The 105,390-nt window shown below is 40.5% G+C and carries 89 protein-coding genes, 5 tRNA genes and 1 pseudogene; 53 read left to right on the top strand and 42 right to left on the bottom strand.

Annotation, left to right across the window (positions count from 1 at the left end; translation table 11 throughout):
* The 18 genes from BM192_RS18775 to BM192_RS18690 all read left to right on the top strand — a co-directional run.
* On the top strand, window positions 1–269 hold a 269-nt coding region (locus tag BM192_RS18775; RefSeq protein WP_074964046.1), incomplete at its 5' end, for an integrase core domain-containing protein.
* A gap of 633 nt (window positions 270–902) precedes the next feature.
* The gene (locus tag BM192_RS18770) at window positions 903–1,787 is read left to right on the top strand and encodes a tyrosine-type recombinase/integrase (protein WP_037443971.1); all 885 of its coding nucleotides are present in this window, start codon (window positions 903–905) and stop codon (window positions 1,785–1,787) included.
* Window positions 1,788–1,801: 14 nt separating this feature from the next.
* The gene (hpf, locus tag BM192_RS18765) at window positions 1,802–2,149 is read left to right on the top strand and encodes a ribosome hibernation-promoting factor, HPF/YfiA family (RefSeq protein ID WP_037443974.1); all 348 of its coding nucleotides are present in this window, start codon (window positions 1,802–1,804) and stop codon (window positions 2,147–2,149) included.
* Between the two features lie 175 nt (window positions 2,150–2,324).
* A tRNA-Thr gene (locus BM192_RS18760) sits at window positions 2,325–2,397 on the top strand.
* A 38-nt stretch (window positions 2,398–2,435) separates the two neighbouring features.
* Window positions 2,436–2,518, top strand: a tRNA-Tyr gene (locus BM192_RS18755).
* Between the two features lie 11 nt (window positions 2,519–2,529).
* Window positions 2,530–2,602, top strand: a tRNA-Gly gene (locus BM192_RS18750).
* 71 nt (window positions 2,603–2,673) lie between these two features.
* Window positions 2,674–2,745: transfer RNA gene (locus BM192_RS18745), tRNA-Thr, on the top strand.
* Between the two features lie 134 nt (window positions 2,746–2,879).
* A complete protein-coding gene (gene tuf / locus BM192_RS18740) occupies window positions 2,880–4,067 on the top strand; it encodes an elongation factor Tu (protein WP_037443975.1) in 1,188 nt (395 codons plus the stop codon).
* Between the two features lie 77 nt (window positions 4,068–4,144).
* Window positions 4,145–4,215: transfer RNA gene (locus BM192_RS18735), tRNA-Trp, on the top strand.
* A 13-nt stretch (window positions 4,216–4,228) separates the two neighbouring features.
* Window positions 4,229–4,426 (top strand): preprotein translocase subunit SecE, encoded by a 198-nt coding sequence (gene secE, locus BM192_RS18730; RefSeq protein ID WP_037443976.1) that lies wholly within the window; start codon window positions 4,229–4,231, stop codon window positions 4,424–4,426.
* Between the two features lie 8 nt (window positions 4,427–4,434).
* Window positions 4,435–4,977: a transcription termination/antitermination protein NusG gene (nusG, locus tag BM192_RS18725; protein ID WP_037443977.1), complete on the top strand. Its 543-nt coding sequence runs from the start codon at window positions 4,435–4,437 to the stop codon at window positions 4,975–4,977.
* Window positions 4,978–5,054: 77 nt separating this feature from the next.
* Window positions 5,055–5,498 carry a 50S ribosomal protein L11 gene (gene rplK, locus BM192_RS18720; RefSeq protein ID WP_037443979.1) on the top strand — a complete coding sequence of 148 codons (444 nt, stop codon included), beginning with the start codon at window positions 5,055–5,057 and terminating at the stop codon, window positions 5,496–5,498.
* A gap of 23 nt (window positions 5,499–5,521) precedes the next feature.
* Window positions 5,522–6,220, top strand: coding sequence for a 50S ribosomal protein L1 (gene rplA / locus BM192_RS18715; protein WP_037443981.1), 699 nt, complete (start codon window positions 5,522–5,524; stop codon window positions 6,218–6,220).
* Window positions 6,221–6,222: 2 nt separating this feature from the next.
* Complete coding sequence (gene rplJ, locus BM192_RS18710) at window positions 6,223–6,744, top strand: 50S ribosomal protein L10 (protein ID WP_037443983.1); 522 nt, start codon at window positions 6,223–6,225, stop codon at window positions 6,742–6,744.
* A gap of 63 nt (window positions 6,745–6,807) precedes the next feature.
* Window positions 6,808–7,182, top strand: coding sequence for a 50S ribosomal protein L7/L12 (gene rplL / locus BM192_RS18705; protein WP_037443985.1), 375 nt, complete (start codon window positions 6,808–6,810; stop codon window positions 7,180–7,182).
* 153 nt (window positions 7,183–7,335) lie between these two features.
* On the top strand, window positions 7,336–11,139 hold the full coding sequence (gene rpoB, locus BM192_RS18700) for a DNA-directed RNA polymerase subunit beta (RefSeq protein ID WP_037443988.1): 3,804 nt from the start codon (window positions 7,336–7,338) through the stop codon (window positions 11,137–11,139).
* 84 nt (window positions 11,140–11,223) lie between these two features.
* Window positions 11,224–15,516: a DNA-directed RNA polymerase subunit beta' gene (rpoC, locus tag BM192_RS18695; RefSeq protein ID WP_037444012.1), complete on the top strand. Its 4,293-nt coding sequence runs from the start codon at window positions 11,224–11,226 to the stop codon at window positions 15,514–15,516.
* Between the two features lie 121 nt (window positions 15,517–15,637).
* Complete coding sequence (locus BM192_RS18690) at window positions 15,638–15,952, top strand: DUF3467 domain-containing protein (protein ID WP_037443991.1); 315 nt, start codon at window positions 15,638–15,640, stop codon at window positions 15,950–15,952.
* Here the strand turns inward: BM192_RS18690 and miaA are convergent.
* From miaA to BM192_RS18665, 5 genes are all read right to left on the bottom strand, one after another.
* Entirely contained in the window at window positions 15,936–16,856 is a 921-nt protein-coding gene (miaA, locus tag BM192_RS18685) for a tRNA (adenosine(37)-N6)-dimethylallyltransferase MiaA (protein WP_037443994.1), read from the bottom strand. The genes BM192_RS18690 and miaA overlap by 17 nt on opposite strands.
* 8 nt (window positions 16,857–16,864) lie before the next feature.
* Window positions 16,865–17,509, bottom strand: a complete 645-nt coding sequence (locus BM192_RS18680; protein WP_037443997.1) for an IS1096 element passenger TnpR family protein — start codon at window positions 17,507–17,509, stop codon at window positions 16,865–16,867.
* 45 nt (window positions 17,510–17,554) lie between these two features.
* Entirely contained in the window at window positions 17,555–18,976 is a 1,422-nt protein-coding gene (locus tag BM192_RS18675; protein ID WP_037444000.1) for a CCA tRNA nucleotidyltransferase, read from the bottom strand.
* A gap of 66 nt (window positions 18,977–19,042) precedes the next feature.
* A complete protein-coding gene (locus tag BM192_RS18670; protein ID WP_037444003.1) occupies window positions 19,043–19,609 on the bottom strand; it encodes an L-threonylcarbamoyladenylate synthase in 567 nt (188 codons plus the stop codon).
* 32 nt (window positions 19,610–19,641) lie between these two features.
* A complete protein-coding gene (locus tag BM192_RS18665; protein WP_037444006.1) occupies window positions 19,642–20,787 on the bottom strand; it encodes a glycosyltransferase family 4 protein in 1,146 nt (381 codons plus the stop codon).
* Window positions 20,788–20,821: 34 nt separating this feature from the next.
* Between BM192_RS18665 and BM192_RS21225 the strand changes: the two genes are divergently transcribed.
* On the top strand, window positions 20,822–20,944 hold the full coding sequence (locus BM192_RS21225) for a hypothetical protein (RefSeq protein WP_262497184.1): 123 nt from the start codon (window positions 20,822–20,824) through the stop codon (window positions 20,942–20,944).
* Window positions 20,945–20,999: 55 nt separating this feature from the next.
* Here the strand turns inward: BM192_RS21225 and BM192_RS18660 are convergent, their stop codons facing one another.
* Window positions 21,000–21,818 (bottom strand): 2,3,4,5-tetrahydropyridine-2,6-dicarboxylate N-succinyltransferase, encoded by an 819-nt coding sequence (locus BM192_RS18660; RefSeq protein ID WP_074589187.1) that lies wholly within the window; start codon window positions 21,816–21,818, stop codon window positions 21,000–21,002.
* 77 nt (window positions 21,819–21,895) lie between these two features.
* Here BM192_RS18660 and BM192_RS18655 point away from each other — a divergent pair, with 77 nt between their 5' ends.
* Window positions 21,896–22,297, top strand: coding sequence for an RNA-binding S4 domain-containing protein (locus BM192_RS18655; RefSeq protein ID WP_037444008.1), 402 nt, complete (start codon window positions 21,896–21,898; stop codon window positions 22,295–22,297).
* A 97-nt stretch (window positions 22,298–22,394) separates the two neighbouring features.
* Here BM192_RS18655 and BM192_RS18650 read toward each other — a convergent pair whose 3' ends face one another.
* Window positions 22,395–23,000 (bottom strand): OmpH/Skp family outer membrane protein, encoded by a 606-nt coding sequence (locus BM192_RS18650; RefSeq protein WP_037439857.1) that lies wholly within the window; start codon window positions 22,998–23,000, stop codon window positions 22,395–22,397.
* 183 nt (window positions 23,001–23,183) lie between these two features.
* On the opposite strand from BM192_RS18650, the gene gyrB reads away from it, so the two are divergent.
* Window positions 23,184–25,142, top strand: a complete 1,959-nt coding sequence (gyrB, locus tag BM192_RS18645; RefSeq protein WP_037439870.1) for a DNA topoisomerase (ATP-hydrolyzing) subunit B — start codon at window positions 23,184–23,186, stop codon at window positions 25,140–25,142.
* A gap of 69 nt (window positions 25,143–25,211) precedes the next feature.
* Here the strand turns inward: gyrB and BM192_RS18640 are convergent, their stop codons facing one another.
* Window positions 25,212–25,667, bottom strand: coding sequence for an aspartyl protease family protein (locus tag BM192_RS18640; RefSeq protein ID WP_051759783.1), 456 nt, complete (start codon window positions 25,665–25,667; stop codon window positions 25,212–25,214).
* Window positions 25,668–26,606: a malate dehydrogenase gene (locus tag BM192_RS18635; protein ID WP_037439855.1), complete on the bottom strand. Its 939-nt coding sequence runs from the start codon at window positions 26,604–26,606 to the stop codon at window positions 25,668–25,670.
* Window positions 26,607–26,804: 198 nt separating this feature from the next.
* Here BM192_RS18635 and BM192_RS18630 point away from each other — a divergent pair, with 198 nt between their 5' ends.
* From BM192_RS18630 to trxA, 3 genes are all read left to right on the top strand, one after another.
* A complete protein-coding gene (locus tag BM192_RS18630; protein ID WP_051759785.1) occupies window positions 26,805–27,308 on the top strand; it encodes a lipocalin family protein in 504 nt (167 codons plus the stop codon).
* 151 nt (window positions 27,309–27,459) lie between these two features.
* The gene (gene dnaE / locus BM192_RS18625; protein ID WP_037439853.1) at window positions 27,460–31,893 is read left to right on the top strand and encodes a DNA polymerase III subunit alpha; all 4,434 of its coding nucleotides are present in this window, start codon (window positions 27,460–27,462) and stop codon (window positions 31,891–31,893) included.
* A gap of 71 nt (window positions 31,894–31,964) precedes the next feature.
* Window positions 31,965–32,282 carry a thioredoxin gene (gene trxA, locus BM192_RS18620; protein ID WP_037439851.1) on the top strand — a complete coding sequence of 106 codons (318 nt, stop codon included), beginning with the start codon at window positions 31,965–31,967 and terminating at the stop codon, window positions 32,280–32,282.
* Between the two features lie 63 nt (window positions 32,283–32,345).
* Here the strand turns inward: trxA and BM192_RS18615 are convergent, their stop codons facing one another.
* The 11 genes from BM192_RS18615 to BM192_RS18565 all read right to left on the bottom strand — a co-directional run bounded on the left by BM192_RS18615 (window position 32,346) and on the right by BM192_RS18565 (window position 42,612).
* Window positions 32,346–34,691: a glycoside hydrolase family 127 protein gene (locus BM192_RS18615; RefSeq protein ID WP_037439849.1), complete on the bottom strand. Its 2,346-nt coding sequence runs from the start codon at window positions 34,689–34,691 to the stop codon at window positions 32,346–32,348.
* A 192-nt stretch (window positions 34,692–34,883) separates the two neighbouring features.
* A complete protein-coding gene (locus BM192_RS18610; RefSeq protein ID WP_037439847.1) occupies window positions 34,884–35,366 on the bottom strand; it encodes a hypothetical protein in 483 nt (160 codons plus the stop codon).
* Window positions 35,350–35,796: a hypothetical protein gene (locus BM192_RS18605; RefSeq protein ID WP_037439845.1), complete on the bottom strand. Its 447-nt coding sequence runs from the start codon at window positions 35,794–35,796 to the stop codon at window positions 35,350–35,352. The genes BM192_RS18610 and BM192_RS18605 overlap by 17 nt, the downstream gene beginning before the upstream one ends.
* A 52-nt stretch (window positions 35,797–35,848) precedes the next feature.
* Window positions 35,849–36,547, bottom strand: a complete 699-nt coding sequence (locus BM192_RS18600) for a hypothetical protein (protein ID WP_037439843.1) — start codon at window positions 36,545–36,547, stop codon at window positions 35,849–35,851.
* Window positions 36,548–36,658: 111 nt separating this feature from the next.
* On the bottom strand, window positions 36,659–37,219 hold the full coding sequence (locus BM192_RS18595; RefSeq protein ID WP_037439842.1) for an RNA polymerase sigma factor: 561 nt from the start codon (window positions 37,217–37,219) through the stop codon (window positions 36,659–36,661).
* Window positions 37,220–37,222: 3 nt separating this feature from the next.
* Window positions 37,223–38,179: a transketolase family protein gene (locus tag BM192_RS18590; RefSeq protein ID WP_037439863.1), complete on the bottom strand. Its 957-nt coding sequence runs from the start codon at window positions 38,177–38,179 to the stop codon at window positions 37,223–37,225.
* A gap of 103 nt (window positions 38,180–38,282) precedes the next feature.
* The gene (locus tag BM192_RS18585) at window positions 38,283–39,128 is read right to left on the bottom strand and encodes a transketolase (RefSeq protein ID WP_037439840.1); all 846 of its coding nucleotides are present in this window, start codon (window positions 39,126–39,128) and stop codon (window positions 38,283–38,285) included.
* A gap of 28 nt (window positions 39,129–39,156) precedes the next feature.
* The gene (gene bcp, locus BM192_RS18580; protein ID WP_037439838.1) at window positions 39,157–39,633 is read right to left on the bottom strand and encodes a thioredoxin-dependent thiol peroxidase; all 477 of its coding nucleotides are present in this window, start codon (window positions 39,631–39,633) and stop codon (window positions 39,157–39,159) included.
* An 86-nt stretch (window positions 39,634–39,719) separates the two neighbouring features.
* Window positions 39,720–41,441, bottom strand: coding sequence for a M23 family metallopeptidase (locus BM192_RS18575; RefSeq protein WP_037439836.1), 1,722 nt, complete (start codon window positions 41,439–41,441; stop codon window positions 39,720–39,722).
* A gap of 6 nt (window positions 41,442–41,447) precedes the next feature.
* Window positions 41,448–42,059, bottom strand: a complete 612-nt coding sequence (locus tag BM192_RS18570; RefSeq protein WP_037439833.1) for a fumarylacetoacetate hydrolase family protein — start codon at window positions 42,057–42,059, stop codon at window positions 41,448–41,450.
* 91 nt (window positions 42,060–42,150) lie between these two features.
* On the bottom strand, window positions 42,151–42,612 hold the full coding sequence (locus BM192_RS18565) for a T9SS type A sorting domain-containing protein (RefSeq protein ID WP_037439831.1): 462 nt from the start codon (window positions 42,610–42,612) through the stop codon (window positions 42,151–42,153).
* Between the two features lie 284 nt (window positions 42,613–42,896).
* On the opposite strand from BM192_RS18565, the gene BM192_RS18560 reads away from it, so the two are divergent.
* Window positions 42,897–44,849 (top strand): KUP/HAK/KT family potassium transporter, encoded by a 1,953-nt coding sequence (locus BM192_RS18560; RefSeq protein WP_037439829.1) that lies wholly within the window; start codon window positions 42,897–42,899, stop codon window positions 44,847–44,849.
* A 7-nt stretch (window positions 44,850–44,856) separates the two neighbouring features.
* Here the strand turns inward: BM192_RS18560 and BM192_RS18555 are convergent, their stop codons facing one another.
* From BM192_RS18555 to yihA, 6 genes are all read right to left on the bottom strand, one after another.
* Window positions 44,857–45,732: a hypothetical protein gene (locus tag BM192_RS18555; RefSeq protein ID WP_037439827.1), complete on the bottom strand. Its 876-nt coding sequence runs from the start codon at window positions 45,730–45,732 to the stop codon at window positions 44,857–44,859.
* Between the two features lie 134 nt (window positions 45,733–45,866).
* A complete protein-coding gene (locus BM192_RS18550; RefSeq protein WP_051759780.1) occupies window positions 45,867–47,030 on the bottom strand; it encodes an ATP-binding protein in 1,164 nt (387 codons plus the stop codon).
* A gap of 444 nt (window positions 47,031–47,474) precedes the next feature.
* A complete protein-coding gene (locus BM192_RS18545) occupies window positions 47,475–49,436 on the bottom strand; it encodes an amino acid permease (protein ID WP_037439825.1) in 1,962 nt (653 codons plus the stop codon).
* A 55-nt stretch (window positions 49,437–49,491) separates the two neighbouring features.
* Window positions 49,492–51,207 (bottom strand): M3 family oligoendopeptidase, encoded by a 1,716-nt coding sequence (locus BM192_RS18540; RefSeq protein WP_074964070.1) that lies wholly within the window; start codon window positions 51,205–51,207, stop codon window positions 49,492–49,494.
* A gap of 3 nt (window positions 51,208–51,210) precedes the next feature.
* Window positions 51,211–52,077: a UbiA-like polyprenyltransferase gene (locus BM192_RS18535; protein WP_037439821.1), complete on the bottom strand. Its 867-nt coding sequence runs from the start codon at window positions 52,075–52,077 to the stop codon at window positions 51,211–51,213.
* A gap of 7 nt (window positions 52,078–52,084) precedes the next feature.
* Window positions 52,085–52,714, bottom strand: coding sequence for a ribosome biogenesis GTP-binding protein YihA/YsxC (gene yihA, locus BM192_RS18530; protein WP_037439819.1), 630 nt, complete (start codon window positions 52,712–52,714; stop codon window positions 52,085–52,087).
* 52 nt (window positions 52,715–52,766) lie between these two features.
* Between yihA and ubiE the strand changes: the two genes are divergently transcribed.
* The 12 genes from ubiE to BM192_RS18470 all read left to right on the top strand — a co-directional run bounded on the left by ubiE (window position 52,767) and on the right by BM192_RS18470 (window position 65,241).
* Window positions 52,767–53,501, top strand: a complete 735-nt coding sequence (ubiE, locus tag BM192_RS18525; protein WP_037439817.1) for a bifunctional demethylmenaquinone methyltransferase/2-methoxy-6-polyprenyl-1,4-benzoquinol methylase UbiE — start codon at window positions 52,767–52,769, stop codon at window positions 53,499–53,501.
* A gap of 121 nt (window positions 53,502–53,622) precedes the next feature.
* The gene (locus BM192_RS18520; RefSeq protein WP_074964069.1) at window positions 53,623–54,378 is read left to right on the top strand and encodes an SDR family NAD(P)-dependent oxidoreductase; all 756 of its coding nucleotides are present in this window, start codon (window positions 53,623–53,625) and stop codon (window positions 54,376–54,378) included.
* Window positions 54,379–54,386: 8 nt separating this feature from the next.
* Window positions 54,387–54,833, top strand: coding sequence for a GatB/YqeY domain-containing protein (locus tag BM192_RS18515; RefSeq protein ID WP_037439815.1), 447 nt, complete (start codon window positions 54,387–54,389; stop codon window positions 54,831–54,833).
* A 180-nt stretch (window positions 54,834–55,013) separates the two neighbouring features.
* Window positions 55,014–55,778 (top strand): alpha/beta fold hydrolase, encoded by a 765-nt coding sequence (locus BM192_RS18510; protein ID WP_037439814.1) that lies wholly within the window; start codon window positions 55,014–55,016, stop codon window positions 55,776–55,778.
* A complete protein-coding gene (locus BM192_RS18505) occupies window positions 55,778–56,434 on the top strand; it encodes a CBS domain-containing protein (protein ID WP_037439812.1) in 657 nt (218 codons plus the stop codon). Before BM192_RS18510 ends, BM192_RS18505 begins: the two co-directional genes overlap by 1 nt.
* Before the next feature lie 65 nt (window positions 56,435–56,499).
* Entirely contained in the window at window positions 56,500–57,381 is an 882-nt protein-coding gene (locus BM192_RS18500) for an NAD kinase (RefSeq protein WP_037439810.1), read from the top strand.
* A gap of 315 nt (window positions 57,382–57,696) precedes the next feature.
* Window positions 57,697–58,437: an isoprenyl transferase gene (locus tag BM192_RS18495; RefSeq protein WP_037439808.1), complete on the top strand. Its 741-nt coding sequence runs from the start codon at window positions 57,697–57,699 to the stop codon at window positions 58,435–58,437.
* A 63-nt stretch (window positions 58,438–58,500) separates the two neighbouring features.
* A complete protein-coding gene (bamA, locus tag BM192_RS18490; protein WP_037439806.1) occupies window positions 58,501–61,053 on the top strand; it encodes an outer membrane protein assembly factor BamA in 2,553 nt (850 codons plus the stop codon).
* A gap of 164 nt (window positions 61,054–61,217) precedes the next feature.
* Window positions 61,218–61,748 (top strand): OmpH/Skp family outer membrane protein, encoded by a 531-nt coding sequence (locus tag BM192_RS18485; protein ID WP_037439804.1) that lies wholly within the window; start codon window positions 61,218–61,220, stop codon window positions 61,746–61,748.
* Window positions 61,749–61,792: 44 nt separating this feature from the next.
* Entirely contained in the window at window positions 61,793–62,362 is a 570-nt protein-coding gene (locus tag BM192_RS18480) for an OmpH/Skp family outer membrane protein (RefSeq protein WP_037439803.1), read from the top strand.
* Between the two features lie 83 nt (window positions 62,363–62,445).
* Complete coding sequence (gene murI / locus BM192_RS18475; protein ID WP_037439800.1) at window positions 62,446–63,276, top strand: glutamate racemase; 831 nt, start codon at window positions 62,446–62,448, stop codon at window positions 63,274–63,276.
* Between the two features lie 63 nt (window positions 63,277–63,339).
* Window positions 63,340–65,241: an amidophosphoribosyltransferase gene (locus tag BM192_RS18470; protein ID WP_037439798.1), complete on the top strand. Its 1,902-nt coding sequence runs from the start codon at window positions 63,340–63,342 to the stop codon at window positions 65,239–65,241.
* Between the two features lie 103 nt (window positions 65,242–65,344).
* Here the strand turns inward: BM192_RS18470 and BM192_RS18465 are convergent, their stop codons facing one another.
* Window positions 65,345–65,971, bottom strand: a complete 627-nt coding sequence (locus BM192_RS18465) for a LysE family translocator (RefSeq protein WP_037437918.1) — start codon at window positions 65,969–65,971, stop codon at window positions 65,345–65,347.
* A gap of 250 nt (window positions 65,972–66,221) precedes the next feature.
* Between BM192_RS18465 and BM192_RS18460 the strand changes: the two genes are divergently transcribed.
* The 4 genes from BM192_RS18460 to BM192_RS18445 are packed head-to-tail and all read left to right on the top strand — an operon-like array spanning window position 66,222 to window position 70,525.
* Window positions 66,222–66,641, top strand: coding sequence for a deoxycytidylate deaminase (locus BM192_RS18460; protein ID WP_037437950.1), 420 nt, complete (start codon window positions 66,222–66,224; stop codon window positions 66,639–66,641).
* 8 nt (window positions 66,642–66,649) lie between these two features.
* Complete coding sequence (guaA, locus tag BM192_RS18455) at window positions 66,650–68,179, top strand: glutamine-hydrolyzing GMP synthase (protein WP_037437919.1); 1,530 nt, start codon at window positions 66,650–66,652, stop codon at window positions 68,177–68,179.
* On the top strand, window positions 68,136–69,365 hold the full coding sequence (locus BM192_RS18450; protein ID WP_051759493.1) for a type 1 periplasmic-binding domain-containing protein: 1,230 nt from the start codon (window positions 68,136–68,138) through the stop codon (window positions 69,363–69,365). The genes guaA and BM192_RS18450 overlap by 44 nt, the downstream gene beginning before the upstream one ends.
* Window positions 69,362–70,525: an RsmB/NOP family class I SAM-dependent RNA methyltransferase gene (locus tag BM192_RS18445; protein ID WP_037437921.1), complete on the top strand. Its 1,164-nt coding sequence runs from the start codon at window positions 69,362–69,364 to the stop codon at window positions 70,523–70,525. The genes BM192_RS18450 and BM192_RS18445 overlap by 4 nt, the downstream gene beginning before the upstream one ends.
* A 23-nt stretch (window positions 70,526–70,548) precedes the next feature.
* Here the strand turns inward: BM192_RS18445 and BM192_RS18440 are convergent, their stop codons facing one another.
* The 3 genes from BM192_RS18440 to BM192_RS18430 form a co-directional block, all read right to left on the bottom strand.
* Window positions 70,549–71,115, bottom strand: a complete 567-nt coding sequence (locus tag BM192_RS18440) for a MarC family protein (RefSeq protein ID WP_037437922.1) — start codon at window positions 71,113–71,115, stop codon at window positions 70,549–70,551.
* Between the two features lie 89 nt (window positions 71,116–71,204).
* Window positions 71,205–72,689, bottom strand: a complete 1,485-nt coding sequence (locus BM192_RS18435; RefSeq protein ID WP_037437924.1) for an amino acid permease — start codon at window positions 72,687–72,689, stop codon at window positions 71,205–71,207.
* A gap of 133 nt (window positions 72,690–72,822) precedes the next feature.
* Window positions 72,823–75,075 carry a sodium-translocating pyrophosphatase gene (locus BM192_RS18430; protein WP_037437926.1) on the bottom strand — a complete coding sequence of 751 codons (2,253 nt, stop codon included), beginning with the start codon at window positions 75,073–75,075 and terminating at the stop codon, window positions 72,823–72,825.
* 153 nt (window positions 75,076–75,228) lie between these two features.
* Between BM192_RS18430 and BM192_RS18425 the strand changes: the two genes are divergently transcribed.
* On the top strand, window positions 75,229–76,647 hold the full coding sequence (locus BM192_RS18425) for an APC family permease (protein WP_037437927.1): 1,419 nt from the start codon (window positions 75,229–75,231) through the stop codon (window positions 76,645–76,647).
* 116 nt (window positions 76,648–76,763) lie between these two features.
* Window positions 76,764–77,729, top strand: coding sequence for a tRNA modification radical SAM protein MnmL/YtqA (locus BM192_RS18420; protein WP_037437928.1), 966 nt, complete (start codon window positions 76,764–76,766; stop codon window positions 77,727–77,729).
* A gap of 4 nt (window positions 77,730–77,733) precedes the next feature.
* On the opposite strand, the gene BM192_RS18415 is transcribed toward BM192_RS18420, so the two are convergent.
* On the bottom strand, window positions 77,734–78,210 hold the full coding sequence (locus tag BM192_RS18415) for an SRPBCC family protein (protein WP_037437930.1): 477 nt from the start codon (window positions 78,208–78,210) through the stop codon (window positions 77,734–77,736).
* A gap of 322 nt (window positions 78,211–78,532) precedes the next feature.
* On the opposite strand from BM192_RS18415, the gene BM192_RS18410 reads away from it, so the two are divergent.
* Both BM192_RS18410 and BM192_RS18405 read left to right on the top strand, forming a co-directional pair.
* Entirely contained in the window at window positions 78,533–79,912 is a 1,380-nt protein-coding gene (locus BM192_RS18410) for an ammonium transporter (RefSeq protein ID WP_037437932.1), read from the top strand.
* A gap of 54 nt (window positions 79,913–79,966) precedes the next feature.
* Window positions 79,967–81,010 carry a porin gene (locus BM192_RS18405; protein ID WP_037437933.1) on the top strand — a complete coding sequence of 348 codons (1,044 nt, stop codon included), beginning with the start codon at window positions 79,967–79,969 and terminating at the stop codon, window positions 81,008–81,010.
* Between the two features lie 47 nt (window positions 81,011–81,057).
* On the opposite strand, the gene BM192_RS18400 is transcribed toward BM192_RS18405, so the two are convergent.
* Complete coding sequence (locus BM192_RS18400) at window positions 81,058–81,531, bottom strand: ribonuclease H-like YkuK family protein (protein ID WP_037437934.1); 474 nt, start codon at window positions 81,529–81,531, stop codon at window positions 81,058–81,060.
* 213 nt (window positions 81,532–81,744) lie between these two features.
* Between BM192_RS18400 and BM192_RS18395 the strand changes: the two genes are divergently transcribed.
* On the top strand, window positions 81,745–83,934 hold the full coding sequence (locus BM192_RS18395; RefSeq protein ID WP_037437935.1) for a bifunctional alpha,alpha-trehalose-phosphate synthase (UDP-forming)/trehalose-phosphatase: 2,190 nt from the start codon (window positions 81,745–81,747) through the stop codon (window positions 83,932–83,934).
* Window positions 83,935–84,018: 84 nt separating this feature from the next.
* On the opposite strand, the gene BM192_RS18390 is transcribed toward BM192_RS18395, so the two are convergent.
* Window positions 84,019–85,800: a glycoside hydrolase family 15 protein gene (locus BM192_RS18390; protein WP_037437951.1), complete on the bottom strand. Its 1,782-nt coding sequence runs from the start codon at window positions 85,798–85,800 to the stop codon at window positions 84,019–84,021.
* Window positions 85,801–85,949: 149 nt separating this feature from the next.
* Here BM192_RS18390 and BM192_RS18385 point away from each other — a divergent pair, with 149 nt between their 5' ends.
* From BM192_RS18385 to BM192_RS18370, 4 genes are all read left to right on the top strand, one after another.
* Window positions 85,950–86,168 carry a hypothetical protein gene (locus BM192_RS18385; RefSeq protein ID WP_037437936.1) on the top strand — a complete coding sequence of 73 codons (219 nt, stop codon included), beginning with the start codon at window positions 85,950–85,952 and terminating at the stop codon, window positions 86,166–86,168.
* Window positions 86,169–86,242: 74 nt separating this feature from the next.
* Window positions 86,243–87,550 (top strand): DEAD/DEAH box helicase, encoded by a 1,308-nt coding sequence (locus tag BM192_RS18380; protein ID WP_074589230.1) that lies wholly within the window; start codon window positions 86,243–86,245, stop codon window positions 87,548–87,550.
* Window position 87,551: 1 nt separating this feature from the next.
* On the top strand, window positions 87,552–87,800 hold the full coding sequence (locus BM192_RS18375; protein ID WP_037437937.1) for a DUF1456 family protein: 249 nt from the start codon (window positions 87,552–87,554) through the stop codon (window positions 87,798–87,800).
* A gap of 53 nt (window positions 87,801–87,853) precedes the next feature.
* On the top strand, window positions 87,854–90,511 hold the full coding sequence (locus BM192_RS18370; protein WP_139218462.1) for an outer membrane beta-barrel protein: 2,658 nt from the start codon (window positions 87,854–87,856) through the stop codon (window positions 90,509–90,511).
* A 5-nt stretch (window positions 90,512–90,516) separates the two neighbouring features.
* On the opposite strand, the gene ettA is transcribed toward BM192_RS18370, so the two are convergent.
* Complete coding sequence (gene ettA, locus BM192_RS18365; RefSeq protein ID WP_037437939.1) at window positions 90,517–92,196, bottom strand: energy-dependent translational throttle protein EttA; 1,680 nt, start codon at window positions 92,194–92,196, stop codon at window positions 90,517–90,519.
* Window positions 92,197–92,669: 473 nt separating this feature from the next.
* Between ettA and BM192_RS18360 the strand changes: the two genes are divergently transcribed.
* On the top strand, window positions 92,670–95,192 hold the full coding sequence (locus tag BM192_RS18360; protein ID WP_037437940.1) for an ATP-dependent Clp protease ATP-binding subunit: 2,523 nt from the start codon (window positions 92,670–92,672) through the stop codon (window positions 95,190–95,192).
* Between the two features lie 107 nt (window positions 95,193–95,299).
* On the opposite strand, the gene BM192_RS18355 is transcribed toward BM192_RS18360, so the two are convergent.
* The 8 genes from BM192_RS18355 to BM192_RS18320 all read right to left on the bottom strand — a co-directional run bounded on the left by BM192_RS18355 (window position 95,300) and on the right by BM192_RS18320 (window position 104,280).
* Entirely contained in the window at window positions 95,300–96,403 is a 1,104-nt protein-coding gene (locus BM192_RS18355; protein ID WP_051759494.1) for a PA0069 family radical SAM protein, read from the bottom strand.
* 60 nt (window positions 96,404–96,463) lie between these two features.
* On the bottom strand, window positions 96,464–97,687 hold the full coding sequence (locus BM192_RS18350; RefSeq protein ID WP_037437941.1) for a carboxypeptidase-like regulatory domain-containing protein: 1,224 nt from the start codon (window positions 97,685–97,687) through the stop codon (window positions 96,464–96,466).
* 35 nt (window positions 97,688–97,722) lie between these two features.
* Complete coding sequence (gene recN, locus BM192_RS18345) at window positions 97,723–99,390, bottom strand: DNA repair protein RecN (RefSeq protein WP_037437943.1); 1,668 nt, start codon at window positions 99,388–99,390, stop codon at window positions 97,723–97,725.
* Between the two features lie 122 nt (window positions 99,391–99,512).
* Window positions 99,513–101,207 (bottom strand): M56 family metallopeptidase, encoded by a 1,695-nt coding sequence (locus BM192_RS18340; protein WP_074964068.1) that lies wholly within the window; start codon window positions 101,205–101,207, stop codon window positions 99,513–99,515.
* 11 nt (window positions 101,208–101,218) lie between these two features.
* Window positions 101,219–101,605 carry a BlaI/MecI/CopY family transcriptional regulator gene (locus tag BM192_RS18335; RefSeq protein ID WP_037437946.1) on the bottom strand — a complete coding sequence of 129 codons (387 nt, stop codon included), beginning with the start codon at window positions 101,603–101,605 and terminating at the stop codon, window positions 101,219–101,221.
* A gap of 165 nt (window positions 101,606–101,770) precedes the next feature.
* Complete coding sequence (gene coaBC, locus BM192_RS18330; RefSeq protein ID WP_037437947.1) at window positions 101,771–102,973, bottom strand: bifunctional phosphopantothenoylcysteine decarboxylase/phosphopantothenate--cysteine ligase CoaBC; 1,203 nt, start codon at window positions 102,971–102,973, stop codon at window positions 101,771–101,773.
* A 48-nt stretch (window positions 102,974–103,021) separates the two neighbouring features.
* Window positions 103,022–103,348, bottom strand: a complete 327-nt coding sequence (locus BM192_RS18325; protein WP_037437949.1) for a DNA-directed RNA polymerase subunit omega — start codon at window positions 103,346–103,348, stop codon at window positions 103,022–103,024.
* Window positions 103,348–104,280, bottom strand: coding sequence for an outer membrane protein assembly factor BamD (locus tag BM192_RS18320; RefSeq protein WP_051759497.1), 933 nt, complete (start codon window positions 104,278–104,280; stop codon window positions 103,348–103,350). The genes BM192_RS18325 and BM192_RS18320 overlap by 1 nt, the downstream gene beginning before the upstream one ends.
* A 252-nt stretch (window positions 104,281–104,532) precedes the next feature.
* On the opposite strand from BM192_RS18320, the gene BM192_RS18315 reads away from it, so the two are divergent.
* Window positions 104,533–104,937, top strand: a complete 405-nt coding sequence (locus BM192_RS18315; protein ID WP_037441788.1) for a hypothetical protein — start codon at window positions 104,533–104,535, stop codon at window positions 104,935–104,937.
* Window positions 104,934–105,390, top strand: a pseudogene (locus BM192_RS18310) (hypothetical protein); the annotation flags it as partial. The gene BM192_RS18315 and the pseudogene BM192_RS18310, both read left to right, overlap by 4 nt.

Below are 105,390 nucleotides of genomic sequence, written 5' to 3'. Positions count from 1 at the left end.
GTATGACCGAGAATGGAAGTCCTTATGAAAATGCCATTGCAGAAAGGGTAAACGGGATACTAAAATCAGAATTTGATTTGCATAGCTCAAAAGTTGGTTTTAGGGAAACTACCCAAAAGATAAGAGAAAATATCCAAACCTATAATCAATTAAGGCCCCATGCTAGTTGTGATTATCTAACTCCAGAGCAGGCACACCTGAAACACGGGCCATTGAAAAAAAGATGGAAACCTAAATGGTGCAAACCAAATGAAAAGCAACTTGTATAATTGATACAGGAATAACAAATTTGCGTGTATAGTCTATCTAAAATTAATTCAGTAAACTGTATAGCCATTTCAGGATAAGACAACAGCCTGGTGAATAAACTTCTGGTCATGTCTTGTTCGGGTCTCGTTTGATTGTTCTCTTAATCTTGTTCGACTGAACTCCACACCATACCCACAAGAAACCCACACTTATCCATAGCGACCCCACAAGGTGGAGAATTATAGTCGGTTAGTTACGAGCTTTTGACTAAAACCACCAAGTAGCACTGCTTCAGAACCTGAATAACCCACCCAACTCAACTTAAGCATCTGTTTGTATCTCGTTAGAGTTTTGTTAGAGCCATGCTCTTAGTTAGCCCATTTTTTACCGGGGGTTGGCTTAACGTTTACCCATTTAGACCTCATTTAATTTAAGTCAACCTGGTAGATTTCAGAAAACAGGTGTGCATTGGCGACAAACAATACCAGATGATCCGATTAGAAGTGTAGGGTAGGCTTTAATAAAGTCAGAATGAAACTTACCGTTTCTTTATATCAATTTTATTTCTGAATTAAGAATTAATATTAACGGAGATAAATTCGTTTTTATGGACATAATTTGTACATTGATCTACGGGATAAAAAAAAGATGATATGCCAGCGGAATCCTATTTAAACTATATTGAACATGAAAAGCGGTACTCTCCGCACACATTGCTGGCTTACCGGACAGATCTGCTTCAATATATAACTTATCTCTCAGAGACACTGGAGATATTACCTGTTGATGCGAAGGCCGTACATATCAGGGACTATCTTGTTAGCCTGGTAGAAAAACAGGCGAGTCCTGGCTCGGTAGGGCGAAAATTATCTGTAATTAAAAGTTATTACAAGTTTTTGCTGCGTCGTGGGGAAGTGGTTATGAATCCGGCAAATTTGCTTCGTGCCCCTAGGATACCATCCAGATTACCTGTGTTTATTCCTGACGCGCAGATGAACAGCCTTCTTGATAGCGAAGATATTTTTTCGTCTGGTTTTGGAGGCGTCAGAGATAAGACTATTATTGAATTGCTGTTTGGTACTGGAATCAGATTATCTGAACTACTTGGTTTGCAAGATGATGATATGGACTTCTACACGGAAACAATCCGGGTTACCGGTAAGCGCAGTAAAGTAAGAATTGTACCTATGACCAGGTCGCTGATTTTGCAGGTGAAATTATATCTCACTGAAAAATCTTTGCAGAAATTTAATAACAAATGCACGACCTTATTCGTTACTGATAAAGGAAAGCCGGCGTATCCGATGTTTGTATACTTGCTGGTGAAACGTTATTTGACATATATATCCACACAGGATAAGAAAAGTCCCCATGTATTGCGTCATTCGTATGCGACCAGTCTGTTGAATGGCGGGGCAGATTTAAATGCTATAAAAGAGCTATTGGGGCATGCCAGTCTGGCTGCCACTCAGGTTTATACCCATAATTCTATTGCGAGACTAAAATCAATATATAAACAAGCCCATCCAAAGGCATAAAAAAGGAGGAAAAAATGAAAATTACAGTTCAATCAATCCATTTCAATGCAGATCACAAATTACTAGACTTCATTCAGAAAAAAGTTGACAAGCTGGATCAGTTCCATGACCAGATTATCAGTGGTGAAGTTTACCTTAAATTAGAAAATGTAGAAGATGAAGCCAATAAAATTAGTGAAATCAAACTGATAGTACCGGGCGGAATACTGTTTGCAAAAGAGCAATGCAAAAGCTTCGAAGAAGCGACAGATTTGTCAATTGAATCCTTAAGAAAACAAATAACTAAACATAAAGATAAAACTCGTGCAAAACTTTCTGAGCATAAGGTTTTAATAAATGCGAATGAAGTATCTGATTATTAGGAGTATATTTTAACAGCCTTTATCAAGAACGCCGGCAGCATTAAAACTGCCGGTTTTTTTTTGAAAATAGTTTTGCATTTATAAAATATGCTTGTATATTTGCATTCCAATTCAGAACAGGTGTTAAGCTTTGAAGAGTTGGTTTGTTCTGTGAATGTTTAACAAATAATTAAAAGCCTCCTTAGCTCAGCTGGTAGAGCAACTGACTTGTAATCAGTAGGTCATTGGTTCGATCCCGATAGGAGGCTCTCTTAGATCCGCACGAAGGTGTGGCGATTTAGAGAATGGGGGGATACCAGAGTGGCCAAATGGGACAGACTGTAACTCTGTTGTCGCAAGACTTCGAAGGTTCGAATCCTTCTCCCCCCACTTTTAAATAAGCGAAAGTAGCTCAGTTGGTAGAGCGATAGCCTTCCAAGCTATAGGTCGCGAGTTCGAACCTCGTCTTTCGCTCTGATTCAAAGAGTAGTCGGTAAGATGGTCACGAGTAATACCATACCGGTATGTCGTGAAGGATTAAATAAGCCGACGTAGCTCAGCGGTAGAGCACTTCCTTGGTAAGGAAGAGGTCATGGGTTCAAGTCCCATCGTTGGCTCAGGAATGAAAAAAAATGAAAAAGCTTTGTTAAATCTGTTAGTAAATGTGCAGAATCAACAAGGTTTTTTGTATTGAAATTGTATCAAAACAATAATTAAAAATAAAAGTTAACCTACTAATAAGTATAAAAACATGGCAAAAGAAAAGTTTGACCGCAGTAAGCCGCACTTAAACATCGGCACAATCGGTCACGTTGACCACGGTAAAACAACCTTAACAGCAGCTATCACTAAAGTGTTATCTGATGCTGGTTTATCTGAGGCGCGTTCATTTGATTCGATTGACTCTGCTCCAGAGGAAAAAGAAAGAGGTATCACTATTAACACATCACACGTTGAGTATTCAACAGCTAGCCGTCACTACGCACACGTTGACTGTCCAGGTCACGCGGATTACGTAAAGAACATGGTTACTGGTGCTGCGCAAATGGATGGTGCTATTATCGTTGTAGCTGCTACAGATGGTCCGATGCCACAAACTCGCGAGCACATTTTGTTAGCTCGTCAGGTAGGTGTTCCTTCATTAGTAGTATTCATGAACAAAGTGGATATGGTTGACGATCCTGAATTACTTGAATTAGTAGAGATGGAAGTTCGTGAATTATTATCTTTCTATGACTTCCCTGGTGATGAAATCCCTGTTATTCAAGGATCTGCATTAGGTGGTTTGAATGGTGATGCTAAATGGGTTGGTAAAATCATGGAATTAATGGATGCTGTAGATAGCTACATTCCAATTCCTCCACGTTTAACTGAGCTTCCATTCTTGATGCCTGTTGAGGACGTATTCTCGATCACTGGTCGTGGTACTGTTGCAACTGGTCGTATTGAGCGTGGTGTAATCAACTCTGGTGATCCAGTTGAGATCTTGGGTATGGGTGCAGAAAATCTTAAATCAACTGTTACAGGTGTTGAGATGTTCCGTAAGATCCTTGATTATGGTGAAGCAGGTGATAACGTAGGATTATTATTACGTGGTATTGAGAAAACTGATATCCGTCGTGGTATGGTTATCTGTAAACCAGGTTCTGTAACTCCTCACACAGATTTCGTTGCTGAGATCTATGTATTATCAAAAGCTGAAGGTGGACGTCACACTCCATTCTTTAACAAATACCGTCCACAATTCTACTTCCGTACCACAGACGTTACTGGTGAGATCTCTCTTGCTGAAGGAACTGAAATGGTTATGCCAGGTGATAACGTTACTATCAATGTTAAATTGATCAACGCAATCGCAATGGAAAAAGGTTTACGTTTCGCTATCCGTGAGGGTGGTAGAACAGTAGGTGCTGGTCAGGTTACTGAAATCGTAAAATAATTAAGCAGGCCAAAAGGCAAGCTAATTAAAATACTACAAAGTACTCAGGTGCTGAGCCTGAGTACTTTGTTTTAAACACGGGAATAGTTCAATGGTAGAATAGAGGTCTCCAAAACCTTTGATCAGGGTTCGAATCCTTGTTCCCGTGCAAAAACTTAAATATGGCTGGTGTAGTTCAATTTATTAAAGAATCGTATGAAGAAATGACCCAGAAGGTTACCTGGCCTACATGGGGAGAATTGCAAAATTCTGCAGTGCTGGTTCTGGTAGCGTCGTTTATCATTGCAATTGTTATCTTTGCGATGGATAAAGGGTCTACATTTGTGTTGGATACTTTTTATAAATCACTTTCTAATTAAATAGGTAAATGAGCGATCAGTTAAAATGGTATGTAGTTAGGGCGGTTAGCGGAAAAGAGAAGAAGGTTAAACAATACATCGATTCTGAAATTAGTCGTTTAGGGTTCTCCCACCTTGTTCCTCAGGTTTTAATACCTATGGAGAAATACTACCAGATGAAAGAAGGAAAGAAAATTGCAAAAGAGCGCAACTTCTATCCTGGTTATGTGCTTATCGAAGCTACTCTGGACGGAGAGTTAGAACACATTATCAAAAATGTAAACAGCGTTATCGGTTTTCTAGGAGATAAAGGCGGGAATCCAGTTCCAATGCGTCAAGCTGAAGTTAATCGTATTTTAGGTAAAGTTGATGAAATGAGTCAACAGGGTGAGACCATGAATGTGGCTTATTATGTTGGTGAAAATGTCAAAGTTATGGACGGTCCATTCAACGGATTTACCGGAGTAATCGAAGAGGTTAACGAAGAGAAAAAGAAATTAAAAGTTATGGTTAAGATTTTCGGTAGAAAAACCCCGCTTGAACTTAACTACATGCAGGTTGAAAAAGAATAGTTCAACCTTTATAAAATCTTAAATGTTACTTGCTTCCAACATTATAACATTGAGTATTACAATTAACAAATCAGAAAATGGCAAAAGAAGTCAGTGCGCTTGTTAAATTACAAATCAAAGGAGGAGCTGCAAATCCATCACCACCAGTAGGACCTGCATTAGGTGCTAAAGGTGTTAATATCATGGAATTTTGCAAGCAATTTAATGCTCGTACCCAAGATAAGCCTGGTAAAGTATTACCTGTTGTAATTACTGTTTATGCTGACAAGTCTTTCGAATTTATCATCAAAACCCCTCCTGTTGCTATCCAGTTAAAAGATGCAACTAAATTAGCGAGTGGTTCTGCTGAGCCCAACCGTAAGAAAGTTGGTTCGGTGACTTGGGATCAGGTTAAGTCAATTGCTGAAGATAAAATGACTGATTTAAATGCATTCACTATCGAATCGGCAATGAGTATGGTTGCCGGTACAGCACGCAGTATGGGAATCACCGTTAGCGGCGATGCACCCTGGACAAATTAATTAACAAAAAACAGTTTACAACAGTGGCTAAATTAACAAAAAATCAAAAAAAGGCACATGCTAAACTAGAATCTGGTAAAACGTATTCTTTAAAGGATGCGGCTGCTTTGGTAAAAGAAATCACTACCACCAAATTTGATGCTTCGGTTGATATCGACATCTCTTTAGGTGTTGATCCGCGTAAAGCGAATCAAATGGTACGTGGTATCGCTACTTTACCTCATGGTACAGGTAAAACTGTACGTGTTTTAGTACTTTGTAATCCTGATAAGGAAGAAGAAGCTAAAGCAGCAGGTGCAGATTTCGTAGGTTTAGACGAATATGTAGCCAAGATTGAAGGTGGATGGACTGATGTTGACATTATTATCACTACTCCTGCTTGTATGGCAAAAGTAGGTAAACTGGGCCGCGTTTTAGGTCCACGTAACCTTATGCCAAACCCTAAATCAGGAACTGTAACCAACGAAGTTGGAAAAGCAGTTACTGATGTAAAAGGCGGTAAAATTGATTTTAAAGTTGACAAAAGTGGTATTATACACGCTTCAGTAGGAAAAGTATCATTCCCAGCAGAAAAAATATATGAAAATGCATTAGAAGTACTTCAGGTAATTTCTAAGCTAAAACCATCTGCTGCTAAAGGAACTTATTTTAAGAGCATTCATGTTTCTTCTACAATGAGTCCTGGGATTGCAATCGAAACTAAATCAGTAGCAGGGATCTAATTATGAACAGAGAAGAAAAACACGAAGTAGTTTCGGCTCTTCAAGAGAAGATGCAGGAATTTGGTAATTTTTATATTGCCGATACATCAAGCTTGTCTGTTGAGAAAGTTAACAACATCCGTCGCAAATGTTTCGAAAGCGGTATTGAAATGCAGGTTGCTAAAAATACTTTAATCAGAAAAGCGATTGAAGGATTAGAAGGCGATAACTCAGATATCTTTGCAGCTTTAAAAGGTCAGTCGGCTTTATTATTCTCAAAAACTGGTAATGGTCCGGCTAAGCTGATCAAAGCCTTGAGAAAAGGTTCTGACAAACCATTATTGAAAGCAGCTTATATTGACACTGCTATCTTTGTTGGAGATGATCATTTAGATGCCCTGGTTAGCTTGAAATCAAGAGAAGAGTTAATCGGAGATATCATTGGCTTGTTACAATCACCAGCTAAAAATGTTATTTCAGCATTGAAATCTAGTGGCGGTAAAATCGCAGGAATTGTTAAAACTCTTCAGGAAAGAGAAGGTTAAGGAACACCTCATAAGTTCTATAAATTAATATTATTTTACGTAAAATTTTAAAAACTCTATACAATGGCAGATTTAAAAGCGTTTGCTGAGCAATTAGTAAACTTAACAGTTAAAGAAGTTAACGAATTAGCTCAAATCCTTAAAGACGAGTATGGTATCGAACCAGCTGCTGCTGCAGTTGCTGTTGCAGGTCCTGCTGGTGATGCTGCTCCTGCAGCTGAAGAAAAAACTTCTTTTGATGTAATCCTTAAAGAAGCTGGTGGTCAGAAATTAGCTGTTGTTAAGTTAGTTAAAGACTTAACTGGATTAGGCTTAAAAGAGGCAAAAGACTTAGTTGATGGTGCACCAAAAGAATTAAAAGTTGGCGTTACTAAAGACGAAGCTGAAGCTTTGAAAAAACAATTAGAAGAAGCTGGAGCTGTAGTTGAGGTTAAGTAATCACTTAATTTCAATATAAATTAAACATAGACTCCGACTATATAGTCGGAGTCTATACCTGTTTATATACATTTCATCTAAGTTTGGTTGGTGAAATGTCTCACGGCAAACCAAACAAATAGTTTATTCTTAAACTAAATTAACTTTAGTACCTTGGCAAATAAAGTCGACCAAAGAGTAAATTTTGCACGAAGTAAGCACATCATCGATTATCCCGATTTTCTTGATGTACAGTTGCAATCATTCAGAGAATTTTTTCAGATAGAAACTACATCAGACAACCGTCACACTGAAGGGTTGTTTAAAGTATTTGCTGAAAATTTTCCAATCACTGATTCCAGGAATATTTTTGTTCTGGAGTTTCTTGATTATTTTATTGATCCACCGCGTTATGATATACCAGAGTGTATTGACCGTGGGTTAACTTATAGTGTTCCGTTGAAAGCTAAATTAAAGCTTTCCTGTAACGACGCGGAGCACGAAGATTTTGAAACCATTATTCAGGATGTATATCTGGGTACTATTCCATATATGACCCCTAAAGGTACATTTGTGATCAATGGTGCTGAACGTGTTATTGTTTCCCAGTTGCACAGGTCACCAGGTGTGTTCTTCGGCCAGAGCCGTCACACTAACGGTACCAAACTGTATTCTGCACGTGTTATTCCTTTTAAAGGATCATGGATCGAATTTGCTACTGACGTAAATAACGTCATGTATGCATATATTGACCGTAAGAAAAAGTTCCCTGTTACCACACTGCTTCGTGCAATTGGTTACGACTCTGATAAAGACATTCTGGAACTGTTTGATCTTGCCGATGAGGTTAAGGTTAGCAAATCTGGTCTGAAAAAATATATCGGTCGTAAACTTGCTGCAAGGGTACTGAGAAAATGGGTTGAGGATTTCGTTGATGAGGATACCGGTGAGGTAGTTTCAATTGATCGTAACGAAGTGATTCTTGACAGGGATACTGTTTTAGAAGACGAACACATTGATATGATCATTGATGCCGGCGTAAAAACTATCATCTTATCTAAAGATGATGGTGCAAGTCAGGCAGATTATACAATTATATATAATACTTTACAAAAAGATACATCCAACTCTGAAAAAGAGGCTGTGGAAAACATCTACCGTGCTTTGCGTAATGCAGAACCACCTGATGAGGAAACTGCAAGGGGTATCATAGAGCGTCTGTTCTTCTCGGACAAACGTTATGATCTGGGTGATGTAGGTCGTTACAGAATCAACCGTAAGTTGAAGATGGATACTCCTGATCACGTAAAGGTATTAACAAAAGCAGATATCATTGCGATTGTTAAATATCTGATTAAACTGATCAACTCTAAAGAAGAGGTCGATGATATTGACCATTTATCAAACCGTCGTGTCCGTACCGTAGGTGAGCAATTATACGCTCAGTTTGGTGTCGGTCTTGCACGTATGGCACGTACTATCCGTGAACGGATGAACATTCGTGACAATGAGGTATTCACACCAACTGATTTGATTAACGCCCGTACTTTATCGTCGGTTATTAATTCATTCTTTGGTACGAACCAGTTGTCACAGTTTATGGACCAAACGAATCCACTGGCGGAGATTACGCACAAGCGTCGTCTGTCAGCCTTAGGGCCCGGTGGTCTTTCTCGTGAGAGAGCTGGTTTCGAGGTACGTGACGTTCACTATACTCACTATGGAAGGTTATGTACGATTGAGACTCCTGAGGGACCAAATATTGGTCTGATCTCCTCTCTGTGTGTACATGCCAAGATCAATACTTTAGGTTTCATAGAAACACCTTACAAAATTGTAAGAGATGGTATTGTTGCTGTTGACGAAGACGTTATCTATTTATCTGCTGAAGATGAAGATGGTAAAACTATCGCACAGGCAAATGCTGAGTATGATGACAAAGGTAACTTTACAACTCCACGTGTTAAAGCACGTTATGAAGGTGACTTCCCGATTATCGAGCCTGAGAAATTAGACTTGATGGATGTTGCTCCAAATCAGATTACCTCTATTGCAGCTTCATTGATTCCTTTCTTGGAGCATGATGATGCGAACAGAGCCCTGATGGGATCCAACATGCAGCGTCAGGCAGTGCCTTTATTACGTCCTGAAGCACCGATCGTTGGTACAGGACTGGAAGGACGTGTAGCGCGTGACTCCAGAACGCTGATCAACGCCGAAGGTGATGGTGTTGTAGAATATGTTGATGCTAATGAAATCACAATCAAATATGTCAGAAATGATGGAGACCGTCTGGTTTCATTTGAAGGTGATAGCAAAACTTATAAATTAATCAAATTCAAAAAAACCAATCAGAACACTTGTATCAACTTAAAACCTATTGTTAAAAAAGGCCAAAAAGTTGTTAAAGGTCAGGTGCTTTGTGAAGGTTATGCGACTGAAAATGGTGAATTAGCCCTTGGTCGTAATCTAAAAGTGGCATTCATGCCTTGGCAGGGATATAACTTTGAGGATGCGATTGTAATCAGCGAGCGTATCGTTCGTGAGGACATTTTCACTTCACTTCATATTGAAGAATTTGAACTGGAGGTTCGTGATACTAAACGTGGTGAGGAAGAACTGACACCAGATATCCCTAACGTTTCGGAAGAAGCGACTAAAGATCTTGACGAGAATGGTATCATTCGCGTTGGAGCTGAAGTAAAAGAAGGTGATATTCTGATCGGTAAAATCACACCTAAAGGTGAATCTGACCCTTCTCCGGAGGAAAAATTATTACGTGCGATCTTTGGTGACAAAGCTGGTGACGTAAAAGATGCATCCCTTAAAACTCCGCCTTCAATTAAAGGTGTGGTAATTGATACCAAATTATTCTCAAGAGCTAAAAAAACTACAAAAGCTGAAGAAAAAGCAGCGATTGAAAAATTAGATAAGAGATATAATCTGGCTACAACCAACCTGAAAAATGAACTTGTTGACAAACTTTTCCAGATTGTTAACGGTAAAACTTCTCAGGGAATTTATAACGTCTATAAAGAACTGTTGTTCCCTAAAGGCGCCAAATTCACTCAAAAAAGTTTAGCTGACCTGGAGTTTGCGCACATCAACCCATACAAATGGACAACTGATGATGATAAAAACGATCAGATCAAATTATTGATTCACAACTATGGTATTCGTGTAAACGAAGAACTTGGAGCGTACAAACGCGATAAGTTTGCGATTAGTGTGGGTGACGAGCTGCCTTCAGGTATTGTTCAGATGGCTAAAGTATATGTAGCTAAGAAACGTAAGTTAAAAGTAGGTGATAAGATGGCTGGTCGTCACGGTAATAAGGGTATTGTAGCCCGGATTGTTCGTGATGAAGATATGCCGTTCCTGGATGATGGAACTCCTGTTGATATCGTGTTGAACCCACTGGGTGTACCTTCACGTATGAACTTAGGTCAGATCTATGAAACAGTACTTGCTTGGGCTGGAAAAGAACTAGGTGTAAAATTTGCAACTCCGATCTTTGATGGTGCTAAACATTACGAGGTAGAAGAATGGATTGCTAAGGCTGGTGTTCCAGCTTCAGGTAGAACTTATCTGCATAACGGTTTAACAGGTGAGAAATTTGATCAGCCGACTACAGTAGGTATTATCTATATGCTGAAACTTGGTCACATGGTTGATGATAAGATGCACGCCCGTTCTATCGGTCCGTACTCATTAATTACACAACAGCCGTTGGGTGGTAAAGCTCAATTCGGTGGTCAGCGTTTTGGTGAGATGGAGGTTTGGGCATTAGAGGCATTCGGTGCTGCTAATATTCTTCAGGAGATCCTGACTGTGAAGTCGGATGATGTTATCGGAAGAGCTAAAACTTATGAAGCCATCGTAAAAGGTGAGAACCTGCCTACGCCTGGTGTACCTGAGTCATTCAATGTACTGGTACATGAGCTGCGCGGCTTAGGTTTAGATATTACGTTAGACTAATGTTGAATTTTTTAATGTCGGAACGGCAGGGGCAACCCGATGCCGTTCCGGCTTTTTAAATTTTCAAATTCAAACAACAGAGCTATGTCTTACAAAAAGGATAATAAATTAAAAAGCAATTTCACCTCGATTACCATTAGTTTGGCGTCGCCGGAGGCTATTTTAGAGCGCTCTAGTGGTGAGGTGTTAAAACCTGAGACTATTAATTACCGGACTTACAAACCTGAACGTGATGGTTTGTTCTGCGAGCGTATTTTTGGTCCGGTTAAAGATTACGAATGTCATTGCGGTAAATATAAACGTATTCGTTATAAGGGTATTGTTTGTGACCGTTGTGGTGTTGAGGTAACGGAGAAAAAAGTACGTAGAGAACGTATGGGGCACATCAATTTAGTTGTTCCTGTTGCGCATATCTGGTATTTCCGTTCATTGCCTAATAAAATCGGTTATTTACTAGGACTTCCTACAAAGAGATTAGACCTGATTATTTACTACGAGCGTTATGTAGTTATTCAGTCTGGCTTAATGGAAGAACAAGGTATTCAGTATATGGACTTCTTAACAGAAGAAGAGTACCTGGATATTTTGGATAAATTACCAAAAGAAAATCAATATCTGGATGATAAAGATCCTAATAAATTCATCGCCAAAATGGGTGCTGAAGCGTTAGAGGATTTATTAAAACGTATCGATTTGGATGCTTTGTCATACAATCTGCGTCACCAGGCTGCAACTGAGACTTCTCAGCAACGTAAAAATGAAGCTTTAAAACGCTTACAGGTTGTAGAGGCTTTCCGTGGTGCAAGAACCCGTATTGAAAATAATCCGGAGTGGATGATCATCAAGATCGTTCCCGTTATTCCACCTGAATTGCGTCCATTAGTACCACTTGAAGGTGGTCGTTTCGCGACTTCAGATTTAAATGATTTATACCGTCGTGTAATTATCCGTAACAACCGTTTAAAACGTTTGATCGAGATTAAGGCACCGGAGGTAATTTTACGTAATGAGAAAAGGATGTTACAGGAAGCTGTAGATTCTCTTTTCGATAACTCACGTAAAGTTAACGCAGTAAAAACTGAAGGTAACCGTGCCCTGAAATCCCTTTCTGATATTCTGAAAGGTAAACAAGGTCGTTTCCGTCAAAACTTACTGGGTAAACGTGTGGATTATTCTGCGCGTTCTGTAATTGTCGTAGGTCCAAACCTGAAGTTACATGAATGTGGTTTACCTAAAGATATGGCAGCTGAGCTGTTCAAACCGTTTATCATTCGCAAGATGATCGAGCGTGGTATCGTTAAAACAGTAAAATCTGCTAAGAAAATTGTAGACAGAAAGGATCCTTTAGTTTGGGATATCCTGGAGAATGTTTTAAAGGGCCATCCTGTGTTACTTAACCGTGCGCCAACGCTGCACAGATTGGGTATCCAGTCCTTCCAGCCTAAATTGGTTGAAGGTAAAGCGATCCAGTTGCACCCATTAGTGTGTACTGCATTTAACGCGGATTTTGACGGTGACCAGATGGCTGTGCATTTACCTTTAGGTCATGCTGCAATTCTGGAAGCCCAGGTACTGATGCTTGCTGCACACAATATTCTAAACCCTGCGAATGGTACGCCTATTACGGTACCGTCTCAGGATATGGTTTTGGGTCTTTACTATATTACTAAAGGCCGTAGAACTGACGAAGGTCGTGTAGTTAAAGGACAGGATTCTTCTTTCTATTCTCCGGAAGAAGTTATCATTGCCTATAATGAAAAACGTATTGACCTGCATGCCTTTATTAAAGTAAAGGTAAATGTGAAGGGCAATGACGGAATTATTGTAAATAAACTTACTGATACAACTGTTGGACGTGTACTGTTTAATCAAATGGTACCTGAAGAAGTAGGTTATATCAATGAGTTGTTAACTAAAAAATCCCTGAGAGATATCATCGGTGATGTTGTTAAGGTAACTGGTATGGCACGTGCCTCAAGGTTCCTTGATGATATTAAGGAATTAGGTTTCCAGATGGCATTCCGTGGTGGTCTTTCCTTTAACTTACAGGATGTTAATATTCCTGCTGAGAAACAAATTCTGTTAGAACAGGCGTCTGCAGAAGTTGAAGAGGTTAGAAATAACTACAACATGGGTTTCATTACTAACAATGAGCGTTACAATCAGATTATCGATATCTGGACTCGTATTAATAACCGTTTAACATCATTCGTGATGACGCAGTTATCGAGCGATAACCAGGGCTTTAACTCTGTATATATGATGCTTGACTCTGGTGCCCGTGGTTCCAAAGAGCAGATTCGTCAGCTTTGCGGTATGAGGGGACTGATGGCTAAGCCTCAGAAATCTGGTTCAGGTGGTGAAATTATTGAAAATCCAATTCTTTCAAACTTTAAAGAAGGACTGTCGGTATTAGAGTACTTTATCTCTACCCACGGTGCGCGTAAAGGTTTGGCGGATACGGCATTAAAAACGGCAGATGCGGGTTATTTAACGCGTCGTTTACATGATGTAGCACAGGATATGATCGTTAATGCAGAAGATTGTGGTACGCTGAGAGGTATGTACACAACTGCATTAAAAGATAATGAAGATATCGTAGAGCCGTTATATGACAGATTATTAGGTCGTATTTCACTACATGATGTTTTCAATCCGCTTGATGGTGAATTGTTAGTTGGAGCTGGTCAGGACATTGATGAAGATATCGCTAAGGCTATTGAAGAATCTCCTTTAGAAGGTGTTGAAATCCGTTCTGTATTAACCTGCGAAAACAAACGCGGTGTTTGTGCACTTTGCTATGGACGTAACCTTGCAACAGGTAAACGTGTTCAAAAAGGTGAGGCTGTCGGTGTAATTGCTGCTCAGTCAATCGGTGAGCCGGGTACACAGTTAACATTACGTACGTTCCACGTCGGTGGTACAGCTTCCAATATTGCTGCAGAATCTCAGATCAATGCTAAATTTGATGGTATCATCGAATTTGAAAATGTTCGTACTGTAGCGAATGATACTGGTGAAGAAGGTGTTAAACAAATTGTACTTGGACGTTCCGGCGAATTTAAAATCGTTGAAGAAGGTACTGGTAAAATAATCATGACCAACAATATCCCTTATGGTTCATTCCTTTATATTGAGGAAGGTGCTAAAGTTTCAAAAGGTGATAAGATCTGTTCATGGGATCCATACAATGCGGTTATTATCTCTGAATTTGCTGGTAAGATCGAATTTGACGCAATCATTGAGGGTGTAACTTTCCGTGAAGAATCTGATGAGCAGACTGGTCACCGTGAAAAAGTGATTATTGACACCCGTGATAAAACTAAGAATCCTTCTGTAAGGGTATTAGATAAAAAAGGTGAGTTGATCAGACAATACAACATTCCGGTAGGAGCACACGTTTCAATTGATGATGGAGATGCTGTGAAAACTGGTCAGATCTTGGTTAAGATTCCTCGTGCAACTGGTAAAACAAGGGATATTACTGGTGGTTTACCACGTGTAACGGAGTTATTCGAAGCGCGTAATCCATCTAACCCTGCAGTTGTAACTGAAATTGACGGTGTGGTAACACTTGGTGGTGTGAAACGTGGTAATAGAGAGATGACTATCGAATCAAAAGATGGTGAGATCAAAAAATACCTAGTTCCATTGTCTAAACACATCCTTGTTCAGGATAATGACTTTGTAAAGGCTGGAATGCCTTTATCTGACGGATCTATTTCTCCTGCTGATATCTTAGCGATTAAAGGACCTGCTGCTGTACAAGAGTATCTTGTAAATGGTATTCAGGAAGTTTATCGTCTTCAGGGTGTGAAGATCAATGATAAACACTTTGAAGTGATTGTTCACCAGATGATGCAGAAAGTTCATATTGAAGATCCGGGAGATACTACATTCTTAGAGAATAATTCTGTAGATCGTTGGGACTTCATGATTGAAAATGATGAGATCTATGATAAAAAGGTAGTAGTTGAGGCAGGTGATTCCAATACGGTTAAACCAGGTCAGATTCTGTCTATGCGTAAACTAAGAGATGAAAATTCTCAGTTAAAACGTAAAGACCTGAAACAGATTGAGGTTCGTGATGCGAGGTCTGCAACTGCAAGTTCAGTACTGCAAGGTATTACCCGTGCTTCATTAGGTACCAAGTCATTCATTTCAGCTGCTTCCTTCCAGGAAACAACTAAAGTATTGAACGAGGCTGCTATCGCAGGTAAGCGTGATAATATGCTGGGACTGAAAGAAAACGTTATCGTAGGTCACTTAATTCCTTCGGGAACAGGTGTACGCGGATACGAACGTATTATTGTAGGTTCTCAGGAAGAATACGATAAATTACTGGCTTCTAAACAAGAAGAAGAAGTTGATGCATAATTATCTCCAGTAGAGAAAAAAGAGGGTGCCTGAAGAGGTACCCTCTTTTTTTTGTTAACATTTAAGCTAATTTTTTAACGTTAATTACCACTAAATCCAGATAAAAAGGTACTTTTGCTATATGGAAAATCAACCAAATGCCACCCAGCTTAATATTGAGCTGTCTGAGGAGATAGCTGAAGGTATATTCTCAAATCTTGCGATAATTACCCACTCTAATACTGAATTTATAGTTGATTTTATTCGCGTGATGCCCGGAATTCCAAAAGCTAAAGTGAAGTCCCGAATCATACTTACGCCTGAACATGCCAAAAGACTAATGACAGCATTAGAGGATAATATAGAAAAGTTCGAGAATATTAATGGCAGAATTAAATCACCGGATGAGAATGAAGGTTTTCCAATGAATTTTGGTGGCCCTACTGCGCAGGCTTAGTTAGCTGCTCATTAATCAGTGAGATAACAGCATTATCATTTCCCGGTTCAAACCAGTTAATTTCGGAGTCTCTGCGGAACCAGGTTAGCTGTCTTTTTGCAAACCTCCTGGTATTTTGTTTAATCTGTACAATTGCGTCTTCTAATGTAATTGCACCATCAAGGTAGCGGAAGAATTCTGCATAGCCGACTGTTTTTAAAGCATTCAGTTCACGGTAATCTGTCAAACCTATTACTTCGTCAAGAAGACCCTGGGCTATCATCAGATCAACTCGTTTATTGATTCTTGCGTAAAGATTAGCCCGTTCTGTATTCAGGCCGATCTTGATAATCTGAAAAGGCCTTTCTTTTTTAGAATTCGTCAGGTAAGACGAAACTTTGCTTCCTGTAGAGAGGAAAAACTCTAGTCCCCTGATCATTCGCTGAGGATTGGACTGATCTATTTTTGCATAATATTCAGGATCGGCAGCGGATAGCTGCTCGCGTATGGAATCTAGTCCCTGTTGCCTAAAAAGTGTATTTAACTCTTCCCTGATCTTCATATCCGTTTCAGGTAGTACATCAAGACCTTTGGTTACTGCATCCAGATATAATCCAGAACCGCCTACCATAATCGCAAGGTCATTAACTTTAAATACTTCCTCAAGCGTTTGCAATGCGCTGATCTCGAAATCTCCTGTACTAAAGAAATCGTGTATAGAATGCGAATCGATAAAATGGTGTTTTGCGGCAGCGAGTTCAGTCGCATCCGGTTTTGCGGTGCCAATGGACATTTCTTTGAAGAATTGCCTTGAATCTGCGGATAGAATTTCAGTTGCGTAATGGCGGGCCAGGGTAATGGCAAGAGCTGTCTTACCAATGCCCGTAGGGCCCGCAATAACGATAAGTGTTTTATATAAGGCCATATATTGGCTTAATAATCCTCTTTGCTGTCGTAGTCTTCAGCATCATAATCATCTCCGGAAGAAAACTCATCTTCTTCCGACTCGTCTTCATGATCATCACTTTTAGATGAAGTAGAGATACCGCGACCATCCATAGCTTCCAATTCTTCTGTATCTTCAGGTACAAAGTCCATTTCATTCAGGAAATCAAAGTCGGTTGAGACTGCAGCCGTAGTTGTTGCTGCCGTAAAATTATTAGCATCAAAAATTTTAGGCGCTTCTCCAATACTTTTAAAAAGCACAGGATACTCAATATTGGCATCTGCCTGTAGAATAATCTTAACCAGTTCGACATGGAAGTCATAAGGGCGGTCAAAATTATATATATAATAAAATTTTTGGTGTGGGTCTTCAATAAAGTTGCTCAATCTTGATTTCTCCATGGTAGCCACGCCTCTGTCTACTTTTTTCTGGTTAGGCAGGTATGCAATTTCGTCACCTTTTATCCAATGGTCTGAACTCACATAAAAAGACGAAGATTTTTCAGAATTATATCCTGTAGAGCGGTGTAGGGCCTTATGTAAATCCTCAAAAGTTTGATTGGATTTAATATCGATTTCTCTGATCACTTCATCGTAATCATCAAAAGTAAGTCTGAATCTATAAATTGCCATTGTTAAGCTGATTTTCGATCTATAAAATTATAAAAATTAAATATATTAATTAGCAGAATCCGGGGTTCTGACAGGACTAAGACCGAACTCTTTTCCCTTTTTTAGCATAAAAGCTAGGGCGTCACTATAAGAATTGGTTATATCACCTTCCAGAATCGCTTCGCGGATTGCATTTTTTATCAGTCCGACCTCTTTTCCGGCGGGCAGACCAAAATAGTCCATAATATCCTGACCCGTTACCGGAGGTTGCCAGTTCCTGATTTTATCCCTTTCCTCCACATCTTTCAATTTCTGTTTAACCAGTTCAAAATTGTTTCGGTATTTCTTTACCTTATATTCATTTTTAGTGGTCACATCTGCATTACAGAGAAGCATGAGACTTTCGATATCGTCTCCGGCATCGAAGAGCAGTCTCCTTACCGCAGAATCGGTTACGACCTCTTGTGCCAATACAATTGGTCTCAAGTGCAGCTGAACCAATTTCTGAACAAACTTCATTTTTTCATTCAGCGGAAGTTTTAATTGAGCAAAAATTTGAGGTACCATTTTCGCTCCCCGGTCCTCATGCCCGTGAAACGTCCAGCCTTGTTTTTCTTCGAAACGTTTAGTGGGCGGTTTTGCAATGTCGTGTAAAATCGCTGCCCACCTTAACCAGAGGTCTGAAGTCACTGTACAGATATTATCCAGCACCTGAAGCGTATGATAGAAGTTATCTTTATGACCTTTACCCTTAATGATCTCTACACCATACAAATTTGCCATTTGCGGAAATATCAATTGGAGTAAACCTGTATTAAATAAATGTTTAAATCCTATAGATGGAACCGGTGCGCTGATAATTTTATTCAGTTCGTCGGTGATACGTTCTTTTGAAACAATGCTGATCCGGTCTTTTTGACTTGCGATAGCTGCCAATGCAGACTCCTCTATTTCAAAATTTAACTGGGTTGCAAAACGGATTGCGCGCATCATACGCAACGGATCGTCTGAAAAGGTAAGCTCCGGATCCAGTGGAGTACGAATGATTCTTCGTTCCAGATCTTCCTGTCCCATGAAAGGATCTACCAGTTGTCCAAAGTTGTTTTTATTTAATGATAAAGCCAGTGCGTTGATGGTGAAATCCCTTCTTAGCTGATCGTCCTGTATAGAGCCGTTTTCTACGATGGGTTTTCTGGAATCAGCCCGGTAAGATTCTTTTCTTGCCCCTACAAATTCTATTTCAAGATCCTTGTAACGTAACATAGCAGTCCCAAAGCTCTTGAATACGGAAACTTTGCTTTTCAGCTGTTTGCCGCTGAGTTCTGCAAATTCAATTCCGTTCCCCAATACAACGATATCAATGTCTTTGGAAGGCCTGTTCAGAAATATATCCCTGACATAACCACCGATCACATACGCCTCAATGTTATTTTCAGCAGCGATATCGGCAAGGATATTAAAAACAGGGTGTTCTAGATTATTTTTCAATGTGTATATAATTGTTTACCCGGTCAACCCCAGAAAGGTTAAATGGATTTGCAAAAGTACAAAAACTTACTTCCTTATGAAGGAAAATTGACCTGATGGTCCCAGTTTCATGATTGTTGATGGTTTGCGCTGAGTTCTGTTTTCCTGTTCCCAATCGACCACATGGTCGACACCATTGATAATTTTTTCCTCAATCTCATCAAAAAAAGCAGGGGAAGGGTGGCCGGAAATATTAGCGGAAGTAGACACAATAGGCTTACGGAATCGTTGAAGCAGCGACTCGACAAACTCATGTTTTGCAATACGAATGCCAATTGATCCATCGGAATTGATCACGTTCGGCGCCAGATTTTTTGCGCCGGAAAAAATGATTGTCAGTGGGTTTTCCGCGTATTCAATCAAATCATAAGCCACTTCAGGTACCTCTTTTACATAACTCTGCAGCTTATTATCATTGTCCAGTAGAATAATGAAACTCTTATCCTGACCACGTCCTTTCAGCCTGCTGATTTTGTCGACAGCTTCCGGGTTCGTTGCATCACAGCCCAGACCCCAGATTGTATCAGTAGGGTATAGGATTATTCCACCATTTTTAAGCACAGTAAGTGCCTTTTCTATTTCCTGCTTTAACATAATATGCGAATTTATTAAATATTCCGCAGGAATCAGGACTTATAGATCAGATCCCGATAGGCGAACATCAGCTGAGAGGACAATCCGGCCGTATTAAACTTTTCCAGGTATTTAAAACCAGCGCTAATCATCTGCGATGTAAGCTCTGCCGATTGTATAACCTTGTTCGCGGCTTCAGCAAGAGCCTCTGGATCATCCGGACTGATATAAATGGAATCTGGCCCACCGGCTTCCTCCAGGCAAGATCCTGTCGCAGCAATAACTGGAGTGCCACTGTACATGGCCTCAATAACCGGAATACCGAAACCCTCGTAAAATGAAGGATATATAAATAAAGCGGCACCCTGATAGATAGCAGGCAGGTCGGTAAAAGGAATGTTTTCGAGAAAGATAATACGGTCATGTAATTGCAGTTTTGAGATCTCTTCGGCAACCTGGACTGCATAGGCCTGTTTTTTTCCAACTACGACGAGTTTGTAGGCAGTGTCTATTTTTGGTAAAGCGCGAATGATCAGCAATAAATTTTTCCGGGCCTCTATAGTGCCGACATTCAGAAAGTATTTTACAGGCTCCCCTGAGGGCTTTGTCAGACTATATTTACTCAGAATAGCATTTCTCTCATCTGTAGGTAAAAGTGTTTTAAAACTATCATCACAGCTCTGGTAGAGCACCTTGATTTTGTCTGCAGGCGTCTGATAGTAATGGATGATATCTTCTTTTGTTCTTTCTGAAATAGCAATAATCAGATCTGCATGCCGACAGGCATATTTGCTTTTAATATTATAAATGAGACGGTCCGTCCAGCGATAATGCTGAGGGAAACGCAAATAGATCAGATCATGGATGGTGACAACTTTTTTTGTACCTATGGGAATCTGCAAAGGGATTTCATTGCTCAGGCCATGGTAGATGTCGATATTATCTTTTATCAGCTGCCTGCCTATACCAATGCTTCTCCACAATGCTTTCAGTAAGGTGCCTGAAGGCGGAAGACACAAATGGATGCCGGGTAACTTGAAGAAAGCGCCGATCTGTCCGGAAGATTTAATTTTAGGCGTATAAACAAAATATGTGTTTTCCGGGAAATATCCGGCTAACTGTTCAATCAGAGATCTGCTGTAGTTACCTAAACCTGTCAGGTTATTCGCAGCCCGTTTTCCGTCAAAGCCTATTTTCATGGTTTCATTTCGCTTTTGCTATACTAATTTATTTATGCGCACCATATTTCGACAAGCTGGCGGAAGAATGAAAAATACACATAATGAAAGCTGGGATCTTCGCTTCGAGTCTTATGAATTATCTGCCGGGGGGCGGAAGATTAAATCTGAAAAATAAGATTGGCCAGGAGTATTGAATGTTTGCACATTTACAAAACCCTGGCCAGATCTGATTAAACAGCTACATTGTTTTCTCTCAACGCATCATTTAAAGAAGTTTTTTTATCTGTAGATTCTTTACGTTTACCAATGATTAACGCACAAGGAACCTGGTATTCACCAGCAGGGAATTTCTTAGTATAGCTCCCAGGAATAACTACAGATCTTGCCGGAACAACGCCTTTATATTCCACAGGAGTGCTGCCAGAAACATCGATAATTTTCGTTGAAGCAGTTAAAACTACATTCGCGCCTAAAACAGCCTCAGTTTCTACCTTCACACCTTCGACAACGATTGCTCTTGAACCAAGGAAGCAATTGTCTTCGATAATAACCGGTGCAGCCTGAATCGGCTCCAGTACACCACCGATACCAACACCACCACTTAAGTGAACATTTTTCCCAATTTGTGCACATGAACCAACGGTCGCCCAGGTATCAACCATTGTACCTTCATCAATATAAGCACCAATGTTCACATAAGAAGGCATCAGAATTACACCTTTAGCGATATACGCACCAAAACGCGCACTTGCTCCAGGTACAACACGTACACCTAGTTCTTTATAATTGGTTTTTAATTTCATTTTATCATGGAACACGAAAGGACCGGCCTGAATTTCTTTCATCTCCCGGATCGGAAAATAAAGGATAACCGCTTTTTTAATCCATTCGTTAATTCCCCATGAATTTAATACTGGTTCTGCAACGCGCATTTCACCACTGTCTAAGTGCATGACTACGGTTTCAATCGCCTCACAATATTGTGGATATTCTAACAAGGTCCTGTCTTCCCAGGCAGCCTCGATTAATTTTTTCAAATCCTGAATCATTGTTAAATTTTATTTATTCGCAAAATAAATGAATTTTATGTATTGAGCGATCTTTTATTGCTGTATTTTTGATTTTTATGGCAGAGCAGGAAAAACTAAGGATAGACAAATACTTATGGGCAATAAGATTGTTTAAAACCAGAACTTTAGCAACTGAAGCATGTAAAGCTGGAAGGATAAAACAGAACGGGCAAAATATCAAAGCTTCGGCGATAGTTAAACCGGGAGATGTTTATCAGGTATCTAAAGGTATAGAAAAGAAAATCATAGAAGTAGTAGAACTCCTTTATAACAGAGTGGAGTCAAAGATTGCGGTAACCAAATACAAAGATATTACTCCACTGGAAGAAACACAAGGTTATAAATCCGTATTTCATTCTCCGGTTTTGATCAGAGATAGAGGTGCAGGCAGACCGACTAAGAGGGACAGGCGTGAAATTGACGACCTTACAGATAACCTGTTTGAGGAAGATAAATAATCCAGTGCGGGATACTTATTCAATACAATTAAAACAAAAAATCCCCGCTATATGGCGGGGATTTTTTGTTTTAATTTCAGATTTAATACCGTGACGTTTATTTTTTGTCTGATTTATAACCTTCGTTTAAACCTACAATAACTTCACTTGTAACATCCAGTGATGCATCAGCAAATAGGATTGCACTGTTACCTTTTTGGTAAGTCAGCACCATTTTATAACCTTTACCCTTAGCATATACTTTCAGGTAATCTGCAATTTTGTTGTACAGTTTTTCCTGTTCTTCAGCCTGCTCATTTTGTAATGCTGCACCTGCGTTTTGCTGATAAGTCTGTAATTCCTGTTGCTTACGGCCTAATCTTTCTTCAGTAGAAGCACGTTGGTCAGCAGGCATCGTATTTTGTGATTGCTGGTATTGCGCTACTTCACGTTGAAAGGCTTGTTGCTTAGAAGCCAGGTCAGTTTGTGCAGATTTAGATTTTGCATCCAGTTTCACTTTTAAATCTTTGAAATACTGGTATTTTGTTAATAAAGAGTCCGAATCAACGTAAACAATCGGCTCTCCACTTTTAACTGAAGCTGTTTCAGTTTTAGCGGTACTGCCTGTCGCTGCGCCATTGTCTTTATTCTGGCAGGATGCCATTACGGAAACTAATGCTACAGCTGTAGCCAGAGTGCCTAGTTTAAAGGATTTGTTATTCATTTATGGTAATTTATTAAATGTTTTCAATTCAAATTTCAGCAAATATAAAATTTCAAAATTAGTATCCTAAATATGTAGTTTTTTTTGCGTCATTATTAGCGGTTTAGCATCAAATAGTTATCCACATTTGCCTTTAATTGGGCTTAAATGGTTATTTTTGAATCTTATTTTTTATTAACATTTATGAGCGAAGAAAAAGATTCAAAGTCAAATTATTCGGCAGATAATATACAAGTATTAGAAGGTTTAGAAGCGGTGCGTAAGCGCCCTTCGATGTATATAGGAGATACAGGATTTAAAGGTTTACACCATTTAGTATACGAGGTAGTAGATAACTCTATCGATGAGGCACTTGCCGGCCATGCCGATACCATTTATGTTAATATCCTGAAAGATAATTCCATTCGCGTGGAAGATAACGGCCGGGGTATTCCAACAGGAATCCACAAGAAAGAGAACAGGTCAGCACTGGAAGTCGTTATGACGGTTCTGCATGCCGGTGGTAAATTCGATAAAGACACTTATAAAGTATCTGGCGGTTTGCACGGTGTAGGTGTAAGTTGCGTAAATGCACTTTCTATTCATTTGAAGGCCGAAGTACATCGCGAAGGACAAGTTTTTGTTCAGGAGTACAGCAAAGGTAAACCTCAATATGATGTTAAAGTAGTAGGTACAACTGATAAAAGAGGTACTATCATCACTTTTACACCGGATGACGAGATTTTCACACAGACTACAGAGTACCGTTATGATACTTTAGCTTCACGTCTGAGAGAACTTGCATTCCTGAATAAAGGAATTACGCTTACGCTGACAGATGAACGTGAAGAGCTGGAAGATGGCACATTTTTGAATGAAGTATTTCATTCAGAAGGCGGATTAAAAGAATTTGTACAGTTCCTTGACGGCGGACGCCCTTCCCTTATTCCTGAACCTATTTATGTAGAAGGAATTAAAAACGGTATCCCTGTAGAACTTGCACTGCAATACAATGACAGTTACGCAGAAAATGTACACTCTTATGTGAATAACATTAATACACATGAAGGGGGTACGCATATTGCAGGTTTCAGAAGAGGTCTGACACGTACATTGAAAGCCTATGCTGAGAAATCTGGATTACTGAAAAATGTGAAGTTTGAGATTACCGGTGATGACTTTCGTGAAGGACTGACTGCGGTTATATCTGTAAAAGTTCAGGAGCCTCAATTTGAAGGACAGACCAAGACTAAACTGGGTAATACAGAGGTTATGGGGGCTGTCGATATTGCAGTTGGTGAAGCATTGGGTATTTACCTGGAAGAATATCCTAAAGAAGCGAGAATGATCGTTAATAAGGTTATTCTGGCAGCAACAGCGAGAGCTGCAGCAAGGAAGGCCCGTGAGATGGTTCAGCGTAAGAGCGTAATGGGTGGATCGGGTTTACCTGGTAAACTTGCAGATTGTTCTGATAGTGATCCGGTTAAATGCGAATTGTATCTTGTCGAGGGAGATTCAGCGGGTGGAACGGCAAAACAAGGCCGTGACCGTAATTTCCAGGCTATCCTTCCATTAAAAGGTAAGATTCTGAACGTTGAGAAAGCAATGGAACATAAGATCTATGAAAATGATGAGATCAAGAATATGTTTACTGCTTTAGGTGTAAGTATCGGTACTCCTGAAGATGATAAAGCCTTAAACATAACTAAGCTGCGTTACCACAAGATTGTGATTATGACGGATGCTGATATTGACGGATCACACATTACGACACTGATCCTGACATTCTTCTTCAGATATATGAAAGCACTTATCGAAGCCGGTTACGTCTATATTGCAGCGCCACCACTTTATTTGGTTAGAAAAGGTAAAGAGCAGGAATATTGCTGGAATGATCAGCAGCGTGATATAGCTGTTCAACGTCTTAAAGGACAGGGTAAAGAAGAAAGCGTACATATTCAACGTTACAAAGGTTTAGGAGAGATGAACGCAGAACAACTGTGGGAAACAACTTTAAATCCGGCTACACGTACATTAATGCAGGCTACAATTGAAAATGCTGTAGAATGTGACCATACTTTCTCTATGTTAATGGGAGATGAGGTTGCACCAAGAAGAGAGTTCATTGAGCGTAATGCAAAATATGCTAAGATCGACGCATAGTCAGAAAAACATATTAAACAAAAAAGGTTCCTCCATAATAGAGGAACCTTTTTTTGTTAAAATCTTATTCTACTTCTTTTTATTTTTCTTACTCTTCTTTGCGAAGCTGGGCTTGCATGTCATATGCAGCTTGCTACAGTTGATAATCGCTTTGTAGGTCTGCAAAATATCACAACCGACGATTCCTACCACAGCAGGGTGCCCCATTTGCTGGTACGCCTCATTTACCGAATCCAGGTCAAGGCCGACAGCAGTGTAATTCTTGATTTTTAGCTTGCCGATCTTAAGTTTCGGGAAGACGGTCTGGACGGTATCGGTCGTACTGAATAATGTAGTGGCTCCTGTTTCCGTAGTCGCATAGTCAAGACTGTATTGCTGAATAAACGATTTATTAAATACAGAACGTGAGGCGCCGGTGTCCAGTACAGCCCAGCTTTTCTGCCCGTAAACAACAATTTCCACCAAAAGGTGGAAACCGTCATCATTAAGGCTAATGAGCCTTAAAGGAATTTTAATCCGCTGCATTTAGATAAGATTCATTTCTTTAAGTACAGCATTCATGCTTCTTACTGCGTCAGCACTTTTGGCAAATGCAGCTTTCTCTGCATCATCCAGCTTAAAGTCTATAATTTTTTCCCATCCGTTACGGCCGATAATTACCGGTACACCCAGGCAGATATCCTGCTGACCATATTCTCCTTCCAGAGATACACAGCAGGTAAATAATTTTTTCTCGTCACGGACGATACTTTCTACCAGAGCAGCTCCTGCAGCACCAGGCGCGTACCATGCAGAAGTTCCGATCAGGCCGGTTAGCGTCGCTCCACCTACCATTGTATCGGCAGCAACCTTTGCTAAAGTGGCCTCATCAAGTAATTCTGATACCGGTAAACTTTGGTAAGTTGCATATCTTGTCAGTGGGATCATTGTTGTATCTCCGTGTCCGCCGATTACAAATCCCTGCAGGTCGTTGGCATTGCATTTCAGGGCTACACTCAAGTAATACCTGAAGCGTGCGCTGTCCAATGTACCACCCATACCGATGATCCTGTTTTTAGGAAGACCTAAAGAACGCAGAGCCAGGTAAGTCATTGTATCCATCGGGTTACTGATCACGATAATAATCGCATCCGGTGAATATTTCAGGATATTTTCAGCAACGCCTTTAACAATACCAGCATTAATTCCAATGAGTTCCTCACGTGTCATGCCAGGTTTGCGGGGAAGACCGGAAGTAATTACTGCGACAGCAGAGCCTGCTGTTTTGCTATAGTCATTAGTTACTCCGCTTACCTGGGTATTGAAGCCGAGTAAAGCAGCAGTTTGCATCATGTCAATGGCTTTACCTTCGGCAAAACCCTCTTTGATGTCTAATAAAACCAACTCTTCAGCCAGATCTTTGCGGGCGATATTATCTGCACAGGTAGCACCGACGGCTCCTGCACCTACAACCGTAATCTTCATAGTTAATATTTAAATGATGATCAAATATATCAGGAAATTTGGGGCTAAAAAACACCCGTTAAAACGCCTGACAATTCGCACAAGGTAGAAAAATTAAGGGAGTTTTAAAAAACGCTTTTTAAAACTTTATGTATGCTTCGTGGTTTTATCTTAAAGAATTTACATTTGCTTTATATCCGCAAAACATTAAATCATATCATGGATAATACACCGGTAGAAAAAGTCGATATCATGTCTTATGCAGGAAGGTGGTTTGTCATATATGCGCTTCCCGCAACAGTAGATAAGAGCTGGAGAGATACTACGGAAACCTATGTAATTCATCCTGATGGTTATTACGCTGTCTTTACCACGTACCGGTTACCAGGCGATGACGGTCAAAAATATGTGAGGTCGAAACTTTTTGTGGTCCGGGGTACTGGGAATGCTGAGATGAAATCACAGTTTGTATGGCCGGTAAGAGTGGATTACTGGATTATAGAACTGGCAGAAGATTATTCATATGCTGTTGTTGGACATCCCAAGCAAAAGCAGCTCTGCATCTTGTCCAGGAAACCATTTTTGGATGAAGAACTAGCAGCAGAAATCATCGAACGCTGTCGTCGCAAAGGGTATGAGATAGCGAAACTCGTTCGTCAGCCTCATGTCAATCCACACGCTGGGAAATCTTCTCATCAAGATGCTTCCTGGAACTCAAATTAAATCTTAAATCTCATTAATGTGTTTGGCGCATTCTACCAAAGCAATATCCGGCGTTAGTAATGCCATTTCTTAAAAATCCTTTATTCGCGATTTAAAAAAACGTAATTTTGTCTATCAGGCTTAATCAGCCAGGATTCTTAATTACCCATCTATGTATTTAATTTTTGATACCGAAACCACCGGACTACCTGCTAATTATAATGCACCCGTATCTGACAGTAATAACTGGCCCAGGTGTATACAATTGGCCTGGCAGTTACATGATGAATCCGGAAAACTCATAGAGCATCAGGATTTTCTGGTTAGACCCGATGGTTTTAATATCCCTTATGATGCAGAGCGTATTCATGGTATTTCTACAGAATTAGCCACAGAACAGGGGATTGAGCTGGCTGATGCATTGGAGCGATTCAATACAGTATTATCCAAAGCGAAGTTCATAGTCGGTCAGAACGTTGGTTTTGACGTTAACATTATGGGGGCTGAGTTCTACAGACTGGGTATAGAGAGTCCGATGGCGACTATGCCTGTGCTGGATACCTGTACAGAAGTTACTGCAGACCTGTTAAAAATCCCTGGAGGAAGGGGGGGGCGTTTCAAATTGTCGACGCTAACCGAACTCCATAATTATTTGTTTGGTATTCCCTTTGCGGAAGCGCATAATGCTACTGCCGACGTAGAGGCTACTACACGCTGTTTCCTGCAGCTGTTGAAAATGGGTACATTCAGTACCGCTCAGTTACAGGCTGCACCAGATTACCTCGAACAGTTCAGAACGATCAATCCGGGTGTTATTCCGGGAGTAGGTCTGCAACATATTAACCTGAAGGCCGCTTCTGACGAAATTCGTAAAAGACAAGCTAAAGCCGAAGGTCCGGGGATTACAAAACAAGCACTTCAGGATAATCAGAAAGAACTTCAGGAGGCTAATTATGTGCATCTGCACAACCACACCCAGTTCTCTGTATTACAATCTACCATAAATATTCCCGGTTTAATTGCTGCTGCAGCGGCAGACTGTATGCCTGCAGTTGCGATGACTGATCATGCGAACATGATGGGCGCATTTCACTTTGTAAATCAGGTTCTAAATCATAACAAAGGTGTTGAGGCCAGAAATAAGGCTGCGATTGAGAAGGGAGAAGCCGGATCAGAACAAGCAATAACGCCTATTGTAGGTTGTGAATTTTTTGTATGTGAAAATCATCTCGATAAATCAAGGAAGGATAATGGCTACCAGGTGGTATTGCTGGCCAAGAATAAAAGAGGTTATCACAACCTTGCGAAGATGTCATCTATCGCCTATACCAAAGGGTTCTATTATGTGCCGCGAATAGATAAAGCGGTTATCGAACAGTATAAAGATGATATCATAGTGTTGTCAGGTAACTTGTACGGCGAAGTGCCCAGTAAGTTATTGAATATGGGAGAAAATCAGGCAGAGGAAGCACTGCTCTGGTGGAAAGAGAAATTCGGTGACGATTTCTATATAGAGGTAATGCGGCATAATCAGGAAGATGAAGATGTCGTGAACAAAGCACTGGTTGGCCTCGCCCGTAAGCACGAAGTGAAAATTATAGCTAGCAATAACACCTATTATATTAATAAGAAGGATGCGAATGCGCATGATATTTTATTGTGTGTAAAAGACGCGGAGAAGCAGGCCACCCCAATTGGCCGTGGCCGTGGTTATCGTTATGGTCTGCCAAATCAGGAATACTATTTCAAATCTTCAGCAGAAATGAAAAAGTTGTTTGCAGACCTGCCAGAAGCCATCTTTAATATTCAGGAAATCGTAGATAAGATCGAAATTTACAAACTGGCCAGGGAGGTACTCTTACCTAAGTTTGATATTCCTGAACAGTTTATTGTCGCAGAAGATGCAAATGATGGTGGTAAGAGGGGAGAGAACCTTTACCTGCGTCATCTGACCTATGAGGGTGCGAAAAAGAGATACGGTGAATTATCAGCTGATATTATAGAGCGGCTGGATTTTGAACTTCAGACTATTGAAAAGACCGGTTATCCGGGTTACTTCCTGATTGTACAGGACTTTATCAGGGAAGCCAGGAATCTGGATGTGTCTGTAGGTCCGGGAAGGGGTTCCGCTGCGGGCTCTGTAGTTGCTTATTGTCTTTGGATCACGAATATAGATCCCATTAAATATGATCTCCTGTTTGAGCGTTTCCTGAATCCGGATCGGGTATCCATGCCCGATATAGATATTGATTTTGATGATGAGGGACGTGGCCGTGTTATGGATTATGTAATCAATAAATACGGTGCTAATCAGGTTGCGCAGATCATCACCTATGGTACAATGGCTGCAAAATCGTCCATTAAAGATACGGCCAGGGTGCTTGATCTACCACTTTTTGAGGCAGATAAGATTGCCAAACTGATTCCGAATCTGAAGCTGGCTAAGATTTTTAACCTGGATGAAAAGGCGCTTAAAGGGGTATTGCGTGCAGACGAATACGAAAGGGTTGTAGAACTGAAAGATCTTGCGGAGTCTAAAAGTCTGAGTGCAGAGACTATACAGCAGGCCAGAATTTTGGAAGGTTCTTTAAGAAATACAGGTATCCATGCCTGTGGCGTAATTATTACGCCCGATGATATTACCAATTATGTTCCTGTGGCTATGGCCAAGGATTCAGACCTGTATGTGACTCAGTTTGACAACTCAGTTGTTGAAAGTGCCGGTTTGCTGAAAATGGACTTTTTGGGGCTAAAGACATTAACCCTGATTAAAGATACTGTTAAACTGGTTCGTCTTCGTACGGGTATTCAGCTCGATCCCGATCATTTTCCGATTGATGACGTTAAAACTTACGAGCTTTTCCAGCGCGGGGAAACCATTGGTATTTTCCAGTACGAGTCCAGTGGAATGCAGAAATACATGAAAGAACTGAAGCCAACTGTATTCGGAGATTTAATTGCAATGAATGCATTATACAGGCCGGGTCCGCTGGAGTATATTCCAAGTTTTGTCCGCAGAAAGAATGGGGAAGAAGAAATTAAGTATGATCTTGATGCTTGTGAAGAATACCTGCAGGAGACCTATGGAATTACCGTTTACCAGGAGCAGGTGATGTTGCTGTCGCAGAAATTGGCTGGCTTTACCAAAGGTGAGGCTGACGTTCTGCGTAAAGCAATGGGTAAAAAACAAAAAGATGTACTGGACAAGATGAAGCCCAAGTTTGTAGCACAAGCTGCAGAGAAGGGGCATGCACCAGCTACACTGGAGAAAATATGGAAAGACTGGGAGGCATTTGCGTCCTATGCCTTCAACAAATCTCACTCTACTTGTTATGCATGGATCGCTTATCAAACCGCTTATCTCAAAGCCCACTATCCGGCCGAATATATGGCTGCGGTATTAACGAATAATATGAGCGATATCAAGCAGGTAGCCTTTTTCATGGAAGAATGTAAACAGATGGGCGTTCAGGTGCTTGGGCCAGATGTGAATGAATCCATTCTGAAGTTTTCCGTGAATAATAAAGGGGAAGTCCGTTTTGGCCTTTCCGGTATTAAAGGGGTGGGAGAGAAAGCGGTCGAGAGTATTATAGAAGAAAGAAATAAGAGCGGTAAATATCTGACTATACACGATTTTTCACGCCGCTCCAATACCCGTACAGTAAACAAAAAAGCCTATGAAAGTTTTGTTTACAGCGGAGCTTTTGACAGCTTCGGCTATCATCGTGCGCAATACTTTTTTGTTGGAATGAATGACAAGATGAATGGGATTGAGAAGCTGATCAAATATTCCAATGATTTCCAGAATAGTGAATCTTCTACACAATCTTCACTTTTCGGTGGTACTATTGCAGATATGATCCAGGAACCGGTGTTGCCTGTGGCAGCAGAATGGAGTCTGATAGACCGGCTGAAATATGAAAAAGATGCTATCGGTATATTTTTGAGCGGACACCCACTTGATAACTATAAACTGGAACTTGACGAGTTCTGTCAGCATACAGTACGTCAGCTGTCGATGGTGAATAAGGTTAGAATGGGCGATACCAATGAAGAAGTTCTGGCAGAGTTTGAACAGGTGAAGAACAGGGAACTCTGTGTGGGAGGACTTGTCGTATTGTCAGCACAGAGAATGACAAAAACAGGTAAGCCATTTGGTACCATTACGTTTGAAGACTACAATGACAGTTGTGAATTGGCTTTGTTTGGCGAAGATTTTGTCAAGTTTAAACAGTTTATGACGGAAGGTTACTTTCTGCAGATTAGGGGCAGGGTAGCTGAACGCTTCAGAAAAGAAGGCGACTGGGAGTTTAAGATCACGTCCATTGCATTGCTGTCTGACCTGAGAGAGAAGTTGGCTAAGAGTATTACGCTGCAGATACCTATTCAGGGTATTAGTGATCAGATCATTAGTCAGATTTACGAATTGATTGCCGAAAATCAGGAGAATACCGAGCAGCAAAATTGTATGCTTAATTTTACGGTATACGACAGAGAGCAGCAGGTTAGTCTTGAATTGCCTTCTAAGTCACTGAAGATCAATCCTACTAATCAATTTCTAGAACAAATTAAGAGTTTGAATGTTGTCCATTGTAAGTTGAACTAATGTCATTTTGGCACGGTAAAACGTGGTGGCATTACAATTGATTATATCTTTGTGTAAATAAAAAAATAATTATGGCTTTAGAAATCACAGATGCCAACTTCGAGGAAGTTGTGTTGAAATCAGATAAACCCGTTTTAGTAGACTTTTGGGCAGAATGGTGTGGTCCATGTCGCATGGTAGGTCCTGTAGTAGATGAAATATCAAAAGAATACGAAGGAAAAGCGGTTGTAGGTAAAGTGAACGTGGATAACAATCCGCAGATCTCTACTCAATTCGGAATCCGTAATATCCCGGCTTTGTTATTCTTTAAAAACGGTGAAGTAGTTGATAAACAAGTAGGAGCAGTTCCTAAATCGGTATTAGCCGGTAAATTAGATAAACAACTGTAAGCTTAGTTTTTCTTAATATATAGAAAAAGCCTGTAATAATTATTACAGGCTTTTTTTTTGTCACTATTTGAGCAGTCTGAGTTCGTATATCGCAGCTATTGAAGAACCAGGCCTGGCTACCAGCTTAATTACTATTTCCAGCTGTTTTCTATCGTCGGGTAAGGCGTAGGTAACATCATAAAAATGATCGCCCCTGTTGCCTTCAAGCTTAACTGTCTCCAATAATACATCGTTTGCATAGATCTCAAAATTCCGGTCACTTTCTTTTCCGAAATAAGTTAGCCGTATACCAGAAGCCTTAGATTCCGGATTTTTAAGGATATAACTAAACCAGCCTGTGCCTGTCCGGAAATGCCGGTCTTTGAATACACCTTCCCAGGTATTCTCTCCTTTAAAACCGTGATCAGATTCCGGTTGCTGTTCGCCGGTACTTACTTTATCAACCGTTATTGCATCTAGAGCAAATGCTGCGGCAGCTTTTTCCTTTCTTGCATTTAATAATGCCGGAAGGTTTTCCGGGTTAGTAAATGGCCAGTACACCATATATCTGGTTTCATTAAGCTTGTAGAAGGGAACCAGCTCCAGCCCTTTATATTCTTGCTGGTAAATCATGTTGGCGGCCTTAAAAGTCATGGGCAGGTTTTCATCTGTAATCCCTTTTGCTATGCTGTTTCTGTCAGCGATCATTAACGGGGCATCCTCCACAGACAATAACGGGCCATTGGCGATATGTGCCATCCTGTCTCCGTTTGCCTTTAAACCAGCCAGATCTGCTGTTCCCATTGATGCGGCGAGTACGATAGGGCCGTGCACAAAAGAGACGTAATCAGACCCGTCAGGCAGAAATTCCGCCTGCGTATGCATAGGTAGATGGATGTCAATCACATCTCCCGACTTCCACTTCCGGTTTAAACTTATATAAGAAGCACTGTCGACCTCTACTAACTGCTTTTTCCCATTTACTTTAACGGTCATTTCATTTTTCGCTAACCATCCAGGGTACCTGAAATGAATTGTGAACGTTTCGGATTTGGCCAGTTTTAAAGAAAGCGACGTATGGTCTTGCTCGGGAAAAGTTGTCTGTTGTACCAGGCTCATTTTCTTTTCTTTCCATTCCAGCTTAGAAGCCATGAATAGGTTAACAAAAAGGTCTTTCTCATTATGCGCATAGATTAATTCTCCATACTTACCATGATTTTCCAGGCCTGAACCTACGCAGCACCAGAAACCTTCCTGTGGCTTTGAGTATACCTTATAGTGGCCGGGCCGCATTGGTGTAAAATAGACGAATCCTCCTGTAGGACTTTGCGAAGATAGAATATGGTTATATAAAGTACGCTCATAGTAATCAATATAAGATGCCGCAGGATGAGCCAGGAATAAATGGCGTGTCAGTTTGAGCATATTATAAGAATTGCATGTTTCCGGACCCTCTCTGGATTCCATCATCGACGAGAAATCTTCTGAAGGATTAAAATGTTCACTTACGCTATTACCGCCAATAGAAACAGTGCGGTTCTTAACTACGGTCTCCCAGAAGAAACCGGCCGCATCCTCCCAGCTTTTATCATTTGAAAGCTCTGCGACACGCATGAAGCCAATCACCTTAGGGATTTGCGTGTTAGCATGCATTCCTGTTAAAACATCCTTTTTTTGAAGTAATGGTTCTAATATCACGTGATGAGAGAACTTACGGGCGAGTGCAAGATATCTGGAATCGCCTGTAATAGCTGACACATCGGCAAACACTTCATTCATTCCGCCATGTTCACTTCTCAGCATCTCCTGAATCTGCGCGTCTGTTAAACCGGCCGTAAGCTGATAGGCCCAGGCGGCGTATTTCTGCAATATTTCCTTCGCTTTCTGACTGCCTGTGAGCTGGTATGCATCTATCAGGCCAGCAAATGGTTTATGAATATTATATAGGGGAACCCATTTGTCATTTAAAGAAAAGCTGCCTGCATTAATTTTTCCTGCTGCAATTTCTTTCCACATCGCTTTTCCCCCCGGTACACCACCGATATAACCATCTCCACTTTTATGCTGACATTTTTCCAGCCAATCAAGCATATAGTTTAGCCGGTCCAGTATCTGCTGATCACCGGTTGCTGCGTACATGTTTGAAAGTGCAGATAGATAATGACCAGCTGTATGCCCGTCCAGACCTGTATTTTCCCAGTTTCCGTAAGTAGGTTTTTGTGGTTCAATACCGGCCTCTCTTAAATAGGGGGCAAGTAATCTGTCCGGATCCAGCTCCAGCATATATTTCATATCCGTTTGCTGTGCTTCCAAAAAAGGACCATTGAGTATCCTGACAGCAGAAAGAGGGAAGCTGTTTAATTTTTGTGATTGGCCATGCGTCGTAAAAATTCTCAGGAGGCATATAATAATGATACAGGTTCTTTTCATATTCGGCTATAAGAATACAATATATAGATATTATATTAAACGTCTAATCAACATTTAAAAAATACGGTGTGATTCGCCGTTGGTATAACTGAATCCTGCTCCTGGTAGAGATTCAAAACGGCTAAAAATGGGAATACCCCTTGAAGATTTTACTTCAAGGGGTATTCCCAATGATATGGTGTGTTTGTGATTTTAATTCAGGTCTGCATGTTCGGCTTCTTCTTCCGTTTCTTCTTGAACAGGAAAAACACTATTTAAAAACCAGTCGGTCCCAAAAGCAAATAAGGCTAGCAGGACCAGAATAATCAGCTGTTCAGCCGGTATATGAATTCTTTTGATTGCAGTTTGATCAAACCAGCCAAAATTTGCCCCGATAGCCAGCAAAGCAGAAATACCAAATAACCACTTGAAATTTCGGGTGGACGTTGCGAACGCTCTTATCTTTTCAATACGTAATGATACAGCAAAAAAAGCACGTAAAAAGAGCAGACTAAAAACTATGACCAACAGGATATACTTAAAGAAAACCACTGCAGAAACCGGAGGCTGCTGCATCGCGTTTTTCAATAGGTAAATAGAAGAGATAGCGGCCATAGCAAAAAGTGATAGATAAATCAGAATAATAAACCGGAGGCATATTTTACGGAAGAAATTTAGATCAGGATTTTCTTCCATCCCTGTATCTGCTCAGTAATTCTCTTTTAAATGTTTCCTGTGCCCTGTAGTATTTACCTACAGTTTTAATAGGCAGACTTGATTTGAGTTTATTATAGTATTTTTTCTCAATGTCTAAGTCCCTTTGTTTAAAGTTGAGCTCATTTTGAATCAGCTGTTGTACCTCTGTATCAGAAAGGGATTCGATATCGGTGCTTTTGCGGAAACTGATCATTTTTCCCTTCCGCTCTTTGCGCAGTGCACCCTGCTCTGATTGCCATGAATTGTAGATAGGCCAGAATATTTTATCTTCAGCAGCAGTGAGGTCCAGCTTTTCCTTCAAATAAGTAATTTTATAATTTTCAATATCCTGGTGATTACCCTGATGATTTTGGGCAAATGCAAAACAGGATGTAAAAGATAAAAAGAGAAATACAAGTATAGGTTTCATAAATTTAATTTATTCAGGTCCTTTTGCAGGACAAATATGGCTCATTTACAAGCTAAAGGTCAACACTAAGATCGCTTTGAGAATAATTATTGATCAGATAGCTTTCCAGGTCAGTGTGTGCCGCGTTTAATACATGCTGATCAGGATAGTCACCAACAATATTATTTATGATATCCTGCTCGTCCATATCATACAGCATCTGTTCATTTGCTACATCACTAGCCGAACTTACTGTTAAGTTTTGCTGCTGATTTATAAATAATCCGAAAGCAGTCACCAGGATAATACAGGCTGCAGAGACATACTTCAAGAAATCACTCTGCCATAATTTTTTTACCGGGACTTTCACTCCTTCAGATAGATCCTGTTCTTCAACGACCTTTAACGGTGAGGTCTGGATTTGCTCTTCCTGCTGGATCCGGTTTTCAATTCTGGAACGCAACTGATCAAAATAGCCATCAGGTGTGGCGAATACATTTTTATCTCCCGAAAATTTTATAGAAAAAGCAGGGTCTGAAGAAAAAATGCGGGACGACAGGTTTGAATGGAGCAACTGAAAGTAATGCTCAGGAACAATAAACCCACTATGAGGGTCTGCTGCATGTATTGCATCAATTCTTACCATAGCATTGATGTATTGTGGTGTCTCCCGAAAATAACCTTCAGGAACTACAAAGGGATTTATCTTTGGCAATGATGCCAGATAAGGTGCATCCATTTGCCAGTCCTTGTGATCTGCCTCGTATTTCATTTTTTTTTGTTTCCTGGTTTTAATTATGCTGTTGGATAGAATCGCTTTTCATCCAGCTGAATTCCATTCTTATAATTTTATGGTATATGGATTGAAAAAATGGCAAAAGGTTTAATAGCTGATATCCTCATTCAGCATAAAAGTTTCAATTTTTTTTACAGCAATGTGAAAGGATGCTTTTAATGCACCTACAGTGGTGCCCAGAATTTGAGAAATTTCCTCATATTTTAGCTCATCGTAATATTTCATATTAAAAATGAGTCTTTGTTTCTCCGGAAGGCTGAGGATAGCCTGTTGTAATTTAAGCTGAATCTGGTCGCCGTTGAAATAAGAAGCAGCCACCAGGCTTTCTTTTAATTCTTCGGATACCTCATCAAGCGGCGTATTATTCTGCTGCTTTTTTTTATTCAGAAAAGTTATGGATTCATTACTTGCTATCCTGTAGATCCAGGTGTATAGTTTGGAGTCACTGCGGAACTTATCGAGATTCTTCCAGACTTTAATAAAGACTTCCTGAACCAGATCATCTGCATCGTCGTGGTTTATAACCAACCTTCTGATATGCCAGTAGATCTTCTCCTGATAAGCAGAAATAAGCAGGTTGAAGGCTTCGTTACGGGTCCCTTCTACAGAAAACTTCGCTAATATCTCTTGGTCTTCAACCTGCTTCATTCACTATTTTTTACGTTTAATTACTTTTTGGACAGCTTCGACAATATTAATAGTGTCAAGGCCGTATTTGGTCATCAATTCATCAGGAGTACCACTTTCACCGAAACTATCATTTACAGCTACAAATTCCTGAGGAGATGGCAATTCAGTAGACAATAAGCGGGCCACACTTTCACCCAGTCCACCAAATTTGTTATGTTCTTCACAAGTTACCACACATCCCGTTTTACGCAACGATTTTAGAATAGCTTCTTCGTCAAGGGGCTTAATTGTATGAATATTAATGATTTCGGCATCAATACCCATTGCCTCCAGTTGTTCACCTGCTTCAATTGCTTTCCAAACCATATGTCCGGTTGCAATGATTGTTACATCAGTACCTTCGTTAACCATCCAGGCTTTACCGATTTCAAACTTTTGATCAGGATCAGTAAATACAGGAATGCTGGGTCTTCCGAAACGCAGATAAACCGGACCTTCATATTCAGCGATTGCAAGAGTTGCGGCCTTAGTCTGGTTATAATCGCAAGGATTAATAACAACCATACCTGGTAACATCTTCATTAAACCTATATCTTCCAGAATCTGGTGGGTTGCACCATCTTCACCTAAAGTTAATCCAGCATGGGAAGCACAGATCTTTACGTTTTTATCTGAGTAAGCTACAGATTGTCTGATCTGGTCATAAACACGGCCAGTAGAGAAATTAGCGAAAGTTCCTGTAAAAGGAATTTTTCCACCGATAGTCATACCGGCTGCGATACCGATCATATTTGCCTCCGCGATACCGATCTGGATAAATCTTTCAGGAAATTCGTTCGCAAATGCGTCCATTTTCAATGAACCTTTTAAATCTGCACACAAAGCAACTACATTCGGGTTTTTCTGACCGGCTTCATGCAGACCGACTCCAAAGCCGGAACGTGTGTCTTTTTTCTCTGTATAAGTATATTTTTTCATTAGAATCTTTTGTCTTAAGCGTGTATGATTTATCGTCATCTCATCGCTTTGGTGAGCATAAAATCTGAATCCTTCAGGGATACATCAATAGTTTTTTAAAAGATTAGTAATCTCCTAAAGTTTCTTTATTCTGGTTCAGTGCAGAAGCAAGCTGCTCATCATTTGGCGCCGTACCATGCCATTTATGTGAACCTACCATGAAATCGACACCGTGTCCCATTTGTGTGCTCATCAAATTTAAAATCGGTTTACCTTTACCGGTAAGTGATTTAGCATACTCCAGAGATTTTACGATATCTTCCATGTTATTTCCATTGGAAGTAATTACATGCCATCCGAATGCTTCAAATTTGGTTTGCAGGTTTTCCAGGGAAAGAACCTGTTCTACCGGACCGTCGATCTGTTGTCCGTTATAATCGATAGTGGCAATCAGGTTGTCAACTTTATTGTGTGGGGCAAACATAATAGCTTCCCAGTTCTGACCTTCCTGTAATTCACCATCGCCATGAAGACTAAAAATCAGGGAGTGATCTTTATTTAGTTTTTTAGTTAATGCAGCACCAATTGCCACAGACATTCCTTGTCCTAATGAGCCTGAAGCAATTCTTATACCGGGTAAACCTTCGTGTGTTGTTGGGTGACCCTGAACACGTGAATTTAATTTTCTGAAAGTTGCAAGTTCTGCAATCGGGAAATAACCCGAACGTGCCAGTACGCTGTAAAATACAGGGGAAATATGTCCGTTAGACAGGAAGAATAAATCTTCTCCTGCGCCATCCATGTTAAAATCCTTAGAATGGTTCATGGTTTCAAAATACAGTGCGGTTAAAAACTCAGCACAGCCCAGTGAACCGCCCGGGTGACCTGACTGACAGCTGTGTACCATTCTGACGATATCTCTTCGTACCTGAGAAACAATGTCCTCTAATTCATTGATTGTATGTTTCATTTAATTGGGATTGTTTGACTATTTATAATCATGCACCTGCGGGCTGGTCCAGAAGTGCCAGAACCTGTGCAGTTGCATTTTTCGTATCTACTTTTTGGATAATATGTGCGATAGTACCGTCTCCGGAAATAATAAAGGTTGTCCTGTTGATACCCATATATTTTTTGCCGTACATGTTTTTTTCACCCCAGACGCCATAGGCCTGAACCAGTTGCTGATCGGTGTCGGCAAGCAGGGGGAAGGGAAGCTGATATTTTGCTGCAAATTTTTGGTGAGAAAGTTCAGGATCGGTACTTACACCGAGTACAGCTATGCCTTTGGACACTAAACCGGCGTAATTATCTCTGAAGTCACAAGCTTCGGCTGTACAACCAGGAGTATTGTCTTTAGGATAAAAATACAATACCACAGTTTTTCCCTGGAAGTCTTTCAGGCTAACCTGATTTCCATCCTGGTCGGCCACTTTAAAGTCCGGAGCCTTCTGGCCCTCTGTCAATATATTCATCGTCTTTAAATATAACTAATTTCTCTATACAAGGACTTACAATGCCCCCGATTATTACAATAACGCGTCAAATCCACGTATAATACTTAACGATAAAAATTCGCGGTATAGGTTCTGGAGTTTCCTTTCATATCTTCCACAATCAGTTTAAAATCGTGTTTACCGCTGGCTGTGCGCTCATCAAAAGTATGCCAGAGTGTCGCTGTTTTCGTGTCGAACTCCATTAAGACCCATGCACCGTCAATATAGCCATTAAAGCTTTTAATGCCGGAAAGATTATCCCTGAGTCTGAAATTCATCCGGGCAATTCCCTTCATATTTTTGCCTTCAGCAATGTTAAGCGGTGCAATCGTGGGTGCTACAGTGTCAACAGCGATATAATAACTTCCAAAAGCCCGTGGAGTTCCTTTTATATAGCCCTGATCGTAAACTCCGCCCTGTGATCCGCCGGAAGTACTTACAATCACAGCCTTATCTTTAAGCATACCCATGTCTACATCCGGTTTAATCCAGAGTTCAAACCCCGTATGCAGCGGAACCAGGTTATTATGGATCTGATGTATTCGCGAATAGGCTCCCGTAGCTGGTTTGGGACGTACTTTATAGGTAAGTTTCAGATCATTGTAAAGTGTGCCCTTAGCCAGGCGAAGCTTTATTCCTTCGGCACTGAAATCATTATCTTTCCCATATGACATTGATACACCTTCAGGCGCTTCAGGTGTTTGAATAGCAGACCTTCCGTCAGATCTGATCTGGAAGGCTAATATACTTTCATTACCTTTCCCATCACTAACCAGGTATCTTACCTGATGCACATTGGTATCTCCAAGCAGTATCCGGCCATTATTAATCAGGCTGCTGTAGATCTGCAAAGGATTTCCAGGGTCAACAAAGCTTTTTTGAATAGTTCTGCGAGTTGTCATGAAGGCAGGATAATCAATATGGGAATTAATAGCCTTACTGTTCTCAAATGCAAAGCGTTCTACAGCAGAAGTGTAAATTATTTTACCATCCAGCTCCAGTCTGATTGCATAAACGCCATTGTTGCCCGAAGCACCATTGTGGCGGTCATTTGCAGAGATTCCGAAACCAATTTCTCCACTTACCGGTACAACAGTTTGCTGCGTTAGTTTATAACTTCCATTTGCCCCCGTTATAGGCAATCCCTTTTTCGGAGTAAATTCGTTAAAAGATTTTTGATTTGTTTGATAGACGTATAATGCCGAAATAACAGGTGGGATATTATCTGGAACCTGAATACCGAATAATTGCGGATTAATGGTCTGCTCTGTTTTACTGTCTCTGATTTCGAAATGCAGGTGCGGCCCGCCGGAACTACCCCGGTTACCAGAATAAGCTATGATATCTCCCTTGTGTACCGGGAAAGCTGCTGCATCCGGAAACTCATCCAGTTCAAACGTCTTTTTCTGGTATTCCAGGTCCTTCACAGCCCGATCAATCTGAGGCGCGAACCTTGACAAGTGCCCGTATACTGAAGTGTATCCGTTAGGGTGTGTGAGGTATAACGCCAATCCGAAACCGCTATTTTGTACACGCATTCTGGAGACATAGCCATCAGCTATCGCATACACCGGATAACCTTCCCGCTGATTAGTCCTAAAGTCCATTCCCGAATGAAAATGGTTACCCCGGATTTCTCCGAAAGAACCAGAAAGTGCGACGGGTGTAATATCAAGCGGCTGACGGAAATCTACCAGGGGGTATTTGTTGTTACTGTATATCTGCTGTGCTCCGGCGGAAAGGACCGAGAGTCCAAAGCAGAATAATAGCAATCCTTTTTTTATCATCAACACTTATTTAATATCAAAATTCAGAAATTGTTCATTTGCCATCCAGGCTTCCAGTTTGTCACCTTTTTCTACGCGACCTACACCTTCCGGGGTGCCGGTAAAAATCAGATCACCTTTTTTAAGCGTGATATAACCAGATACAAATGAGATGATTTTTTCAAATGAAAATAAGATATCACGGGTATTTCCATGTTGGCGGGTTTCTCCGTTAATTTTTAATTCAAAATCCAGGTTTCCCAGATCGTCGATTTGTTCTTTAGGGATAAAACGGCTCAGGGCGGCGGAGTTGTCAAAAGCTTTAGCCAATTCCCAGGGTAATCCCTTTTCTTTATGCTGTGCCTGGAGGTCTCTTGCTGTGAAATCTATCCCAAGACCAACCTCATCGAAATAGCTGGCAGCGAATTTCTCGGCAATATGTTTACCCTCTTTACAGATTTTTAGAACTACCTCAAGTTCATAATGGATATCACTGGAAAAATCAGGAATATAAAAAGGACGGTTATCTTTAAGGACTGCGGTATCCGGTTTCATAAAAATTACCGGTGTGGAAGGAACGGGATTATTGAGTTCTTTAGCGTGGGCGGCATAGTTGCGGCCGATAGCAATTATTTTCATGTGCGGATTATTGGATTAAAAATAAGCATACAGGATGCCTCAACCGTAAAAGTAAACGATATCCATTAAAAAAAAGATTGCTTCCCGAAAATTATAATACGGAGATCCGCTTCACGACGGTTTCTGAACCTGCAACAAAACGCAGAAAATAGATTCCACTGTTCAGACGGTTGGGAATAGTGAAGGTTTTGGTTTGCTCTCCGGCGGAGAGACGTTCATTAGAAAGAGTAACCACTTCATTACCGAGCAGGTCCATAATCTTTATGGTCAGATTACTTTCGCGCTCCAGTCTGATAGTCAAGTTAATCTGGTCATCAACCGGGTTAGGATAAACTCTCATTACAGAGAGGATCTTATCCTGTTTGCCATTTTGCTTATTGGAAGAAACTACGCTGTTATTGGGGTTGAAGGACGAACCAGGCATATAGCTGGGTTTGTAACTAGGAACATCACCTTTAATTTGCGGGGTTTTTACAATACGTTTGTATTTGGCATTGTTTGCTATACTGTCAGAACGTTGGGCAAAAACAGAAACGCTGCACAGTACACTCATGCATGTAATGCTGAGTATATAAATAAGTGAGACCGTTTTAGTTTTTATGTTCATCTGTCGCTTCAAAAGTAGAAATAATTCTACAGAATAATCAAAGATTCAGGCATAAGGACAATATTTAACACAATTTAACAGTTGTTGCTGTTTAAATCATACTCAATGCTATTTTTAACCTGTCAAATTTATATTCGGCGCTGTCATTTGTGTAAATCTATAATAAATGTTACACATATTTAACAGCGCCTTAATTTACTTCGAATATTTATAATATACAATAGAAAAAAGTGTCAGATCAAAAGAATTTAAGCAAACTCTCGGCGGCAGGCCTGCTTATCAGTTTAGGAATTGTGTATGGTGATATCGGTACATCACCCTTATACACACTACGGGCAATATTTAATACCGTCAGTGATGGTGGTCAGCAAATCTCTACAGATCTTGTACTGGGAGCGCTTTCCTGTATTATCTGGACACTTACCCTGCAGACTACAATAAAATATGTAGTAATTACGCTCCGGGCAGATAATAAAGGAGAGGGCGGGATCTTCTCTTTATACTCACTTGTCCGGAAAAAAGCCAGGTGGCTTGTTATACCTGCAGTGATCGGGGGCTGTGCATTGCTGGCAGATGGAATTATTACACCTAGTATAACCGTCACAACTGCTATTGAAGGACTTCAGGTTAAGTTTCCACATGTGCAGGTTATTCCTATCGTCTTAGTTATTATTACCCTTCTTTTTATAATTCAGCAATTTGGAACCAGCCTGGTTGGCAAACTTTTCGGGCCGGTCATGTTTCTTTGGTTCACTGCTTTGGGCGTATTAGGCGTTCATTACGTGGTACAGGATTTCACTATACTGAAAGCCTTAAATCCCTACTACGCCGGACACCTGATTGTGACTAACCCAATGGCACTCATTATTCTGGGAGGTGTGTTTCTTTGTACAACGGGGGCAGAAGCGCTTTATTCTGATCTTGGGCATTGTGGGAGAAAAAATATCAGGGTCAGCTGGATTTTTGTGAAATTAACATTGATCATCAATTATCTGGGGCAGGGGGTATGGCTGTTGCAGCACCCGCATTATGATAAAACATTGAATCCTTTCTATGAATTGGTTCCTGCACCCTTTCTGTTATATATGGTGGCGCTCGCGACTATTGCAGCAGTTATAGCAAGCCAGGCAATGATAACCGGATCATTCACCTTAATTGCGGAAGCCGTAAGACTTAATTTGTGGCCTAAAGTCAGAATCAATTATCCAAGTAATCAGAAAGGACAGATTTATGTGCCTTCAATTAACTGGTTACTTTGTGCCGGGTGTATTACTATTGTATTGATCTTCAAAAAATCCATTAACATGGAAGGTGCTTATGGACTGGCGATCAATATGACCTTTCTGGCCACCACTATTCTTGTTGCAGTTTATATGCGAACGAAAAAAGTACCACGATATATTATCGCTATCTTTCTGTTAGTCTATGGGATGCTTGAACTGGCTTTTCTTGCGGGAAATATGACTAAATTCTTTCATGGCGGATTTGTTACCGTGCTGATCGGAGCGACTTTATTCACGGTAATGTGGAGCTGGTTTGTATCCAGGAAGATTAAAAACAGGTTTGTTAAATATGTAGAGATCGAAGACTATTACCAGCTGATTTCAGAATTAAGCGATGATATCAGTGTGCCGAAATATTCATCACAGCTTGTTTATCTGACCAGTGCTAATTTCAAGACCGAAATAGAATCCAAGATTATTTACTCCATAATTCAGAAAGAACCAAAGCGTGCCGATATTTACTGGCTGGTTCATGTCGATGTTGTTGATGAGCCTTTTACAAGGGATTATAAAGTGGAGTTTCTGATACCTGGCAAATTAATACGGATTGATTTCCGATTAGGGTTCCGTGTGGAGCAGAGTGTAAATCTGCTGTACCGTAAGGTGATTGAAGAACTGGTGAAAAACGGAGAAGTTGATATTACCAGTCAATACACTTCTTTAAACAAACACAAGATTGCTGGTGATTTCCGGTTTGTGCTGCTGGAGAAACATTTATCGCGCTTCTCCAAATTGAGTTTCTATGAAAAAACGATTATGAACTATTATTTCATTCTTAAAAAATTAAGTCTTTCAGAAGAGAAGAGTTTTGGCCTTGATTCCAGTTATGTAGATGTAGAGAAGGTACCGCTCATTTTTGTAACGCCAGATGATATTGAACTCAATAGGCTGCCCGTGTAAGTGCACGTTAATTTTTCTGTGAGAAATCGAATTTCTTTGCGTGGGCTTCTTTAATCTCTATTATTATGACGCCATAGGCGGCTTTAGACCCGTAAACTGCAACTGCTGCTTTTGCATCTTTTAATACTTCTAGTTTCTCTATCCATTCTGGTGGTATCTCCTTCATTCTCGAGACATCGATGGTACAGCTATCCTTACCGGCATAGACCACGAGCAAAGGCTTTTTATCTAAAGCTACAGTAGATACTCCGCCTAACCTAATTGTAATCACAGTAGTCAGCTTAACTATTATGTTATCATTTAGAGATGTCTCCACCGCGGAATAGCCATCTAATTCGAAAATAAACGGAGCTGCAATGTCCTTATTAGTTGTACCAATCTCAAATCTACCGGTGCTGTCTGTTATGGCCAGCACGTTTTCGAAATGTTTTTGCCTGACCTTTACTCCGGTCAAAGGTTTCCCAGTGAAATTATCTACTACCATTCCGTTAAGAGTATCTCGTACTACGGATGTTTTTGCCACTGAATCTACCGAAACCGGAGCCGAAGCTGCCATTTTATCAGCGTTTACTATTAGTGGTTTCAGGTTTTGTGCCTGTGCCGGGGTAATTATTGCGGCACCCATTGCCAGGGGCATCAACCAATGCCACCTTAAATCTGAAGAAGGTTGTACCAGTTTTCGATTGAGCTGAGTGGAAAGCAGACGTCCGCAGACATTTTCCTGTTTGTTTTTGAAAAACCGGAGCAGTTCCGCATCGGATTTGTCAGTGAGATCCAAAATGGTTTTTTCACAGCGATCACAATAACGCCCATCGTCTGTTTGTTTCATGTCATTCCATTGTTCTAAACAGGGCTCGGCTAATACTAATTGTAGATCTTTCATAACTGAAATTTTTTTAACAACGATTTACCCAAAATACACTTTTTCACGATATCTTTTACTGAATCACAAATGTTTAATGATAATTATCTGATTAAAGAATCTTTTTCAAGAAGGCAGTTATCTCAGCTTTTTCATTATTGCTCGAGCATTTTCCAAGGTAAAACCTGTACGTTACTTCGAATTAAAGCTTGCTCACCACCATACACGAGATGCGGACGAACAGATTGTGGATCTACCAACTCGATAAAATGTTTCAGATTTTTAAAAAGAGCGCTGCCCAATGTCTGAGTAGATTTGATCTCATATACATCAAATGCATTTGCATTTTTAAGCAGAAGATCAATTTCCAGCCCGTTGTGATCTTGCCAAAAATAATAATTGAGATGCTGGTATCGATTCTCATTGAACTTTTGGAAATTAGCGATCACAAAATTCTCAAATATATTTCCCTTGAGTCTATTTATAGCTAATTCTTCAGGTTTACGAATTTGTAATAAATGGTTCAATAAACCAACATCATAAAAATAGAGTTTAGGTGTTTTCACCAAACGTTTATTAAAGTTCTCATGATAAGGGTGTAGTAAGAATACAAGGTAACTACTTTCTAGAACAGACAACCAAGCCTTTGCGGTAGGCTGCGAAATATTACAATCATTAGCCAGAGCCGTCAAGTTCAAAAGTTGCCCTGCCCTAGCTGCGCATAAGCCCAGGAATGTTCGGAAGGTATTTACGTCACGAATATGGATTAACTCTGTCACGTCTTTTTCAATATAAGTACGTATGTAGTTGGCGTAAAAATCCGTTGGATCTAAATCTCTATGATAAACAGCAGGGTATCCTCCCTGAATACAGGCATCTAGATAATTTGCAGGCAGTTTTTTAGCGTGTTCTAATTCTTGGGTGTCTAAAGGCAAGAGTCGAAAGAGTGCAACGCGCCCTGCCAATGACTGCGTAATGTGCTTAAGTAAATGAAAATTTTGTGACCCCGAAAGGATATATTGCCCCATTTCTCCGGACTTATCAACTGCTGTTTGCAAATAAGAAAATAATTCCGGTACACGCTGAACTTCATCGAATATTGTTTTAGTACGATATTGCTGAAGAAAACCATTTGGATCCTCTTTGGCAAAATCCCTATTATCCAGATTTTCGAGAGATAGATACTCATAATCGGGAAACAAGGTTTTAAGCAAAGTCGTTTTGCCAGATTGTCTTGGGCCGGTCACTGCCAATATCGGATATTGTTTAATCCGCGCCCTTATCTCCTTTGCCATCGTTCTCTTAATCCATTCAGACATAACTCAACTATTTAATATTAAATAAATGTAGATATATTTTGGAATATATAATGTTGGATTTTGGATTATCTATATTTTTATTTTGGAATATCTGTATATAAATTTTGAAATATCAGGAGTCAGCTTTTCTAAAAGTGTACAAACTGTAATCTAATTCCAGTATAGGACACCCGGCTAACGTTAAAGGTTAAAGCGGTGTTGATAGGGTATTGATACGGTGTTCAGTCGGTCATCGGGTATATCAACACCGACTGAATACCCTTTCAACACCATATCAATACCGTATCAATAGCCTTTTAGTGCAAAGCGAGCTAACCGGTTTAATAACAGGTAAACTCATTTCAGGAATAGGCGACATGGTTAAGGTGAGGGCACAAAAAAAGGATGCCCAAGCTGGTTGCATCCTTTTTTTGTGCCGGTAAGAATGGCATAGGCCACTAAATATTACTGTTTTTCCGCTTTATAAGCCGCATTAAGTTTACTGTGCTTTGCTCCGTAAAGGAAGTATACAATAAGGCCGATAAACAGCCAGATCCCAAATCCAATCCAGTTGGAAATACCCAGCTCACACATCATATATAAGCAAGATAGCAGGCCTAATACTGGAATCAGGGATAGGTTTTTAGTAATGCAGTAATAGGTTACGAAGACACAAATAATTAAAAATATATACATTGGAATCTTGTGTTTAAACAAGCCCCATCCGCTTTCTATTTTTTTAGAATCAGCTACTTTGCTCTGGCTTACAAAAGACTGGTATTCTGTTTCTGAAAGTTCTGCCAGATAAGCTTCTGTATCTATACTCTGCTGCGGTAAATGCTGCAATTGCTGATTTTCGCGGATCTGGAGCTGAACATTATTCAATTCATTTTTATCAAGCGAGGTAATAAAGCTTACAGGATCGAAGACTCTTGCCTTATTTGTTACAAATTCTGTGGTTTGTTCTTTAAAGCGTGTGAAGCCCAATACGATCAATGCGATAAAAACCACCGGAATTATAAATTTAGAATTAACATATGGAATTCTGAATTTTCCGCGTTGCACATCCGGTCTGTTCTGTAGCACTAAAACCCCTGCACATACCAGAACAAACGCAAATAAAGTACCTATGGAACAAAGGTCGGTTACGATTGTCAGATTCATAAACAGGGAGGGAACTGCGACTACGAAACCAACGACAATGGTAGCAAAAGAAGGAGTTTTATAAACAGGATGGATTTTACTGAATCTTTTAGGCAGTAAACCGTCACGGCTCATACTCATCCAGATTCTCGGCTGTCCCATCTGAAAAACGAGCAGCACACTGGCCATTGCAAATACAGCACTGACTGCGATAATTCCACTCATTACTTTCATATCGATCTGATCAAACACAAAAGCCAGCGGATCTCCAACAGCCAAAGTATCATATTTGACAATACCTGTCAGTACCAGGGCAATTGCTACATATAAAACAGTGCATATAATAATTGCCCACATCATACCTCTTGGTAAATCACGCTGCGGATCTTTACATTCTTCGGCGGTGGTAGAAATTGCATCAAAACCGATATAGGCAAAAAAGACAGCAGATACTCCTTTTAGTACTCCTGATACACCATTTGGCGCGAAAGGATCCCAGTTTGCTGTATCTACATAAAAAACACCTACGGCGAGCACAAGCATAATAACTGCAAGCTTAACAACGACCATCGCATTACTGGCATTTTTAGATTCTTTCATTCCCCTGTATACCAGCCAGGTAATTAATATAATAATGAAAAGTGCGGGAAGATCAGCGACTATGTGAAAATTACCTATTCTTGGAGCTGTGATCCATGCATTGTTGGCCAGTCGTGTTGCGTCATCAAGGTTGGCATAACTTTTCCCTGCATTGATTAATGCTTCGGCATGCTGGTGACCGTTATAGGCGCTGAGATAATCCATGGTCATCCAGTCGGGCAGGTGAATGCCCTTGATGCCAAGGGCTGGGATGTGAATGGAAGAGAGTAACCCGGTGAGGTAATCGGACCAGGATATTGCTACTGTAATATTTCCGATAGCATACTCCATGATCAGAGACCAGCCAATAATCCAGGCTACAATTTCACCGAATGCAACGTAACTGTAGGTATAAGCACTACCAGATACAGGGACCATGGAGGCGAACTCTGCATAAGCAAATGCGGCAAAACTACAGGCTATTGCTGTAAAAATGAACAGAAAGATGACGGCCGGGCCACCATCGGCACTGGCCTTGCCAATTGTACTGAAAATACCGGCGCCAATAATCGCGGCGATACCAAAGGCTGTCAGGTCCCTGACGGTAAGCGTTTTGTGTAATGATGACTCGTGGTCACCATAACCTTTTTCCGCATCCTCTAGAATTTTGGCGACAGACTTTTTTCTAAAAAGGTTTTCAAACATAGATGGCGTAATCTTGAGATTGTATGGCTTTTATTTTTTAAGAATTAAGGTAAAACTAATCTAATTTCTCCAATTCTTCCCTGACAAAGGCGGCAAGCTCAGCGATATAAGTACTGCTGAAGTCGAATTTTATTCCGGCAGTCTCGTAGATTTCTTTCATCGGTTTGGTATAACCCAGCGCAAGTGCAGCAAGATATTGCTGTAATGCCTTCTCTGGATTTTCCCTGTAGTTTTTCCATATTGCAATAGCACCAAGCTGGGCAATTGCGTATTCAATATAATAAAAAGGAACTTCGAAAAGGTGGAGCTGTTTCTGCCATAAATTTCCCAGTTCCTGTTCCAGCCCATCCCAGTTGGTAAATCCAGCACCGAAAAGTGTGTAAATTTGTTTAAATGCTTCTTCACGATCAGCAGCATTATGTTCCGGGTTGGTATAAATCCAGTGTTGGAATTTATCAATAACAGCAACCCATGGCAAGGTTTTCAATACGTCTAGAAGTTGTTCTTTCCTAGCTCTCACCAGATCTGCAGGGTTATCAAAATAGATGGCCCATTTATCCATGGAAATTAATTCCATACTCATTGAGGCCAGCTCAGCCACTTCTGAAGGACAATGTTTAAAATCATTCAGTTCCAGGTTGGCTGTTAAAAACGTGTGGATGGCATGACCGCCTTCGTGGACCATCGTAGTCAGATCTCTTAAAGAGCCTGCCGAGTTCATGAAAATAAATGGAGCGCCGGTTTCTGCAAGTGGATAATTATAACCACCGGGTGCTTTACCTTTACGGCTCTCTACGTCGAAAAGGCTGTTGGCCTTCATTACCTTCAGCATATGACCAAGGTCTTCCGAGATTGCAGAGAATGCCGAGATAGTTTTGTCGATTAATTCTTCACCACTATTAAAAGGCTTAAGAGCTGGTTTCCCCGAGGTACTGACTTCCATATCCCACGGTTTCAAAACTTCCAGGCCTAAAGCGCCGGCACGGTTTGCAGCCTGCTCTTTTAAAATAGGAACAATTTCTTGTGCAATTGCGTCGTGAAATGCATAACAGTCCTGAGGAGTATAATCAAATCTGCCCATCGCCTGGAACATGTAATCCCTGTAATTCTCAAATCCAGCATTTAACGCTACCTGATGGCGCATTTTAATTAATTCATCGAAAACGATATTCAGGTTGTCTTTATCGACAAGCCTTCTTTGCTGAATGGTTTGCCACGCAGTCTGACGCAGTTCGCGATTAATATCTTTAATAAAATTAGCGGCTTGTTCGAGTGTGTATTCCTGGCCATTAATTTCGACACTCATGGCGCCGGTAGTCGCCTGATATTTTTGCTGCGTAACCTGTAATTCTGTAAATAAAGGAACGTTTTCTTCACGGTAGAGTTCCAGTGCTTTTCTCACAGCCCGCAGGTAGACGAAATATTTGTCCTGATCCAGGTCATCTATATAATCGGAATCAACTAATTTCCGGTTGAGCAAATTCGCAACCGGAGAAATTTTCGGTTCAATCTCCGTAGCGAAATATTGAAAGTCTTTAACCAGTTCTTCATTTGCTGTATCGCAGCTCATGCGAATATATCTCCAGGCAAAGTTTTCTTCCAATGCAGCTTCCAGTTCACTTTTATCTTTTAACCAGGTCTCAAGTTCAGCCGCACTGTTTATTTGCCTTTGCAATAATTCGTCTGTAACGGGAGATAGATTTTCCCAGGTTATTACCAGATCCTGTGGAATATATTTTCTTTGTTTTTTTTGAATTTTAAGATCAGTCATGGTCTAGAATTTTAAATAGGTCCTTAAAAAGGCATCCAATAAAAAGCACAAGGCGAAAATTACGGATGCGATACCATTAGTTGTAGCAAAAGCCCTGTTCACTTTGCTCAGGTCATTTGGTTTAACCAGCATATGCTGATAAATAAGCATCGAACAGAAGAACGTGACGCCAAAGTAATATGCCCAGCTGAAAGGTGTAAGCAGAATTGGCAAAATCACACAAATCGCTGAAAATACATGTAGTATTTCAGACAAACGGAGTGCGCGTTTTGCCCCAAGAATAGATGGAATAGAATGCAGATTTTCCGATTTATCGAACTCCTCATCCTGAAGTGCATAAATAATATCAAACCCACTTACCCAGAAAAGTACGGCAAATGAATAAAGTAGTGGTACAATATTAAAAGCTCCCGTAACAGCGATATAAGCACCTATAGGAGCTAGTGAAAGCCCCAAGCCAAGAACGAGATGGCAAAGTGCGGTAAACCTTTTGGTATAACTGTAAAAAAGCACAACGAATAATGCCACAGGAGATAAATACAGACAAAGCGGATTAATAAAAGCCGTTGTCAATACAAAAAGTACACAATTAAAAATCACAAATAACAGGGCTTCCCTGGCAGATACTTTACCTGAAGGAATATCCCGCATTTGAGTTCTGGGATTTTTCGCATCAATATCCCTGTCCAGATAACGGTTAAAGGCCATTGCTGCATTTCTTGCAAATACCATGCAGAGTAAAACCAGTACCAGTATAAGCCAGTTAAATGGATTTGTTGTAGTCGTTACACCCAGAAAAAAGCCGATCATTGCGAAGGGCAGTGCAAAAATGGAATGGGCAAAAAGCACCAGTGAAAAATACTTTTTCATGTTTCTCTTAAAAATTGTCTGCCGGTGTAAATACAGGCATTGCAAAGTCCAGATTGGTCTGGTCAATAAAATTCAGAATCTCATCACGCCCTGCATTTTTTTCTGCCGAAGTAACAAACACTGGAGGGGTTTCCTCAAACCAACCGGATAATTCCTTTTTAAAGAGTGCTATGTTCTGGTCTGTCTTCATGACAGATTGTTTATCTGCTTTTGTAAAGGCTAGAACGAATGGAATTTGAATTTCACCCATCCAGCAGCAAAACTCGACATCGATTTTCTGAGGAGTCAGTCTGCTGTCAATCAATACAAAAACACATTGAAGACTTTCCCTTTTAATTATATAATTCCTGATAAATTTTTCCCAGGACTCCCTGCTGTTTTTAGATACTTTAGCATAACCATATCCAGGTAAATCAACTATATACCATTTCTCGTTGATCAGAAAATGGTTAATTAACTGCGTTTTTCCAGGTCTTTGTGATGTTTTTGCCAAACCGTGCTGATTCACCAGCATATTGATCAGGGAAGATTTCCCCACGTTCGATCTCCCGATAAATGCATATTCCGGCATGTTGGGAGCAGGTAGTGCAGAAATCTTAGTATTGCTGCAAATAAATGTTGCTGATTTTATAATCATTTGACAAAGGTAGAAAATTAGTTTTCAACAATACTTATCTTTGCAGTGTACCATGAACGAAAAAATCACACCATACCAGTCAGCCGAGGTTACCAAGAAGGATCAAGTGGCCAATATGTTCAATAATATATCCGGCACGTATGATTTCCTTAATCATTTTTTATCTGCCGGAATTGATATTATCTGGCGCAAAAAGGCAATTCGTGAATTGTCTGACTTGAAGCCACAACTGATGCTTGATGTGGCAACCGGTACAGGTGATTTTGCATTCGAGGCTATAAAAATTCTGAAACCGAAAAAAATAATCGGTGTTGATATTTCTGTCGGCATGCTCGATGTAGCGAGAAAGAAAATTGCAGAGCGAAAAATGGAGCATGTTTTTAGTGTACAGACCGGAGATTCAGAAGGACTGCATTTTGATGATAACTATTTTGATGCGATCACTGTTGCTTTTGGCGTAAGGAATTACGAACATCTGGAAAAAGGACTGGCAGATATGCTTCGGGTATTAAAGCCGGGTGGAAAGATCGTTATTCTGGAGTTCTCCAAGCCAACAGTATTTCCGGTTAAACAGGGTTACAATTTTTACTTTAAATATCTCCTCCCGGTTTTTGGGAGAATTTTCTCTAAGGATGCAAGGGCTTATACTTACCTTAACGAATCGGTAGTTGCCTTTCCGGATGGAAAAGATTTTATCACGCTAATGGATAAAGTAGGATATGGAGAAACAACGCACCGTTCACTGACTTTCGGTATTTCGTCTATATATACAGGTAGGAAAGCTTAATACGTCATGTGATATTCAGTTTATGCTTTGAATAGGGTATGCCATGTAAAATATTTTAGCTTTGTGGAGTGACTGTTAAGCTTTAACGGCTAATTCAGTTCTGAAAGATAAACTTACATTTATGAAAACTGTATTAATTACAGGTGCAACCTCTGGTATCGGAGCAGCCTGCGCCCATCAGTTCGCCAAAGAAGGTTACCGTTTGATTTTAATCGCAAGAAGGGCGCAAAAATTGGCAGATGCCGCACACCATTTAAGTGATAAATATGCTGTTGAGGTGAAAACCCTGGTCGCGGACGTGAGAGACCAGAATGCAGTAACGGATGTATTGAACAGTCTGCCTCAAGAATGGAAAAAAGTAGACGTCCTGGTTAATAATGCCGGTCTTAGTCAGGGATTGGATCCAATTAATGAAGGTAGCTTTAGCGATTGGGATGCCATGATTGACACTAATATTAAAGGTCTTTTATATGTAACCAAGATTGTTTCGGGCTGGATGGTTTCAGCTGGTGAAGGACATATCATAAATATCGGCTCTATCGCGGGAAAAGAAGTATATCCGAATGGAAATGTATATTGTGCTACAAAACACGCAGTAGATGCGCTAAATAAAGGAATGCGTATGGATCTGCTTCCGCATGGTATCAAAGTCACAGCAATAAACCCGGGAATGGTCGAGACAGAATTTTCGTTGGTTCGTTTTAAAGGAGATGCATCCAGAGCGGAACAGGTTTATGAAGGGATGACACCGCTTTTTGCTGATGATATTGCTGATGCAATCTGGTACGCAGTAAGCCGTCCAAAACATGTAAACATCAATGATATGTTAATTATGCCGACTGCCCAGGCGTCGGGGACTCTGGTTAACAGAAAATAAAAAAAATTATGATATCAAATACTATAGATCAGGAAATTAAACAAGCTATGTTAGCCAAAGACCAGGCCAGGTTACGTGGTTTGCGTGCTATTAAAGCAGCTTTGTTACTGGCAAGAACTGAAAAGGGACAGGCTGAGGAAATTACAGCTGACGGAGAATTGAAAATTTTACAACGTCTCGTTAAGCAGCGTAAAGAGTCTGCTGATATTTACAACCAGCAGGGCAGACAGGATCTTGCGGTTGTCGAAGAAGAAGAAATTGCAGTGATTGCTCAATTTATGCCGGCACAGCTGGATCGTGAGGCAGTTGAAAAATTGATAGCGGACATTATAGCAGGGGCAGGGGCGACTTCTGTAAAGGATATGGGAAAAGTGATGGGACTGGCCAATAAAGATTTAGCTGGTAAAGCAGACGGTAAACTGATTGCGGAGATCGTGAAAGCTCAATTGGCATAAATTGTGTAGTTGCCTTTTACAGAACATTATTTTCAAATTTAATAAAGGATAATGTTTAAAATTAAATTTAGGCTACTAACTTAGTAGCCTAAAGCAGGGTATACATGGACGGAAATTCCGGCATGTTTTTCTGCTCCTGCTGGTAAGGATAACCGGTACATATCAATTAAAAAAGACGCAATGAAATACGAAGTAATAGAAGAAGATGGGTTTAATTTTATAGAAGCCGGTAAAGGCGAAACCCTGGTATTACTTCATGGCCTGATGGGCGAACTGAGTAATTGGGAGCCAGTGATAGACTATTTTAAGGACCGTTACCATGTACTGGTTCCTATTTTGCCTATTTATGAACTTCCCCTTTTAACACTGGGCGTAAAAAGTCTGGCAAAATATGTGCATAAATTTATTAAATATAAAAAACTGGGGCAGGTAGTCCTTATTGGGAACTCTTTGGGAGGACATGTTGGTCTTGTCGTTACGGGCGCACATCAGGAAAGTGTTAAAGCACTGGTACTGACAGGTAGTTCAGGCCTCTATGAAAACGCTTTCGGTGGTTCTTTTCCCAGACGTGAAAGCTATGACTATATCCGCGAAAAGGTTGAGTTTACTTTTTACGACCCAAAAACGGCAACCAAGGAACTGGTTGACGAGGTTTATAAAACGGTCAATGAGAGATCCAGGGTAATTCGTATCCTTGCGCTGGCTAAGTCTGCGATCAGGCATAATATGTCAAAGGAATTGTCTAAGATTACAATTCCTGTTTCACTGATCTGGGGTAAACAAGACAAAGTCACGCCGCCTGAGGTGGCCGAAGAGTTCTATAATTTACTACCGAATGCAGAGCTTAACTGGGTAGATCATTGCGGGCATGCCCCAATGATGGAACACCCTGAGGAGTTCAATAAATATCTGAATACATTTCTGGACCGCATATTATTGAAGTAATGACAGCAGCTGAACTCATATCACACCTTATACTCCCTTTGCAGATTACTGACACGGTTCAGACTGCTCAGGAAAGGATGACTGAGTTCAAAGTAACTCAGCTTCCTGTGTTGCGGGAAGGTCAGTTTTGCGGGTTAATTAGAGAAGAACAGCTTCTTCATCCTGCCGGCGACCAGCTAACCACACTGGACAAAGAACTGCTTCAGGTCTTTGTTTCCGAAGGGGTACATATTTATGAGCTGATTATGCTCATGAATAAACTCCAGGTTGATCTGTTGCCTGTGCTCGACATGAATCAGCAATATCTTGGTGTGGTTTCCTTTCAAGAATTGTTGCCTGCAGTCTCAGCTATGTTCGCTTTACGCGATCCGGGGGGTATTATCGTGCTGGAGATCAGCAATCGTAATAATTCCCTCGCTCATATGGCGCAGATTGTGGAAGCCGACAATGCGCAGATTCTCTCCTCCTATGTGCAGGATTTTCCTGATTCTACCAGGATGGAGGTCACACTTAAAATAAACAAGACAGAACTATCCGGAATTATCGCTTCCTTTGAAAGATATAATTATTTGGTCAAAGCTGTTTATAATGGAACTGTTGCAGACAATGGGACGGCAGACAGATATAACTTATTAATGAGTTATCTGAATGTGTAAACAGCCTTTGCTGCATAAGTTTAATAGAAACATTCCGGTTACCCACCCTCAATTATTTTTTTTCAATGAAGTTTGCCATATACGGAAGGGAATTTAACAATACAGTCTTACCCTATGTTCAGGATGTGTTTGATGCCCTTGAATTTTATGGGATAGAAATCCTTGTTTTCCGCGATTATTTCGAATTTATAGCAGAAAAAGTGCGGCTTCCTGAGGGACTATCGACTTTTACCGGACATCAGGATCTTTGTCAGCAAGCAGATGTATTGATCAGTTTGGGTGGAGACGGCACTTTACTGGATACGCTGGCTCTAGTAAGGGATTCAGCAATTCCGGTTATCGGAATTAATTTCGGGCGTCTGGGCTTTCTGGCTAGTATTAATAAAGACAATATTAAGGCAGCTATCGCGGCGTTAATGCAAAAGGATTATTCCCTCGATCAAAGGACATTATTACATGTTGAGTCTAAATACAATCTTTTTGGAGATGAAAATTTCGCATTGAATGATATTACTATCCATCGCCGCGACAATTCTGCGATGATGATTATTCATGCTTATATGGATGATGAGTTTATCAACTCCTACTGGGCGGACGGTCTCATTATTGCGACTCCGACTGGTTCAACAGCCTACTCCCTGAGCTGCGGTGGTCCGATCATATTTCCCAGCGCGCAGAATTTTGTAATTACGCCTATAGCGCCGCACAACCTGAACGTCAGACCGGTTATAATTCCTGATAATGTGACACTTCGTTTTGAAGTTGAAGCGAGAAGTACTAAGTTTTTAGTTTCTTGTGATTCCAGAACGGCAACTGTAGACAGATCGGTAAAGATCACTGTTAAAAAGGCAGAATTTCATGTCAATCTTATTCGGCTTCATAAAGAAAGTTATCTGACTACTTTGCGTAATAAACTTCTTTGGGGAATTGATACACGCAATTATTAGTGCAAATATACTGCCCGGATCAAATCTGCGTTATCCTAACCAAATGAGTGCGTTAAGCTTTCGGCAATCCAAACGAGGTACAGTGCAGATGATGCCGGTACAAAGATTTTGCGTATTTCTAACGGAAAATTGTTTCAGCTTCTAAAATTGATAGAAATAAACAAAATATCTTATAACTTTGGCATCTTCATTCAGAAGGTACCTGAAAATGATTTGTTTAGCATTCATTGGGGGGTATTACATAAAGGCATATCTGCAATATGGCAGCCTGATTCTTCTGTATGTTATACATTTTAGCCATATTTGCTTACATAAATGGGATTTAAAGAACAAATCGATACGACCCGACTGCCGGAACACATTGCAATTATAATGGACGGCAATGGCAGATGGGCAAAAAATCAAGGTAAATTCAGATCTTTCGGACATGAAAGCGGTGTGTTATCTGTGAAGGATATAGTGGAGGGTTGTGCAGATATAGGGGTGAAATACCTGACTATTTATGCGTTTTCAACTGAGAACTGGAACAGACCTCCAGAAGAAGTCACTGCATTAATGGAACTGCTCATTGCGACCATTAATAATGAAACTGACAGACTTAATAAAAACAATATCAGACTTAATGCAATCGGAGATATAGCTTCTCTTCCTCAGAAATGTATTGATGATTTGAAAAGTGCGATGGAAAAAACAGCTGGTAATACTTCCTGTACACTAACGCTTGCTTTAAGCTATAGTGCAAAATGGGAGATTCTTCAGGCTGCTAAAAAACTTGCTGCGCAGGTCGCAGATAATCAGCTCCAGGCTGATGATATTACGGAAGCTCAGTTTTCGTCTCAGTTAACGACCTTCGGGATGCCCGATCCGGAGCTACTTATCCGCACAAGCGGAGAGCATCGGGTGAGCAATTTTTTGCTTTGGCAGATCGCTTATACAGAGTTATATTTCACAGAAACCTTATGGCCTGATTTCAGAAGAGAGGACCTTTTTGAAGCCATTGTTGATTACCAAAAGCGCGAACGTCGTTTCGGTAAAATTAGTGAACAGTTGAACTAATTTTACATTTAACACTTTTTAACATGTGTTTAAATTAACTTAGCAACGTTTTTTAGATTGTAAATGAAAAGAATATACCAACTTATAGTATTGCTTTTTGTCGGCTTACCGGCAATGGCACAAGTAACACGTCCGCAGGCTACACCAAGTCTGAAGGTTCAGGGCACTGACCTGGACTATTTCCAGCCGAAGGAATATATCATTGGAGGTACAACGCTGACTGGTGCCAGTTTTATTGATAAGGAGGTAATTATCACTTTGTCCAAATTAATTAAAGGTGAAACAATTTTGCTTCCTAGTGAGGCTACTTCAACGGCAATTAAAACACTCTGGTCGCAGGGACTTTTTGATGATATCGAATTGAATATTTCCAAATTGACAGACGATACGGTTTATTTTGATATTAAAGTGGTCGAGCGTCCGCGTTTGAGTTCATTTGAATTGAATGGCTTATCTAAATCTCAAAAAACAGACATTACAGAGAAGTTAAATTCGAAATCAGGAAAGACAATTATAAACGAGAACACTTATAATAGTACAACAGCGGTTATTGATAAATATCTGGCAGAAAAAGGTTATTTCTTTACTAAGATAGATTACAAAACCAAACCAGATCCAAATATGGAAAATGGTGTGGTACTGCAGGTTTTTGTAGAGCGTGGCAGAAAGGTTAAAGTCCAGAAAATTAATTTCACGGGAAACAAAGAATTTAAAGCTGCACAGTTACGCAAATATTTGAAAAAGACTAAGCAACGCGCTTTCTATAAAATATTCGGACCAGGTAAATACAGCCAGGAAAAATTCAAGGAAGATAAAGAGAAACTGATCGCTAAAATGCAGGACAAGGGTTATCGTGATGCGGTTATTCTGAGAGATTCAGTATACCGTAACAGCGATAAGACAGTAGGGATTGATATTGATATTTATGAAGGTCCTAAGTATTACGTAGGTAACATTACCTGGGCAGGTAATGCCAAATATGCAACCAAGGATTTGACAAAAGTATTGGGAATTGAAAAAGGTGATATTTTCAGTGAAGAAAAACTGGGTGTAAAATTACATGGTAATGGCGCGGAAAGTGAAGATGTTTCCAGTATCTACCTGAATGATGGTTATCTGACGTTCAATGTGGAGCCGGTTCAAACCAAAATTTATAATGATACCGTCGATCTGGAGATCAGAATTTATGAAGGACCGCAGTATACCAATAACAGGATTACTGTTAAAGGTAATACCATCACAAATGACCGTGTTGTACTCCGTCAGGTTAGAACAAGACCAGGTGATAAGTTCTCTAAAGAACAATTAATACGTACCGTACGTGATATCGGTCAGCTGGGTAATTTTGATGAATCGAAAACTGTCCCTACGCCTAAGCCTAATCCTGCTGACGGAACCGTAGATATTGAGTATGCGGTAGAAGAGAAACCTTCCGACCAGGTGGAGCTTTCCGGAGGTTTTGGTGGTGGCCGTGTAATCGGTACTATCGGTTTAACTTTTAATAACTTCTCTTTAAGGAATATTCTGAATCCTAAAGCCTATAAACCATTACCTAAAGGAGATGGTCAGAAACTGAGTATTCGTGGACAAACTAATGCAAAATATTACCAGTCTTATAGTTTCAGTTTTTCTGAGCCATGGTTAGGTGGTAAAAAGCCGGTGAGTTTTGGTATCAGTGCATTTACCTCGCTTTCTTCCAACGGAGCAAGCGCCGGAAGTTCCAATCTGCAAAAGATACGTTTGAATGGTGTAACGGTAAGTTTGGGTCGTATGTTAAAATGGCCGGATAACTATTTCCAGTTAACACACTCGATCAATGCACAACAATATATTCTGAATAATTACCCAGGTTATCTTTTTACAACGGGTACTTCATATAACTTTAACTTAACTCAGGAAATAAGCAGAGACTCAAGAAATTCACCTATTTTCCCGACAGAAGGTTCATTCTTCAAGTTTACAATTCAGGCAACTCCTCCTTACTCGTTATTGAATAAGGTGAATTATGAAACTGCCTCTGATAAGAAACGTTATACCTTTACAGAATACCATAAATGGAAATTCGAAGGACAGTGGTTCCAGCGTTTGGCAGGTAAACTTGTGGTTAAAGCACAGGCACAGTTTGGCTTCCTGGGATCATACAACCAGGCAGTAGGACAATCGGCTTTTGAAAGGTTTAAATTAGGTGGTGACGGTATGCAGGGTTTTGACTTCCTGCAAGGATCTGAATTGATTACGATGCGCGGTTATGCAAACAACGTGGTTATTCCGAGTTCAGCGACAACACCTGGTCAAATTAATATCGCACAACAGTCAGGTAGCCCGATCTATACGAAATACGTAATGGAGCTGCGTTACCCGGTTATTGCAAGTCAGCAGGCAACTGCGTTTATTGTTGGTTTTGCTGAAGGTGGTAATACCTGGAATAAGTTTTCTGATTATAATCCGTTTAACGTAAGAAGATCGGCTGGTATTGGCGCAAGAATCTTTTTACCGATATTTGGTATGCTTGGAATTGATTATGGTATTCCGTTTGATAAGATCCCTGGTGTGCAGGATTTTGGTAGACAAAGGTTTATGTTTAGTATCGCACAGCAGTTAGGTGGATTCAATTAATTCTCCTTCTTGAAATCGAAATATATTTCAGGTAAAATGAAAATCTAATATGTACGTTATAAAGGATAAAACATATATTCACCCAACAAATGCAGATTTATGGTTTAAGAAGACCGGAAATCTGCATTTGGTTATGTCTAAAGATTAATAAAGAGAGCGAGATCATGAAAAAGTTTATTTTAATCGGATTTTTAGTTTTTGCAGGATTTGGTGCGTTTGCACAAAAATTCGCGTATGTGGACACAGAGTATATTCTGAAACATTTGCCAGAATATAAGTCTTCACAAAATCAGCTTAATGTTCTTACCCAGCAATGGCAGAAAGAGGTCGACGCGGACTTTGTGGCTATTGACAAGATGTATAAAGCTTACCAGGCTGATCAGGTATTATTAACAGATGATATGCGCAAGCGCCGCGAAAATGATATTATAGAAAAAGAAAAGGCAGCTAAAGATTTCCAACGTCAGAAGTTTGGCCCGGAAGGCGAACTTTTTCAGACCAGGTCTAAATTATTGAAACCTATTCAGGATAAAGTAACAGGTGCGATAAATGATGTGGCTAAGTCAAAATCATTAGATTTTATCTTTGATAAAAGCAGCGAATCCACTACGATGATCTACGCTGGTCCCGATTATAATTTGAGTAATGATGTTGTCACTAAACTTGGCTACAAACCTGGAACCCTCGCAAAATAACACACAAAATAAATTTTAAAAAACAATTATTAAGAACAATAGAAATGAGAAAGTTAATTAACGTATTTTTTGTAGCAGCTGGCTTAGTGTTTACTGCTTCTGTTGCCAATGCTCAGCAAAAAATTGGACACCTTGATTCTGAAGTCGTTTTCGCAAGTATGCCTGAAGCTAAAACTGCTACTGCTACTTTAGAAACACTTCAAAAACAAAAACAGGCCGAAATTGAAAAAATGAGGACTGAATATACTACTAAGTATGAGGCTGCAGTTGCTAAAAACAAAACACTGAGCGAAGCCAACAAAGAAACTGTAGGTAAAGAATTACAGCAGATGGGTGTTGAGTTACAGGATATGGAGAAACGTATCAACGATGCAACTCAAAAAGCACAACAGGATATTGCTACTAAACAAGGAGAACTGTTAGCACCATTAAACACTAAATTTCAGAATGCAGTTAAAGCTGTAGCGAAAGACAAAGGTATTGCTTATGTCTTTGACAGTTCTGCACAACAAGGTGCAAATAACATGCTTGCTTGGGAAGGTGGAGAAGATGTTACTGATCTTGTAAAAGCTAAATTAGGCATCGCTGCTTCAGCGCCTGCTGCTAAGAAATAATTTTTAGAAATTTTATAAAAAGTGGAATCCGGATTATCGGGTTCCACTTTTTTTTTGACCGCTTTTTCTTGCTAGTTTTGTCTATGCAGCAGATAAAATCTATTGGTGTTTTCGATTCGGGTTATGGTGGCCTTACCGTCTTCCGTTCCATTGCAGCAGAGCTGCCACAGTATAACTATATCTATCTTGGAGATAACGCCCGTTCTCCTTATGGCGACCATAGTTTTGAGACCGTCTATAAGTATACGCTGGAATGCGTCGAATGGTTGTTTGCGCAGGGCTGTGAATTAATTATCCTGGCTTGTAATACGGCCTCCGCCAAAGCGCTCCGGTCAATTCAGCAGCGTATTCTCCCTGTTAAATATCCTGGAAAAAGAGTGCTCGGGGTGATTCGCCCTACTGCAGAGCTGATCGGTGAGTATACGCGCACAGGTACCATCGGAGTAATGGGTACCAGGGGAACCGTAAAATCCGGTTCGTATCCGATCGAGATCCATAATTTTTATCCGGAGTTGGAGGTCGTTCAGCAAAGTTGCCCAATGTGGGTCCCGTTAATAGAAAACAATGAACATCTGAGCCCGGGAGCGGACTACTTTGTGTCAAAATATATTCAGGCACTGCTTGAACAGTCTGACCAGATCGATACCATATTGCTGGCCTGTACACATTATCCATTACTTATTCCAAAGATTGAAGCGCAGTTATCTGAAGGAATACGATTGGTTTCACAGGGAGATATTGTTGCCGGGAGCTTGAAAGCTTATTTATGCCGCCATTCTGAAATGGAACAATTACTTGCCAGGGACGGTGAAAAGCAATTTTACACGACGGGCGATGCCAGTATTTTTTGCAGAAACGGCTCTCTGTTCTTCGAGGCGCCTGTTGTTGCAAAACAAATCAGTTTGTTGTCATGATTTATATTTCTTTCTAGGTTCTAACTATTATAAAAGGTAAATTTGCGGCTCAAACCACACATAATGAGTGACCAGATAAAACACGAATGCGGAATTGCTTTTATCCGTCTTTTAAAACCTCTCTCATACTACCAGGAAAAATACGGTACAGCACTTTACGGACTGAATAAACTCTATCTTTTGATGGAAAAACAGCACAATAGAGGGCAGGACGGAGCAGGGATTGCAACCATTAAATTAGATGTTAAACCAGGCCACCGCTACATTAGCCGTTACAGGTCAATGGCGCAGAATGCAGTTGCTGATATCTTCGGTTACGTTCACAATAAATTTGTGGACATCCAGAATGATACGCCGGAACTAATGCAGGATGCGGAATGGTTAAAACAAAATGTCAGCTTTATTGGCGAAGTACTCCTTGGACACCTGCGTTATGGTACACACGGAAAAAACAGTATTGAAAATTGCCATCCATTCCTTCGCCAAAATAACTGGATGACCAGAAATCTTGTTATTGCGGGGAACTTTAACATGACTAATGTTGATGAATTACTGGAGCAGTTGTATGAGCTTGGGCAACATCCTAAAGAACAGGCGGACACTGTTACTGTGTTAGAGAAAATCGGTCATTTCCTTGATGATGAAAACCAGGAGCTTTTTGATACTTACAAAAAGGAAGGTTTGTCGAATGTAGAGATTACTCACAAAATATCTGAAAATCTTAATATTGCGCATATCCTGCGCCGCTCGGCTAAAACCTGGGACGGAGGTTATGCAATTTCTGGCATCGTTGGTAATGGTGATGCTTTTGTACTGCGTGATCCTTCTGGCATCCGCCCGGCATATTTTTATCAGGATGACGAGATCGTAGTAGCTGCTTCCGAAAGACCAGCTATTCAAACTGCTTTTAATGTTGGGTTTAATGAGGTGCAGGAAATTAAGCCTGGTCATGCACTGATTGTTAAAAAGAACGGAACTGTAACTCAGGAAATTTTCCGCGAGCCTCAGGAAAAAAGAGCATGCTCTTTCGAAAGAATTTATTTCTCACGTGGTAGTGACGCTGCAATTTACAGGGAAAGAAAACAATTAGGCCGTTTGCTGATTGACCAAATTCTTAAATCTGTAAACTCAGATCTGAAAAATACAGTATTCTCATTTATACCTAATACCGCAGAAATCTCTTTTTATGGTTTGGTAGAAGGGCTGCATAAGTATATCAAAAAGGTACAGAAAGACACTTTAATTGGCCGGAAAGATGCGTTATCTGACCAGGAACTAGATGAATTATTATCTATGGCTCCGAGAGTAGAAAAGCTCGCTATTAAAGATGTTAAGCTTCGTACTTTCATTACCGCCGACGCTGATCGTAAAGAAATGGTTGCCCATGTTTATGACACCACTTATGGAGTTATCAAAAATGATGTTGATACACTTGTTGCTGTAGATGATTCCATTGTAAGAGGAACCACGCTAAAACAAAGTATTATTAAAATCATAGACAGGCTGCACCCTAAGAAAATTATTATTGTTTCTTCAGCGCCGCAGATTCGCTATCCGGATTGTTATGGTATTGACATGTCTAAACTTGGACAGTTCGTGGCATTTGAGGCTGCAATTCAGTTGTTGAAGGCGCGTGGTATGGAAAATATAATTGATGAGGTTTATGTTAAATGTAAAGCTTCATTACTGTTACCTAAGGAAGAGATTATTAATCACGTAAAGGATATCTACAGACCATTTACGCAAGAGGAAATCTCAGCGCAGATTACCAAGATCATTACACCAAAAGATACAATTGCAGAAGTCGAAGTGATTTATCAGACACTAGATAATCTGCATATTGCTTGTCCTGAACATACAGGTGATTGGTATTTCTCAGGAAATTATCCAACACCAGGCGGAAATAGAGTAGTGAACAAGGCTTTTGTAAACTGGAGAGAAGGAAGCGATCAGAGAGCTTATTAAACAAGATTTTTTTGATCATTTATAACATAAAAAAAGGATAGCGAAAGCTATCCTTTTTTTATGTTATAAATATTGGCTGACCGACTATTGCCAGGTTTTGATACTAATGAAAATTCTGCGTGAATACTTCAATAAATAGCCTGATTGCAAAAATAATGATTACCGCCCCGGCGACTCTGTTTAAAAGAATAAGATTCTTTGCCTGAATCTTTTCGCGTAGTTTGGCAGCGTAGAATGTTTTCATGCAATCAACGGAAAGTTGAGTGGACATGGCCACTATGAAGAAAAGAATCTTCTCATCCATCGTATAATGCAGTTGTGCACTAATTATGCCGCCAACCATAATCCAGAACATGAGAGTTGTGGGGGAAAGCAGACACATTAGAAATCCTTTTATGACATATCCTCTTTTTCTAACTTTTTCAATTTTCTTGGTTTCATAATGCATTTTAACTTTATTTACCAGATAGAATATACCTACTCCTAATAAAAACAGGCCTCCGATGAGGCCTATATAGGTGTTGTATTTAGGATTGTAGTTCACGAACTGGGAGCTGAATATAGTCAGGCTAATTAAAATAATGTCACCCAGAATTACGCCTACAGCCAGGGAAAAACCAGCCTTGAATCCCTTTTCTATACTGGTTTTTATCATCGAGAAAAAAACAGGGCCAGTCAGGAATGAAAATAAAATACCTGCACCGATCCCGTGTAATATTGCTTCAATCATTCAAACAGTTTGTATAAAGCTGCTAATATCCGATTTTAATGGGGAAACCTCCATATTTTTTTTTGCTTCATTTATTGTATGGGATTGTCGGCAAGGCGCAATTTTTATTTAAGTTTATACCCTGTTATTGTTTTTCCGGGCTCGGATCGGGGCATATTATAAGGAATTAAAAATTGTTATGGTAAATGAACAACTAAGTACCGGCCAGCCGGAATCCCCGGATACCAGACCGGGATTTGACGATATTTATATGGATCTGGCTGTTAAGCTCGCTGGCAGATCTCATTGTGTACGGGCACAAGTCGGTGCAGTACTCACCAAAGAAACACGAATTATCTCTATCGGCTATAACGGACCTCCTTCCGGTACTCACAATTGTGATGAAGAGTGGCCCGGGCAAGGTTGCAGCAGAGATTCCAGAGGAAGTTGTTCACTAGCTTTACACGCAGAAGAGAATGCAATACTTTATGCTTCCAGAAATGGGGCGAGGATAGAAGGCGCCACCCTCTATACCACATTGTCACCCTGCATTGCCTGTGCCAGACTGATTCTTTCTTCCGGGATTAAGGTTGTATACTTTAAAGATTCTTATGCGGCATATAAAGGGCTGCCGAGTGATGAGGGCGTTGATTTCTTAAAAAGATTCGGTGTTGAAGTGAATAAATACTAACTTTGGCCATGCTAGAAAAAATCATCATTATCGATTTTGGATCTCAATATACACAGTTGATAGCCCGTAGGGTTCGGGAATTAAATGTGTATTGCGAAATACATCCATTTAATAATATTCCTGAAATCTCTTCAGACGTTAAAGGTATCATCTTTTCAGGAAGTCCATACTCTGTACGCCAGGAAGATGCACCTCAAATAGACTTAGCTAAATTCCATCAGAAATATCCTGTACTGGCAGTTTGTTATGGTGCACAATATATTGCGCAGTATTCCGGCGGCGATGTGCAGCCTTCCTCTACCAGAGAATATGGCCGTGCAAACCTGAATTTTGTTGTTTCCGAAAATAAGTTATTTAAAAATATCAATACAAATTCACAGGTGTGGATGTCACATGGTGATACCATTACTGTCGTACCTGATAATTTTGAAATTATAGCAAGTACCGACAACGTACGCGTTGCCGCTTACCACGTGAAAGATTCTGATACGTATGCGATTCAGTTTCACCCGGAAGTAACACATAGTACAGATGGAAAACAATTACTGGAGAATTTCCTGGTTGATATCTGCGGGTTAAGCCAGAGCTGGACGTCAGATGCTTTCGTAGACAGTACAATCGCTGAACTGAAAGAAAAGTTAGGTAATGATAAAGTGGTACTTGGCCTTTCAGGCGGTGTAGATTCTAGCGTTGCAGCAATTCTGCTTCATAAAGCAATCGGTGCTAATCTGCATTGTATCTTCGTTGATAATGGATTATTGCGTAAGGATGAATATGAAGCTGTTCTGGAACAGTATAAACATCTTGGTCTGAATATTAAAGGCGTGGATGCTAAAGAACGTTTCTTAAGTCAGCTGGCTGGGCTTAAAGATCCGGAATTGAAGCGTAAAGCTATAGGACGTGTTTTCATTGAGGTGTTTGATGATGCAGCGCATGAAGTGCAGGATGTAAAATGGCTTGCGCAGGGTACTATATATCCGGATGTGATTGAATCAATCTCCGTGAACGGTCCGTCTGCAACAATTAAATCTCATCATAATGTGGGTGGATTACCCGACTTTATGAAGTTAAAGGTTGTTGAGCCTTTAAAAACATTGTTTAAAGATGAAGTGAGACGTGTAGGGAAGACACTGGGGCTGGATAGTTTTATTTTAGGTCGTCATCCTTTCCCCGGACCAGGGCTTGCTATCCGTATATTAGGCGATGTTACCGCGGAAAAAGTAGCCATCCTGCAGGAAGCGGATGCTATTTATATAAACAATCTGAGAGAAGCAGGGTTATATGATCAGGTTTGGCAGGCTGGAGCAATTTTCCTTCCGGTTCAGTCGGTTGGAGTAATGGGAGACGAGCGTACTTACGAAAACGTTATCTGTCTTCGTGCTGTGGAATCTGTAGATGGAATGACTGCCGATTGGTGCCATTTACCTTATCCTGTACTCGCCAAAATTTCCAATGAAATTATTAATAAAGTAAAAGGTATAAACAGGGTAGTGTATGATATTAGTTCAAAACCACCTGCGACTATTGAGTGGGAATAAACTTTGGTGTTTAATATTTGCCTGTTTTTGTCTGTCGGCTTGTTCGCCGCGGGTAAGAACAGGTAAATCACCTAAGAAACCTGCCAAGGAAACTACGCAGGATAAAAAAGAAGAAAAGAAATTTACCGAAGCCGGAATTACACTGATGATGCCTTTAAAACTGAATACAGTTAAGGCAACAACTGGAACAAAAGCTGACCTGGAACAGTCTGCGATGTCTCTTGATTTTTATCAGGGATTTAAGATGGGAATTGATTCTGCCGCTGCAAAGGGAATGAATTTTAAGTTAACGGTTTTAGATACACGTGACGACGACAAACATCTTGGTTATCTGATCGGTTCAGATCAGTTGAAAGGAAGTAATCTTATCGTAGGGCCTGTGTTTCCCGATGGGCTTAAGTACATGACCGACTATTCTATTAAGAATGACCTGCCAGTAGTTTCTCCCCTGGCTGCTACTCAGCCGGCTGAATTTAATAATCCTAACCTGATCTCATTGGTTAATAACATAGATCTGCACGCTGATAAGATTGGACAGTTTATCAATAAAAACTATGAACCTTCCAGAACGGAAGTGGTACTGATTAGTACTAAAAAACCGGCAGATGAATTACTGGCAGTGCCAATTAGAAATTATTTCACTGAAGGTCGCGGTAATTTGTTCCATTTTACTGAATATAGTTCTGTATTTAGTATGGAGTCACAAATGGTTAAAGGTAAGAAATACCTGGTACTGGTTACTTCGGCCGACCGTGCATTCGTTGTAGCTACGATCGATAAACTTGCTAAAATGAAACTGAACGGAAGCCAGCTTGAGCTTTTTGGGCATCCGAACTGGAGTAAACAAAACTATAATACGGAGAAGCTGCAGGCTTTGAAAACGCGAATCACGACTTCTTACTATGTAGATTATAAAAGCCAGGATGTGATCCGGTTTGTCCGTAATTACAGAAGGCTGAACCATTTCGAACCAGGCGAGTTTGCCTTTAAAGGATTTGATACAGGATACTATTTCGGGCTGCTTTTCGCTTCGCACGGATCATCTTATCTGAAGTATCTAACAAAAACCAGCTATAAAGGATTACAGAATTCATTTCAGTTTATTAAAGATGAAAAACTGGGTTATATCAATACCAGTTTATTCCTGCTGGAATTCAAAAATTACGCTTTAACTCCTGTTGAATGAAATTAATCTATCAGATCCGCTCTTTTGAACAGGTTTTAGCTTCCTACGAAGGGAAAATCCCTCTGCACCGGCATTTAGTTACTTATTATAAGCAACATAAGCAGATGGGATCTGCAGATCGCAGATGGACTTCCAGATATTTGTATAGTTTTTATCGTTTGGGAAATGCAATTCCGCAACGGGATACAATTACCAGGTTGGCAGTTGCAGACTTTCTTTGCAGCCAGTCCGGAAGTCTGGTGATCACAGAACATTTGCCACAACTGGCAGAACATCAGCTTTTACCTGTTCAGGCCAAAATAAAACTGGTGGAGGATACTTATCCTGATTTTAAGCTGGAAGATGTTTTCGCGTTCCGTGAAGAGCTTTCTGCTGAAATTAATAAGCAGGCATTCCTTGAATCTTTTTTCGTACAACCCGATCTTTTTATTCGTATTCAGGAGAAGGATCATCTGAAGATTACAGAAGAGCTTACTGAAGCCGGGATTCCGGTGAGGAATGTAAGTAACGAGACGCTAGCGCTGCCTAATGGAATCAAATTAGAGAATATACTGTCTGAAAGCCTGAATTATCAGGTTCAGGATTTGTCTTCGCAGGCTACAGGTGAGCTGTTTTTACCTCAGCCTTATGATTACTGGTGGGACTGCTGTGCAGCTTCAGGAGGAAAGTCATTATTGCTTTCTGCATTGGAGCCTAAGGTGCAGCTAATGGTCAGTGATCTCCGGGAAACAAGTCTTAGGAATCTGGATGAACGCTTTCTGGCAGCAGGTATCAAAAAATATCAGAAGAAAACCCTGGATTTGTTGCAAAATAATGATCAGGTTTTACATGATTATGCATTTGACGGTATTTTACTGGATGCGCCTTGTACGGGATCAGGAACTTGGGGCCGAACCCCGGAAATGCTTGTGCAGTTCGACGAAACTAAAGTAGCATACTTCTCCGCCCTTCAGATAAGTATTGCAACAAATGTTGTAAAATACCTGAAGAAAGGAAAGCCATTGATTTATATGACTTGTTCTGTCTTCAGAAAGGAGAATGAAGATGTTGTCGCTGCTCTTTTAAAGGAACTGCCGCTTGAACTTGTAGAAATGCGTGTAATTACAGGATATCAGCATAAAGCAGACAGTATGTTTGTGGCCCGCTTTCTTAAAAAATAAGTATTACCGATACCGGATTGTGTTTACAGTCCGGTATTGTTTCTAAACAGCTTAATGGCAATTGCGAGCAGGATCACACCAAATGCTTTCCGCATCACATTCAGGCCAGATTTCCCAAATAGTTTTTCTAGTCTCTCCGTGTTCTTCAGCACGAAATAAACAAATAACATATTGATCAGGATGCCGACGACTATATTTTGTGTGTCGTACTCTGTTTTAAGTGAAAGCAATGTGGTCATGCTACCTGCTCCGGCAATAAGCGGGAAAGCAAGTGGTACGATTGATATGGTTTCGGGTGCTTCTTCCTTAAATATTGTCAGTCCTAATACCATCTCCATTGCAATAAAGAAAATTACTAAAGACCCGGCAATAGCAAATGATGCTACATCTAGTCCAATCACCTTGAGCATGGACTCGCCTAAAAAAAGAAACATGATCATAAGCGTTGTAGCCACCAATGTCGCTTTCTCTGATTCGATATGACCGGCTTTTTTGCGGAGCTGAATAACTACGGGGATGGAACCTAGAATGTCTATAATGGCAAACAGGACCATTGAGGTAGACAGAATTTGACTGAACTTGAATTCCATGAGAACATTTTTTGTGTAAATGTAGAAATTCTAAAAATTAAAAAGCCACTGTGAAGTGGCTTTTTAATTTATTCATAAAAATGGATAACTTATTTTTTCAATGAGTCATGATGCGCTTTTCTGATATAACTATGTTTACGTCCATACGCATAATAAATGGCGACCCCTAAGGCCATCCAGATTCCTAAACGTTCCCAACTTACAATCGGTAGGGAAGCCATCATCAGCACGCACACAATAATACCCAGAATAGGTACAAGTGGTACTAATGGCGTACGGAAAGGTCTTACCAGATCCGGATCAGTTTTTCTAAGAATCAATACACCTATACATACCAGTGAGAAGGCAAACAGGGTACCGATACTTACCATATGACCCAGGTCAGAAACCGGTACGAAACCAGCGAAGATACTTACAAAGACCATAAACATCAGATTGGTTTTCCAAGGCGTCTGGTTTGTTTTGTGTAAGTCAGAGAAGATTTTAGGTAACAACCCATCTTTACTCATACTATAGAATACACGGCTTTGTCCAAGTAACATAACCAGGATTACCGAAGTGTAACCAGCAAGAATCGCAACCATCAGGAAACGATTAAGGAAGGTGTATCCGGTCTGTGCAAATGCAGTTGCAACTGGTTTAGCGTCACCTGCAAATTTCGTGTAATTCTCTAATCCTGTCATTACATAAGAGAACAGAACGTAAAGTAATGTACAAACGATCAAAGATCCGATAATACCAATCGGCATACCTTTTTGTGGGTTTTTTGCTTCCTGTGCAGCAGTACTTACGGCATCAAAACCGATAAATGCAAAGAAAACTACTCCGGCTCCACGTAAAACACCGCTGATACCGAAATGGCCAAAGTCATCACTTGCGAAGAATTCAAAGAATCCTTTAGTACCTGCTTTAACAGCTTCTTCACCAGCATTTGCCGGGATAAAAGGGGTGTGGTTTGCCGGATCAATAAAGCTCCATCCTAAAGCAATAAAAATCAATACAACCGCTACTTTTACAATAACAAGAACGTTATTAACTGTAGAGGAGTCTTTAGTACCGCGGATTAACAGCATTGACAGCAAGCATACAATTATTATAGCAGGCAGGTTAATCAAGCCTCCCTCCCAGGGACCATGCAGGAGCTGTTGTGGAAAATGGATACCGAACTCCAGAAGGAATTGTGAAAAGTACTGTGACCAGCTGGCAGCTACAGTTGCAGCACTTAAAGCATACTCAAGGACCAGATCCCAGCCAATAATCCAGGCCATAAATTCTCCCATTGTAGCATAAGAGTAAGTGTAGGCACTTCCTGCTACCGGAATCATGGAGGCAAATTCCGCGTAACATAGCCCAGCAAATCCACATCCTATCGCTGCAATGATGAAGGAGAGGATTACTGCCGGCCCAGCGTTATCTGCCGCTGCTATCCCAGTCAGGGAAAATAACCCTGCTCCGATAATTGCACCAACGCCTAACGCGACGAGGTTGAAACTTGTTAATGAGCGTTGTAAAGTACCCTCACCACTTTCATTAGCCTCAGCCAATAATTGTGGAATAGATTTTTTAAATAACATAAGTTAATTTGATGGTTTAAATTTTTTGATTTACTTGGTGGGTTAATACAGTTTCAAACCTAATTAAAAAAATTTAAGAATAAAAGGGATTTTTTTTGGAAATACCATTTATTCCCTAAACTGATTCCATTTTTTATGGAATTAACAATGTATCGGTAACATTTTTGATAGTGTCTCTTTTGATTACTCCGTTTAAATCTGTTGATTGTTGAATTTGGATCTCTTTTCTGATCTCAGTTTTTGCGTTTTTCACAAAAGGTACCGCAATATGTGGTGCAATGACCAGAGAAACAATAGACATTAATTTAATAAGGATATTCATAGACGGTCCGGAGGTGTCTTTGAACGGATCTCCAACAGTGTCGCCTGTTACAGATGCTTTATGAGAGTCAGATCCTTTGAATTCCATCTCTCCGTTAATCAACACGCCTTTTTCAAATGATTTTTTCGCATTGTCCCAGGCGCCACCGGCATTAGACTGAAAAATCCCCATCAGTACGCCAGATACAGTAACACCCGCCAGCAGTCCACCGAGCACTTCAGGGCCGAAGATAAAGCCGACGATTATAGGGCTGAGCAAAGCAATCGCACCGGGCAATACCATTTCCCGTATCGAAGCCTCCGTCGAAATGGCCACACATTTCTCGTATTCTGGCTTGGCTTTATACTCCATAATGCCCGGGATCTCTTTAAACTGCCGTCTGACTTCCCGTACCATAGCCATAGCAGCCCTTCCAACGGCCGATATACATAGGGCGGAAAAAATAAAAGGAATCATTCCGCCAACGAAAAGACCAGCAAGTACATCTGCTTTATAAATATCTATAGCTGTAATTCCAGAAATTCCGGCGAAGGCTGCGAAAAGGGCCAGGGAAGTAAGTGCTGCAGATGCGATAGCGAATCCTTTTCCGGTAGCAGCAGTAGTGTTCCCAACCGCATCAAGTATGTCCGTCCGTTCACGTACTTCTGCAGGTAAACCGCTCATTTCTGCAATTCCTCCGGCATTATCGGCAATTGGACCGAAGGCATCGATTGCCAGTTGCATAGCAGTAGTGGCCATCATGCCTGCAGCTGCGATTGCCACACCATAAAAACCTGCAAAATGATAGGAGCCGTAAATTCCGCCTGCAAGTACAAGAATAGGTAATACTGTTGATTCCATACCGACAGAGAGTCCACCGATTATGTTGGTAGCATGTCCCGTTGAACTTTGCTGTATGATCGAATTGACGGGTCTTTTGCCCATTGCGGTATAGTACTCGGTGATTAAGCTCATCAATGTTCCAACCAGCAGGCCGATAAGAATGGCGTAATAGACAGCGGTAGGTGTAAATTCAAACCCGCGTATAACCATGGTCGGGGGCAATAACCAGCGTACGGCAAAATAAGAAGCGACAGCAGTTAGCATGATAGACATCCAGTTTCCCATGTTCAGGGCTTGCTGTACACTGTCTTTATCGGTTTTAATCCTGACAAATACGGAAGATATCATAGAGAAGATCAAACCGAGACCCGCAATAAGCATTGGCAGAAGTACAGGTGCCATTCCTCCAAATGCATCTGCAGATTCAATTTCCTGTCCAAGAACCATTGTGGCAAGAATCGTTGCCACATATGAGCCGAAAAGATCTGCGCCCATACCAGCTACGTCACCAACGTTATCTCCTACATTATCGGCTATGGTGGCCGGGTTTCTAACGTCGTCTTCGGGAATACCTGCTTCTACCTTTCCTACAAGATCGGCGCCGACATCTGCTGCCTTAGTATAAATGCCTCCTCCGACTCTTGCAAAAAGAGCGATACTCTCCGCTCCCAGTGAAAATCCTGCCAGTACTTCGATTGTCTTTTTTAATTCTGCTGAAGCATCGGGACCCGCAGGGTTAACAAAGCTGTGGTATAGTATAATAAAGACACTGCCCAATCCGAAAATTGCTAATCCAGCCACGCCGAATCCCATTACTGTACCTCCTGTGAAGGCCACTTGCAGCGCTTTGCGCAGACTCGTTCTTGCTGCCTGTGTGGTTCTGACGTTGGCACGGGTTGCAATTCGCATACCGATGAATCCGGCGAAAGCAGAGAATACAGCCCCTATTATGAAAGCAATAGCGATTACGGGACTGGAATGTATTGGGCTCTCCGGACTTCCTTTTAACGTTCCGGACCAGGCAAGCAGAATACTGGCGATGATAACAAAATAGCTTAGAACTTTCCATTCGGCGCGAAGAAATGCCATTGCACCATCTGCAATATAACCTGCAAGTTCTGACATCTTGCTGTCCCCGGCATCCTGCCGGTTAACCCAGGCACGTTGAAACGCCATCACAATAATTCCCATCAGCCCGAATACGGGGATGAGATAGATTAGGTTTTGCTGTAAAAAAATCATATATGGTTTGATATTTGGTTGCTGAGCATCAGGAGATTAGGGGCTCCTATACAAATTTAAGAGAGTTTGCGACTTTGCCAAATTTAATGTCCTGGTTTCTGCTGAATGTAAAACCTATATTAGTGTAAAAAACAACCCACCAAAACCAGCGATATGAATAAAGAACAGGAAGAGGGCTCTTTCAGAAGGGAACTTGGCTTATTAGATGGCACCATGCTGGTCGTGGGCTCCATGATCGGATCAGGAATTTTTATCGTATCGGCTGATATAGCCCGGCAGGTTGGATCGGCTGGCTGGCTCATTCTGATCTGGGTACTTACCGGGATAATCACCGTAATTGCTGCGGTGAGTTACGGTGAGCTGAGCGCAATGTACCCGAAGGCAGGGGGGCAGTATGTTTATCTGAAAGAGGCATATAATAAATTGATCGCCTTTTTGTACGGATGGAGTTTCTTCGCGGTTATTCAGACCGGGACTATAGCCGCAGTGGGCGTTGCATTTTCGAAGTTCGCAGCATATCTCTATGAACCATTCAGTGATGAAAATATACTGATGGATTTGGGGGGCTTTCAGCTAAATGCAGCCCAGCTAGTTTCCATCGTGACCATTATTATACTTACTTATATAAATAGCAGGGGGGTGAAAGATGGGAAGATTCTGCAGACTTTTCTCACGATAGTGAAAATTCTCTCTTTGCTCGGACTGGTAGCGGGTGGGTTCTTTTTCGGTGCTAATACAGCGGTCTGGGATGCAAACTGGTCTGACGCCTGGAATACCAGGGCGTTTGATGTGGCAAGCGGCAGCTGGATGTCTATAGGCGGTACAGCGCTGCTCTCAGGAATAGCTGCGGCTATGGTTGGATCTTTATTTTCCAGCGATGCCTGGGTGGGCGTTACATTCATTGCGGGCGAGATCAGGAAGCCGGAGCGCAATGTGGGATTAAGTTTGTTTCTGGGGACGTTTATCGTGAGTGTAATTTACATTCTGGCCAATCTGATGTATGTTGCGGTGATGCCGCTGCAGGAGATTGCGACTGCAAAGTCCGACAGGGTAGCTGTAGACGCCGCACAGTATATTTTTGGAGATACGGGAACAATTATTATTGCCGTAATGATTATGATTTCCACATTTGCCTGTAATAACGGGCTGATTATGGCTGGAGCGAGAGTGTATTATACGATGGCGGGGGACGGTTTGTTCTTTAAAAAAGCATCCAGGCTGAATGCTTCGGGTGTTCCTGGCTGGGCCTTGTGGTTTCAATGCATATGGGCTTCTGTTTTATGTCTTACAGGTAAATATGGAGATCTGCTGGACTACGTGATGATAATAGTAATTATATTCTACATACTTACAATAGCCGGTATTTTCATTCTTCGTAAGAAGCAACCTGACACAGTCCGGCCTTATAAAGCTTTCGGTTATCCGGTATTGCCAGTGATATATATTCTCTTTGCCAGTGCTATATGTATTGCTTTATTACTAACCAGATTGGATACCTGCGGCTGGGGAGTGTTAATTATGCTGGCGGGTATTCCTGTTTATTACCTGTCAAAACCAGCAGTAGAAAATTAAAAAGTATTTCTAGCTGATGCCTGTATCCTTAACCAGGGTACAGGCTTTTTCATTTCTGCATTTTTGCTGACAAAAAGAATAAATTAAAAGCTGTATTTTTGTGAAAAAAAAAGCAATTGGGAACTCCACTAGATTCAGGAATAAAAGGTTATAATAATTACGGTACTCACCTTAAGGAAAAGTATAAAGGGCAGCGGGTATTTAAAGTTATTGTTGATGGCGGTTTTACCTGTCCTAACAGGGACGGAAGTAAAGGCTATGGTGGCTGTACTTATTGTAATGTCGATTCTTTTACACCTGAGTTATCCAGGAAGCTGCCGACTATTCGGGAGCAGCTGGAGCAGGGTATGGAGAGAGGTAAGGGTTTTTATAAGGCCGACAAGTTTATTGTTTATTTCCAGCCTAATACCAATACTTACGCTCCGGTTCATTATCTGAAAATGATGTATGACGAAGCGTTGTCTATTAATCCTGAAGACGTTGTTGGTTTTTCAGTGGGTACGCGTCCAGATTGTATAGATGCAGAGAAAGTTGCGCTGCTGGAAAGCTACTCAGACCGGTTTGATGTGGATCTGGAGATGGGGATGGAATCTATTTATGATGAAACCCTGGAAAAGATTAACCGTGGATGCAGTCATGGAGAATTTGTAGAAGCTGTTAAATTGCTTGAAAATTCAAAGTTAGATCTTTGCGTACATACCATCTTTGGATTTCCCTGGGAAACGGAAGAAATGATGCTGGGTTACATTCATGAAATTAACCGTTTCCCGCAAATAAAATTCGTTAAATTCCACCACCTGCATATCGTAGAAGGTTCGATTATGGGAGCCAAGTTTAAAAAAGAACCATTTCACTTATTCAGTCTGGAAGAATATACAGATCTGCTATGTAAATTGATTCCGCTACTCAGGCCGGATATTGTTATTCAGCGTTTATTCGGTATTTCAGACTGGGATTTACTTATAGCTCCAAACTGGGGGTTAAACAAATCCGCTATTCAGACTTATATAGATAAAGAAATTGAAAAAAGGGGAGTAGTACAAGGCTCCGCTTATGTAGTCGCAGATGCTCAGGCTGTATAAATTCCTATAATATTTCATAACTGCCGAAAAGAGCGTCTACCTTTTCTTTTCTGTATTTAAAAATCTGCTGCAGCTTGTTCGCCACGAACAGGCTGTTTGCTATTGTACCCAAAAAACCCAGGGGCATTCCGTAGGTAAGCACATCTGTCATTTCCACACCACCTGGTATACTCTTGAAATGATGCTGATGGTGCCAGAATTGATATGGACCGAATCTTTGCTCATCAATAAAATAACGCTGCTCTTCTACCTGTGTAATTTCTGTCATCCAGTTTAATTTGATGCCCGCTACCGGAGAAACTTTATACGTGATGATCATCCCTGCATACATTTTATCGATGGGGTTTATGTTCGAGGTGACTTTAAAAGCCATTTCTTCAGGGGTGATTTTAGCGAGATTTAGTGGAGATGAGAAAAAATCCCAAGCCTGTTCAAGACTAACCGGCATTTTCTGTACGAATTGAAGTTGATGAGCTTTCATGGTTTAATTTAAGATTGCTTTTGGTTACGGCAAAATCAGGTCCATTTATTACGAATTAAAAAAAAACATGAATATTTATCATTTATGCATTTTTGACAATTATATTTTCTCTTTTATGGGTTTTTATCAAAAAATAAACATCAAAACAGCTCTAATATTTTATAATTATAAATTTTAACCTGTTTTTTTAGTGTTTTTGTCTTTTGTTTTTGGTGATTTTAGTATTGTTTGTAATATTTATATGATATAATTAGAATTTATTTAATAATTTAGGTATAAAAACGAGTAAAATATATTTACATAACCTAATAAATCTACAATCATGAGTAAAATAGTGTTAAAACGGTTCTTTCCGTTCGCGATTCTGGCAATCGTGTCTGTTCTTGCCTTATTTGTTCCCCTTAAAGCTAATTTTGATGAAGGGAAATACAATTCGGCAGACGTAGGCTGGATGCTTGCAGCAACTGCTTTGGTCTTCTTAATGACCCCCGGTCTGGCTTTCTTTTACGGTGGTATGGTACATCGCAAGAATGTATTGTCTACAATGATCAAAAGTATTGTATCGGCAGGGGTAATCAGTGTATTGTGGGTCACAGTTGGTTTTAGCCTGGCTTTCGGGGACAGTATCGGTGGTTTTATCGGGAATCCCGGCACTTTCCTGTTTTTTCAGGGCGTAAATTCTGGTCAGCCCTGGAGTATGGCACCTACAATACCTTTAACACTTTTCGCATTCTTCCAACTGATGTTCGCTATTATTACTCCCGGGCTGGTTGTAGGTGCTGTAGCAGAAAGAATCAGGTTCACTTCATATATTCTGTTTATTGTATTATTTGCGGTTTTTGTATACAGTCCGCTGGCGCACTGGACCTGGCATCCTGAGGGAATCCTGTTTAAAATGGGTGTTCTCGATTTTGCAGGTGGTACAGTTGTACATATCTCGGCTGGTATGGCTGCTTTGGCCGGTGCATTAGTTCTAAAAAGAAGAAAGGTACATGCTGATCACCAAGAGATACCTCCAGCCAATATTCCTTACGTTTTAATAGGAACAGGTTTATTATGGTTTGGCTGGTTTGGTTTCAATGCCGGATCTGCAATGGGAGCTAACAGTCTTGCGGTATCGGCATTGGCTACAACCAGCGTGGCAGCGGGGGCAGCAGGTCTGTCATGGATGTTTTTTGACGTCCTGAGAGGAAAAAAACCTTCTGTACTCGGTTTCTGTATCGGGGCGGTAGTTGGATTGGTAGCGATTACACCGGGTGCCGGCTTTGTAGCTATCCCTCACAGTATTTTTATAGGTGCTTTTGCTGCGATTATTTCGAATCTGGCTGTAGTCTGGAAATCTAAAACTAGTCTGGATGATACACTGGATGTATTTCCTTGTCATGGAGTTGGTGGTATAGTTGGTATGTTGCTTACCGGAGTATTTGCCACTAAAACTGTGAATGCGGCTGGCGTGGATGGTCTGTTTTATGGTAATCCTGAATTCTTCTTTACACAACTAAAAGGGGTTGTAATAGTAGCAGTATTCAGTTTCGCAGTTTCTTATGTGATTTTTAAACTGGTTAATGCAATTGAACCGATCCGCGTAACTTCTCAAGAAGAAGAAGAAGGCCTGGACGCTAGTCAGCATAATGAAAAATACTCGCAGGGTACTTTAATTGTGGCATCATCAGGGATAGAAATAGACCATATATCTGCCTGATCCGGTAAAAATTAGACGAGCAATCTTTTTTACTGGCATATAAAACTAATCCATATGAAAATCAGCTCTATCTTAACTATCTCGGCACTAACATTAAGCTCTGCGACTTACGGGCAGGTAAAATTATCCAATCAGCTGGAAATTACCGGTTCAGTAGACACCTATTATAAATACGATTTCTCCGGAAAGCCAAATATTCAAACGAGTTTTGCTAATGATCAAAACTCAGTGTCGTTGGGAATGATAGATATAGGATTAAAAAAAACCAAGGGTAAAGCTTCATTTGTTGGAGAGGTTTCTTTTGGGCCAAGAGGGCAATACGCTTCCCTTCCAAATGGTGATGGTTCGGAAGTTAACGGCGATAACAATTTTAACATTCAGAATCTTTATGTGACCTATGCTTTTGCAGATAAATTTTCCATGACTGCTGGATACATGGGTACTTTTATTGGTTATGAAGTTATTTCTCCTGTTGGCAATGTGAATTATTCGACCTCTTATTTGTTTTCAAGCGGGCCTTTCCAAAATGCAGGTGTTAAAGCGAATTACACCTTCTCAGACAAGGTAGCTTTAATGGTCGGTCTGTTTGATGACTGGAACGTTTACAAAGACGTTAATGGTGTTTCGCATTTTGGAGCACAATTAACTTTAGCGCCTGTTACCGGATGGACGGCGAATTTAAATCTGTTAACTGGAAAATCTGTGGGTGCGCCGGGAACCGGGTCGATTTATGATCTGACGACGAGCTACCAGCTGACGGAGAAGTTTAAGCTCGGATTGAATGCCGCAGATTACTCTGTATCTAACCATGGCGGAGGCTATAGTGGTGCGGCACTTTACTTCTTGCATGCTTTCAATGAAGCTTTGTCGCTTGGTCTGAGAACTGAATATTTTGAGTCGAAGGCTACTGAGGATGTGGAAGGATATAAAATGGGCTCAGTAACTTTGTCTGCGAACCTGAAATCCGGGGGACTGACATTTATTCCGGAAATCCGTCTGGATAACGGCAACACTTCAAGGTTTGTCAAAAACAACTTAGACCCTACAAAAACGGCATCACAGTTCTCCCTGGCTGCGGTATATGCTTTTGAGGAATAAATTTAAAAATCAGGCTTTTCTTTTGAAAAGCCTGATTTTAATCCGTTTTAATGGACCATTTTATCGGCACAGGTAGAACTTGCAAATGCTTCAGGTTTCGCTTTGAAAATAAAGCCCATACTTAATATGTACCCCATTGCCTCATTAAGTGCTTTGTTTGATTTAAACATAGGGTTCGTATTAATGTCAGCATGTACTTCCAGGTCTACATCATAGAGGTCCAGTAAATCACATACAGCGTAGGCGGTCTCGATAGATTTTTGTACTTCGATCAGCATTCTTTCTTTAATGCTCATAATTTGCTGGCTTTTTTCCTGATGGATGTACATAAAGCCACCATGTTGCTCACGTAATAGTACAATGACCGTCGCAAAATCTGTGTAAGGGCCTTTTACCTGAGAATCTGTCCCTATACACACCTTCAAGTGATAGCCTTTTTCGGTTTCTCTGATAATTGCATTTTCGACTTCATCAAGAATTGGTTGATGGATGATCTCTCCATTGAATTTTTTCCAGGTCATAAGCTTCTCATTTATCACAACCCGAAACAGGTTTCTTAAAATTAAGTTGTTAGTGTTAAATATACGTGAAAATAATGTTGTTTATTTACTAACAATCAATCTGTTATAAACATGTACTTGTCTTTTTTTTAGCGCTTTTAATCGCCGATGTCCTTTCTTTAAACTAAGAAAATTAAAACAATATGTAATTGCAGACGTTGTCTAATACATAATATGGTTAACAAAACAATTATAGTATCAAATCGATTACCCGTAAAAATAGTAGAGCATCAGGGGGAATACCGCCTAAGTCCAAGTGAAGGCGGCCTGGCAACAGGATTAGGGTCAGTATATAAAAAAGGTGATAATATCTGGGTCGGCTGGCCTGGAATTGAAGTGCCCGAAGAGCGGCAGGCAGAGGTTACTGAAAAACTTGCAGAACTCAATCTTATCCCTGTATTTCTTACAGCCGACGAAATTAATCTCTATTACGAAGGCTTTTCTAATGAAGTATTGTGGCCTGTATTCCATTACATGGTTACTTACGCAAATTTTGACCAGAGTTACAGGGATTCCTATCAGCAGGTTAATGAAAAATTCAGTCATATCGTAGCCAGTCACCTGCAAGAAGGCGACACAGTATGGGTACACGACTATCAGTTACTGTTACTCTCTGCATTGATCAGAGAAATACAGCCTCAGGTTCTGATCGGTTTCTTTCAGCATATCCCTTTTCCATCTTATGAAATATTCAGGCTCATTCCCTGGAGAGATGAACTCATTGCCGGAATGCTAGGCGCAGATTTGCTGGGTTTCCACACTTTTGATGACGTAAGACATTTTTTGAGCGCAGCCTCCCGTTTACCGCAGGTTAAGGTATCAGATAATATTGTCAGTTATAAAGACAGGCAGATCGTAGTTGAGTCATTCCCTATGGGAATAGATTCTGATAAATTTGAGGGGTTAATTGCAGAACCACAGGTGAGGGAGCATATGCGCTTGTTCAGGAAGACTATGGGAGAAAGGAAGGTTATTCTGACTATCGACCGGCTTGACTACAGTAAGGGTATTTTGCAAAGGTTACAGGCTTACGAACTGCTGCTGCAAACCCATCCCGAATTAATCGGACATATTTCTTTATACATGATTGTCGTGCCGTCCAGGGATACCGTTCCGAGATACAAAGAGCTGCGGGATCAGATTGATCAGCTTGTCGGAAATATAAATTCAAGTTACCGGACAATGAGCTGGCAGCCTGTTTATTATTTCTACCGTTCCTTTACTATCGAATTCCTTTCCGCATTGTACCGTACTGCAGATGTGTGTCTTGTTACGCCAATGCGTGACGGGATGAATCTGGTTAGTAAAGAATACGTCGCCAGCCGCACAGAGGATACCGGTGTGCTTATTCTTAGTGAAATGGCAGGTGCCTCAAAGGAATTGAATGATGCGATAATCGTTAACCCCAATAATATTGGAGAGGTCATGCGGGCAATTTTGCAAGCTATTCAGATGCCTGAAACAGAGCAGATCTTTAGGATGAAGCAAATGAGAGCTGTCGTCAGCAAGTTTAATATACACCTTTGGGTGAAGAATTTTATGGAGAAGTTGGAAGAAGTTAAAGTTTTACAAGAATCATTGCGTACTAAATACGCAGTTAAAGGAATAAGAACACAGATTGAAGATGCCTATACAAGGTCTAAAGACAGATATTTATTTCTGGATTATGACGGAACGCTTGTCGGTTTTCAGGGCGATATAGATCAGGCTTCACCAGATCCGGAGCTATATCAGTTATTAGAGCGGTTATCGGCAGATCCTTCAAATAAAATAGTAATCGTAAGTGGCAGAAGGCACGAAACACTTGAAAAATGGTTCGGACATCTGAAGCTGGATCTGATTGCAGAACATGGCGCCTGGCATAAACATTTTGAACAAGACTGGAAATCCTTACCATTACTTACCGATCGCTGGAAGCAGGAGGTTAGAACGGTACTGGATACCTATACAGACCGTACTCCAGGATCTTTCATAGAGGACAAAAGCTATTCGCTGGTATGGCATTACCGAAAAGTCGAAAAGGGACTGGGTGAGCTTCGTGCAAATGAGATTATTAACCACCTCAAAGTGACAATCGCCGACAAGGGACTTCAGTTAATGCCTGGCAATAAAGTGATAGAGTTTAAAAACGTCGAAGTCAACAAAGGAAAAGCGACGTTAAGCTGGTTGCATGAAGAGGAGCCGGACTTTATTCTGGCACTTGGAGATGACCATACCGATGAAGATATTTTCAAGGCGCTTAGTCCGGAGGCATTCACTATCAAAGTGGGTAGTAATATATCAGCTGCAAGGTATTATCTGCGCAATCCAACGGAAGTGAGAGATTTGCTGAATACGCTTTCATTGCACACGCCGGATCATTAGTTATAAACGGATACACCGATTCAAAATCAAAAGCGGCAATACTTATATAATAGGTATTGCCGCTTTTGATTTTGAAAGGTTTGGTTATAGAAAACCAGGTTTGTCGAGTTTTATGGCTATTCTGTGCGCCGCATTCATCAACCCGACGTGACTGTATGCCTGAGGGAAATTGCCCCACTGACTACCATCGTGTTCGTCAATATCTTCTGCAAACAGATCTAGATGATTACCATAACCGGTTAATGATTCAAATGCTTCAACTGCATCATCGATCCTGCCAACCATCGCCAGCGCCTCCACATACCAGAAAGCACAAATTAAAAAGGTTGTTTTTGGTTTCCCGAAATCATCAGTATGGCGATATCTATAAAATAAGCCGTTTGCTGCTTTAAGTTCTTTTTCCAGGGCAATCAAATGATCCTTTGCACGGTCAGATTCCGGGTCAAGATAATTCATAAGAATCAGTTGCAGTGTGCTTGCGTCCAGATGCTCGCTGCCAACTGCGTGATTGTAAACTTTGCGTTCAGGATCATAACACGCTTCTATATGTGCTGCTGCTTTGTCGATAAGTATATTGGCCCGCTCTTCATACTCCGCATTTCCGATTTTGGTGGCCATCTTCAATGCCGCTTTAGCACCTGCCCATTGAAACAAGTTTGTATAACAATGGTTGTTCGCTAGATTTCTGAACTCCCAGATACCCGCATCTTTCTCATCTATAGTACGTTCAATTTTAGAAAGAAGATAATCCAGCCAGATCGCAGAGTCTTTACGTTCTGAATAAATAAAGCGATTATCTGTATACAGCGGTAACATCGAAATTAAAACCTGACCATAGATGTCATTTTGGATATGTTCAAATGCCTGATTTCCGATACGGACCGGTTGATTGCCCATATAACCTTTAAGGTGTTTTAAAATATGTTCAGTCAGTACTCTTTCACCTGCAATCCCGAACAATGGCTGATACCGTTTATCTTCCCTGAAGGAAATATCTGTTATGTAATTAAAATAACGTTCCATTTCCTCAAAGTGTCCGATGTGATTTAAAGCTGTAATCACATAATAGGTATCGCGCATCCAACAATATCTGTAATCCCAGTTTCTTGTGCTCCCGGGGGATTCTGGCAAACTGGTAGAGCTGGCAGCTATGATTGCCCCGGTATCTTCATATTGATGGATTTTCAATACCAATGCGGAGCGTATAACCAGTTGCTGCTGATAACCTGCAATAGTAGAGTGCTTAATCCAGGTGCGCCAGTATTTTTTAGTCTCCAGCAGAAACCTCTCTGCTGTGCTCTCAACCGGAGCTTCCAGATTATATCCGTAAGTCATTATAAGATAACGAGTGTCATTCAATGCGAAGTAACGCTCGTCTTCTATGTAGGAAAGTGAAATGTTTGTACTGAGCTGCATGCTTGTTTCACCATCCATATACAAAATGTGGTTACTTCCCCTGGACTGGGTCTGCTTCTCCAGGCCATAGTTACTCACTGGTTTACAAGTAACTTTAATTCTTGGATTACCTTCTACTACCTCAATTTTACGGATTAGCATTAAGGGTTTGTAGTAGCGTTCGTACTGATGAAATCTAGGCGCAAAATCTGTTATACGGTATGTTCCCTCTTCATTGCGTATTTCCGTGCATAATATATTTGTGTTTTCCAGATAATACTGGTTACTCTCAAATTCGCCATGGGGCCGGATAGAGAATTCGCCACCTTTTTCTTCATCCAGTATGCCTCCGAAAACAAAGGAGCTGTCAAATCTTGGCCAGCAAAGCCAGTCTACATTTGTGTTTTTATTGATATGTGCCAAAAAAGCACAGTTTCCGATAATTCCGGTCTGATAGGTGTGTCTCTCCATGTAAAATTTATTCAGTTTATTATAATACTTATAGAACAAGCCAGGCGTTTATTTGTTGTATTTCCAGCGTCATAAATTAATTAGACAATGTGTACATTTATACAGATCTAACCGCAATTGCACAATATTCATAATTAAAACTGAACAAAATGAAAGCAGAACTTTTAAACGAATTTTACCTGTTGCAGCAAAGCAGGTCAAACGCGAAATATCTAGATATTCTCGAAGAAAAAATATATTCACCCATTCAGGTTGCTAATGATAAGGTCACTTCATGGATGTACAAAAGAGGAAGTATGCTCATGAAACTCGAAAGAAAAGCACAACTTCGTCTCAGCAAAATACGTAAGAAATTTCTTCCTCAATAAGCGGTGGCTTCAGCTTAATCCGCCCCTTTGCTTTATTTGAGGCATATCTGGCTTAATTCTTTTATCTTTGCCGCATGATGGTAGAAAAGGTACTGGGTAATCTGAAGATTGCAGCTTTAAATGATATGCAGCTGGAAACAGTTGCTGCGGCAGAGAAAGGAAAAGATTTAATTTTACTTGCTCCTACCGGCTCAGGAAAAACTGTAGCCTTTCTTTTACCTGTGCTCAAAAATTTACGCGCTGATCTTAAAGTTGTGCAGGCTGTAATTCTGGTTCCTTCCAGAGAACTTGCCCTTCAAATAGAACAGGTTTTCAGGCAAATGGGTACAGGCTTCAAAGTTAACTGCTGTTACGGCGGGCATCCTGTCAGAACTGAAAGGAATAATTTTGAAGAACCTCCTGCGGTACTGATTGGCACTCCGGGCAGAATTGCGTACCATTTGCGACATGAAAACTTCGATGAATCCGGTGCACATACATTGGTTCTTGACGAATTCGATAAAGCACTTGAATTTGGTTTTCAGGAAGATATGGCTTATATCATTGGTAAATTATTATCATTGAAACAGCGTATTCTTACTTCCGCAACCGCAATGCAGGAAATCCCAGACTTCACAGGACTTAAAAATGCCACTGAAATAAATTTCTTAAAAGATGCGCAAGTAGTACCAGATCTGCAGTTAAAAAAGATTATAAGTACTGCAGAAGACAAGCTGGATACCTTATTCAGGTTAATTTGTAAAACTGGTGAACAGACAACTTTGATTTTCTGTAATCATAGGGAAACTGTTGACAGGATCAGCGATTTGCTGATTGATAAAGACCTCGCCCATGATATTTTCCATGGTGGTATGGAACAGGATGAAAGGGAGCGTGCATTGTTGAAATTCCGTAATGGAAGTATCAAGATATTAATCACAACAGACCTGGCTTCAAGAGGCCTTGATATTCCAGAAATCGGATGTATCATCCATTACCAGCTGCCATATACAGAAGACGCATTTCTACATAGAAATGGGCGTACTGCAAGAATGAATGCTAAAGGAACGGCTTTTCTGCTCATGACTCCAGAGGAGAAATACCCTTTTCTGAAAACAGATATTGCAGTTGAAAAATTAAAAGATAAATACGCCCTGCCTAAGGACAGTCAATGGCAGACCTTATACATTGCGGCCGGCCGTAAAGATAAGATCAATAAAATTGATGTTGTTGGCTTGCTATTAAAAAAAGGCGGGCTGGAGAAAGACGATGTTGGATTAATTGAAGTGAAAGACCAGAGTTGTTATGTTGCTGTCAAACGAAATAAGGTGCAACAAGTACTCGGCGCATTAAACGGAGAGAAAATCAAGCATAAAAAAGTGAAAATTGAAATAGCACTATAGGATGAGTAATAACGATATAATTAAAAAATTGCGGGTTGCACTGGAGCTGAATAATGAAGATATCATTCATATTCTCGGACTGGTAAATTTTACAGTTACCAAAAGCGAATTAGGGTCGTTCTTCCGTAGTGAAGATCATCCAAATTTTAAACCTTGTGGCGACCAGATTCTACGAAATTTCCTGAACGGTCTTGTTATCTATAAAAGAGGACCAAGACCAGAAAAAACAGTACCCCCTGTGACTGGCTGATAATTCAGTATTAAACTGTTATATTGGCTTCTGGAGATATAAAAAATTGGAATTTGGGTCATTTAAGAGGTGTATTTCTATTTCAGGTCATTTTGGTGCTTTGTGCTACGGTAGCTTTAGGGCAAAGTCAGCAAAAACTCCAGGGGCTGGTGATCGATTCACTGGAAAACTCTGTGGGTGGTGCTGATATTTACCTGATTGCCGGGAAAGACACGCTGAACAGCAGTACAGACATCCACGGGAGATTCAATTTTACCGGTTTTCAAGCCGACAAAGTTTCGCTGCTCATTCTCAGTATTGGCTTTAAACCTTATTCCAGAACTTTTCATTTTGAGAAAGGTTATCTTCAATTAAATGTAGGTCAGTTAGTGCTGACGTCAGAATCCAATCTGCTTGATGAAGTTATTATCAGTGCCAAGGACAGACCCGTCAAATTCAAAAAAGATACAATTCAGTATAATGCCGCATTCTACCAAGTCTCTGAAAATGACAGGGTGGAAGATCTCCTGCGTCAGTTACCCGGTGTTGAGGTAGATGCAAACGGGAATGCCAGTACAATGGGTAAACCTCTGATTAAGTTAAGAGTAAACGGAGAGGACTTTTTCACCAATAACGTAAAAGATTTTATTAGCCAGCTACCGGCAAAGGTTATTGATAAAATTGAAATTATCAATGACTACGGGGATGAAGCTAATTTTACTGGGATCAAAGAAGGTGAACCTCAGAAAATGCTTAATCTGGTCACAAAGGCGGGGCAGAATCATGGGAAATTCGGAAATGCTGGTGTCAGCGGTGGCACTAATAACCGTTATGGTCTTCAGGGCAATGCGAATCTATGGGAAGATACACGCCAGATCGGCATGAATAGTAGTTCCAGTAATACCAATAACGAAGCAGGAGTAAATACGAATGCTGCGGCCGGAATCAATTATCGGGATAAACTTTTTACAGGAATAACTGCTAGCGCTGCATACTCTTATGATTACAATAATAATAATTCGAAACAGCAGAATAAAGTTGAAAGTATCAATCCCGGAGGTATCATTTTAAATGATCTGAATTCCCAGAGCCGTTCGTTGGATAATACGCACCATATTAATTTCAATATCCAGTCTATAGCTGATAAAAGTTATTTTCAAGCCTCTTTGGGCGGCTCGCTTTCGGAAAGAAATAAAGACGCGGAAACATTTTCAAATCAGACGGGGTTGATCCATCAGAATCTGAAAAGCAATAACCGGTCAATGACAGAAACGCCTAATTTGAATGCCAATGTAGTTTGGGCAAGAAGCATGGATAAGCCGGGCAGGAGCATGTCAGGTGGAATAGTCATGTCAAGCGGTATTAATCAGGTTGAAGAAGACCTCGCAAATGTTATTACTTATTTTAATAAGACCAACAGCCTGCCGACAAAAGACTCATTAGTTCATCGCTTCGTAGAGACCGAAAACAGATCAAATGCAATTACGGCAGATTTCAGATATTCGGAACCATTACGTTCAGATGAAGATTCTCTTGTCCGAAGAAATATAGATTTTTCTTATTTCTTCTCTTTGAATAAAACACGCAATAGCTTATACACCCGTGTAAATGATGAGAACGGAGATTTGAGTATTGTAGATTCTCTGAGTTCTCTTTATTCATCGTCGTTTCTCCAGCAAAGGATTATGGTAAGTTACCGGTATCAGTCGAAAGAGTTTAATTATAATCTGGGAATCAGCGCCCAGCCGAGTGAAGTTCGCGGGCGTTATTCTGGTTATGAGAAGATATTAAATAGTCAGCTGAATCTTTCGCCGATTGCAAATATGAATTTTATTCTGTCAGATTGGAATAGCTTCTCATTCGTTTATACGGGCGTAACCACTCCACCTGACATCTATCAGTTACAGCCAGTACCCAATATAAGTAATATCCAGAATGTCATCGTTGGTAATCCAAATCTGAAATCGAGTTTTACACATAGCGGAAGTCTGAACTTTCAGCATACAGGTGAAAAAAGCGGATCGACACTAATGGTCGGGCTGAATTCTTCTTTTCTCGAAAACCAGGTTGTTAGTAATGTGGTGCTCGTACAGGATACGCTGAACACGCTGAAGCAGGAAACAAGGTTTGAAAATGCGAGTGGTGCCTATCAGATCGGAACCAATTATTCATTTGCATATCCTTTCGCGAATAACAGGTTTAATGTTGAACTAAGGGGAAATTGGGACTATATGAATATGATCTCTTTCGCGAATGATCTGCTGAATACAAACCGTAACATCAGTTTTTCCCAAACTTTGAAAATGCGGTTAACCAGACCCAAGTTTTATCTGTCTGGTTATGCGACTTATAGTTATAGCAGCAACCGCTATGCCATCGCACTACTCAGACTGAGAAACATAGAAACCTGGCAATTTAATGTAAACAGCCGGGTGAATCTGAATAAGTCACTTTTTTTGACGGCAGATGTATCTAAGCGGATTAATTCGGGGTACTCAATAAATATATCGAATCCTCTGCTGTTAAATCTGAGTATAGAAAAATCTCTTTTTAACAACAGGCAGGGATCTATTTCAGTGCAGGCTTATGATCTTTTGAACCAGGGGAACAACTTAGTCAGAAGCATATCTGATAATTCGATTACCGATAGCCGGTTCAATCAAATTACCAGATATGTACTTCTTAATTTCACTTACAGGCTTCAGAAGTTTGGCTCTCCTGAGCACAAATAGCGAGGTTATACAAGTTTTTTATACCTGATTCTATGTGGAGTACTGTCTCCAAGGCGTTTCTTTCGGTTTTCCTCATAATCGCTGTAGTTACCTTCGAAGAAATAAACCTGAGAATTACCTTCGAATGCCAGGATATGTGTACAAATACGGTCCAGGAACCATCTATCGTGACTGATAACAACCGCACAACCGCCGAAATTTTCTAATGCCTCTTCCAGTGCACGTAAAGTGTTCACGTCAATATCATTGGTTGGCTCATCGAGTAAAAGTACGTTCGCGCCTTTTTTCAAGGTAATTGCAAGGTGAACACGGTTCCGTTCCCCACCAGACAATACAGCAACTTTTTTCTGTTGATCACCACCATTAAAGTTAAATTTAGAGACATAAGCTCTACCGTTAACAGCTTTATTGCCCAGCATGATGTTGTCTAGTCCGTCAGTAATATTTTCATAAACTGTCTTGTCCGGTGAAAGATCATTGTGCATCTGATCTACATACCCCAGCGCTACAGTCTCGCCTACTCTGAACGTACCTTCATCTGGAGTTTCCTGTTCCGTGATTAAACGGAATAATGTTGTTTTTCCCGCCCCATTCGGACCGATGATACCAACAATACCCGCTGGTGGTAACGAGAAGCTTAAGTTTTCAAACAGGATTTTATCTCCGTAAGATTTTGTGATATTATTTGCTTCAATAACTACATTGCCTAATCGTGGTCCTGCAGGAATAAAAAGCTCCAGCTTATCTTCTCTTTCTTTCGAGTCTTCTGAAGCTAGTTTATCATAATTGGATAAACGTGCCTTAGATTTCGCATGTCTTGCTTTTGGAGCCATACGCACCCACTCCAATTCGCGCTCAAGAGTTTTCTGACGTTTACTCTCTGTTTTCTCTTCCTGTGAAAGACGTTTTGCTTTTTGGTCTAACCACGAAGAATAGTTTCCTTTCCATGGAATACCTTCACCACGATCCAGTTCAAGAATCCATCCAGCCACATTGTCCAGGAAGTACCTATCATGTGTTACGGCAATCACGGTTCCTTTATACTCTTTCAGGAATTGCTCCAGCCAGTCGATACTTTCTGCATCAAGGTGATTGGTTGGTTCATCAAGTAACAACACATCGGGTTCTTGTAATAAGAGTCTGCACATAGCGACACGGCGACGTTCACCTCCCGACAGTACTGCAATCTTAGTATCGGGTTCCGGGCAGCGAAGTGCGTCCATGGCTCTTTCCAGCTTATTATCGAGTTCCCATGCATTAACTGCATCAATTTTATCCTGAAGTTCACCCTGTTTGATCATCAGTTTATCCATCACTTCGGCATTCTCATAAACTTCCGGCAGACCGAACTGTTCATTGATAGACTCATATTCTTTTAGGATAGCAGTGATTTCGGCAACACCTTCTTCTACAACCTCACGAACAGTTTTATTTTCGTCAAGTTCCGGCTCCTGTGCCAGATATCCGACGGTATACCCCGGAGAAAACACAACTTCTCCCTGAAATGCTTTATCAATCCCTGCAATAATTTTTAGTACCGAAGATTTACCCGATCCGTTCAAACCGATTACACCGATTTTTGCGCCGTAAAAGAAGGATAAGTAAATGTTTTTTAAGACTTGTTTCTGGGGTGGATAAATCTTATTTACCCCCGCCATCGAGAATATTATTTTTTCGTCTGACATAGCTTTTTTAATCAAATACCTGAATCTGCTAAATTGCAAGATTCCTGCAGTTGGAACACATCTGTTTTTTTTAAAATACCGTATATACCAACAAGCAAATATAATTAAAGTCGGGCGTAATCAACAAAGCAGGGAACTGCCATTTATGCCGGTTTTTTATGGCGGGTATAGCAAAATGACAGCTATTTGGAATGTTTATAAACCTTACATTTCGGGGACAATTACCGGCAGATTATATAGAGAGTCTTTTAAAGGCACTTAAACAGGCGGAATTTTACAGAATATATATCTTTTAAGTAGCCTTTTTATACCTGCATTGGTCTCAAATTTACTAAGTTTAATATATTACGGGCGCTGAGCAATCAGAATGCGCCTGATATGGCGTAATTGTTGTTAAAAATAAATCGGATTGATGCTGATATTTGTAAAACATATTTTATAGTTTAGAGGCGTTCCGTTTAATAAAAGGATATATGGAAGCTAAATTTTCACCACAAGTAAAAGACGTGATTTCGTTTAGCAGGGAAGAAGCCCTGAGATTAGGTCACGATTATATAGGCGCCGAACATCTTTTGTTGGGCCTGATCCGCGAAGGAGACGGTATGGCTATCAAAATATTGAAATCATTGGGCGTAGACACTGCAAAATTACGTCGTTCAATAGAAGAAGCTGTCCGGGGTACTTCCAGTGTTACGGTTAATCTGGGAAATATCCCTTTAACCAAACAGGCGGAAAAAGTTCTGAAGATCACTTATCTGGAAGCTAAGATCTTCAAAAGTGATTTGATCGGAACAGAACATCTGTTGCTTTCTATCCTGCGTGATGACGATAATATCGCCTCCCAGATTCTATTGCAATATAATATCAATTACGAAATCTTCAAACAAGAAGTAGAAGTTAACAAAAATGGTTTCAGAGATGAAACACAAGGAAGTGCTTCTGCAGGCGGTGACGATGATTATCGTGAAGAGGAAAGTTTCAGCAGCCCAAAAAAGGTTTCTGATATTAAATCCAAAACTCCCGTACTTGATAATTTTGGCAGGGATTTAACGAAAGCTGCGGAAGAAGGACGTTTGGACCCTATCGTTGGCAGGGAAAAAGAAATTGAGCGTGTTTCGCAGATTCTTTCCCGTCGTAAAAAGAATAATCCGATACTTATCGGTGAACCTGGTGTCGGTAAATCAGCAATTGCTGAAGGGCTGGCGCTGCGAATTGTTCAGCGTAAAGTTTCACGTGTCTTATTCAATAAACGCGTCGTTACACTTGATCTTGCTTCTCTGGTTGCCGGTACTAAATACCGTGGTCAGTTTGAAGAAAGGATGAAAGCTGTGATGAACGAACTGGAGAAGTCTACGGATGTGATCCTGTTTATTGATGAGATTCATACTATTGTTGGTGCTGGCGGCGCTTCTGGATCACTGGATGCCTCAAATATGTTCAAACCAGCTCTAGCTAGAGGTGAGATACAATGTATAGGTGCGACAACATTAGATGAATATCGTCAGTATATTGAGAAAGATGGTGCTTTGGATCGTCGTTTCCAAAAGGTAATGATCGAGCCCGCTTCACCTGATGAAACGATTGAGATCCTTAACAGGATTAAAGAGAAGTACGAAGATCACCATGGTGTAACTTATACTAATGAAGCAATTAATGCCTGTGTAAGTCTGACTTCAAGATACATTACAGACCGTTTCCTGCCTGACAAAGCTATTGATGCGCTGGATGAAGCCGGATCAAGGGTGCACCTGACCAATATTCATGTTCCTGAGAATATTATTGACATTGAGAATAAGATTGAAAATATCAAGGTTGAAAAGAATAAAGTTGTCAAAAGTCAGAAATACGAAGAAGCTGCTAAATTAAGAGATACTGAAAAGAATCTTCTTGAAGAACTCGATCGTGCTAAAGCAAGTTGGGAAGCAGAGACAAAAACCAAACGTTATACTGTTACTGAAGATAATGTCGCAGAGGTTGTTTCTATGATGACTGGTATTCCTTTGCAAAGAGTAGGGCAAACAGACAGCATTAAGCTGCTGAATATGTACGATACCGTTGCTGAAAAGATTATTGGACAGGACGATGCGATAAAAAAACTGACCAAAGCTATTCAGCGTACACGTGCAGGTCTGAAAGATCCTAAAAAACCAATCGGTTCCTTTATCTTTTTGGGTCCAACCGGAGTGGGTAAAACAGAATTAGCGAAAGAACTGGCGAGATTTATGTTCGATAGTGACGACTCGTTAATTCAGATCGATATGAGTGAATACATGGAGAAATTCGCAGTCTCCCGGCTGGTAGGTGCGCCTCCCGGATATGTAGGATACGAAGAAGGTGGGCAGTTAACAGAAAAAGTACGTCGTAAACCATATGCAGTAATTCTGCTGGACGAGATTGAAAAAGCACATCCTGATGTATTCAATATCCTTTTACAGGTATTGGATGAAGGACAGCTGACTGACAGTCTTGGTCGTAAGGTAGATTTCAGAAACACGATCATTATCATGACGTCCAATATTGGAGCGCGTCAGCTGAAAGATTTTGGACAGGGGATAGGGTTCTCTACCTCAGCTAAGAATAATCAGGTTGATTCACATTCCAGAGGAGTAATTGAAAATGCTTTAAAACGCGCATTCGCTCCGGAATTCCTGAATAGAGTAGATGATGTGATCGTATTCAATACCTTAGGTAAGGATGAGATCTTTAAAATCATTGATATCGAGTTGAAATCTCTGTTCGGACGAGTGCATACACTGGGCTATGAAATCAAATTGACAGAGGTTGCCAAAGATTTTATTGCTGAAAAAGGATTTGATATCAATTTTGGTGCCCGACCTTTAAAACGTGCGATTCAGAAATACCTGGAAGATCCGATTGCAGAGGAAATTCTTAAAGGAGATATTCACGAAGGTGATACTTTGGAAATAGATTATAATAAAGAAACTGACCTTATTGTTGTGGAGAACAAAAGCCCCGGTAAAAAGAAGAAAGTTTAAAAACCAGGGAAATTAATCCTTATAAAAGCCTGTCATCATTAGAAAGATGACAGGCTTTTTTTATGCATCAGCTTAGAGCTATCCCGTTTAAAAATCATAATCAAATATTAAAGCCCGCCGAATAAATTGAGCTGTGATCCAGGTACACAGAACTGGCTGGAATCTAGATTAATCCGATCCTTATTCAGGCCGTTCAGCCTGCAATGTAAGCGGAAGGTATCCCGGATCATTTTTGCAATATTTCCTTCACCTCTCATTCGTGTGCCGAAACGGCTGTCATTTACGGCACCCTGATGGCAGGACTGAATCTGATGCCATACTTTTTCTGCCCGGTCAGGGAAATTCTGTTCAAGCCAGTCCCTGAAGATAACTGAGATGGCACCATTGAGCCGAACTACTGTATACCCTGCGTGAATAGCTCCGCATGCAGTGATTTCCTTCAAAATAGACGGTATTTCGTGATCACTAAGACCTGGAATAAGTGGTGCGACCATAACACCTGCAGGAATACCTGCGTCACTTAAAGCAGAGAGAACTTTGAGCCGCTGCTTCGCCGTTGCCGTTCTAGGCTCCATCTTTAAACGAAGGTCTTCATTGAGACTGTTAATGGACAGGTATACAGCGCAGAGGTTTCTGGAAGCCAGCTCTTTTAAAATATCAAGATCCCGCAGGATCAGCGAATTTTTAGTGATCAGGCTTACAGGCTGTCCGTAATCGGCAGCAATTCGCAGGAGTCCCCGGGTAATGCGGTATTTTCTTTCTGCCGGCTGATAGCAATCTGTATTACCAGAGAGAGAAATCACACTCGCATCCCAGCTTTTTCGTTCCAGAAATTTTCTGAACAGCGCTGGAGCATCTTTTTTTACGATGATTTTCTGCTCAAAGTCCAGACCGGCACTGAAACCCCAATACTCATGCGTATTCCGGGCATAACAATAAGTGCAGCCATGTTCACAGCCCTGGTAAGGATTCATGGAGAATTCCATACCTACGTCAGGACTATCTACAGGGTTAACAATGGACTTGGAGCTACCTTCTATATAAACAGTTTTTGCTTTTCCACCAGTTTCCCAGTCGTCTATCCCTTCTGCATGATCCCGTACATAGGTATTTGCAGCAAATTTGTTATGTGTATTAAGCTGCGCTCCCCGGCCTTTGAGATATTCATCTGCCTTAATGTATGAATTCCGTGTGTTTTGTTCTCTGGGCATATCATCTTTGCTATCACGCTAAAAATACTAATATTCTTAGTAAGAAACAAGACGGTATTATTATTTAGCTAAAGGTACATAATCCATGGGTACCATGTCTCCTATTTTTTCGTAAGCCCAAAAACCTTCATATAGCAACGCTCTGGAATCTCTCATTCCTCCGTTTGCGTAAAAGCCGACAGGTCCTTTCAGCATGCGGATTACGGAAATCTGGTAATTAGGTATAGTCAATGGTCTGAGGACATAATGCCCTGACGATGAATACGTGTTGCTTTCCTGTTCAGGCGTAAATAACACATACAGTTCATCTGTATAGTTAATTGTTTTCAGATCCGGACCGGCGGTTTTAATTAAAGTATCGGTCTGCACTCCCCTCATGTCCAGCGTAACATTTTCTGCCGGCATCTGCTGCACCTGCTGCCAGTAGGAGAGAGAATCGGCTAGCGCGGAACCTGCTTTTAAGGGGCCATGGATTCTTTTTACTAATCTTTCTTTGGCGGCTTGAATTATACTATCGGCAGGCCTGTCCGGGTTTTTTGTTTTTACCCGCTTATAGAGAATAAAACCTTCTTGCTGGATCTGATTCTTATACAGAGACTGGAAGAAATGCTGCGGAGAACCTGCATAGGCAATTTCACGAGCTTGTAACCACTTCTTCCGTTTCGAGCCTGAGCCTTTTAAATCTTCAAAGACCGGTAGCCCGGAAAAATAAATGATCCTGGTGTTGAAATTATACTCGAAAAGATTGAGCATGTATTTTAGTCTGTAACCCAGCGCTTTGTTCTCAACGATCAGAAAGTCGTTGGTACTTACCCTAAGAATCCCTTCTTTTCTATCGTCCTCAATAAAAAGAATCTGAGGATTTAAGAGTTTGCACTGGGCTGAATTCGGAGTTCGGCCGATAAAAAACTCTAGAAATAATTTAAGATTTTTAGCTCTGTTTGGATCAGCCTTAATCGTTACTTCTTGTAATTGTATCGTGTTTTCCGATAGAATCGCAGTAAAAGATGCCGACTGGTCGGTGATTAATATACTCTTACTATAAGGAAGAAATCCCATCATTTGAATCACAACCTCGTACGACCCGGGTTTGAGTGCCGGTAATGTAAATTTACCATTGTTATCGGTCACCGTAGCTGTTGTATATCCACTTAAGTAAATTCCAGCTCCCGGTAATGTCTCGCCTTTTTTATCTTTCACCTGCCCGCTGATAGCAAATAATCCCTGTGCAGATAATGACAGAGATGAACAAAAGAAAATAAAGCAGATGAAAAGTCTTACCATTATAAAATATCAACTTGTAGGTAAATAAGGCAAGATTAGGCAGTTTTATTGAGATGTAAAAGATCTGCAGCATTTTTCAATGCAGATTCGCCAGGATTATGGCCACTCAGCATTTCGGCGATTGCATTGATCCGTTCCTTATTATTCAGCCTGCGTATGCCGGTTGTGGTTTTTTCTGACTCTTCTTTTTTATAGACGAAATAATGTGCATCACCTTTAGCTGCAATTTGTGGAAGATGGGTAATACAGATAACCTGCATGTTTTGCTCCAGTTCGCCGATGACATCTCCAACTCTTAATGCCGTTTCTCCTGAAATTCCGGTATCGATCTCATCAAAAATCAGTGTCGGTAAGGCTGTATGTTTGGAAATGATAGATTTAATAGCCAGCATAAGTCTGGATAATTCACCGCCTGAGGCAACCTTTCCTACTGGGGCCGGTGCCTGCCCCGCATTCGCAGTGAATAAGAGAGCAATCACATCTTTACCATCTTTATTTAGATTTTCTACAACCTTTTGCTCAATTTTTATCTTGGCATTGGGCATTCCCACACGGGTTAGTATCTCTGCAACCTGATTTTCTGCATGGCCGATAGCTTTTTTTCTATTTTTAGACAGTTCTGCCGCAATCTTCTCCAATTCAGATTTAAGCTCATCAATTTCGTGAAGCAGTCTTTCAATTTCTTCGTCACTGTTTAATATCGAATTCAAGCTATCGCTGTATGCTTCCTGAATTTCTATCAGTTCCTCTACAGTAGAGACCCTGTGTTTCTGCTGTAGTGTATAGATCGTATCAAGCCTGGCATTAATCTCCTCTATTTTCATTGGGCTGAACTGAATGCTCTCTTCCAAACCTATGCATTCGGAGGCGATGTCTTTAATTTCAATCAATGTCGACCTTAATCTTTCATTAAGAGAAGTATATGCCGGATTGAATTTCTCAATACCCTGAATCTGACTGATCACCTCCTTAAGAATAGGTAGTACGGCCGTTTCTTCGCCATCCAGTAACATCTGGCTATTTAACAAGCCTCTTTTAATACTTTCTGCATGGTTAAGTGCTTCCAGTTCAATCTCCAGCTCTGCCTGCTCGCCGGATCGGAGTTGTGCCTGTTCCAGCTCATTAAAAAGAAATTGTTCGTAATCCTGTCTACTTCGTGCTTCATCCGCTGCAGTTTGCAGATTAATGAGCTGTTGCAGTTTTTGCTTATAAAGTCTGAATTTTCCACGGTAAGACGAGAGTAGAGGAAGGTGATCTGCAAGTGTATCTACGACCGATAGCTGAAAGCCGGGATCGCTGACTTCCGAGGTTGCATGCTGTGAGTGTATGTCGATTAACTTTTCACCGATCTGCTTCATCACCGCAAGTGTAACCGGTGTATCATTAATAAATGCTCGCGATTTTCCGTCTATGGAAATTTCTCTTCTCAGAATACTATCCTGAAGAAAATCTACATCCAGATCTTCAAAATAGGACTGAAGAAATGTTCCTGATAAGTGGAATTGCCCTTCTATAACACATTTCTTTGCCTGATTGAAAAAATATTTAGTTTCTGCACGTTGCCCCAGTATCAGTGACAATGCGCCCAGCATAATTGATTTACCAGCGCCGGTTTCTCCGGTAATGATATTTAAACCTTTATCCAGTTCCAGATCAACGCTATCAATCAGTGCGTAATTACGTATAGAGAGTTTTTGCAGCATATATGATTGCTAAATTAACAAAACTTAAGCAATGGAAGTTTATTTTGTTTTTACAAAAAAAGCAGGCGACCTTAAAGTCCCTGCTCAATAAATTTTAAATATGTGCTTATTTACTACACCGGTTATTTTGACCAGAACTCAACCTTAACCTGTTGTTGTTCCAATGCTTTTCTCAATTCCATAGCCTGTTCTTGAGCTGCTTTTACGATGCGGGCTGTCTCCTTCGAATTCAGCGCAGTTTTTTCCATGTCTTTTCGGAATTTCTCCCATTTAGCTTTCTGTTCTGGAGAGTTATAAGCAGCTTCCATGTCTTTTCCGTATTTCTCCCATTTAGCTTTTTGCTCTGGCGAGTTATAAGCAGCTTCAACGTCTTTTCCATATTTCTCCCATTTCGCTTTTTGTTCCGGAGAATTCATTTTGTTTTTGAGCTCCTCTCCACTTTGCTTAATTCTGGAATGCAGGCGGCTTATTTCAGCACGGTCGTGGCTTTTGTCAGATTGCAGGCGTAAAACTTCATTCGCTAATTTGCCGGAGAGGCTTACAATTTCATTTAAAACCAGGGAGTCTGGCGGCAGGGGTGGGAGCGGAGGTGTTGCCGGCATTTCTGACATCGGAGGCAGTGGCGGAACGGGTGGAATGGGTGGAATGTTGATATTTATTTCCTGTAAACCAGGAATCGTATCCCTGCTTTTGTCCAGTACATAAACCCTTTTACCACTTGAATAAATTAGTGTGTCAGATGCAGGTGTAGAAACTCTCTTTTTTGGCTGATTTACTTTTTTTACGACTGTCGGTGAATTTTGCTGACGCTTTTCACCGTTCGCCGGGTTAACCCAGGCTAAAGAAATCAGTGTAGCAAAAGTCAGTGCAATAGACAGTAGCTTCTGTCTGGAGTTTATACTTTCCGTTTTCATATTTGTAATTCTTTTAATACGTTGATACAGATGTTGTTCCTCACCGGTAGCAGCTAAAGCCAGTACAGGTTTTTGTGTATTTGTTAATAATTCCAGTTGTAAGAGGGCTTTTGCATAAGTCAGAGGCGCGTTGGTTAACTGAATAACTTTATCATCACAAGCATTTTCCCGCTCTATATCCATCATTTTTCCGATCAGCCATGCGAAAGGGTTAAAGAACAGTACGGTTTCAGTAAGCGTTCTCAATAAGTTAAATATGTAGTCATTTCTCCTGATGTGAGATAATTCATGAATCATAATTGCTTCCAATTGGTTCATCTCCAACTGTGTTGCAAGCATTGCGGGAAAAAGAATGATTGGTTTAATATAACCGATGACCAGTGGAACCTGAATTTTGTCCGATAAATAATAACCGATTTTTCTTCCTATACCAAGTTCTGTCCGGAGAGTTTCAAGTTTGATCATCCAGTCCTTTGGAACAGACTGATGGACTGCATTTTTTAAGTTTTGTATTTTCCGGTAACCCTTCCAGAATATAACACTCTGGGTAATCAGGCCAACACTATATAAGAGTACAAGCCAGGGGAAAAGCATTTCGATATACTCTACAGCTGTTAAAGGCACTGCCGGTGGAACTAATCCAGGTAATTGTTTCCAATAGGATTGTGCGGACGCTTCACTAGAGACAACAGACCATTGGAAAAGCTCTGTAAACGTATATAAAAAGCTTCCCAGCATTAACAATCCGCCCATTGTAGCAATTGTGTATCTCGTGCTTGCTTTGAATTTAAAGACAGGCTGGATAACTAAATATAGTACACCGTAAATTATTGCTCCCTGCCATAATGAGTGGAGGATAGCCCATCCGGTAGCCCGGACAATTTGATCAAATATTGCTTCCATAACGTTTGATGTTATTGTTGTTTTTCTAATTTGTCCAGATATTCCTTGATTGCCTCTATTTCGTCTTTACTGGATTGGTGGTTCCCCAGGGCCTGCATAACGAGCCGTGCTGCGGACCCGTTAAAAGCATTATCTATAAGTTTAGTTACTAGCTGTTCTTGCGTCTTTTGTTGATTGACAATAGCAGTATAGATATGGGTTTTTGCACTGGTGTCTCTTTTAACAAGACCTTTTTCATGCATAATCTGCATCAGTTTAAGTGTAGTGGTATAACCGGCTTCTTTTTCCAGCGTCAGAATTTCGTGTACTTCTCTTACCGTACAGTTACCTTTATCCCAAAGGATTTGTAGTATCTCTAATTCGCTTTCAGTTGGTTTATGTTGTTGATCTGTAACCATAATTCATGTACGAATATTTTCGTATTACGAATGTACGAAAATATTCGTATAACCAAATTATTTTTGAAATTTATTTAATCGGCTCAATTATAGACGCCGGGAATTTCTCAGATTGTGTATGTAAAATTCAAAGCTGACCGCTTTAAAGTAGAGGGGGGATAACGGTTATAGAGGTTTGAACAGGTTAAGAATTGCTTTGCAAATATCTTTAGCGACTTCGGTTTTTGACTTGGTATTAAATACCTGCTTTTCAAAATCACGATTGAAGATACTGATTTTATTGGTGTCTTTCTGAAAGCCGGCACCGGGATCATTCAGGGAATTTAAAACAATCAGATCCAGGTTTTTCTTAACCAGTTTCCCTTTGGCGTGTTCTTCCTCATTCTGAGTTTCCAAAGCGAATCCAACCAGTATTTGCCCCTCCTGTTTACGCTTACCCAGAGTTGCCAGTATATCAATTGTTTTTTTGAGCTCTATTTTGAGGTCGTCATCAGATTTTTTGATCTTTTGCGTAGCTACTTGTGCAGGCGTGTAATCTGCTACTGCGGCACTCATTACTGTTATTTTACTGACTTCAAAATTAGCCTGGCATGCTTCCAGCATTTCCGCTGCGGTTGTAACGTCTATTCGGTTTACTCTTTGTACACTTTGCATTGCACTGGGGCCGCTAATAAGTGTTACTTCTGCTCCCAGACCGGCGAATTCATCTGCAATAGCAAAACCCATTTTCCCGGATGAATGATTGCCAATAAATCTTACCGGATCAATAGGCTCGTAAGTAGGACCCGCGGTAACCATTACCTTCACCCCGGCTAAAGGCAGGCTTGAAAGGATTCTTTCTTGTAGAAAACTGATAATTTCCTCTGGCTCTGCCATTCTGCCAGCACCAAACAGGCCGCTGGCGAGTTCTCCACTGTTGGGTGAGATTAGTACGTTTCCAAAAGATTGTAGTTTTGAGATATTTGTTGCCGTGCTTTCGTGTTTCCACATATCCAGATCCATTGCCGGAGCAAAGTATACCGGACATTTAGCAGAGAGATAAACTGCAGTAAGCAGATTGTCGCAAAGTCCACCAGCCATTTTTGCCAGCGTGTTGGCACTTGCCGGAGCGATAATCATGTAGTCAGCCCAAAGGCCCAATTCAACATGGTTACTCCATACACCGGTTTCTTCTTCGAAATATTTGGTGTAGACCGGGTTTTTTGAAAGGGTGGCCAGAGTTAAGGGCGTTATAAAATTCGCCGCATCAGCTGTGAGAATAACCTTGACGTTTGCACCAGATTTAACCAGTAGCCTGACTAACGTTGCAGCTTTATATGCAGCAATACTGCCGCAAACGCCAAGGATAATATTTTTATTATTTAGCATGGTCTATTAATGCAATTGGGGATGCAGCTTAATGCCTATGCAAAATGCTTATTGAGAATCTTTAGCTGGATTTCTGTGGTAAACTTTATCGTTCAGAAATTCGTCAATGGCAATCAGGCTTGGCTTAGGCATACGCTCATAATGCTTGCTGATTTCAATTTGTTCCCTGTTCTCGAAAATCTCTTCCAAATTGTCATTTGAAGAAGCAAACTCGGCTAATTTACCGTGTAATTCTTCTTTCATGTTGTTTGAAATCTGATTAGCCCTTTTTGAAATAATCACTAGAGACTCATAAATATTAGCAGTCTTCTGATCTAAATCATTCACATTTCTGGTTACCGTAGTATTTGGTATAGCGGGTTTATTCGTATTCATTATGGATTGGGGGTTTTATTCTTAATATTAGCAGATGTATCTTTACTATTGTCTTTTTCAACCATTGCTTTGTATTTCGCAATCTGATTGGCTTCCAGTGTCATGAGCTCTTTCGCACTAGCGATGCCGTTTTCACATTCAGTCTTTAATGTTTTTGCCTCCTCAAGGTACTTACTTTCCGGATGATTTTCAATAAATTCATTCGCATACCCTATAGCTTCTGTATAACGATCTTCCTGACGATAAGGAAAGCTGTTTTTAGCATAGGCATATTGTGATTTAATAATCAGTAAATCCATCTCCTCAGCATATTTGATATCGGGAAAATCAATCTCTGCATTTTTTAATGAAATAACAGACGATTTGTAGTTACTGATATCATAACCGCCCAGGTCATAATATAACCTTGCATTAGTATAAGCTTTAAGTTCCAGTTTAGCACGAAGATCTGTAATATACTGACTTGCCTGAGCTACGCGCTCACTTTTCGGATACAAGTTAATGAAAAGCTGTAAGGCATCAATCGCTTTATAGGTGTTCTCCTGATCTAATGTATATTCGGGTGAATCAAGGTAGTAGCAATATGCACCCATGTAACGGCATTCTTCTGCATTTTTACTTGTCGGATAGGTATCTGCAAAATATTTAAACTGGTACCTGGCTGTAGTATAATCTTTTAAGCGAAAAAGTGTGTAAGCGTAATAATAGTTCAGATCTTCAGCTTCCGTTCTTCCTCTGTATTTCTGAGAAAGATCTTCAAACAGGATCAATGCTTTTGAATAATCTTTCTTATTGTAAAGTTTTATGGCCTCCTGGTATTTTTTAGCTACATCATTGCTTAGCCTGATTTTCTCAAAACGGCTTTTGCAACCTGCAATACTTAAGGCAATTACAGTGAAAGATAGTATAAAAACGTGTTTAATTTTAAACATTGTGCAAAGATAAGTTAATATTACGATAACGTCAATTAAAAATAATTGTTCGCTAAGCTAATTAAAGGCTTTTATTCGGGCAAATGCTTAACATATTTTAACAAATACCATTTGTTTGGGAATAGATCTACATTGGTAGCCTGATGTCTATTATTTGAACCACTCACAAGTAAAATCACGAATACCGGCTTCAGACTAAAGTAAATTCAGGAATATTAAATTGGGTTGGCGTGGTCTATGTCCGTTCCTGATATGAGTTTACATAAGAAAGTTTTTCAAAACAGAAAAATGAGTATAAAAAACGAACGTCCAAGTAAGGGCAAAGGCGGGAGGGTTTCTCCCCATTCAGAAAGTTTTAGAGTTCAGTTAGCTTTGGAATACATTCAAGGTTCCTACAGCTACCCCCAGGTAGCAAGAAAATATGGTTTGCCTGAACATACTATCATATCCTTCGTATCTTGGTACCGAAAGACCCAAACCCAGCTTATGCCAGAAGAACCGCTTATCCCAAATGAGCCTTTGAGCTCCGAGGATCGAAAAGGGTTAGAAAAACGACTTGTATTGGCCGAGATGAAGATTGCAGCTCTTGAAAAGGTAATTGCAATCGCTAACCAGGAGTACAATACAGATCTTAAAAAAAAAGCTGCTACCAAGTGATCTATGAGTTAAAAGGAACACGCAAAGATTATAGTATCGATAATCTTTGCGCTGTCTTTGGCTATACCAGGCAGGCCTGGTATAGCCATTTAAGAAGCGTACGGCTGTGTTTTTTAGAACAAGAAATTGTATTGGAAAAAATATACGAGATCAGAAAAGAGCTCCCTAAAACCGGATGTATCAAACTCTACAAAGAACTTAACAATGGCTTCTTGCAGGGACACGGTATATCAATGGGTAGAGATGCTGTATTTAACCTTGTACGTTCTCAGGGGATGTTGATCAAAACCAAAAAGAAATGGGTATATACCACCAATTCCTTTCACAGGTTCAAAGTGCATGCAGATCTAGTTCAGCGAAGAGCTGCTCTGTGCGCAGAGGAAATATGGGTAAGTGATATCACTTATTTACGTACCAGCGCCTGTTTTGTATACCTCTGTTTAATTACAGATG

Source organism: Pedobacter antarcticus (assembly GCF_900112985.1).
Taxonomy (GTDB): Bacteria; Bacteroidota; Bacteroidia; order Sphingobacteriales; family Sphingobacteriaceae; genus Pedobacter; species Pedobacter antarcticus.
Note: the sequence above shows the minus strand (reverse complement) of the source record. Positions and strands in the feature narration are given on the sequence as shown.

Coding starts and splice junctions, on each gene's coding strand:
- BM192_RS18350 (WP_037437941.1), bottom strand. CDS start 97,687: ATGGTAAGACTTTTCATCTGCTTTATTTTCTTTTGTTCATCTCTGTCA.
- tuf (WP_037443975.1), top strand. CDS start 2,880: ATGGCAAAAGAAAAGTTTGACCGCAGTAAGCCGCACTTAAACATCGGC.
- BM192_RS18550 (WP_051759780.1), bottom strand. CDS start 47,030: ATGTCTGAATGGATTAAGAGAACGATGGCAAAGGAGATAAGGGCGCGG.
- BM192_RS18395 (WP_037437935.1), top strand. CDS start 81,745: ATGGTTAACAAAACAATTATAGTATCAAATCGATTACCCGTAAAAATA.
- BM192_RS18565 (WP_037439831.1), bottom strand. CDS start 42,612: ATGAGTGTACTGTGCAGCGTTTCTGTTTTTGCCCAACGTTCTGACAGT.
- BM192_RS18375 (WP_037437937.1), top strand. CDS start 87,552: ATGAGTAATAACGATATAATTAAAAAATTGCGGGTTGCACTGGAGCTG.
- trxA (WP_037439851.1), top strand. CDS start 31,965: ATGGCTTTAGAAATCACAGATGCCAACTTCGAGGAAGTTGTGTTGAAA.
- recN (WP_037437943.1), bottom strand. CDS start 99,390: ATGCTGCAAAAACTCTCTATACGTAATTACGCACTGATTGATAGCGTT.
- BM192_RS18450 (WP_051759493.1), top strand. CDS start 68,136: ATGATATTAGTTCAAAACCACCTGCGACTATTGAGTGGGAATAAACTT.
- BM192_RS18670 (WP_037444003.1), bottom strand. CDS start 19,609: ATGTTAAAGCAGGAAATAGAAAAGGCACTTACTGTGCTTAAAAATGGT.
- BM192_RS18415 (WP_037437930.1), bottom strand. CDS start 78,210: ATGAAAGCTCATCAACTTCAATTCGTACAGAAAATGCCGGTTAGTCTT.
- BM192_RS21225 (WP_262497184.1), top strand. CDS start 20,822: ATGCGCACCATATTTCGACAAGCTGGCGGAAGAATGAAAAATACACAT.
- BM192_RS18690 (WP_037443991.1), top strand. CDS start 15,638: ATGGAAAATCAACCAAATGCCACCCAGCTTAATATTGAGCTGTCTGAG.
- BM192_RS18360 (WP_037437940.1), top strand. CDS start 92,670: ATGGAAGCTAAATTTTCACCACAAGTAAAAGACGTGATTTCGTTTAGC.
- coaBC (WP_037437947.1), bottom strand. CDS start 102,973: ATGCTAAATAATAAAAATATTATCCTTGGCGTTTGCGGCAGTATTGCT.
- rplJ (WP_037443983.1), top strand. CDS start 6,223: ATGAACAGAGAAGAAAAACACGAAGTAGTTTCGGCTCTTCAAGAGAAG.
- BM192_RS18500 (WP_037439810.1), top strand. CDS start 56,500: ATGAAGTTTGCCATATACGGAAGGGAATTTAACAATACAGTCTTACCC.
- BM192_RS18650 (WP_037439857.1), bottom strand. CDS start 23,000: ATGAATAACAAATCCTTTAAACTAGGCACTCTGGCTACAGCTGTAGCA.
- BM192_RS18665 (WP_037444006.1), bottom strand. CDS start 20,787: ATGAAAATAGGCTTTGACGGAAAACGGGCTGCGAATAACCTGACAGGT.
- BM192_RS18400 (WP_037437934.1), bottom strand. CDS start 81,531: ATGACCTGGAAAAAATTCAATGGAGAGATCATCCATCAACCAATTCTT.
- BM192_RS18555 (WP_037439827.1), bottom strand. CDS start 45,732: ATGAAAGATCTACAATTAGTATTAGCCGAGCCCTGTTTAGAACAATGG.
- ubiE (WP_037439817.1), top strand. CDS start 52,767: ATGAACGAAAAAATCACACCATACCAGTCAGCCGAGGTTACCAAGAAG.
- BM192_RS18390 (WP_037437951.1), bottom strand. CDS start 85,800: ATGGAGAGACACACCTATCAGACCGGAATTATCGGAAACTGTGCTTTT.
- BM192_RS18440 (WP_037437922.1), bottom strand. CDS start 71,115: ATGGAATTCAAGTTCAGTCAAATTCTGTCTACCTCAATGGTCCTGTTT.
- yihA (WP_037439819.1), bottom strand. CDS start 52,714: ATGATTATAAAATCAGCAACATTTATTTGCAGCAATACTAAGATTTCT.
- BM192_RS18520 (WP_074964069.1), top strand. CDS start 53,623: ATGAAAACTGTATTAATTACAGGTGCAACCTCTGGTATCGGAGCAGCC.
- BM192_RS18610 (WP_037439847.1), bottom strand. CDS start 35,366: ATGGAAGAAAATCCTGATCTAAATTTCTTCCGTAAAATATGCCTCCGG.
- BM192_RS18435 (WP_037437924.1), bottom strand. CDS start 72,689: ATGTTATTTAAAAAATCTATTCCACAATTATTGGCTGAGGCTAATGAA.
- guaA (WP_037437919.1), top strand. CDS start 66,650: ATGCTAGAAAAAATCATCATTATCGATTTTGGATCTCAATATACACAG.
- BM192_RS18460 (WP_037437950.1), top strand. CDS start 66,222: ATGGATCTGGCTGTTAAGCTCGCTGGCAGATCTCATTGTGTACGGGCA.
- BM192_RS18320 (WP_051759497.1), bottom strand. CDS start 104,280: ATGTTTAAAATTAAACACGTTTTTATACTATCTTTCACTGTAATTGCC.
- BM192_RS18480 (WP_037439803.1), top strand. CDS start 61,793: ATGAGAAAGTTAATTAACGTATTTTTTGTAGCAGCTGGCTTAGTGTTT.
- BM192_RS18545 (WP_037439825.1), bottom strand. CDS start 49,436: ATGTTTGAAAACCTTTTTAGAAAAAAGTCTGTCGCCAAAATTCTAGAG.
- gyrB (WP_037439870.1), top strand. CDS start 23,184: ATGAGCGAAGAAAAAGATTCAAAGTCAAATTATTCGGCAGATAATATA.
- BM192_RS18640 (WP_051759783.1), bottom strand. CDS start 25,667: ATGCAGCGGATTAAAATTCCTTTAAGGCTCATTAGCCTTAATGATGAC.
- BM192_RS18630 (WP_051759785.1), top strand. CDS start 26,805: ATGGATAATACACCGGTAGAAAAAGTCGATATCATGTCTTATGCAGGA.
- BM192_RS18570 (WP_037439833.1), bottom strand. CDS start 42,059: ATGAAAATAATTGCTATCGGCCGCAACTATGCCGCCCACGCTAAAGAA.
- bcp (WP_037439838.1), bottom strand. CDS start 39,633: ATGAATATATTGACAGAGGGCCAGAAGGCTCCGGACTTTAAAGTGGCC.
- BM192_RS18355 (WP_051759494.1), bottom strand. CDS start 96,403: ATGCCCAGAGAACAAAACACACGGAATTCATACATTAAGGCAGATGAA.
- BM192_RS18340 (WP_074964068.1), bottom strand. CDS start 101,207: ATGGAAGCAATATTTGATCAAATTGTCCGGGCTACCGGATGGGCTATC.
- BM192_RS18505 (WP_037439812.1), top strand. CDS start 55,778: ATGACAGCAGCTGAACTCATATCACACCTTATACTCCCTTTGCAGATT.
- BM192_RS18615 (WP_037439849.1), bottom strand. CDS start 34,691: ATGAAAAGAACCTGTATCATTATTATATGCCTCCTGAGAATTTTTACG.
- BM192_RS18410 (WP_037437932.1), top strand. CDS start 78,533: ATGAGTAAAATAGTGTTAAAACGGTTCTTTCCGTTCGCGATTCTGGCA.
- BM192_RS18315 (WP_037441788.1), top strand. CDS start 104,533: ATGAGTTTACATAAGAAAGTTTTTCAAAACAGAAAAATGAGTATAAAA.
- BM192_RS18470 (WP_037439798.1), top strand. CDS start 63,340: ATGAGTGACCAGATAAAACACGAATGCGGAATTGCTTTTATCCGTCTT.
- rplK (WP_037443979.1), top strand. CDS start 5,055: ATGGCAAAAGAAGTCAGTGCGCTTGTTAAATTACAAATCAAAGGAGGA.
- murI (WP_037439800.1), top strand. CDS start 62,446: ATGCAGCAGATAAAATCTATTGGTGTTTTCGATTCGGGTTATGGTGGC.
- dnaE (WP_037439853.1), top strand. CDS start 27,460: ATGTATTTAATTTTTGATACCGAAACCACCGGACTACCTGCTAATTAT.
- BM192_RS18535 (WP_037439821.1), bottom strand. CDS start 52,077: ATGAAAAAGTATTTTTCACTGGTGCTTTTTGCCCATTCCATTTTTGCA.
- BM192_RS18585 (WP_037439840.1), bottom strand. CDS start 39,128: ATGAAACATACAATCAATGAATTAGAGGACATTGTTTCTCAGGTACGA.
- BM192_RS18515 (WP_037439815.1), top strand. CDS start 54,387: ATGATATCAAATACTATAGATCAGGAAATTAAACAAGCTATGTTAGCC.
- BM192_RS18465 (WP_037437918.1), bottom strand. CDS start 65,971: ATGATTGAAGCAATATTACACGGGATCGGTGCAGGTATTTTATTTTCA.
- BM192_RS18425 (WP_037437927.1), top strand. CDS start 75,229: ATGAATAAAGAACAGGAAGAGGGCTCTTTCAGAAGGGAACTTGGCTTA.
- nusG (WP_037443977.1), top strand. CDS start 4,435: ATGAGCGATCAGTTAAAATGGTATGTAGTTAGGGCGGTTAGCGGAAAA.
- miaA (WP_037443994.1), bottom strand. CDS start 16,856: ATGGCCTTATATAAAACACTTATCGTTATTGCGGGCCCTACGGGCATT.
- bamA (WP_037439806.1), top strand. CDS start 58,501: ATGAAAAGAATATACCAACTTATAGTATTGCTTTTTGTCGGCTTACCG.
- BM192_RS18655 (WP_037444008.1), top strand. CDS start 21,896: ATGGCAGAGCAGGAAAAACTAAGGATAGACAAATACTTATGGGCAATA.
- BM192_RS18595 (WP_037439842.1), bottom strand. CDS start 37,219: ATGAAGCAGGTTGAAGACCAAGAGATATTAGCGAAGTTTTCTGTAGAA.
- BM192_RS18510 (WP_037439814.1), top strand. CDS start 55,014: ATGAAATACGAAGTAATAGAAGAAGATGGGTTTAATTTTATAGAAGCC.
- BM192_RS18380 (WP_074589230.1), top strand. CDS start 86,243: ATGATGGTAGAAAAGGTACTGGGTAATCTGAAGATTGCAGCTTTAAAT.
- BM192_RS18660 (WP_074589187.1), bottom strand. CDS start 21,818: ATGATTCAGGATTTGAAAAAATTAATCGAGGCTGCCTGGGAAGACAGG.
- hpf (WP_037443974.1), top strand. CDS start 1,802: ATGAAAATTACAGTTCAATCAATCCATTTCAATGCAGATCACAAATTA.
- secE (WP_037443976.1), top strand. CDS start 4,229: ATGGCTGGTGTAGTTCAATTTATTAAAGAATCGTATGAAGAAATGACC.
- BM192_RS18540 (WP_074964070.1), bottom strand. CDS start 51,207: ATGACTGATCTTAAAATTCAAAAAAAACAAAGAAAATATATTCCACAG.
- BM192_RS18485 (WP_037439804.1), top strand. CDS start 61,218: ATGAAAAAGTTTATTTTAATCGGATTTTTAGTTTTTGCAGGATTTGGT.
- rpoC (WP_037444012.1), top strand. CDS start 11,224: ATGTCTTACAAAAAGGATAATAAATTAAAAAGCAATTTCACCTCGATT.
- BM192_RS18335 (WP_037437946.1), bottom strand. CDS start 101,605: ATGGTTACAGATCAACAACATAAACCAACTGAAAGCGAATTAGAGATA.
- BM192_RS18325 (WP_037437949.1), bottom strand. CDS start 103,348: ATGAATACGAATAAACCCGCTATACCAAATACTACGGTAACCAGAAAT.
- ettA (WP_037437939.1), bottom strand. CDS start 92,196: ATGTCAGACGAAAAAATAATATTCTCGATGGCGGGGGTAAATAAGATT.
- BM192_RS18680 (WP_037443997.1), bottom strand. CDS start 17,509: ATGGCAATTTATAGATTCAGACTTACTTTTGATGATTACGATGAAGTG.
- BM192_RS18600 (WP_037439843.1), bottom strand. CDS start 36,547: ATGAAATACGAGGCAGATCACAAGGACTGGCAAATGGATGCACCTTAT.
- BM192_RS18575 (WP_037439836.1), bottom strand. CDS start 41,441: ATGATAAAAAAAGGATTGCTATTATTCTGCTTTGGACTCTCGGTCCTT.
- BM192_RS18590 (WP_037439863.1), bottom strand. CDS start 38,179: ATGAAAAAATATACTTATACAGAGAAAAAAGACACACGTTCCGGCTTT.
- rplL (WP_037443985.1), top strand. CDS start 6,808: ATGGCAGATTTAAAAGCGTTTGCTGAGCAATTAGTAAACTTAACAGTT.
- BM192_RS18495 (WP_037439808.1), top strand. CDS start 57,697: ATGGGATTTAAAGAACAAATCGATACGACCCGACTGCCGGAACACATT.
- BM192_RS18635 (WP_037439855.1), bottom strand. CDS start 26,606: ATGAAGATTACGGTTGTAGGTGCAGGAGCCGTCGGTGCTACCTGTGCA.
- BM192_RS18405 (WP_037437933.1), top strand. CDS start 79,967: ATGAAAATCAGCTCTATCTTAACTATCTCGGCACTAACATTAAGCTCT.
- BM192_RS18385 (WP_037437936.1), top strand. CDS start 85,950: ATGAAAGCAGAACTTTTAAACGAATTTTACCTGTTGCAGCAAAGCAGG.
- BM192_RS18445 (WP_037437921.1), top strand. CDS start 69,362: ATGAAATTAATCTATCAGATCCGCTCTTTTGAACAGGTTTTAGCTTCC.
- BM192_RS18770 (WP_037443971.1), top strand. CDS start 903: ATGCCAGCGGAATCCTATTTAAACTATATTGAACATGAAAAGCGGTAC.
- BM192_RS18430 (WP_037437926.1), bottom strand. CDS start 75,075: ATGATTTTTTTACAGCAAAACCTAATCTATCTCATCCCCGTATTCGGG.
- BM192_RS18605 (WP_037439845.1), bottom strand. CDS start 35,796: ATGAAACCTATACTTGTATTTCTCTTTTTATCTTTTACATCCTGTTTT.